The sequence below is a fragment of the Pararhodobacter oceanensis genome, assembly GCF_003076755.1.
GTDB lineage: Bacteria > Pseudomonadota > Alphaproteobacteria > Rhodobacterales > Rhodobacteraceae > Pararhodobacter > Pararhodobacter oceanensis.
The window spans coordinates 1-81,573 of record NZ_QDKM01000012.1; the positions used below are offsets into that span (position 1 = coordinate 1).

Consider the following 81,573-nt stretch of genomic DNA (forward strand, 5'->3'; position numbering starts at 1 on the left):
TACAACACCATCAGGCCACACTCATCGCTCGGAAACCAAACGCCAAAGCAAGCGCGGCAGGCGCTTGAGCAATTTGAGGGCTCCGCGCCCACCGCGCTTGCCCAATCCGGAACCCCAAACTATCAAAGCCAAACCTGCAAACTCTCGTTATGAGTGAGGGACCCATGGGGGGCAGGTCACGCTTCAGTCGCTTTGCAGACACTGCCGAGCGACGGCATGCGGCAGGAAGCTATCGCGGACTATTGGATGGTCTCGACGACGATCCCATGTCTGATCTCGATCAGCCCCGAGCAGAAAGCCAAAAGGGATCGGGCGGCTTTGATATTGGTGAAGATATTTCTGACGAGGATTCAATGGAGTAAAGCGGCGAACAGCGAGGCGAAATATATCATCTCGCTTGATCGAAGCAGAAGGTTTTTTCGGGCGACTTGCCGTCATTCCGGTCCTTAGCCTCACTCCTTAGGTCGCTATCTATGCTTGGTTCCGCAAACGCGGGCCGCGGAGCAAAAGCCATAGGGCAAACCCGATCTCGGCCAAAGTGACGATCAACAGCAGCGCTACTTTAATCGCCGTCAGCAGCATCGAGTCCGGCAGAGCGAACATCTGCACGCTGTCGAACAGATAGCCGGTGCCGCCGAGGATCAGACCGGCGCCGAGGAGGCGGGGATAGAGGCCCGAGCTCATCACCAGCGTGCCGAGCAAGAGAAGATGCAGGCAAAAGAAAATCTGCCAGATCCAGACGCCGCTGTCGTGGATGTAGCGCATAAGACCGGCAAGCTCGATGCGCTGCGCTTCGGTGAAACTGCCCAGCGGGACCGCTCCATCGGCGAGCGCCAGTGATCCGGCGTGGAAAAACAGCATGGCGGCCATCACCGCTACCATCATGAGCCGCGCGTAGGAGGCCGCCAGAGAGAGCGTCGCATTGACGGGGCGGAACATGAAATACAGCATCACCGACAGCAGAACCTCGGCGCAGATCATCACCAGATCGCCGACCAGTCCGGCGTGGAAAAGCCCGCGTTGACGCGCGATATTGGTGAAGGTTGCCGCCGGATCACCCGGTAGGTTGAGCGCGCTTGGCACATAGAGGATCGCGAAACCGCCGGCAAAAGCGATGATCAGATAAAGAGCGCCAGCCAAGCGGGCATAGCCTTGGGACATCGGGTTTTCCAGAACATGCATGGTGATACCTTTCGGATGGTTGGACGGGGTGGCGTCGGTATACGCCTCTTTGGATGACTTCGAAATTGGCCGGGTTTGCCGATTTGATATGCAAATTTGCATGGATCGCCGCGTCGGTTCAGCTCGCAGATCGACGCGGCCTCTTCACGTAAAACCGTCAAACGACGCGGATCTTGCGCTGCAAACGTGCCAACCGCCCTTTTGTCGTGTCGCTGGGCTGGTTGGCGCGCTGTCCGGCCCAGATCGAGGCCAGAACGATGGCCGCGCCAAGGAGTTGCAGTGGCGAGAGGGCTTGATCCAGCCACAGCCAACCGAGGACAACCGCACTCACCGGACTCATCATGCCGAGGATGGAAACCGCCCCCGGTTCGATCCGCGCCACGCCGCGAAACCATAGCGCATAGGTTGCCGCCGCGCCGATCAGCCCGAGCCAGAGAAGACCAGCGTAATTGAGCGCGGTGAGCGGCGGCAGCGGCGGCTCGAGGAGCATGGCAAGCAGCCAGAGGATCAAACCGCCGGCACTCAATTGCCACGCGGTGAAACTGAGCGCCGAGACCGGCGGCTGCCATTTGCGGCTGAGCACCGTGCCTGCCGCCATCGACGCTGCCCCACCAAGACCGGCGGCAACGCCAATCGGGTCGAGATCAGCCTTGGGGCCGATGAGCAAGAGCGCGACGCCAAGCACACCCGCTGCCGCGGCCGCCACCGCTCCGGCACGGATCTTCGTGCCCAGCCAGCCGCGGGCCATAAAGATGACCATCACCGCCTGAAGGGCTCCGAGTGTCGCCGCAACCCCGCCAGGTAGTCGGTAGGCGGCGATGAACAGCAGCACCCAGAACAGCGCGAAATTGAAACTGCCCAACAAGAGCACCCTGCCGATCCATGCGCGCGGCGGCAGGCAGCGGGTTATGGCGAGCAACAGCAGGCCTGCGGGCAAGGCGCGCAGGGCGGCAAGGGTTATGGGATAGCCGGCAGGAAGGGTTTCGGTAGTGACGAGATAGGTGCTGCCCCAGATCGCGGGGGCCAGCGCCGTCAAAAGGATATCGGTGCTGCGTGACATGTTCAGGTCTCTTATGAGGGCTCACCAAAGCGGATGACGCGGCGGGCGCGGGTGGTCGGAACAGGGCGGCAAACCGAGATCGCGGCGCATGCGGGGCGGCAGATACGTCAGGCGCGACGGCATCTGGCGCTGTGCGCCAACAGGCGAGCGCCACAACGCGCGGCCAACGGCTTTCAAGCCTTGCGTCATGCGCGCGACCGGCCGCCGCTCGCGCGCGATTGCGGAGGTTGAATCGCGCATCACGCCGCCTCCTCGAGCCAATCGGTGCCAGCGAGCCGCGCCGCGATCCGCGCCACATGGGCGCCTTGAAATCTGGCGCCTGCAAGATCGACTTCGCTGGGCTGGCGTGAGCCGTCCGCGCCGGCAATCGTGCCGGCACCGTAGGGCGCGCCGCCGATAATCGCGTCGCCCGTCGTCTGGCCGCTGAAGCTATAGGGCATGCCGGCGATCAGCATGCCGAAATGCTGGAGCGGGATCTGCGTGGAAAGCAGTGTCGCCTCATGGCCGCCGTGCTGCGAGCCGGTCGAGGTGAAGACCCCCGCGACCTTGCCGACCAGCGCGTTGCGCGCCCAAAGGCCGCCGGCCTGATCCAGAAATGACTTCATCTGTCCGGCCATCATGCCAAAGAGGGTCGGCGTGCCAAAGAGGATGGCATCATAGGCTTCAAGGTCCGCGGGCGTGGCCTCCGGCGTGTCATCTTTGGCAAAGCCGGCCTTTGTTCGGATCTCCTCGGACAGGGTTTCGGGCACGCGGCGCAGATCGACATGGGTGCCGGGGACGGAGCGTGCGCCTTCGGCTTCGGCCTCGGCAAGGCGGCGCAGATGGCCGTAGCTGGAATAATAAAGAACAAGAACGCGGGTCATGATTTCCTCTCGGGCATAGGTGGATTTGATGCTCGAGAGGATCGGCGAAAGAGGGTGCGCGAATAAGCACCCCGCTGTCACTTGATAATTTACGCTCGTTGAAGAATGTCAGCGCCCGAGCGCTTTGCGCAGATGGTCGATAAAGGCCGTCACCTTGGCGTCCATGCCCAAACGCGAGGCGGTCACCGCGTAGATTTCGGGCGCCGGAAGTTCCCAGTCGGGCAGCACGCGGACCAAAGTGCCCTCTGCCTCGGCGGCTCGCGAGACGAAATCGGGCAACGTGCCGATGCCGTAACCCGCGATCAGCAGGTCGCGCAGCACAAGGCTATTGCCAACCCTTACGGGGGGATCCAGATCAACCTTTGCCGCGCCCGCGGGGCCGTGAAGCTGCCAAGTGCTGAGATGATCGGCCAGAAAGAACCCCACAATGCGGTGGCTCGGAATGTCCTCGGGCGACGCCGGTGTGCCCGCGCGCTCCAGATAGGCAGGCGCGGCAAAGATGCGTTGGCGCATAGTGCCGATCTTACGCGCCACCAGCGCCGAATCCGGCATCGCCGATCTTATCCGAATGGACAGATCAAAGCCGCCCTCGACCATGTCGATCACCCTGTCGTCAAACGAAAGCGTCAGCCGAAGCTCGGGATAGCTGCTCAGGAACTCCGGTAGCATCGTTGCAATGACGGTCTGTCCAAAGGAACTCGAGGCGTTGACCTTGAGTTCGCCGCGCACTGCACCGGCCCCCTCGCGGATGCGCGATTCCACCTGCGTGACGGCGTCAAGAATTCCGCTGGCCTCGTCATAATACAGCCGCCCCGCTTCGGTCAGCGACATCGCGCGGGTGGTGCGGGTCAAAAGCGTGCTGCCGAGGCTTTCCTCCAACAGTTTGATCTCGCGGCTCAAAAGCGCGGGTGAGACGCCGAGGTCTTCGGCGGCACGCGCAAAGCTGCCGCGCTCCACAATGCGGCGAAAGGCTTGCATGACAGAGAGTTTGTCCATCGGATCGTTTCCCAGGCTACAGCGAGGTTCACGTATATCACAGGCGGAAACGGGTGATCCAATGCTGAGTGAGCCGTCGCATGCTGCGCAGCCGCCGAGTGCGAGCGGGAGCACTCACTGCGCCTTACACTGCGTGCAGCTTCAGTGTCCGAGCTCAGCACGGCCTGTGTTAGAGGGGAAGTGTCGACCCACGTGATCAACCGAGTGTCGGCGTTAACCCTGCATGTGCGCGCGGCCATTCAATCCTTGAAGCATTTGATGCAGTCGGATCACGGCGTCGCCTTGACCATCGCCGGGGTTCCAAGTTTGCGGGATGATATCCTCACTGAACCCTCAGGTGAAACATATCGGCGTTTTCGGGAATTCAATCTGTCCATGATCCGCCGAGGTTCGCGATCGGCAATTCTTTTCGGCAGCAATTTCGTTAAGTCTGCCGAAAAGCTCGGGGTTAGCGCGCGCGAAGAGGATGAGTTCGCTGAACGCATCTTGTTTGCAGAACACGGGCAGGTCGGGCGTAGTATCGCTCTCGCCAAGGAAATCCTTCGAGACGCAGTGAGCAGAAAGCGTGATGAACTTTCCCTCGCGCATGCCGAACGTGTGTTCAGAAAAATCAACGGCGATCTCGAGATGACCCCATTCCACTTTGACGATTGGAGCGCGGTCAAGCGGGAATTGGAAGCCATCGGATGGGGGCAGTAATGACCCTATCACCAAAGTTTCCGCTCGATCCGGAGGAGACGTTGCTGTCCTATACTGATCGGCTTTCTCTGATGCATACTGGTCGCGGGATGGACCGCCTTCTCGCAGATCGCGGTATTCTTAAGGAGCATTTCATCGCGGGGCGGCCTGAAGCGGTCGCGACGTTGGCAAAGGCAACGGGTTTCACTGTCGGCGACGTGCAGCGCGTCGCGATCCGGGTGTTTCAGCGTGGCTTTATCTTTCGTGGTGAAGATTTTTCGAGAATGTCGCTCTCCGCGCGGGCGTCTCGCTATTGCCCCGTTTGCTTTGAGGACGATGGGCCAAAGAAGGGCCACGATCAATAGGTGAAGCGCTGGACACCATCCGCCGGACTTCGCCTGCGATCGCCGTTCAGGCGGGCCCATTGGCATACTATGGCACGCTGTTTGATTGGCTGGACCGTCGGAGCAATGCGATTGATCCTGGGCCGATCCGGGATGTTTTGCGAGATCATATTGTTCAGCACACAGCGGTGGAGCGAGGCACCACCGTCCTTGGCGTCGAAATATCCGACCAGAAGTTTTACACGGTTCACAGTCTTTCTGCCGAGGTCGGCATCGAGCGCCCGCGCCTTACTCGGCTGCTCAAGAAGCATGATCAAATTCCGTCGGACGCAACCGACATCGAAAGCGGCAAGGCCATTTTCGAAGCAGCCAAGATCGTGCCCTTAATCGATGCCTTCAATACATCCGCGCCGATCTGCCCGCCGCCTGGGCCGGTCTGACCGACGCCGCCCTGGAGGCGGCCAGCGGCGTGAAAGGCGCGAAGTTCTGCCACAACGGCCGCTTTATCGCGGTGGCGGCGACGCGCGAGGCGGTGTTGCAAATGGCGCAGATCGCGGTGGGAGAGGCCTTGGCCGAGGCCGGTTAGCGCTCGCAGACCTGCCCTCGTTGAGAGCGAGGGCGCGGGGGTCAGATCATCCGAGGTGGGAAGGGCAAGCCCGCGCCGCAGCGGTCCGAAACCACCGCCAGAGCGCGACCGTTTTCGGCCCCTCTCACAGGCTGCGCGCGTAGTCCTCGAGCCAGTCGGCCCAGCGGTCGAGGCCGATCATCACGCGGATCATCTCGGCGGCGCCCGGGCCGTGGCGCTCGAACCCGTCGTGGCGCAGGGTGACCCGCGTGCCTTCGCCCTCGGGGGTGAAATCAACGGTGATCAGACTGGCTTTGGCGGGGTCTGGCTCGGCGCGCCAAGGCTGCACCGTCGCATCCATCTGCCAGCCCAATTCGAGCGTTCGACCGGGGGTAGGGCTGCGCGCGATGCCCCAACTCTCGATCTTGCCGGCAAGGCTGCGCTCGCCCCAGAACCCCTGGGTGAGGTCGATGAAGATCCGGTCAAGCGCGGCTTCTTGGCAATGGGAATGCTCGCGCGGCCACCATTGGTTGATCCTGTCGGTAAACCCCTCCCATGCACGGGCAGGGGCGGCAGCGACGACAATCGAGCGTGTGACCTGTTTCATGCCCGCGCCGTTGGGCAGAGGGTCAGGTTGCGCAGGCTGATCTGGCGTCGGGCCAGCGCTTCGAGCATCGCCAGCTTGCGGTCCTTGGCTTCGGGGGCGCTCCATAGGTTGTGTTCCTCTTCTGGATCTGCGGTCAGGTCATAGAGTTCGCCCCAGTCCGGCGCGTCCTCCAAGAGTGACATACGCCAGCCGTCATCCACAAGCGTGGTGATGGCGCTGCGCGCGTCGGCATCGGCAAAAACCGCAATGCCGGGGTCTTCGATCAACACCGGCGCGGCGGGCGCATCAGCGGCGAAGACGTCATCACCCTGCATGCCGAGTGGAATGCGCAGACCGGCGCGCTGCAGCAGGGTGGGGGCAAAGTCGATGGCGCTGGCCTGACGCGCGCTGACCCCGGCTGTGCGCCGATCGGCAGTGTCGCGCCAGATGAAGGGCACACGGATAACACTTTGATAATGCAAGCCCATTTTCAGGATCGTGCCGTGGTCGCCCATATAGTCGCCGTGGTCGGACATGAACACCACCACCGTGTCCTCGTCCAACCCGCGGGCGAGCAGATGCGCCATCACCCGCGCGATTTCCTGATCGACAAAGCTGATCGCACCGTAGTTGAGCGCGATCACCCGCCGCAGCGCCGCCTCATCAAGGTGGAACGGCCAATGCGAATGGGGATCGGCGTCGCCCATCGCATAGGGGTGGCGCGCCGCTGCGGGCAGGTCTGCATGGGCGGCAAGCGGGCGTTGAGCGGTGGCGGGGAGCTGGACCTCGGCGGGATCATAGAGATCCGCCCAGCGGCCCGGCGCGGTGAAGGGATGATGCGGGTCGGGAAAGGACATCAACAACAGGAATGGCGTGTCCTCATCCTGCGCATCGAGAAAGGCGCAAGCCTCATCGGCAACATAGCGGGTCGGATGCAGCTCTTCGGGCAGAGCCGAGCGCCAGCATTGCGGCACCCGGTCTTCGGGGGCGTCGAGGGCGTTTTCGGGGCCGCGCAGGCTGTCCGGATCGGGGTGGCGGTCGTGTAGCCATTGGCTGTAATGGCCCTCGACCTGATCGCCGTGGCCGATGCATAGGCGCACATGATCGAACCCGTAATAGGGCGTCGGCATTTCCTGTTCATTGCCGCCCGCCCATTTGGCACGGATCTCATTGGCATAGTCGGGACCGCTGCGCTGCTGGCGGGTGCCGCGCCATTCGGCGGGGATCTCGCCCTTGCCGCGTGGCTGTCGGGCGGGAGCGGGGATATCGGTGACATTTTGCAAATGCGACTTGCCGATCATCCCCGTGCGCCAGCCCGCGCTGCGCAGCACATCGGCATAGGTCACGCTGTCGAGCCCCAAGGGAATGCCGTTCTGGCGGCAACCGTTCACCGTCGAGATCTGGCCGGTCATCAGGCAGGCGCGGTTGGGCTGGCAGATCGGCGTGGTCACATGAAAGGCGTCAAAACGCTGCCCCTCGGCGGCCAAAGCGTCGATGGCGGGGGTTTTGACCACAGGGTTGCCGTAGCAACCGAGGTGGTCCCAGCGCTGCTGATCGGTCATCACGATCAGGAAATTGGGGCGTTTCATGGTGACTATCCTCAGGTCTTTTGAGCGGCGGGTAACAGATGCATCCACAGCGCCGCGGCGAGGCCGAGCACAAGGCCGAGGCCGTCGCTTGACAAGCCGCCGACCTGTGCGGGCAGCAGAAGCAGCAGCCCGCCGGCGCCGAGCAACAGGCGTTGCGCGGCATTGGCGGCGGTGAACAGGTAGCCGACCACCGCCGCCGAGACCAACCAGACCCCGATAAAGGCGGTGGCGAAGGTCCAGATGATCTCGGTCGGGGTGCCGATCAGCAAGAGCGCGGGCGCGCCGATGAACAGGAAGGGGATCAGATAGGCCGACCAGCCCATGACCATCGCCGTATAGCCGGTGCGCATCGACTTCGAGCCCGAGATCGAAGCCGCCGCAAAGGCCGCGATCGCCACCGGCGGGGTGATCATCGACATCATCCCGAAATAGAGCACGAAGAGATGCGCGGCGATCGGCTCGACGCCAATCTCAACCAGCGAGGGGGCGATCAGCGTGGCGAGCAGCAGGTAGACGCCCAGCGTCGGCATGCCCATGCCCAGGATGATACAGGCCAGCGCGGCAATCAGCAGCAACAAGAGCAGGCTGCCGTTGCCCAGTTGCACCAGCACCAGCGTCATCGCAAAGCCCAGTGACGAGATGTTCATCACCCCGATGATGATCCCCGCTGCGGTGGCGATCATCAGGATATCGGTGACCGACAGACCGGTGTCACGGAGCACGCGGGCAATGGTGCGCAGGGTTAAACCGGGACCATCTGCGGCGGCGTCGGAGGCCTGCCGCCGCTTGCGCCACTCGAACCAGAAGCCGATGGCAATCACGCTGACCGCCGCCAGAAAGGCCGCGAATTCGGGGCGTTTGTTCAGCGAAAACAGCGCATAGATCAGCACCACAAAGGGCAAGATGAAGGGCCAGCCGTTGCGCAGCACAAGGGCCAGCCGCGGCAGCATCTCGCGCGGGGGGCTGCTGAGCCCGTCGCGGGCGGCCAAGAGGTCCACTTGAATAAGCAGCGCCGCGTAATAGAGCACCGCGGGCAGCAGGGCGGCGGTGGCAATCGAGGCATAGGGCACCTGAATGATCTCGGCCATCAGGAAGGCGGCGGCGCCCATCACCGGCGGCATCAACTGGCCACCGGTCGAGGCCACGGCCTCGATCGCGCCCGCGTGATGCGGTTTATAGCCGCCGCGTTTCATCAGCGGGATGGTGATCACGCCGGTCGAGACCACATTGGCCACCGCCGAGCCCGAGACCGAGCCGAACAGCGCCGAGGCGGTCACCGCGACCTTGGCCGCGCCGCCGCGGTAGCGGCCCATCATCGCCATCGAGACATCGGTGAAAAACCCGCCGCCGCCGCTGTGGTTCAACAGGTTGCCAAAGAACACGAAGGCGACGACCACGGTCGAGGCGATCATCAAGGGCATGCCCAGCACCGCATTGGTGTCGAGCGCCAGAAAGATCACCAGCCGGTCGTTGGCGACATCGCGGCCCTGCAAGGCGCCGGGGATTAAATGGCCGAGCACCGCAAAGCCGAGCGCCACCAGCACCAAGATCACCATCGCCCAGCCGGTGGCGCGGCGCAGCCCCTCGATGCTGAGGACCAGAATGATCACGCCGACAATCAGCGCATCCATGGGGCGCATCCATAGGCGGGCCAGCAAATCGGGATAATTGATCGCGACATAGCCGCAGGCCAGCAGTCCCAGCAGCGCCGCCACGATATCATACCACGGCAGGGTCGGGCGGCCCGCGCCGCGCAGGGGGCGCGAGACAAACACGGTGGCCAGCGCCAGACCGAGCATCGCCGCGACATATTGCTCGTTATAGATATTCAGCCCGATCTGGCGAAACAGGTCCACCGCCCAAGCCAGCGCCATCAAGGTCACCGATCCGGCGAGGAACGAAATCACCACCGCATGCAACCCCTGCGGTGACGCGGCGGGTTTCAACAATTCGGGCTCTTGCGTGGTCATCTCAAAGTCCTCGGTTCCGGTATTCGGCTGGTGATCGGCACTGGCTGGCCAGATGGCAGGGGGCAGGCCCCTGCGATCCGTTTTTTTTGTCTCAGGTCGTTAGTCTCAGGTCGCAGGGATCAGTCGGTCAGGCCCTGCGCGGTGAAATAACTGGCGGCACCCGCATGCAGCGGCAGGCCCTCGACCGGGCTGGCGATCAGATCATCGCTCATCGCGGCCAGACCGGGGAAAGTGGCGGCCAGCGCATCGCGGTTCTCGTTCAGCGCGGCGATCACCGCGGCCACCTCAGCGTCGGGCACATCGGCGCTGGCCAGCAAGACAAAGGTGCCGGTCATCATCGCCATCTCACCCTCGATGCCGGGACGGTTGGGCAGCGGGCGCACATGGGCCATAAAGGCGCCCGGCGTGCGGCTGCGGATGGTGGCATCGGATTCGGGCGTGTCGGGGACGGCCAGAAAGCGGATACCGCCGAGCGCCACATCAGCCTGTGCCACCGCGCCCGATCCGGGCGAGAAGATCGCCGCATCGACCGCGCCGGTCATCAGATCGTCGATCCCGCGGCTGCCATTGGGCGCCGGCACAATGGTCACGTCGTCCAGTGTCAAGCCGACGGTGGCGAGGGTGGTTTCCAGATAGCCCGCCAGCACCCGCTGCTGCGGAAACGCGCCCGCCAGCCGCTGGCCGCGCAGGTCTTCGAGCGACTGGATATCAGAATCGGCGGCGACAAAAATGCCCGAGTGGAAGGGCATCAGATTGGCGACCAGACGCAGATTGCCCATCATGCGGCCGTCAAAACTGCCGATCCCGGCGGCGGCTGCGGCGGCGATATCCGAAGAGGCAATGGAGAATTCCAGCTCGCCGGTTTCGACCAGCGGGATGGTCACTTCGGGCCCGCCTTGGGGCACGACGCGCACTTGCAGATCGCTGTTTTCGGTGGCCACTCGGGCGAGGGCGGCGGCCACGGTGAAGGCCAGCGAGCCCTGCGGCAACGAGCCGATCGACAGCGTTTGCGCCTGTGCTGATCCGGTGGCGGACCCAGCGATCAGGGTTGCAAGGGCGAGGCCAAAGCCAGCGGCGCGAACAGAGAAGGACATCACGATATCTCCTGTTGGGGGGCGCTCGTCTCGGAATGGACGAGGCTGCATTGCCACCCTAAACGCGGAATCGCGTGATGAACTATGCGAAGTTCGGGATTATCTATGTGTCTTGAACATATGTTTTCGCACAGCAGTGCCCCGGTGTATTGCCTGTCGGGGGTCTGATTGATGTCCGGGGCCGGATGTGGCGCTGTGGGGCCTATTTCAGCCCCATCTCCTCGATCGCCAGATGCATCTGTTTGAGGAAATACCGCTCGACCGGTGTTTGTTGATGGCCACGGCGCCAGAACAGGCCGACGTCATCGTCTGGTTGCTCAAACACCACATCCAGCGCCACCATCAGCCCGCCGTCCTCGTCGCTGCGGTAGGTATTGGCGGGCAGGAACATCACCGTGTCCGAGTGCAACAGCAGCGCCCGCGAGATCCCCACCGCCCCCATCTCCATCCGGTCCTCGGGGATGCTCAGCCCGTCGCGCAGAAACAGCGCGTCGATCATCTGCCGGATCGGGGCTGTCGGCGCGGGCAGAATCCAGCTCAGGTGCATCAAATCGGCCAGCCGCAGCTTTTTCGCGCCCGCCAAAGGGTGTCCGGCGCGCGCCATCACCCGCCATGACTGGCGAAATAGCCGTTTGGTGGCCAGTGCGTCATCGGGGGAATGCTGGTTCAGGCGGCCAATGATAAAGTCCAGATCACCGGCGCGCAGGCCCGGCACCAGATGATGATAAAGCCCCTCATAGACCGAAATGCGGATGCCGGGGCGCTCTTGGCGGACCTTCATCAACACCCGTGGCAGCGGTCCCGAGGCGCCATTGGGCAGGCTGCCGATGGCCAGTAGGCCGGTGTTGGCACGGTCGAGATCGGTGATCCCCTGCCAGGCATTGCGCATCTCGTTGAGGATCGCGCGGGCGTGGAGGACGAAAAGCTCGCCTTCGGGGGTCAGCGATACGCCCCGCGCGCGGCGCTCGAAGAGCTGCACATCGAGCACTTTCTCGACCTCGCGCACCGCCCGCGAGACCGCCGGTTGCGAGATGTTCAAGGCGCGCGCGGCGCCCAGAATATTGCCGTTTTCCGCAACCTTGTCGACAAAATGCAAATGCCGCAGCGAGAGGCGCGAAATCAGCAGCGGCCAAGCCGGGTCTCCTTTCGCGCGGGTCATCTTATATCCTTAGTGTTGGCCAATTCATCACCAGTTTCGCCGCTGCCACGGGGATGTCAACGGGCGCTTGCGGGCATGTAGCGGACCCATGACGAGGGTGCCACCGCTGGCTGCTGCAGGGGCGATACGTCATCCGTTGCCGAAGGGTTAGCTGCCGCGCTGACGGGCACTGGTTTACCCCACAGCCCCTGCATTCCGCCGGTATTGCGCTGCATAGTCGCGCAGCAGGGGGACGCGGCGGGGGCGGAAGCTGTGGCCGTTCAGGCTGGCCGTTTCAATCCGCGAGACGTAGAAAACGCGCCAGTCCTGCCGCAGACAGCACCAGACCAGCAGCATCAATTTATGCTCGGAATAGCTCAGGCCCAGCGGCCAGACTTCGCGTTCGGTGGTCTGCCCATTGGCATCGCAATAGCGCATATCGAGCGCCAGTTCCTCCCAGCAGGCGCGGCGCAGAAGCGCGGTGTCGATGTGGAACGCCTCGAGCACCGGCGGCGGGCGGAAACTGCGCAACACCGTATGCAGGGCCTGCTGCGCCTGTTGATCGGGCAAAGTGGCGATGATCCGCGCCAGTGCCGCGCGCCCCGCACCCTCGAGCGCCGCATCGCCGGTCTGGCGCAATTCGCCCACCGCCAGCACCAGCGCCTCGATTTCCAGCCGCGAGAAGCTTTGCGGCGGCAGGGCGGGGTCCTCGGTCAGCCGGTAGCCGACGCCAGCCTCGCCATCAATCAGGGCGCCACCGGCGCGCAGGGTGGCTATGTCGCGGTAAAGCTGGCGCCGCGAGACCGCGGTTTCCTCGGCCAGCCGCGCGGCGGTGACCGGCGCGGGCAGGCGGCGCAGCGCATCCATCAGGCGCATAAGACGGTCGGTTCGGGACATGCTGACGTAATCTGTCAGCAGAGCGCGGGTAAAGCAAGTTACCGAATGCAACCAAGGAGGCCCAGATGCCAACTCTCTATCACGCTCCGCTGTCCCGCTCGACTTCGATCCTTGCGCTTATTGAAGACTTGGGCGTTGCCGATCTTATTGATGTGGTCGAAGTCAGTGTCGCGCGCGCCGATGGCAGCGGCGGCGCCGATCCGCGCAACCCGCATCCCGAGGGCAAAGTGCCCTATCTGACCGACGGCCCGCAGCATCTGCGCGAGCGCGGCGCGATCGTCGCCTATCTGACCGACAAATACCCCGACGCGGGGCTTGGACGGCCGGTCGGCCATCCGCAGCGCGGGGCGTTTCTTAGCTGGCTGTTCTATTACCAAGGGGTGATGGAGCCGGTGCTGGTGCTGGATCTGGCAAAGGTCCAGCACCCGATGGTGCAGGCGACCTTCCGTGATTTGGAGGCGGTGTTTGCGCGTCTGGCGGAGGCGCTTGCGGGCCAGCCCTATCTGTTGGGCGAGGAATATTCGGCGGTCGATCTGCTGCTCTCAAGCCCGTTTCAGTGGATGCCCGAAGTCGCACCCGACGATCCCGTGGTGCAGGCATGGATCGCCCGCTGCGCCGAGCGTCCAGCGGTAAAGGCCCTCGCCGAAAGAGAGCTCGCCGCGCTGTCGGGATAAGCCGTGTTTGTGAGCATCCTGCGCAGCAGGGGCGGCTAGCGACTCGTTGCTCAGCACTGACCGTTTGCTACGGTCGGACTATGCGCAACGGAAGCACTTCACCGGATGGCTTCGAGGGCGTCCTTGAAGCCATTCGCAACCGGCTGATCGCGCGGCAAGGGGGCAGGGGATGAGACCTGCCCCGAACCGCCCGTTTCCAGCACCATTACCAACCCTCACACAACGTATTGTTGCGGTTGACAATGTTTTGCCCATGACGTTTTGTGGCGCCGTCAGCATGGTCGCCATTTCCCGATGGCGCTAAGAGGGAATGAGGTGAGGGCGTTTGCCCGATGCCTCGACTGCCCCCGCAACTGTAAGCGGAACGTTGGCGCCGAAGTTACCACTGATCGCTGCGGCGGTTGGGAAGGTTGGCGTTAACCATGTTCCGCGAGTCAGGAGACCTGCCTGCTGAGAAATTCAATCAGCCAGGCGGGGTGACCTGGCGGGAGTGGACCGATGCGTGACGCCAATCCGGCGACAGATATATTCTGCATCAAGCCGGCCTTCGGGCCGTCGGATCCGACCTGCTTTTGCCCGCCGGAAAGGTGGGTATGGCGGGTGATCCCGAGGTAACTCTCTCTATTTGTTTGCGGTGCCGCGACGGGCGCGAGCAGCGTGACAGCGATCTTGCCCAGCGTGGCGGGCGGCGTCTGGCCAATGCCATTGCCGCCCAGTTCGACGCGAGCGAGGCGGCGCGACTTGGCGTGCGGTTGCGCGGGGTCAATTGCATGAGCCAATGCAAACGCCCCTGCGTCGTCGCTCTGTCGGGGGCAGGGCGCTTTACCTATCTGTTCGGCGATCTCGATCCCGCAAGCCACCGGCCCGAGGTGCTGGCGGTTGCTGCCGCCTATGCGCAGGCCGAGGGCGGTTTCCTGCCGCGTTCGGCGCGGCCACGGGTTTTGCAGGCCGGTATCCTTGGCCGCATCCCGCCTTTCGGTTTTGCCGGCGATCTCGTCGAGCCGCTAGCCACAACATTTTCTACACAGACAGAGGAAACCTGCGACCCATGACCCTATTTCGATTGAAACCCCTGCTCGCCGCAACGGCGATTTGCGCAGCACTCGTGACGCCCGTCGCCACCTATGCCGAAGACCTTGTGATCGGCCAAACCTTCCTTGCCTCGGGGCTTGATCCGGCCGAGGGCTCGAACGGCTGGGCGGTGGTCAGCCATGGCATCGCCGAGCAGCTGTTTCAGGTCTCGCGCGATGGCGAGGTAGTGCCCAATCTTGCCGCTTCGGCGGTGCAGAATGCCGATAGCAGTTGGCTGGTGGAACTGGCGGCTGATCGCTTCTTTTCCGATGGCACGCCGGTCACGGCCGCCGCAGTTGCCGAGGCGCTGAACCGCACCGGCGCGGCCAATCCTTCGGCGCGGGCGACGGCGGGGCGCATGGTGTTCAGCGCTGTGGATGAGGATACGCTGAGGGTAGACACCGAGCAGCCGACGTCGATCCTGCCGTCAATTCTGGCGGAATGGGCGTTTCCGGTCTACCGGCTTGAGGGCGAGGAGATCATCTTTACCGGACCCTTCGCGGTCGAGGCCTTCGAGCCGGGCGGCTCTATCGAGATGGTGCCCAACGCGCATTATGCGGGTGCCGCGGATCGACCCAATGTCACCCTGAGACGCATTGGCGACGGGCAGTCATTGGCGCTGGCCTTCGCGTCGGGCGAGGTCGATATGGCGTTCCATCTGCCGGTGGAAACGCTGCCGATGTTGGCGGGGATCGAGGGCGAGGCGAAATCCTTCCCCGTGGCCTATCAATATATGATGTGGATGAACACGCGGGCGGGGGCCTTGGCGGATGTGCGGGTTCGCCGGGCGATTGATCTGGTGGTCAACCGTGCGGATCTGGTGACGGCGGTGCAAGCGGGGGTTCCGGCAACCGGCGCGTTTGCCCGCAGCTATCCGTTTGCCGCGACCGAAGACCTGCCGCATGACCCCGAGGAGGCCGGCGCGCTGCTGGACGCCGCCGGTTGGCAGCTTGGCGAGGACGGGATGCGGCGCCGCGACGGGGTTGCGCTGGAACTGGTCCTCTATGCCTTTCCGCAGCGGCCGGATCTCTTGACCTTCCAGCCGGTCCTGCGCGGGGCTTTGGCCGAGATCGGCATCTCGGTGCGGACACAGGTCACCGAAAACCCCAATGATGTGGCAACGCGGGGTGCCTTCGACCTGCTGCTTTGGGCGCAACACACGGCTCCGGCGGGGGATCCGGGCCAGTTTCTGTCGCTGTTCTTTGAAACCGGCGCGGCGCGGAATTACACCGGCTGGTCGAATGCCGACTATGACGCGCTGATCGCCGAACTGCGCGCCGAAAGCGATCCACAAGCCCGGATCGCCCTTGCGCGTGATGCGCAGGAGATGATCGCGGCGCAGGCGCCGGTGTCGTTTCTGGTGACGCCGGAATGGCATGTCGGCCTATCGCCCGCTTTGGCCGGCTATGAGCCTTGGGGCTCGGATTACTATGTGATCCGGCCGGACCTGCGTGTGGCCGAGTGAGCGCGACGCAGACCTTGCAAGATATCGGACGGCTGGCCCTATCATGGCTGGCCGTTTGCGCTGCGGCCTTCGTGCTGTTGCGGCTGATGCCGGGCGATCCAGTCGAGGTGTTTCTGGCGCATGTGAACATCCAGTCGGGGCCGGATATCGCCGCCGAATATCGCGCGCAATGGGGGCTTGACCGCTCGATCGGCGCGCAATTCCTGCGCTGGCTGCTGGGTTTTGTCACGCTGGATTGGGGCGTTTCATTTGAGACGGGCCGGTCGGTGGCCGCAGAGTTTTCTGCGAGATTGCCCTATTCCATGGCCATCGGTTTCGGCGGGATGGCGCTGGCGGTGTGTTTGGGCTTTATGCTCGGGTTTTATGCCGCACATCGTCATGGTGGATGGGCGGACCGCGGGTCGCGTCTTTTGGCCGTGGCGGGGCAGACCCTGCCGGCCTTTGCCGTGGGGCTGGTGCTGTTATGGGTGCTCGGAGTGCAGCTTCGGTGGATCAACGCTTTCGGCGGTGGCGCTCTGGAGCGGATCTTGCTGCCTACGCTATTGGTCGCGTTTTTCTCCATCGGCTCGATTGCGCGGCTGACCCGCGCGGGGTTTATGGAGGTCAAGACCAGCCCCTATTACCGCACCGCACTGGCCAAGGGACGGTCGGAAATCGCCGCGCTTTGGCATCACGGCTTTGCGGCGGGCGGGCTGACGCTGATCGCCGGACTGGCGCCCGAGCTGGCATGGATCGTTGGCGGCACCGCGACGGCGGAAATCGTGTTCGGCGTGCCGGGCCTGTCGGAACGGGTGGTGCAAGCGGTCAACCAGCGTGATTATGCGGTGCTTCAGCCCTATATCGCCCTGGTCGCGATCTGGATCATGCTGGTGCTCAACGGTGGTCGGATGCTGCGCAAATTCTGGGATCCGAGGCTGGTATGAAATGGGGGCTACCCTGCGCGGCTTTGGTCGCGGTTATTGCGCTGATGTTGCTCATCGGATCGGGCCGGATGGGCGACCCGCATGCGATTGATCTGGGCAACCGGCTGGCGGCGCCCTCGCTGACCCATCTGCTGGGCACCGACCATCTGGGGCGCGATCTTGCCAGCCGGGTGATCTGGGGCGCGGTGCCCTCGGTGATGGCGATTGCCATCGTGCTGGCCGCTGGCATCGGCTTTGGTGTCACCGCCGGTGGTGTGATTGCGCTGGGCCCGCGACCGCTGCGGCAAGCGGTGTCATGGCTTGCGGAAACCGCGCTGGCGGTGCCGACGCTGGTGACGGCGCTGGTCTTGTCGGCGGCTTTCGGCGCGGGCGTCTGGAGCGTTGCGGCGGCATTGGTGGCGACGTCCTGGGCGCCCTATGCGCTGGCCAGTGCGGCGCTCTTTGATCGCGCGCGCGCCGAGCCCTATTGGCAGGCGAGCCAAGCCCTCGGCGTATCACTTCCGGCGGCGCTGCGGCGTCATATGCTGCCCAACGCCTGGCCCGCCATCGGCGCGCTGGCAGGGGCGGATGCAGGGCGCGCGGTGGTGCTGGTGGCCTCGCTGGGCTTTATCGGTTTGTCGGCGGATACCGGACGCCCGGAATGGGGGGCGATGGTGTTTGAATACCGGATGTTCCTGTTCACCGAGCCGCGTCTGGTGCTGGCGCCGATCCTCGCCTGCGCGTTGACCACGGTCTTTCTGCATGTAGGATTCGACCGGCACAGATTTGGCCCGCGATGATACGCGGCTTCGGGGCTGCTGGGCCATTGGCGGTTGGAACGGCCGGCACCGGCATGGCGAGGCTTCATGGGAGCGTCAGGCTCAATCTTGCGGGAGTTTATTCACCGTCATCGTCGCGTGGCCGGACAAGGTGTTTTGCTTGAAGGCTTGCAAATGCTCAGTGGCAAGATGGTCGCGCCAGTGATCGACGCTTTCCCAGACCTCGTAGATCAGGCTGGCCCTCGCGTCCTGCTCATGACGGTAAATATCATAGCGCAGGCACCCCGGCTCCTGTCGTGTGGGCGCCGCCAGCCTCTCGATTTCGGCGCGCACATACTCCTCATGGCCGGGTTTAGCGAGGATCCGGGCGACAACGATGAATTCAGCCATTAGCTTGCTCCAATATCATATCTGCGGCTTTCTCGGCGATCATCACCACCGGCGAGGCGGTATTGCCCGAGACAATCCGTGGCATGATCGAAGCGTCAACCACGCGCAAGCCCTGCAACCCGTGCACCCTTAGATCACTACCCACCACCGCGTCCATGTCATTGCCCATTTTGCAAGTGCCCACCGGATGAAAGATGGTGGTCGCAATATTGCCGGCCTGTTCCAGCAATGCGGCATCGGTTTGGTGTTCCGGCCCCGGCAGGATTTCATCAGGGGCATAGGGCGCGAGCGCCGCCGCCGTCATGATCTGGCGGGTCTGTTTGATCGCCGCAACCGCAATGCGTTTGTCGCTTTCCGTGGACAGGTAATTCAGCCGGATATCTGGCTGATCCGCGCCCTGTCGCGAGGTGGCGTGGCAACTGCCGATGCTTTCCGGGCGCAGATTGCAAACCGAGACGGTGATCGCCGGAAACGAATGCAGCGGGTCGCCCAAACGGTCGGTGGAGAGGGGCTGCACATGATATTCCAGATCCGGCGTCGCCAGTGATGGATCGGATTTGGTGAACATGCCGAACTGGCTGGGCGCCATCGACATCGGCCCGCTTTGCACCGCCAGATATTGCAACCCGATCCGCGCCTTGCCGAATAGCGAATTGGCTTGGGTGTTCAGGGTTTTCGCGTTTTTCACCCGATGCACGGTGCGGATTTGCAGGTGGTCTTGCAGGTTTTCACCTACACCGCGCATCTCATGCAGGGGGGTGATACCCAACCCGGCGATCAGATCGGGCTGGCCGATGCCCGACAGTTCCAGCAGTTTCGGCGAGTTGATCGCGCCCGCAGCCAGCAGCACCTCGGCCTGCGCTCGGGCGGTGTAAGTCCGGCCCTTGCGGGTGAACTCGACGCCGGTCACGGTTTTGCCCTCCAGCGTCAGACGCTCGGTCAGGGCATGGGTCAAGACCCGCAGGTTGGGGCGTTTCAGGGCCGGGCGCAGAAACCCGCTGGCGGTGCTCCAGCGAATGCCATGCCTTTGATTGACCTCGAAAAACCCCGAACCCTCGTTATTGCCGTCGTTGAAATCATCGCGCGGCTCGATGCCGAATTCTCGGGCGCCCGCCTGCACCGCGCGCAGGATGTCCCAACGCAACCGTTGCTTGGAGACCTTCCATTCGCCGCCGGATTTGTGCATCGCGCTGTCGCCCGCGTGATGGTCCTCGGATTTGAGGAAATAGGGCAGCACATCGTCCCAGCCCCAGCCGGTATTGCCCAACTGCCGCCAGTGGTCATAATCCGCCGCCTGACCGCGCATATATATCATCCCGTTGACCGATGAGCAGCCGCCCAGAACCTTGCCGCGCGGATAGGTCAGAGAGCGCCCGTTCAACCCCGGTTCGGCGGCGGTTTTCATCATCCAGTCGGTGCGCGGATTGCCGATGCAATATAGATATCCGACCGGAATCTTGACCCAGTGATAGGCATCCGAACCCCCGGCCTCGAGCAGCAGGACGCGGGTTTTCGGGTTTTTCGTCAGACGGTTGGCGAGCACACATCCGGCGGTGCCGGCGCCGATGATGATATAGTCATAGGTTCCGTCCAGTGTCCGGGGTTTCTGCATCGTCGGTTCCATGCGTTCAGGTCTTGGCCCAGAAACCGCGCATCATCTCGGTCAGGGCAAGATAGGTGTGATAGCGGGCGTCGTAATGTGCCTTAGTCGCGGGGTCGGGCAGCAAACGCTGGCTGACACGGGTCATTGCCGCGATCCCGGCCTCGTAATCCGCAAAGATCCCGACGCCCACCGCCGCCCCGATTGCCGCGCCCAAGGCGCCGGTCTCGCGGGCTTCGGCGACGGTGATCGGCACACCCAGCCCATCGGCGAAGATCTGCGGCCAATGCGGGCTACGTGCGCCACCGCCAGAGAGCGTAGCGCGGTCCATATGCACCCCGGCCTGTGCCAGAACCTCGATATGGCGGCGATGTTCGAACATCACCCCTTCAAAGATTGCGCGCAGCATATGGCCCTCGGAATGCCAGCCCGCCAGACCATAGAATCCGGCGCGAAACTCGGCCCCTTGCCGCGAGCCATAGAGGAAGGGATGAAAGAACGGATCATCCGGCGCCGGATCGACACCGGCGACCAGCGCGTTGCACTGGCCGAAGGGGTCGTCGTGATGCTGGCCGCGTTCGACAAACTCGCGCACATACCATTCCAGATTGGCCGCCGAGGTGGCGCTGGATTCGATGTTGACGAAGCGCTTCGGCCCAAAGCCCGAGGCCATGAACACACGCTCATCCGAGACCGGCGCATCCGAGAACACCTGATTGATGCTCCAGCTTCCGACAATGATCGAGGCGTCGCCCTTGGCGCCCGCGCCCGAGCCCAGCGCAGAGGAGATCACGTCGAAATAACCGGCGATAACCGGCGTGCCCGCGGCCAATCCGGTGCAGGCGCTGGCTTCGGGGGTGATATGACCCGCAATCGCCGCCGGATCGAGCAGCTTCGGCAACAGCGGCGCCGCGTCGCGCAACCCGTAAAGGGCCAGAAGTTCGTCACTGTAAGTGCAATCCGGCATCGCCGTCAGGCCACAGCCCGACATATCCGAGATATCGCTGAACCTCTCACCGGTCAGCTTGAAGCCGATGAAATCCTTGCACAATAACGCGGCGCCGGTGCTTTGGTAGATCTCGGGCCGGTGGCGTTTGATCCATGCCAATAGCACCGGTGTTTGCGAGGGCCAAGGGCGTTGCCGACAGATATCATAAAGCGCCGCCCCGTGTTCCGCGTCGAGCTCTGCCGCCAGATCCGCGCCGCGCGTATCCAGACTTTGGATGCCGAGCAGCGGCGTGCCGGTCTTGTCGAGCAAATAGAGCCCGTTGCCATGTCCGGCGCAGCCAATCGCGGCGATCTCTTCGGGCGCGATCCCGGCCTGCGCGATACAGCCGCGGATGGCCGTTTGCGCATTGGCCCATAGCTCGTTGAGATCGCGCTCCACCTGTCCTGCGGCGGGGGAGGAGGATTGCCCGTCAATCGCATGCAGGGCGATCTGGCGGCCGGTCAGGTCGAAAAGCACCGCCTTGATCACTGTGTTGCCGGCATCGAGCCCCAGCAGATATTTTTGCGCATCAGCCACGGTTGTAAATGTCCCAAGCCTCTTCGCCGCTGGCGCCATTGTGGATCAGTGCCATCAGCGCCGCGACCACCGCTTTGGGGTTGTCGTGCTGATAGATATTGCGACCGTAGACCATGCCTTTTGCGCCCTGCGCGATGATCGCCGCCGATTTCATCAACACCGTCTTGAGGTCCTCCTTGCCGCCGCCGCGCACCAGCACCGGCACGCGGGCGGCCTCGACCACACGGTGGAAATCTTCGGGGTTTTCGGTGGGATCGGCCTTGATGATATCGGCGCCCATCTCGCTGGCCAGCCGGGTCAGGGTGACGATCTTTTCGGCGTTGCCATCGACCTGATAGCCGCCGCGCACATCATTGGGCAGCATCACCAGCGGTTCGATCATCAGCGGCATGCCGTATTTCTGGCAGGCAGCGCGCACACGGCTGATGTTCTCCACGCATTGACGGAACAGATCCGGCTCATCGGGCAGCATGAACAGATTGACCACCACACAGGCGGCGTCCATTTCCAAGGCGCCGATGATCGGCTCGTCGGCGTTTTGCAGCAGCGACCACATCACCTTGTGGCGCTGGTCGTTATAGGGATTGCCCATGTCGATGCGCATCACCAAAGCTGGTTTGTCTTTTTCCGGGCGGCTTTGCAGCAAATCCGCCTGACCATAGGCGCATTGGATCGCATCGGGGCGGGCGGCGATCAATGTGTCCATCACCTTGGGCATATTCTCCAAACCCACCATAAAACTGGGCTCGTTGCAGACGCCGTGATCAATCGCCACGTCAAGGCAACCGCCATTGGTGAACATCCGGTTCATCCGGGCTTTGGGGCTTAAGCGCATGTGGGTATCCTCTTGTCGGTTCGCTGTTGCAGCATATCCAAGGATACGCCGTGAAAATCTCGCAAGTCATCCATCAGGGCTTGCTGTTCGGAAAGGGTGTGTTCTTGCGTCCAGCCGAGTTCTGCCGCCAGCACTGCTGCGATGCGGGTGATCAGCGCCGTCGAGATCTGGCCGGTGATCGCCAGATCGGTGCGCCGCATCACCAGATCGGCTATCGTGACCACATGCTCGCGGGTGGCGAGAAAAGCGATTTCCGCAGCGGTATAAAGGCAGCCGGAGGCCAGCGGCTGATCGTCACCGCGTGCCGCGCAATAGGCCAGAACCGTGCGGGCGTTGCTGCCATAATGGGCGACCAGATGAAGCGCGCGGGTGCTGGTGATGGCGAAGTCTCGACATAGCTCCTGCTGCAGGTCATCCGCGCCAGAGGTAAATCCGGCACCGCCGCCAATGGCCATATCCCGTGTGCCGGTCTTGCGGCTGTGGCCCAATTCCTTGAGCACCTCGTCGGCGGTCTGTTCGGCAAAGGCACGAAAGGTCGTCCATTTGCCGCCCACCATGCAAAATTGCGGCACCTGACCCTCCAGCCGCATCGTGTGATGCCCGCGCGAAATGCGTCCGGTAAAATCATGGTCACTTTTCGGCAAGGGCCGGATGCCGCTGTAGCTAAAGACAATCTGCTCCGGCGAGACCGCGACGTCGGGGAAAACCCGGCGCAGCGAGGCCAGAATATAGTCGCGTTCCTCTGGCTCGCAGCGCACCCGCTTTGTCTGTTCAACGCGAATATCGGTGGAGCCGGCCAGCACATTCCCCAGATAGGGAAAGACAATGCAGATCCGGCCATCGTCATTCTCGAAATAGATCATCTGGCCGTTGAGTGCCTGCAGCAAATCGGCATTATCGAGGATCAGATGCGAGCCTTTGGTGCCCGAGACCAACCGGCCCGCGCTGTTCGGGCTCGGGGCCAACTGGCCAATCGTTTCATCCAGCCACGCGCCGGTGGCATTGACCAGAACCTTGGTGGTGACCGGAAGTATCTCGCCGCTGCGCAGATCGGCAAGCTGATATCCGTTGGCCACTGGCGAAAGCTCGGCATAGTTGAGCGCCACCGAGGTCGGGCTGGCGAGGGCCGTGTCTTGCACAAGTTCCAGCCCCAGCCTTTCGGGGTGGCTGATCCAGGCGTCGTAATAGGTGGCCGAATACCGCAGGTCGTCGGTCAATTGCGGCCAGATCGCCTTGGTCGCTTTGGCGCTGCGAAACTGGTGCCGCGGCAGAAGCCGGCGCTTGCGCGTCACCCAATCATAGAGCGACAGGCCCAGCTTGATCGGCAAAGCGCCGCGGCTGGCGGGTTTGCCCGAGCGCCCGATGAATGACATCATCGCATTCAGCGTGCCGGAAAACATCGAGGTGACCGGCACCGTGGTGGCGAGTGGCCGGACGAAATGCGGGGCGTTTCTGAGCAGGGCATCACGCTCGGCCAGCGACTCGCGGACCAGATCAAACTCGCCGTTCTCCAAATAGCGCAACCCGCCGTGGATCATCCGCGATGGGGCCGCACTGCACCCCGAGCAGAAATCACCGCGCTCAACCAAGAGCACCCGCAGACCTTGCAACGCGAGTTCGCGGTAAACGCCGATACCATTGATACCGCCGCCCACGACGACAACATCAAAGCTGCCGTTTGCGGATAGCGATGCCAGACTGGTGTCTCGTGGTGAGGGCATTGGGTCTCCATGCACCAAAGATGGCTTTGGCGTTCATGCGGGCGGATCGGGCGACAGATTATCCGTCGAGGTTTTGCAGATGCCTTTGGGCAGCGCTGCTGATCGCGGCGATATCTGCGCCAGACAGGCGCAGACGCCCGGCCTTGGCGTTTTCGCGCGCCTGATCGGCATTGCGTGCGCCGCAGAGTGAAAAGGTGATGCCGGGTTGCTGCACCGTCCAAGCGATGACCAGTTGCGCCAGCGTCGCGTTATGGGATTCGGCAATCGGCGCGATCTGATCCATCAAGGCTTTGACCTTCTGCCGGTTCGCGGCGGAAAATCTGGGGTTGTCCTTGCGCTGATCGTCGCCGTCGAACGTGCGGCCCGGTGTCATCTTGCCCGACAGCAGCCCCAGCGCCAGCGATGAATAACTGAGCGCGGAAATCCCCTGTCTGGTGGTCACCGGCAGTAGCGTCGTCTCGATCTCGCGTTTGACCATGCTGTATTCTTCTTGAACCGCGTCAAGCTGGCCCGCCGCCACATAGGCTTCAATATCCGCGACACTGGTATTGCTGGCCCCGATTGAGCGGATTTTGCCTTGCGTCTTCAGGGTCTCCAGCGCCTCCATCGTTTCGTCGATCGAGGTCGTCGGGTCCTGCCAATGGGTGATGTAGTGGTCGATATATTCGGTGCCCAGCCGTTTGAGGCTCTGCTCAAGCTCGTAGATAATCGCGTCTTTGCCCAGATAGCGATGCACCGGCTTGCCGTCATAATCAAAGAAGTGATTGCCCTTCTGGCAGTGCCAGACCAGCCCGCATTTGGTCGCCAGAACCACCTGATCGCGCCGCCCCTTGATCGCTTTGCCGACGATCTCCTCGGCGGTGCCCTGACCATAGGCCGGGGCGGTGTCGATCAGCGTGATACCCTCGTCAATCGAGGTCTGGATCGCGGCAATCGAGCGGCTTTCATCCGTGCCGCCCCACATCCAGCCGCCAATTGCCCAAGTGCCCAAACCGATCACCGAGGCCTCGATCCCACTGGCCCCGATTGGGCGTGTTAGCATGTCATGCGTCATGATCTGACCTTTCTTCACTTCCCAGCACCGTCAGTGCCGTTTCTTCATCCACCACCAAGGCGTTGAGATAATTGCCATTCAGCACCGCACGGATTGGCTGCGCCTTTTCGATACCGGATGCGATGCCGATCACCTGTCCGCAGGCCGCAAGCTCGCTGGGGGCAACCGCCACCAACCGCGTGTTCAGCGCATAATTGGCCACCGCGCCGTCATCACGGATCAGATGCGCCAGCAATTCGCCGACAACGCCCATGCCGATCAGCATCTTGCGGTCGGCCTCGGGCACCGGATTCAGGTCGTAATAGCTCGATCCGGCAGGTTCGGTAGAGCCGATGCCGACCAGCGCGATATTGGCCTTGCGCGCCAGATCAAAGACCTCACGCACCGAGCCGACCTGACACAGCATATCGCGCTGCGCGGCGCTCTCGGCGAATAGCGGCGCGTGGACCAGCATCGCCTTGCCACCCAAGCGGCTGGCGAGTTGCGTGGCCAAATGGTTGACGTCGGTGAAATATTTGCCCTGCACACCACCGGTCAGCGGCACCACGGTCACGTCAAACCCCTGTTCGGTGGTCAGATTGTCAACAATCGCACTGACCGTCTTGCCGCCGGTGATCGCGATCACATCGCCGTCGCGGATGGTTTCCAGCAGCAGATTGGCCGCCGCCCGCCCGACCTGTTGCAGCGTCGTATCGGGATTGTCCGACACCGTCGGCGTGACCATCGCCGCCGTCAGCGAGGTGGTTTCGACCAGCTTGGCTTCATAGTCGGTCAGGCGCTGGAACCGGCTTTCGATATCAATCTTGATCATCCCCAGTTTGCGCCCCTGCGCGATCAGGCGGTTGACCTTCGAGGTGGATAAATTGAGCCGCGTGGCAATCTCGGACTGTTTCAGCCCTTCGATGAAATGCAGCACCAGAACCGTGTGGATCTGCCGCACCAGCTCGTAGTTTTCATTGGGATTTGTCATTGGCACAGGTCCATGTCGTCACCGCCGCCGCTTGTGGAGATAGTGGTCAATAGAGACCGCCGCCAAGAGGATCGAACCACGAATGATGTCTTGCCAATAGACCGAAACATCCAGCAGCGCGAGCGAGCTTGACACCACCGACAGCAAGACCACGCCCAAGATCGCGCCGAAAATCGTGCCGGTGCCGCCGTTCAGGCTGGCGCCACCGATCACCGCGGCGGCAATCACGTTCAGCTCCATGCCCAGCCCGAAGGTCGGTTGCGCCGAGCCAAAGCGCGCCATGTAGATGATGCCGGCAACACCGCAAAGCGCCGAGCAGAGCGTGGTGGTCAGGAACACCACTTTCTTGGTGCGGATGCCCGAATAGGCGGCGGCGCGTTCGTTGCTGCCGGTGTAGAACACCTTGCGGAATACCGTGGTCTTGCGCAGCATCAGATCAAACGCCACCACCGCGACGATAAATATGATGATCACCAGCGGGATCGGGCCAATCGAGCCCTGACCGATGAATTTGAACTCGGGCGGCAAAGTGAACAGCCCCAACGGCCGCCCGCCGGTGGCCAGCAAACAAATGCCGCGCGCGATCACCATGATCGCCAGTGACACAATGAAATGGTGCAGGCCGACGCGGGTGACGAAATACCCCATGATCGCGCCGATCCCCGTGCAGGCGGCAATCGCGATGCCCGAGGCGACCCAAGGGTCCACACCGGCCAGAAACAGCCAGCCGGCGACGACCATCGCCAGCGCGGTGACCGACCCCACCGACAGGTCAATCCCGCCCGAGATCAGCAGGATGGTCATGCCGATCACCACGATCCCCTCGACCGCGAAGGCCATGACCATGGCGCGCATATTCACCCAGGTCAGGAAGTAGGGCGAAGCGAAGGTCATCACCACGAACAGCACAAAGATGATCGCGATCAGGCCGGTTTCGCGCATATGCAAAAGGCGGGCCAACAGGCTGGCGGATCCTTGGCCGGAGGCGGCTGGTTGAGTAGAGATGTTCGCTGACATGTGCTCTTTCGTTTCTATCACGCGATGGCGGCGTCGGTCACAGACGCCAATCGCATTACGTTTTCTTCGGTTATATCGGCGCCGCTGACCTCGCCGCTGATCCGCCCCTCGCGGACCACCATCACCCGGTCGCATAGGCCAATCAGTTCCGGCAATTCGGATGAAATCACCACGATGCCGACGCCGCTTTGGGCCAGATCGCGCAGGATCTTATGGATCTCGACCTTGGCGCCGACATCGACGCCGCGGGTCGGCTCATCAAGGAAGATCAGCTTGGGGTTGACCGATAGCATCTTGGCAATCGCGACCTTTTGCTGGTTGCCGCCGGACAGCGAAGACACCGGATCCGAAAGCCGCCCGTATTTCAGGTTCAGCTTCTTGGCCAATGCCGTGGCCTGACCTTCCTCTTTGTCACGGTTGATAACGCCCAGCTTTGAGGCGACTTGTTCGACTTTGAGGGCGGAAATATTCACCGTGATCGGCATATCGAGAAACACACCATCGCCTTTGCGATCCTCGGAGAGATAGACAACGCCGGCGTCAATGCTCTGCTGATAATCCTGCGTCGCCAGCTGCTGGCCATTCAGCCAGACCTCTCCCGTCACTGCGCCTTCCAGTCTGCAAATCCCCTTGACGATTTCACTACGCCCCGAGCCGATCAACCCGGCAATGCCCAGAATGCAGCCGCGCTCAAGCTGGAATGACACGTCGTGGAACCGGCTGCCGTCGCTCAGGTTTTTGACCTTCAGCAGCACGTCATCACTGCGATCACCCTCCGCCTGTTTCTCGGGATACAGCGTGCCAAGCACCCGTCCGACCATGGCGTTGACCACATCGCCGGGCCCGATCTCGGCGACATTGCGGGTGGTGATATTCTGACCGTCCCGAAACACCGTGACCCGGTCGCAATTGTCGAAAATCTCGACCATCCGGTGCGAGATATAGATGATCGAAATACCGCGATCCGCCAGTTTGCGCATGATCCCGAACAGGATCTGCGCCTCTTTTTCGGTCAGGGCCGCGGTTGGCTCATCAAGGATCAGAACCCGGCAATCGAGCGTCAGCGCCTTCGCAATCTCGACCAGTTGCTGGCTCGAAATGGACAGATCACGCACTTTGACCGCGGGATCAATGTCGCACAGCTGCCCCAGCACATCGGCGGCTTTTTTGTGCAGGGCTTTAAAATCCATGAACAAGGACTTGCTGACATTGGTTGCCGACATAAAGATATTCTCGGCCACGCTGATGTCGGGGCAGAGGGCGATTTCCTGATGCACAAAGCCGATGCCCAGTTGTTGCGCCCGCGTCGGCGAGGTGATCTTGACCGCAGTCCCATCCAACAGGATCTCGCCGCTATCCGGCTGCAAGATGCCGTCGATGATGTTCATCAAGGTGGATTTTCCGGCACCATTCTCACCGGCGAGCGCGTGGATCTCGCCCTTGCGCAGATCGAAATCGACGGATTTCAACGCATGGATCGGCCCGAAGGATTTGGAAACACCGGATATCTGTAAGATCAGATTGTCGGACATTGTGCGGGCCATGGTTTGAGGAAGTTTTGGCGTCGAAGGGGCGGGCGCGCGGGAATTTCTCAGCGCGCCCGCTGATCCGTATGGAGGCGGTGCGATCAGTCGGTATCGCGGCCTTCCATATAGGTGTTCAGGTCAAAACTATCGGCATTTTCCTGCGTGATGACGGCAAAACCGTTATCCACATAGGGGATCTGCATCGGGTTGAAGCCCGAACTTTGATAGTCGTTGAACGGGTCAAACACATCGCTATGCGCGGCCATGAACACCGCCAGAAACCCCATAAAGCCCTGCATGCCCTGGTTCGGGTTCAGCGCCATATGGATGTTGCCAGCGCGGATATGCTCCAAGGTGGCGGGGGTGACATCGGCGTGCATGATCAACACATCGGCCTCGGCCTCGAGAATTGCCGCGACCGCACCTTCGGCCGAGCCAGCTTCGGGGATCCAGATCGCGCCCAGATTGGGGTTGGCCTGCACGATCGAGGCGGTGGCGCGATAGGCGGCGTTAGAGTCCTGGTTGGTGGCCTGCCGACCGACCAACTGCATGTTCGGATAATGCTCTTCCATATAGGAGATCAGCGCCGTGACGCGCAGGTCGTGGTTGGATTGCCCCGGGTTTTCCAGAACCGCATATTCGGCGCTATCGCCGATCTGCGACACGATCTCTTCGGCGGCAAACCGGGCCTCGGCCAGATTGTCCGAGGTGATATAGGCGGTGCGGTTCGAGTCCGGCGAATCCGCGGCAAAGGTCACGATCTCTGTGCCGCTTTCGATGGCGCGGTTGATCGGCTCGATGAACGGGTCGGCCTGCATCGGGTGCAGCAAGACGCCAGCCGGGCTGCGGACCATATCCTGCTCGAATGACGCGATCTGGCGGGTGATGTCATAATCGGGCGTGCCCGAGAAGATCGTCTCACAGCCAAAGGCGGCGGCGGCCTGACGAAAGCCCTGATACACCGGCACCCAATAGGGGTGGCTCGAGACCATCACGTTCATCACATAGGTTTCACCGGGCTCGCAGGCCAGCGTTCCTTGTGCGGATGCGGTGGTTGCGGTTGATACTGACGCGGCCATCGCGATGGAAGCGGCAAAGCCTGCAATAGTTGAGTTCTTCATTTCTTTCCTCCCGAAAGTGGTGGCCCGAAGACCTGAATCCTAACCTGTAGGCATCACGGCTCGCAATTACTCCCATGCACCGAAATTTGTCCCACGAGCGAATAAGGGCGTCGAAACGGGCGCCGGTCAACAGTTTTTGCCAAATTTTCCACGAGGTGAAATTAATTTCACAAATGGGCGGATGGAGAGTATCTGACAGGCTGCAATGCTCGAGTTGGGGATCGATATTGGCGATGGGATCTGTGTGGTCCAGGTCGGCGCGCGGTTCATCGTCACTGCGCGGCGGCAGCGAATCGGGGCGGCGAGAGGGGCAGGCGGCAGGCCGGTTTGACCTCCGCCAGTGGTTTTGTGGGCAGGCTGGGGCTCATCCGATCCGTCGCGATGATTGATCTGCTGTTGGAGGGATGGTGCGCGCCGCCAAAGCGTGACGCCCTGCATTTTCACCAAAGTTCTGCGTGCGCTGGGCGATCTGGCCAGTGGCAGATTGGTCGCCGAGATCAGCCCATGCCGAGGATGAAAGACACGGGCGCGGTCAGCAATGGATGGCGGTTAGGCCGGAGCCGCCACTCCTGACGATCAGTGGCTTGGGTGCGGGGGGATTGGATTGGGCAAGCGAGAGGTCGCACCCATCCAAACCTGACCGCGCGAAATCACCTCCCGTTCGCAATCGTGACGCAAACGGAAGGTGATCGGGTCTCCCCGAGATGCAGGCGCGGCTTAGAAGACCGCGGTGATTGCCTTGGTTTCGAGGTAGCCGTCGAGCGCGGCTTCGCCGTATTCGCGGCCCCAGCCGGATTGTTTCATCCCGCCGAAGGGCACATTGATATCGACCGCGCCGTGACAGTTGATCGCGACCTGACCCGAGCGGATCAAATGCGCCATGCCGTGGGCTTTGGACAGATCCTTGGTCCAGACGCTGCCCGACAAGCCATATTGCGTGTCGTTCACGCGGCGGGCGAGGGCCTTGAGGTCGGAGGCGTCGTCAAACACCTGCGCCGAGATCACCGGACCAAAGATTTCCTCTTGCACGATCCGCATATCGGCGCTGGTGTTCGAGAATAGCGTCGGCTCAAAGAAATGCCCCGGACCCTGTCGATTGCCGCCGGTGACCAGTTCGGCGCCCTGTTCCACGCCGCTCACCACATAGGAGGCGACGCGGTCTTGCTGCGCTTTGGAGATCAGCGGCCCAACCATTGTGTCCATCGCGAAAGGATCGCCGAGTTTCAAACCCTTGGCGACCTGCTCGATCCCCGCCATCATCGTCTCGTAGATCGGTTTCTCGATGAACAGCCGCGTGCCGGCCATGCAGTTCTGCCCCTGCAACAGAAAGGTGGCCATGGCCGCGCCGGGGATCGCCTGTTCAAGATCGGCATCGGCAAAGACCACGACAGGCGACTTGCCGCCCAGTTCCAGAGACACGCGTTTGAGGTTGCCGCGCGCGGCGCCAAGGATCGATTTGCCGACCTCGGTGGAGCCGGTGAAGCTGATCTTGTCGACATGCGGATGATTGGCCAGATGCGCGCCGACGATGCTGCCCTCGCCGATAACGACATTGACCACGCCCTCGGGAAATCCCGCCTCGGCGATCAGACGCGCCAGATGCATCGCGGTGAGGGGGGTGAGTTCGGAGGGTTTGAAGACCACCGTGCAGCCCGCCGCCAGCGCCGGACCAAGTTTGAGGATTGCCATGCCGAGCGGGAAGTTCCACGGCGTGATCGCGGCGACCACGCCGACGGCTTCGCGCCGCGTGTAGGTCAGGGTCGGGGCACCGTTCGCGGCACCGGGCGTGGCCGGAATGGTGCGCCCGTCCAGCTTGGTCGGCCAGCCCGCATAATAGCGCATGATCTCGATCGACAGCGGCAGGGCCATATGGTTCGACAGCACCGTTGGCATCCCGTTGTCGAGCGTTTCAAGTTCGGCCAGCAGCGCGGCGTCGCGCTCCATCAGATCGGCGAGTTTGAACATCAGCCGCGCGCGCTCGGTGGCGGGGAGGCCGGGCCATGGGCCATTGTCAAAAGCGTTGCGTGCGGCGGCGACTGCGTCATCCACATCTGCGGTGGTCAGCGGCGCCAGCGTCAGTAGCGCCTCAAGCGTGGCCGGGTTTTCGACCTTGATCGGGTTGCCTTCGCCGGTCTTGGGCGCGCGGAAATCGTTGTCGATGAACAGCGAACTGGCCGAGGACAAAAGGCTGCTCGCGGCCTCGGAAAACTTGGTTTGGACATTCATTTCTCTGTCTCCTTAACCGTTGATAATCATATCTGCTGCCATCTCGCCGATCAGGATCGAGGGCACATGCGTATTCGCCGAGGTGGTCGAGGGCATGACCGAGGCATCGGCGACGCGCAGCCCCTCGACACCGTGGACCTTGAGCGTGGCCGGATCGGTGACCGCCATCTCGTCGATGCCCATTTTCGCGGTGCCGACGGGGTGGAAATAGGTCGTGACCGAGCGCCGGATGAAGGCTTCTTTCTCGGCGCGTGTGGCAAGGCTTTCGGGCGGGATCGCCCGCTGCACCGCAAACTCGCGGAAGGCGGGTTCATTGGCCAGTTCCTCGGCCAGCAAGAAGCCCTGATACATGGCTTCGCGGTCCTCCGGCTCTTGCAGGATATTGGGCTGGATCTCCAACGCGCCATCGTGCTGTGCGGATAGCATCTTCATATAGCCGCGGCTTTTCACCCCCATCAGACCGGGCGAGATGGTGAAGGGGTTTTGCGGCAACGGGTATTCCGCCGCCAGTCCCGGCATCAGATAGGGGATCTGGATCGACACAAACATCAGATCGGGGGCGGTCAGCTCCGCGCGGGATTTCCAGAAGAACGTGGAGCCTTCGAGATTATGCGTCGGCGGCGCGATCGGCTCGCGGGCTTCATAGATCATACCGCCCAGCAGGATATGTTCCTGCAGGTTCTGGCCGACGCCGGGCAGATGACTGTGCGAGGCGATGCCCAGATCGGCCAAATCCTCGGCGTTGCCAATGCCCGAGAGCATCAGCAGGCGCGGGGTATCAATAGCGCCGGCGCAGAGCACCACTTCGGCGCCTGCGCGGATCGTGCGCTGTTCGCCATCGACAAGGATATTCACCCCGCGGCAGGCATTGCCCTCCATCACCAATCCGGTGGTTTTGGCGCGCAGCAAGACCGTCAGGTTCGGATTGTCGAGCGCCGGACGCAGATAGCCGCGCGCGGTGCTGACGCGGACCCCGTCGCGCATGTTGAAGTTATTGGGCCCGACGCCAAGATTGGACGGGCCATTCATATCCTCGATATAGGGCATGCCCCAGCTTTCGGCGGCGTCAATGAGGACTTTGGCCACCGGATGCAGACTGTCGAGCGTCGGGGCCATGACCGGGATCGGGCCACCGGCGCCGCGCAGAGCGGTTTCGCCGCCTTGCCAGTCTTCCATCGCTTTGAGCTTGGGCAGGATCGATTGGAAATCCCAGCCTTCGGCGCCCTGTGCTGCCCAATTGTCATAGTCGCCCGGCACGCCGCGCACCCAGACCAGCGCATTGGTCGAGGACGAGCCGCCCAGCACCTTGCCGCGCGACAACAGGATCGGGCGGTTGTCGACCTGTTCGGTGGGGGTGTAGAAATAGGACCAGTCACGCTCGGAGCCGATGTTGGCGACCCATGCGGCGGGGTTGTCGATTTCCGGCACGCCCTCGTCATTGCCGCCGGCTTCAAGCACAAGGATACTGGCGTCGGTTCCATCCGCCAGACGCCGCGCCAGCGCACAGCCCGCCGCACCCGCGCCGACGATGATATAATCGTATTCGCTCTGGATATTGGCGGCGTTCTGCGATTGCACCAATCCGGCGGCCAGCGCCTGATTGACCGCCGAGGCCGAGACCGCCGCCCCGAGACCGGCAGCGGCAAGTTGGGTGAGTAGGGCGCGGCGGCTTAGCTTGCCGGTCGCGGCGAGATCGAGAAGCGTCTCGGCGTGTTCTTTGGATGTGTCGGTCATGGTCTCTCCTGTTGGGTTACACCTGTGATGGTGGCGGGATGCTTCTGTCAACGCGGTTGGGCGAATGCAGAAGTTCTGATAATTTCCAATGGGTTGGACGCGCGGCTATGAGGTCACTGCCGCAGGTGGTGCATAGGTTGAAATCCTCGCTTTGGGGCCATCGGCGCGGCGGTGGCGATCACGCGGTGACCGCTGCGGCACCGCTTTGTTGGTCGATTGATGTGCCTAGACATCGTATACCGTATACGGTAACTATGGGTCAACTTTGTTCCGGCAATAGGTGAAAATAGTTTCGCTCCCTGCTTGATATTTGCTCAATTCATCTGCGGATTTCCCCGGCTTTCGCGCAATCTGGCGATGTTTTGAGCAGGCTTCTGGGGCGAGGTCTCATGATCCGGTCGAATGGGGATGACGCGTTTCTGATCCCGCCGGTCTGAGGTGTGCCCTTTGCCGTGTTCCGGTGCGGGTTGATGGTGGTCGGGTCGGTTTGGATATCTTTCGGAGACGCTGATGGAGCTGCGCAGGATAAAATATTTTCTCGGGGTCGCTGACGAATTGCACTTCGGGCGGGCGGCGTCGCGGCTTGGCATTGCCCAGCCGCCATTGAGCCGCCAGATCGCCGCGCTTGAGGCCGATATCGGCGCGCAGCTTTTTGACCGGAGCCGCGGGCAGATACGTCTGACGCAGGCCGGCGAGGTGCTCGAGCGTCACGCGCGGCAGATCGTTGACCGGCTCGACTCGGCCTATCGCGAGGCCCATCTTGTTGGCGCGGGCGGGGCCGGGCGGCTGCGGGTGGCGTTTGTCGGATCTGCCTCACACGGGGTATTGCCCAGCCTGATCAAATCCTACCGCTCGCATTTTCCCAAAGTTGAACTGGCGCTCTCGGCGATGAACAATGCCGCGCTGCATCTGGCGCTGGTCCAGCGCGAGATTGATATCGCCGTCGCCCGCCCGCATCTGGAGGATGAGGAATTGCGCCGCGAGCCGCTGGAGCGTGAACGCCTGATCCTTGCGGTGCCCGACAATTCCGAGCTGGCCACGCGCGAGACGATCCGGCTGGCGGAGCTCGGCGATCAGGCCTTTGTTCTCTATCCGCGCCGCCCGCGTCCCAGCTATGCCGATTTTGTTCTCGACCTGTGCCGGCAGGTGGGTTTCGAACCCGCCACGCTGGAACTGGCGCAGGACTACCAGACGGCGATTGCGCTGGTTTCGGTCGGCGCGGGGATCAGCGTGGTGCCGGAAAGCGTGTCGCGCACCACCCGTCCGGGGGTGTTTTTTCGCGACTACGAGGGGCCGAATCCGGGCACCGGTTTGACCATCCACGCGCGGCGCGACAACCAGTCCCGGCAGGTGCTGCAATTTCTCGATATCGCGAAGAAGTTTATGCGCAATCATTGACGTTCAGACCCGGCGCGTCGCGTCATTAAGCGCGTCGTGATTGATCGTGATGCCAAACCCGTGGCCCACAGGCATATGGATATGGAAATCCTTGAACAGCAATCCCGAGGACATCAGGTCATTTTTGAGGATGCGCGGCCCGAAATGTTCGCAGCCCCATTCAAGCTGCGGCAGGGTGGCGAAGACCGCCATATGGGCTGCGGCGCCGATCCCGCTTTCCAGCAAGCACCCGCCATAGAGTTCCATTCCGAAGGCCGAGGCGATCCCCGCCGCGCGTTTCATCTCGAGCAGGCCGCCGGATTTGACCAGTTTGAGCGAATAGACGCTGCCCGCGGCGGTCGCGGCGTTCTGCACGATTTCGGGATTGGAGAAGGCGGCTTCGTCCACCATGATTGGGATTGCGCTGCGCGCGGCGATGCGGGCGGTGGCGGCCAACTGGCCGGGGTGCAGCGGCTGTTCAATCAAGGCGACGCCGAGTTCGGCGAGTTCGGGCAGATAGCGGATCGCGGTGGCTTCGGACCAGCCTTGGTTGACGTCAACCACCATCTCGGTGTCTTGGGGCATCGCGCCCATGATTTTGCGCAGACGGGCCATATCATCAGCCGGGCTGTGGAACCCCAGTTTGATCTTGAACCTGCGGTGTTCACGGGCCGAAAGTTTGCCGCGCGCTTCCTCAATCTCCTGATCGGCATCCCCCGAGGCAAGCGCCCAGAGCACCTCGATACGGTCGCGCACCGGCCCGCCAAGGAAGGCGCTTGCAGGCAGCTCAAGCGTTTTGCCTGCCGCGTCGAAAAGCGCGCTTTCAACCGCCGCGCGCGCGGAACTGTTGCGGGTCACCGCCTTTTTCATCCGCAGCCCGTTGGCTTCGAAGGCCAGCGCCGGCTGCCCGATCAAAGCGGGGGCGATATAGGTGTCGATATTGGCCTTGATCGCCTCGACGCTCTCTTCGGACCAGCGCGGCCCGCCAAGGGTCGAGGCTTCGCCGTAGCCGACCGCGCCCGAGGCCAATTTCGCGGCAACGATCACATAGGATTGGTGGGTGATTTCCGTATTCGACAGCTTGTGGCGGCGGGTGGTGATGCAATCGACGATGCGGGTCTCGATCTCCGCGATCCTCGTGTCACGCTGCGCGGCGCCGTCCAATTGCGTGATAACGGCGGTTTGGGGCGTGGGCATATGCGGTATCCTTTCGCGCGAGCCGTGAGATTGCCCGCTGGGGGCAGGGCAGAATATTGGCGCACGCAGGTCGGACCCCGCGTGCGCCCAAGGTTGATTACTCGGCGGCCATGGCCACGGATTCGGCAGCAAGGGTGAAGTCGAAGCGGACATAAAGCTCGGTGCCCATCGCCTCGGTGGCTTTCGAGAAATCGCCGATCAGGTCTTCTTTGACCGCAAACACCGCGTCATTGTCGAGATGATCCGAAGAGGCGTCGTAAAGCTGCGAGACCAGCGGGCGAAAGCCCGGCTTATTGATCATCACATGGATATGGCCGGGCCGCATCGTGTGATGACCCATGAAGGAAATCATCTCGCCAGCGGTCCAGTCCGAGGGGATCGGATAGGGCGCCGGACGAATGGCACGGTAGCAATAATAGCCGTTCTCATCGGTCTCAAAGCGGCCACGCAGGTTGTAATCAGGCTGTTCGGGATCGTGGTTTTCATACAGCCCGTTGGGCGCGTCCTCCCAGACGTCGAGCACGGCCTGCGCCACCGGATTGCCTTGGGCGTCCTTGACATAGCCATCGACAAAGACGGTTTCCTCATTGTCGAAATGTTTTTGCACAATCGAGGCGCCATGGGGGAGCACCGGCGCATTCTCGCGAAAGAACGGGCCCAGCACCGTGCCCGCGGTTTCGCCATTGGGCGTCGGGTTCGACAGCATATCAACCAGCACTTCGACGCCCAGAATATCGGCCAGAAGGATAAACTCCTGACGTTTGTCCGAACAGACGGCACCGGCGCGGGCGAGGAAATCGCAGGCTTTCATGAATTCATCGCTGCTCAGGTTCACCTCTTTGCAGAATTCATGAAGATGGCGCACCAAAGCGGTCATGATCTCTTTGTTGCGGGCGGGCACGTCCTGCGATGCGCCAATGGCATCGGTGACGACTTTGGTAACATTGTCTACGGTAACGTTTCGCATTGATTTTTCCTCCTCAGGTGGGCGCGGTCCGGGCAGGTATCGCCGCCCGGTCGCTTCTCGATCGGTCAAAGACTGCATTGCCCGAGGGGTTTCGAACAGAGCTTGCCGGGGTATTACGCGATACCCAGAAGTTTGCCCGCGCATGGCTTGTCGCGCGTTACGCTATCGGTGATCACCAAGACCAAGGCACCCGCCGCATCAGCATGAGGAGACAGGCATATGATAGACCGGATGAAGCGCATGCAGGCGGATCTGGAGCATCTGCCGCATCTGCACCGGATGGGAGCGCTGTTCTCCGAGACGGTGCTGGTGAAAGTGGACGGGCAGGAGTTCTATCTGGTCTTCGACAAGGGCCGGATCGCGCAACTGCTGGAGGGGCCGTCGAAAAAGACGCCCTACCGTTTCGGCTTGATCACTGATGGCGCGGCGCTGACAGAATTCTGGACCGCGACGCCCAAGCCGGGGTTTCACGACATCTTTGCGATGGTCAGGATCGGGCGGGCAGAGATCATCGGCGATATGCTGTTGCTGGTCAAAAACCTGAGGTTTCTCAAAGAAGTGCTGGCATTGCCGCGCGCGCGTCACGAGGTGATAAAATGAGCATCGAACAGATCACCGGACGCTATCTTTGCGTCGAGGTCGCCGGTCGCCAGCAGCGCATCTATTTTGAAGAGGCGGGACAGGGTCGGCCGGTTTTATGCCTGCACACCGCCGGTTCGGACACGCGGCAGTGGCGCCATATCCTGAACGATCCCGAGATCACCGCAGAGAACCGGATCATTGCCTTTGATATGCCGTGGCATGGCAAAAGCCTGCCGCCCGAGGGCTTTATGACGCAAGAATATCTGCTGACCACCGAGGCCTATATGGAGACGGTTCTGGCGGTGATCCGCGGGCTGGGGCTGGAGCGACCGGTGCTGGCCGGGGTGTCGATGGGCGGGCGCATTGCCCTGCAACTTGCGGTGCATCACCCCGAGGTGTTCTCGGGGTTTCTGGCGATCGAGGCGAGCGATTTCCAGCCCGCGTGGTATGATATCGACTGGTTCCACCGGCCCGACGCCCATGGTGGCGAGATGGGTGCCGCGCTGGTCTCGACCAATATCTCGCCCTATGCGCCCGAGGCCGAGCGCGCCAATACCATGTGGATGTTCATGCAGTCGGGGCCGGGGGTGTTTCGCGGCGATCTGAGCTTTTACACGCAGGATGACAGCCTTGTCGGCGCGCTTCACCGTATCGACACTGCCAAGACGCCAGTGCATTTCATCGTTGGCGCCTATGATTTCACCTGCACACCGGATGACGCGCGCCGCACTGCAGCGCAGGTGGCGGGGGCGACCCTTTCGGTGATGGAGGAGGTCGGGCATTTCCCGATGAGCGAGCATCCGGCAGGTTTCCGCCCGTTCTTTATCGAGGGGCTGGCGCGGATGCCGAAAGCCGAGATCGGGGCGTAACGCGCTGGGGTGGACCGGATTGGCGTCTTCCCCTTTCGGCGTGACCGTGTTTGCAAGGCAGATACGCTGACGCCGACAGGAGGCAGTTCAACGCGGCAGGCCCGGAAATCCCCGGCCTGCCGCTGCTGTCAGAGGCGTTCCAGCGCCACGGCGATGCCCTGACCGACGCCGATACACATCGCCGAGAGGCTCTTTTCTCCGGGTTTCAGATCGTGGATCGTGGTGCCGGTGATACGGGCGCCCGACATGCCCAGCGGGTGGCCCAAGGCAATGGCGCCGCCATTCGGGTTCACCCGCGGGTCATCATCGGCAATGCCGAGATCGCGCAGGGTGGCGATACCCTGACTGGCGAAGGCCTCGTTGAGTTCGATACTGGCGAAATCCTCGGTGGTCAGCCCGAGCCGCGCCATCAGTTTTTTGGATGCCGGCGCCGGACCCATGCCCATGATGCGCGGCGCCACGCCCGCACTCGCCCCGCCCAAGATGCGCGCCAGCGGTGTCAGCCCATGCGCCTGAACCGCGGCTTTTGAGGCGATGATCAAGGCGGCGGCGCCGTCATTGACGCCCGAGGCATTGCCCGCGGTGATCGTGCCCTCCGGTTTGACGATGGACCTAAGGTTGCCGAGTTTCGCCAGCGTGGTGGCGCGGGGATGCTCGTCACTCTCAACCACGACAGGATCGCCGCGGCGCTGGGCGATGGTCACCGGCGTGATCTCTTGCGCGAGGCGACCGCTGGCCTGCGCGGCGGCGGCGTTGATCTGCGAGCGCAGGGCAAAGGCATCCTGATCCGCGCGCGAAATCTGGAACTCCTCGGCCACATTCTCGGCCGTCTCGGGCATCGAATCGACACCGTATCTGGCCTGCATCAGAGGGTTCACAAACCGCCAGCCAATGGTTGTGTCATAGACCGTATTGCTGCGGGAAAAGGCGCTTTCGGCCTTGGGCATGACAAACGGGGCGCGGCTCATGCTTTCGACGCCGCCCGCGATGGCAAGGTCGATCTCGCCGGCGCGGATGGCTCTTGCCGCGATGATCACCGCATCCATGCCCGAGCCGCAAAGCCGGTTGATCGTCGTGCCCGGCACGCTCTCAGGTAGACCGGCCAGAAGTGCTGCCATACGGGTCACATTGCGGTTGTCCTCACCGGCTTGATTGGCGCAGCCGTAATAGACCTCGTCCAGCGCCGCCCAGTCGATATCATTGCGCGCCATCAGCGCGGTGATCGGCACCGCGGCAAGGTCGTCAGCGCGCAGGGAGGAGAGGCTGCCGCCAAAACGGCCAATCGGGGTGCGGATATAGTCGCAAATATAGACGTCACTCATGCCAGTTCCTTTGGGCAGGCCAGTTCTTGCAGCGGCCCGTCCAGATGCAGCGGGGCGCCGGTCAGGGATTGAAGATCGTCGAGCGAGATCGCGGCGATCTTCTCGCGCAGGACGAAACCCGCCACCTCAATGTCGATCACCGCCAGCGAGCTATAGATGCGGGTGACGCAGCCCACGCCGGTCAGCGGCATGGTGCAGGTATCAACCAGTTTGGGCGCGCCGGTCTTGGTCACATGATCGGTGATCACCGCGATCCGCTTGGCCGATTGTACAAGATCCATGGCGCCGCCCACGGCGGGAATGCCGCCCTTGCCGGTGGACCAATTCGCGAGGTCGCCGGTTTGCGCCACCTGATAAGCGCCAAGAATGGCCACATCCAGATGCCCGCCACGCACCATGGCAAAACTGTCGGCATGGTGGAAAAACGAGGTTCCGGGGTTGAGCGTGATCGCCTTTTTACCGGCGTTGATCAGATCCCAATCCTCATGGCCCTTGTCGGGGGATTTGCCGAAATCCAGAACGCCGTTCTCGGTGTGAAAGATCGCCTGTTTGCCGTGGGGCTGGAACTGCGCGACCATTTCCGGAAAGCCGATGCCGAGGTTCACATAGGCCCCGTCTTCGATATCCTGCGCTGCCCGCCAAGCGATCTGCGCGTTGGAGAGTTTGATCTCGGTGATGTCGATCATGGGTAGATGGCCTCCGCCCGGTTGAGGTCTTCTTCCTGCGCGGGGTTGGGGATTTCAGTGAGCGCGCTCACAAAGATACCCGGTGTCACCACATGTTCGGGGTCGATCCCGCCCAGTGGCACAAGGCGTGACACCTGCGCGATGGTGGTTGTCGCCGCGCTTGCCATCACCGGATTGAAGTTCCGCGCCGCCATCCGGTAGGTCAGATTGCCATGAGGGTCGCCCAGCTCGGCCTTAATCAGCGCGTAATCTGCCTTGAGCCAGCGTTCCTGCACATAGGACCGCCCCTCGAAAACCGCGACCGGCTTGCCTTCGGCCACATCCGTGCCAAACCCCGTCGGGGTGTAGAAGGCGGGGATGCCCGCGCCTGCGGCCCTGATACGCTCGGCCAATGTGCCCTGCGGAACGATCTCCAGCTTGATCTTTCCGGCCCGATAGGCGGCGACGAATACGCCGGGATCGGCGGAACGCGGGAACGAGCAGATCAGCTTGTCAACGCGCCCCTGTTCGATCAGCGCGGCAAGGCCGACATGGCCGTTGCCAGCGTTATTATTCACCACAGTAAGATGTCTGGCACCTTGGTCGATCAGCGCGTGGATCAACTCGATCGGCGCGCCCGAGCCGCCGAAACCGCCGATCATCACCGTCGCCCCGTCGGGGATCTGCGCCACCGCCTCGGCGGCGGTCTGGATGGTCTTGTCCATGTCAGGGTCTCCTTTGGCGCCAACCTAGGGAGCGGTGATGCGTGGGGCTAGGAGTTTTGTTCGCATATTGACCTTTGTTCAAATCGTGTGATTACCTGTGCGCATGATGAACAAACCGACCGACTATATCGCCTCTCTGGGCAAGGGGCTGCAGGTGATCGAATGTTTCGGCGCCGAGACCCCGCGCTTGACGATCACCGAAGTCGCCAATCGCACCGGTCTGGACCGGGCGACGGCGCGGCGCTGTCTGTTGACGCTATATCAGCTGGGATATGCCGAATTCGACGGCAAGTTTTTCACCGCCACGCCGCGCATTCTGCGGCTGGGGATGGGCGCCCTCGCGTCCTTGCCGCTGCCGCAACTGGTGCAGCCATGGCTTGACCAATTGTCGGATCAAATCGGCGAGTCGGCCTCGGTGTCGATCCTCGATGAGACCGAAATCGTCTATCTCGCCCGCGCCGCACAGCGCCGGGTCATGTCGATCGGTCTGATGCCCGGCTCGCGGCTTCCGGCGCATTGCACTTCGATGGGGCGCGTGCTCTTGGCGGCGCTGCCGGTGGAGGAGGCGCGGGGGCTGGTGGATCGCTCGGATCTGTCGCCGCGCACCGCCCATAGTCTCACCGACCCGGACGAGATCATGGGCCGGATCGCCGAGGTCGGGCGTGACGGCTATGCGGTGATTGATCAGGAGGTCGAGATCGGCCTGCGCTCTATCGCCGTGCCGGTGATGAATATGCGCGGCGAGGTGGTCGCGGCGCTGAACATCGGGCTGGCGGCGACACAGGCCGAGGCGGGGGAGCTTGTGGCGCGATTTCAGGCGCCACTCCTTAAGGTGCAGGCAGGGCTACAGCGCGTGTTGGCCTGAGCCGCAAAGGCAAAAGCCACCCCGAGAACCCTCGGGGTGGCCTGATTTCGCGTGGTGAACAGCCTCAGTTCTGCGGGGCCAGAAGCGGGCGCAGACGGGCGATTTCGGGGCTCAGGCTCTCCAGATCGTCCCAATAGGCCGCGGTCGCCACCTCAAGCAGATCGGCGCCGGCGTCAAACACGGTCACACCGGCGGCCTCTTGCGCGGCAAGTTCGGTGGCGGTGCGTTCGGCGCTCCATTCGACCATCATCGCCTCGAACCATGCGGTGGTTTCATCGACAATGGCTTGCTGTTCTTCGGTCAGGGCATCGTAGGTTACTTCGTTCATCAGCACATTGATGATGACATTGTAGAACCCCGGATCGACACGCACCGAAGTCATGTCCAGCCAGCCCATATCGCCGATGCCCCAGAGCGCCCAGCCGTACCCATCGACCGTGCCGCGCTCGAGTGCGGTGAAGATTTCGGGCGCGGGGATCGGCGTATTGATCACCCCCAGTTCTTCGAAGATCAGGTTATAGGTGGTCTGGCCGCGCAGGCGCATACCATCCAGATCATCGAGACCGGCAATCCCCTCGGTAAGGAAAATATGGAACGGCACGCCATCGCCATAGGTGGTGACATAGGTCACGCCCATACTGTCGCGCGCGATCTCGTCAAGCGCGGCATAGGCACCCGAGGCGCGCTGCTCGGGCACCGATAGCGAGGTCAGCGAATGCGCGTCGGATTCGACCATCTGCCCCTTGTAATACGAGGGGGGCAAGGCCGCGAGGTCGAGCACACCATTGGAGACAGCGGTGGCGAGTTCGGTGGCCGGCACCGCCTCGGGACCGCCGACGATGCGGATCTGAAGCACGCCTTCGCCGATCTCGTTGAGATGGTCGGCATACATCTGGAACGGCACCCCGTAGGTGGTGTGCGGCGGCACAAAGACGCCCGCCCGCAGGGTGAGTTCCTCGGCCTGCGCCGTGGTTGTGACCGCGATGGCTGCGGCGAGGGCGCCGGAAACTAGCTTCATGTTCATCGTTCTTCTCCTGCTGGTGATTTCTGGGCCGTAGTCTGGCCTCTGTTCAGTTCATTGCGTTCTCTTCAGGCAAGTTTCTTGAGCCGGACCTCGGGGTCCGAAAGGGTTTCGTGCGGCACATTGGCCTTGTTTTGCACCAGGGCTTCGAGGAACCGGCGGTCGCGTCCGTTGTCGAACAGCACGCCCCCCGCCAGCACCCCGTCCGAGGTCCAATAGAGGCTTGAACCTTTCTCGCCGGGCACGCCGCGCGCGACTTCTTCGCTGCTGTCGTTCCAGAAGCCGACGACCTGCAGGTTGTGCCCGAGCTGGTCGGTCCACATCCACGGGATCTCGGCATGTTCGGCGGGCCTGCCAGCGATGGTGCGCGCGATCGCCTGCGGCTGGCGGTCGGCATTGCGCCAGGTTTCCAGCCGGACATGCGCGCCGAAATGCGGGTTGTAGCTTTCGGCCACGTCACCGGCAGCATAGAGATTGTCATATCCGGCAATCCGTCCGCTGGTATCCGTAAGGATACCGCCACCGGGGCCAAGCGCGCCGGCGGGCGCGAGTTCGGTGTTCGGCGTCATGCCGATGGCGGCAAGGACGATATCGGCCTCGAAAAGCCCTTGATCCGTGGTCACGGTGAAATGCCCGCCGGTGGTCTCGATCCGCTCCACCGTCACGCCGCAACGGATATCGGTGCCATGCGCCCGGTGGCGTTGGGCCAGCCATTGCGAGGCGGTGGGCGGTAAAATCCGCGCCATGATCCGCGGTCCGGCCTCAAGCACGGTGACCTCGATATCACGCGCCCGCGCCGCATCGGCCACTTCCAGACCGATCACACCGCCACCGATGACCACGATGCGTTTTGCCTTATCGAGCCCCTGCGACAGCCGCGCGCAATCATCCATATTGCGCAATCCGGTGCAGAGTTCACCCCCCGGCAGGGGCAGGGCGCGCGACCTGCCGCCGGTGGCGATGATCATGGCGCCAAAGCCAATGCGCTGGCCCGAGGCGGTGGTCGCGATGCTGCTGTCGTAATCAATCGCGGTGACGGGATCGCCTAGCCGCACCTCGACATTCGGCGCCGTCAGCACCGCGTCCGAACATAGCGGATCGGCGTTCTCCGGGTCGAAGGCCTTCAGCAAATCCTTGCTCAGCGGCGGGCGGTCATAGGGCGCGTGGGGCTCGTCTCCGGCAAGGATCACTGGGGTGGTGATGCCCTCGTCGAGCAGCGCGCGAAGGCTGCGGGCTCCGGCCTGTCCGGCACCGACAATCAAGATCGGGCGCTCTGCGTGGTCCATAGGGTGCGGCCTTTGATTCGTTACGCTGTATTTAGCGTATACGGTATACATTAAATCTGTCAACATACCTCTACACCCGCGCAAATCCATTGACATAAAAGGGAATATTCCGATCTGGCGCCTTAAGGATTAGTCGGGGTTTCTGCGCTGCAGCTTATGCGTGTTCGGCGCGCGTGATCAGGCGTCGGTCTCGCTGAACTCCAGAAATGAGTCCCGCGCTTTGGTCAGCAAGGTCAGTTGAAGCTCGGCGGCACGCTGGTCATCTCCGGCCTCGAGCGCATCGGCCAGATCCAGCATCCCGTCGGCTGACATGCGCCGCCACGCGGGGCGGCCAAGGGTGCTGATCCGCACGAAATGGATGGAATCCTCATACTGCTGGATCGCATCGACCAGCGAGCGGTTTTCGACCTCGCTCAGGATCACCTCGCGCATACGGCCATGCGCGGCGATATAGGCATCGCTGTCGCGGCTGGCTTCGACCTCCTTGCGGATCAGCGCCGCGATCTTGGCCCGTTTCGCCGGTTTCGTCTGGCGCACCATCGAGCCGATCGCATGCGGTTCCAGCAACAGGCGGATCTCGGTGACATCAATCACCTGCTGGCGCGACATTCGCGGCAGCCGGTAGCCGCGCGCCGCCTGCGACAGTAACCCGTCCTGCTCGAGCATCGCCAGCGCTTCGCGCACAGGGGTCCGCGAGACGCCGAGTTCATCGGCAAAAGTGCGTTCGTAAAAGCGCGTATTCTCGTCGAATTCGCCGCTGGTGATGCGCCCCCGAAGATTTTCATAGACCTGCTGGCGCAGATCAACGGCCCGGACAATCGGCTTTGTCATAATGCTATTTCCTCTCAAACGGGTCTGCCGCGCGGCATCATTGTGCCAGCACCGACGGCGCACCGAGCATCGTCCTATTGGTATTAGGCACAGGCGCGCGCAGGTCAACACCTTGAAATTTTGTGTTGCATGTTCGGATTTAGTGTATACGGTATACGTTAAGTAAGGAGGTCAACATGACAGACAAAGCTAGGCTTCACGATCGTTACCCCGAGTTGGGGACGGGCAGTTTGCCCGTCAGTCCCTATATCGACCCGGCCTATTGGGAGGCCGAGAAAAAGCATCTCTTCAAGAAGACATGGCTGCATATCGGCCGCGTCGAAGAGCTGCCGAAAAAGGGCTCTTACATGGTCCGCGACATTGCCGCGCTCGATGCGTCGATTGTCATTGCCCGTGACCGCTCGGGCGAGATCAACGCCTTTCACAATGTCTGTTCGCACCGTCTGAACAAGATTGCCTATCAACCTTACGGGACGACACGCAAATTCGCCTGCCGCTTCCACGGCTGGGCCTATGACCTCGACGGCTCGCTCTCGGGTGTGCCGGATGAGAAATCCTTTATGGAGGGGTTTGATAAGGCCTGCCTTGGCTTGTCCAAAGTCTCTTGCGATGTCTGGCAGGGCTTTATCTTCATCAATATGGATCCCGAACCGGCGCAGACATTGGCCGCGTTCATGGAGCCGATGTATGGCGGGCTTGACGGCTATCCCTTCGAGAAATTCACCGCATGTTACGGCTGGTCGACGGTGGTTGATGCCAACTGGAAATTCGCCCTCGATGCGTTTCAGGAAACCTATCACGTCGCCTATCTCCATGGCCGCTCGATTGCGGATTCCCTTGCCCAGAACGAAGAGGGGATGCTGCATCCGATTGATGGGCTCTGTGGCGATGTGCATCGGCGCCTGTCGATCGCCGGAAATCCGAACACGGTCTATGGCAACCCGCAGGCGGCAACCAGCGGTCTGACGCAATCCTCTGTCTCGGGCAGCGCCGATATCGGGAACCGGATCGCCGCCAAAGCGCTGGCCGCCGGAGCCGGGGGCACGAAAATCGACCTGTCGCAGGTGACCCTGCCGGAGGCGTTGAACTGGACCAAACACCCGCATTGGGCCTTTGATATCAACGTCGTATTCCCCGATTTTTATCTCTCGTGCCGCCCCAATTATTTTCAGGCGTATAATTTCCGCCCGATCTCGCACAATAAAACGCTGTTCGAGGCGCGGGTCTATTACCCCGAGATGAAGACCGCGGGGGGCCGTTTCTATCAGGAATATATGAAAGTCACCCTGCGCGATGTGTTGCTGGAGGATCTGGCCACGCTGGAGATGACGCAGGAGGCCGCCGAAACCGGCGCCAAAACCGAAATGGTGATCAACGACTTCGAATTGATGGTGCGCCATCAGGCGGTGGTTGTCGACAGAATCGTCGAGGCTGGCCTCGCCGCCGATGCGGCCGCGCTGGCGGCGGAATAAGGACCCGGAATATGACAGAGCTTCCCGTTAAATTCGCAGAGCTTTCGGTTTGGGGCGCATGGTGCCTTGCCACCGAGACCGAACGCAACGCCCGCCGCGTGGCCAGCAGTTTCGAGGATATCTCGGCCTTCGCCATGGCGCTGGAGCCGCATATCGAGGCGATCTGCGCGCATATTGACGCGGTTCAGGCCGAGGGTGAACTGGACCCGCCGACGCTGAACCTTTTCTACATGCTGATGTCGCTGGCCGAGGTCGCCCCCGCGATCGAGAGCTATGATCCCGAGGTCGAGGTGGTTCACGGCTACAACTCCAAGCTGTTTGTCGCCGAGGAGCGCCACCCGCTCCGTCCGGCGCTGTGAGGTCCGGCATGGCAAAATGTCAGGTTTTCAGTTTCGACCGCGATCTGCGCGAGGTGGTCGAGGACGGCCTCTATATGCAGGCGGTGGTTGGCGAGGCGCTGAGCGTGGGCGTGGTCAATTTCCGCTCCGCAAAGGGCAGCGATATCCCCGCCAAATCCCATGCCCATGGCGAAGAGGCGACCTTGCAGCTGCGCGGCGGGTGCACGGTCAACCTCGGGGCGGATGTTGACGCACCCGAAGGCGCGGTCGAGCTGGAGGAGGGCGTGGTAATGATCATGCCCGCCGACCGCTATCACTCGGGCATCAACCGCTTTGATGACGGGGGCATGTGTCTGCGTCTCAATGTGGTGACGCCGCCGCGCGCCGAATACGGAAAATCGGGCGAGGCCAAGGTGTATTACCCGACGGGGGACAAGCCATGAGCGACTGCGAAATCTATCAGACCGATATGGCCGAAACGCCCTTTTCTGTGACCGGCAATGAGCTTAGCGTCGATATGCGCTGGGTCAGTGATCCGATTGACGCGCATAAATCCGGCGAAGAACTGGTTGCAGTCATCGAAGGGGCTGGGCGGCTGACATGTGACGGCGAGGTCTACGCGCTATCCAAAGGGCAGGGGGTTTTGATCCCCGCTGCCAGTGAGCGCGCGTGGGAGTTCGAGGCGCCCGCGCTGCTTTACCGGGTGGCGCTGAAATGAGTGCTGCGGCGGATCTATCCGACCGGATCGCAGCGCTTGAGGATCGCGAAGCCCTTCGCGACCTCATGCAGCGCTATGCGCGGGCGGCGGATGCCAAATACACCGCGGATCTGCAAGTGCGCGACCCAAAGAGCGTGGCGCAGGCCGCTGCCGAACAGGCCGCTTGTTTCGCCGAAGATGCCGCATGGAGTGCCGGGCAATTCGGCGGTGAGCTGAGAGGCCGCGCGGCGATTGCGGCGTTTTTCGAGACCAGCCCATGGAGCTATGCGCTTCACCAGTATGTCTGCCCCGAAATCACCCTTGACGGCGATACCGCCGACCTGCGCTGGCGCCTGCTCGAACTCGGCTGCCCCCAAGCCGACGCGCGAGTGGTGCTGCTGGCCGGTGTCGTGGCGCAAACCTGCCGGCGCACCGACGAAGGCTGGCGCATCACCTCGATGCGGTTTGACGTGCTGCAAGAGATCGAACTCTCCGACAATCGCAATGCGGTCACCTGCCTCATACCGAAGAAAGGACAAGCAGCATGACTATGACTGCGATGGCCAAGCCGGAGGCGCCCAGCGGCTGCTTTCCGCGCGCAGAAAACCGATGCCATGTGGTGTCCAACGCGCCGATGAATTCCGAATACCGGCTCTTGGTGGTGGATGCGCCCGAGACCGGACTTTCCGCCTATGCCGGCCAGTTTTTCCACCTGCTGTGTCCGGCAACCGCGACCGAACAGCCGTTTTTGCGGCGTCCGATGAGCATCTACCGGATTGACCGCGAGAACGGCCAGCTCGGGTTTTTGTATAAGGTGACCGGCAAGGGCACCCGTGCGCTCGCCTCGCTGGCACCCGGTGATGAGTTGAACGCGACCGGCCCGCTGGGTGTCGGGTTCAGCCTGCCGGAAGGCACCAAACATGTGGCGATGGTGGCGCGCGGTGTCGGGCTGGCCACGCTTGCCCCGCTGGCGCGGATGGCGCGCGCACAGGGCGCGATGGTCACCGCGATCCTCTCGGCCCGCGCGCCCGAGTTCCTGATGTCGCGCGATGAACTCGAAGCGGCGGGCGCAAGGGTGATCGAGGTCAATGATGTTGCGGGCAATTCAGCGCCGCAAGAGGTGATCAACCGGCTGCGCGATATCCACGCCGAGACGCCGATCGACTTCATGGCGACATGCGGCTCGAACCGTCTGCTGGGCCTGACCCGCGATCTGTGTTCCGAATGGCGCATCCCCGGTCAGGTCGCTGTCGAGGCTTTCATGGGCTGCGGGTTGGGCATGTGCTTTGCCTGTGTGGTGCCGGTGCGCGACGCTCAGGGACACGAAGAGATGAAACGGGTTTGCTATGACGGTCCGGTGTTTGGCGTCGAGGAGGTGACAGCATGGTAGATCTCTTTGTCACCATCGGCGGTGTGCATATGGCCAACCCGATCATGCCCGCCTCGGGCTCTATTGCCGAGGGTATGGCCGATCTGGTCGATCTGGGTAAACTCGGGGCGATTGTGCTCAAGACCATCACGCCGGACATCCGGCAGGGCGTGAAACCGCCGCGTGTGGTCGAATATACCGATGCGACGCTGTTCTCGATTGGCATCCCCAGCAAGGGGCCCGATTACCTGCTCAACCATACCGTGCCGTTTTTCGCCCGTTTCGGCCCGCCGGTGATCGCGAGTATCTCGGCCGATACCGCCGAGGATTTCGGCACGCTGGCCGGATATATCACCGATCCACGTATCGCCGCGATCGAGGCCAATATCTCTTGCCCGAACCTGCGCGCCCATGGCCGTGCCTTCGGGATGGATCCGGTTGCCGCCGCCGAGGTGATCCGCGCGATGAAGGCCAATACCGATCTGCCGATCTGGGCCAAACTCACCCCGAATGTGGGCGATATCGCCGAGATTGCCCGTGCGGTCGAAGATGCGGGCGCCGATGCCGTGGTCACCGCGAATGCGATCCTCGGCATGGGGATCAACGCCGAAACCATGACCCCGCGGCTTGGCAATGTGGTCGGTGGCCTCACTGGCCCGGCGGTGAAGCCGGTGATCCTGCGCATGGTCAACCAATGCGCCGAGGCGGTGAAAATTCCGGTCATCGGTTGCGGCGGCATCGCGACCGGCGAGGATGTGGTCGAATATATGCTGGCCGGTGCCTCGGCAGTGCAGATCGGCACGATGAATTTCGTCCACACCGCCGCGATGGAGCAAAGCATCGCCTGGGTCACGGACTATTGCACACGCAAGAACATCGCCCGCGTGGCAGAGCTGACCGGGGCGCTGAAACTGCCCGTCGATCAGAACTCTGAACAGCGCGGCGCGGTGGCTTTGTGAAGATGAAGGATGAACTGATGAGCACAAGCTGGTCGACGCTCTGCGCTGCAGGGGATCTGCCCGATGGCGAGGCCCGCGCGTTCGAAATCGAGGGCGCGCGCCTCTGTCTGGTCAATGATGCGGGCTCTTATTTCTGCGTCGATGACCTCTGCACCCATGGTAAGGCGTATCTCTCCGAGGGCTATTGCGACACCGAAGACTGCGTTTTGGAATGCCCGCTCCACGGCGGTCTGTTTGACTACCGCAACGGCGAGGCCTGCGGCGAGCCCGCCGAGAAACCGGTGAAAAGCTATGCGGTGCGCGTCGCCGACGGGCATGTGCAGGTGCAGCTATGAGCGCCGCGGCCCGCCGCGTGGCCATTGTCGGCGCGGGCGGCACCATCGCCATGGAGGGGGCGCATCCTTTCGATTGGGTCGATTACGGCGATAGCGGGCGGATCAATCCGGTCGAGAAAATCGTTGCGGGGATGGACCGCGGGCTTGATGATATCGCGCTGGAACTGGTGCCGTTTCGGATGCTGCCCTCGACCGGCATCACGGTTGAGGACTGGATCGAACTGGCCGCTCTGGTGAAGGCACTGGACGCAAGACCCGGGATCGCGGGGATCGTCATCACCCATGGCACCGCGACGCTGGAAGAGACCGCGTTTTTCATCGAAGCGACCTGCGCGGTGACCAAACCGGTCATTCTGTCCGGCGCGCAACGCCCGCCCAATACCGCGGCAAGCGACGCGATGGTCAACCTGCGCGCGGCGGTCTCGGCCGCGACACAGGCGCCTGCGGGTGTCTACGCCTGTATGAATGGCCAGCTATTCGCCGCCGCGGATGTGAGCAAAACGTCGAATTTCGCGCTTGATGCCTTTGAGGCGCCCGAGTTCGGCCCGTTGGGACGCATTGATGCCGACGGCAGCCTGTTCATCGCCCGCGCCCCGATCCCCGCGCCCAGAGTGCTGGATCTGCCCGAGGGCACGGTGCCGCGGGTGGATATTGCCCTGTCTTATGCCGGTTCGGATGGCACCGCGATCCGCGCCCTGACCGCCGCCGGAGCGCAGGCGATCATCGTCGCCGGCATGCCGCCGGGCCGCGCCGCCCCCGGTGACCGCGCCGCCATGTGCGAGGCCGTCGCCGCCGGTGTGGTTGTTGTTCAATCCAGCCGTGCCCTGCGCGGCAGCGTGCCGGTTCAGCCCTATAACCGGGCAGAGGGCATTCTGGGTGGCGGCGGATTAAGCGTTCAGAAAGCGCGCATCCTCGTTTTACTGGCACTGTCTTCGAATTTAGACATCGAAGGAATAGAAGAGCTACTCCAGACCTGGGGGCGCTCGCCGCCCACCTAGGCCAAAACTGACCGAAGGTTCCGCAAGAGAACCCGGTCCCAAATGACCCAACACGGAGGTTCGCCAAGGCGCCCATGGGACGAATTTACAGAGGTATTTTGCTGAGTCTTGCGATTGTGGCCGGTCTATTGCTGGTCTTTCTCGTCGTCGTGATCGGCGCCGAAGCGATACTCCGCCTGTTCGATTTCGGATCGATTCGCGGCAGCGTGCAATTCTCGGAATACGCGATCTTTAGTCTGGCGATGCTCGCTGCACCCTGGCTGTTGTATCACGATGGCCATCTGCGGGTGACGATTGTGCTGGATGCGCTGAGCGAACGCACGCGGGCAAGGGTATTGATTTTGACCGATATCATCGGGCTTGCGGCCTCGGCCGTCGCCCTGCGCTATGCCTTTGGCGTTCTGCTGCAGTCCTACCAGCGCGGGCGCTTCCTTTTTGACGATGTGGTGGTGCGCGAATGGTTGCTGCAATGGCAGGTGCCGCTGGCGCTGGCCTTGCTGGTGATCGAATTCATCCGCCGGATCTGGCTGGCCCTCGGCCTGCCGGTCGGCCGTGCCACCCTGACAGGAGCCCAAGACAATGCCTGAGTGGATTTTCGCAATATCGCTGATGTTCGGCAGTGTTCTGGTCCTGCTCATGCTGGGCGTGCCGGTGGTGTTTTCCTTTCTCGCGGTGAATATCGTCGGCGCGCTGATTTTTCTCGGCGGTGATATGGGGCTGACCCAGATGGTGCGCAGTATGCGCTCGACCGCAGGGCAATATTCGCTGGTGCCGATTCCGCTTTTTGTGCTGATGGGCGAGATCATGTTGCAGACCGGCATGGCGCAGAAATCCATCGACGCGATTGACCGGCTGATCAGCAAAGTGCCCGGTCGCCTGTCGATTGTCGCGGTTCTGGGCGGCACGGTGTTCTCGTCGCTGTCGGGCTCGACGCTGGCCAATGCGGCGGTGCTAGGGCGGACGCTGTTTCCGCAGATGAAAGACCGCGGTTATTCATCGAGCATCTCGATCGGCCCGATCCTTGCGGTCGGCGGTATCGCCATGCTGATCCCGCCCTCGGGGCTGGGCGTTCTGTTGGGCTCGCTGGCGCGAATATCGATCAATGACCTGTTGATTGCCGCGATTGTGCCCGGCGTGCTGATGGCGGTGCTGTTTCTGGGCTATATCGTCCTGCGCTGCCTGATCGACCCCGAGATCGCGCCCCGCTATGACGGACCGGTCCTCACCCTCAGCGAGCGTATCCTGCCGATCTTCACCCATGTGGTGCCGCTCTTGGGTGTGTTTGTTGTCGTCGTCGGGTCGATGTTCATGGGCATCGCGACTCCCACCGAAAGCGCGGCGCTGGGCGTATTGGCGACCTTGGTGGCGGCGGCGGCCTACCGCGTGTTGTCGATCAAGGCGATGATCCTCTCGGTCAGCGAGACCCTCAAGTTCAGCGCGATGATCCTGCTGATTATCTGCACCTCGGGCACGTTTTCGCAGATCCTCGCCTTTTCCGGCGCGACGCAGGAAATGTCGTCAATCGTGACCAGCGCCGATGTGTCCAGCACGATGCTGGTGATCCTGATGCTGGCGATCCTGATCTTTCTGGGCTGCTTTATGGATCAGGTGTCGATGATGATGCTGACCCTGCCGATCTTTATGCCGATTGTGATCACCGTTGGCGTTGATCCGATCTGGTTCGGTGTGCTGATGCTCATCGCGCTGGAGATCAGCCTGACCACGCCGCCCTTCGGTCTGCTGCTGTTCCTGATGCAGAGCGTGGCCGACAGGCCGCTGGCGATGAAGACGATCTATTGGGCGGTGACGCCGTTCCTGCTGCTGGAATTTGCCGTGCTCGGGCTGATCCTCTTCCAGCCGGGCACGGTGAGCTGGCTGCCCGATCTGATCCGCTAATGAGGTAAGCTGATGAAAAGCCACGATTTCGCCTATCTTAGGGCTACGTCGCTCGATCAGGCGCTGAACGCACTTGCCGAGACCGAGGATGCCATTGTTCTTGCCGGCGGGCAAAGCCTTGTTGCGGCGCTGAATTTGCGCCTGCAGATGCCGGAGCTGGTGGTCGATATCAATCACCTCCCCGGTCTCGACCAGATCGAGAATGACGGCGGCGAGCTGCGTATCGGCGCATTGGTGCGCCATGCGCAACTGATGGAAAGCGCGGCGGCGGCCAAGGCGCTGCCGCTGATTGGCATGGCGCTGCCGCATGTCGCGCATCCGGCGATCCGCAACCGCGGCACCACCTGCGGCAGCCTCGCCTACGGTGATCCCGCGGCAGAGATGCCGGCCTGTGCCGTGGCGCTGGGCGCGACATTGGTTCTGGCCAGCAAAGAGGGCACCCGCGAGGTGCCGGCGCGCCGGTTTTACCGCGGTCTTTATGAGACCAGCCGCGCGCCGCATGAGTTGCTGATCGCCGCGCGCTTTCCCGTCGCGCCCGAGGGGGCGCGGCCAATCTTTGCCGAAGTCGCCACGCGGCGGGGCGATTTCGCCACGCTCGGCCTTGCCGGTCAGATCCATGTCGAGGGCGGCATGATCGCCGCCTTTGATCTTGTCGCCTTCGGCTCGGAGCCTGCGCCGCTGTTGCTGGAAAACACCGCCGCAAAAGCGCTGGGCAGGGTGCCGGACGCGGGTCTCATCGCCGAATTGGCGCAGGCGGTCGCGGAGGAGGTTGATCCGATGGAAAGCCCGCTTGCCACCGTTGAGATGCGCCGCCGCCAATACCGCGCGCTGGCCGAACGCGGCCTAAGCGTTGCCATGGAGTTTGCCGATGTCTGACGAGAAAATCCGTTTCACCCTCAACGGGCGCGAGGTTGCGGTTCCTGCCGCGACACGGGGCCATCTGGGCGATCTCTTGCGTCACGGGTTTGGCGAAACCGGCACCCATATCGGCTGCGAGCACGGGGTTTGCGGCGCTTGCAATGTGGTGATGGACGGGGTCGTGGTGCGCTCGTGCCTGACCCTTGCGGTGCAGGTCGCAGGGGCGGAGATCGAAACCATCGAGCATCTGGGCAATGACCGCAATGTCGCCGCGCTTCAGGATGCTTTCGTCGCCCGCAACGCCTTTCAATGCGGCTATTGCACGCCCGGAATGATCATGACCGCGCGCGAATTGCTGGCCGGCAATGCCACCCCGCGGCGTGACGAAATCCGCGATGCGATCTCGGGCAATCTGTGCCGCTGCACCGGCTATCAATCCATCGTCGAGGCGATTGCGGATGCCGCCGAGACACTGCGGGAGACGGCCGGTGACTAAGATGATTACCAAGGGGATCGGTGCGCCGATGCCACGTGAGCGCGCACGCCCTCTAGTCGAGGGCCGCGGGAATTACGTCGATGATATCACGCTGCCGGGGATGCTTCATATCGCCTTTCTGCGCGCCCCTTTCGCGCATGGGCGCATATTGGATATCGACCGCACCGATGCCTTGGAACTGCCCGGCGTTGTCGCGGTGCTCGACGGTAAGGATCTGGCCGAGGTCTGCGCGCCTTTTGACACCAATCCGCCCGGCGTGCCGCATCACGCCTCGCCGCCGCAGCCACCATTGGTGATCGAAGAAAGCTGTTTTCAGGGCGAGGCGGTGATCGCCGTGGTCGCCGAAAGCCGCGCCATTGCCGAGGACGCGGCGGAACTGGTGTTTGTCGATTGGGAGGAACTGCCGGCCGCTTGCTCGATTACTGAGGCGCAATCCGAGGGCGCCGCGCCGGTTCACAGCAGCTTCGAGGATAACCTCTCGCTGCATCACCGCTTCGGGGCCGAGGATGTCTCGAAGGCCTTCGAGAGCGCCGCCCATGTGGTCGAGGCGGATTTCGCCTTTGGCCGCCAGACCGGTGTCACCCTCGAGCCGCGCGGGATCGTCGCCCATTGGGATCCGCGCCGCGAGGAACTCGAAGTCTGGCAATCGCATCAGGTGCCATGGCAAATGCGCGAGATTTATGCCCGACAATTGCGCCTGCCGCCGCAATCCGTCCGCGTCACCGCGCCCGATGTGGGCGGGGCCTTCGGGCTAAAACTCCATGCCTATGCCGATGAACTGGCGGCGGTGGCGGTGTCAAAGCGCTTGGGCCGACCGGTGAAATATATCGTTGACCGGCTGGAAAGTTTCACCGCCGACGCCCATGCGCGCGAGGCCAAGGCGACTTGCCGTATGGCGGTGGATGCCGCGGGGCATATCCTCGGGATAGACGCTTTGGTCGACTCGGGCTTCGGCGCCTATGCGATCCATCCGCGGGGCAGTTTCGGCGAATCCATGCAGGCCGCGCAGATGATCGGCGCCCCTTATAAAACCGGGGCGTTTCGCGCCGAGGTGCGCGGATGGCGGCAGAACAAACCGCCGAGCGGGGCGCTTCGCGGCGTCGGCCAGCCGATTGCCTGCGCGATCACCGAAGAGATGATGGATCTCGCCGCGCGCGCGGTCGGGATTGATCCCGCCGAGATGCGCCGGATCAATTACCGCAGCAGGCTGGACGCAGGAGAGCGCGCGACGCAATCCGGTCTGGTGATCGAGGAATTGTCTCTCGATGCCTGTCTGGCAAAGCTGCTGGAGGCGATGGATTACACCGCGCTCAGGGCTGAACAGGCGGCGCTCAGAGAGAAGGGCATCTACCGCGGCATCGGCTTGGCCAGTTTCGTCGAAATCACCGGCGTTGGTTCGGGGCTTTACGGGCCGCTCGGGCTGCCGCTTGCGGCCAACGAATCCTGTCGCCTGACCCTGCAACCCGATGGCAGCCTGACCTGCGCGACCAGCGTGACGGATCAGGGGCAGGGCACGCTCTCTGCGCTGGGCCAGTTGATCGCCGGTGAATTCGATATCGCCCCCGGCATGGTCAAGATGATCGCGGGCGATACCGCGCGCACCCCTTACGGCGGCGGCGCCTGGGCGTCGCGGGGCATGGCGCTGGGCGGCGAAGCGGCGCGGCGCGCCTGCCTGCGGATGCGCGACGGGCTGTTCGAGGTCGCGGCGTCAATCCTGCAATGCGAGCCCGGCGCGCTGCGGTTCGAGAATGGCGAGGTTATCGGCCCGCAAGGCCCCTCGGGGCTGACGCTCGCGGATATCGGGGCGCTTTGCCACTACCGGCCCTATGATATTCCGACCGGACAGGTGCCGTCGATGACGGTCGAGGAGAGCTTTCTGCCCGAAAACCTGCCCTATATCGCCAGCAACGGCGTGCATGCGGTGCATCTCGAGGTCGATACCGAACTCGGCACCGTTGAGTTGCTGGAGTATTGGGTGGTGGATGATTGCGGGACGGTGGTGAACCCGCTGCTGGTTGACGAGCAACTGCGCGGCGGCATCGTGCAGGGCATCGGGGCGGCGCTCTATGAGGAATGCCTGTATTCCGAGGACGGCCAGTTCACCAATGGCACGCTGGCGGATTACGTGGTGCCGATGGCGGGCGAAATGCCCGATATCCATGTCGGCCATATCACCACGCCAACCCGCGCCTCGGGTCTTGGCGCCAAAGGTGTGGGCGAGGCCGGAACGGTCGGCGCCCCCGCCGCCCTGCGCAGTGCGATCAGTGACGCGCTGTCGCCGCTGGCCACACGGCTGGTGAAACAACCCTTCACCACCCGCCGCATTCTCGAGGCCGTCATCGCCGCAGAAACCGCCACATAAGCAACGAAGCACAGGAATTCACTCATGGAAATGCAAGACCGTCAAATCATCGCTGCCCCGCGGCTCACCGTCTTCGAGGCGATCCTGACGCCGGAGATGCTCAAGGCCTGTATTCCGGGGGCCGAAGAGGTGACCGGCTCGCCGGACGAGGGGTTCGAGGCTGTCGTGGTGCAGAAAGTCGGGCCGGTGAAAGCCAAGTTCAAAGGCGCGGTCACCATGGAAGACGTGGTTCCGGGCAGCTCGCTGCGCCTGATTGGCGAGGGCAAAGGGGGCGCCGCCGGATTTGCCAAGGGAACCGCGGTGATCACGCTGGCCGATCATCCCGATGGCTGCGAATTGGTCTATACGGTCGAGGCAAAGATCGGCGGGAAGATCGCCCAGCTCGGCTCGCGCATTATCGACGGATTCGCCAAGAAAATGGCCGACCAGTTCTTCGAGCGGTTCAAGGGCGAATTGGAAGGCGTCGCGCAAAGCTGAGCGCGTAGCAGTCTGGCGGCAGCGGGGGCGCAGCTTTAGGGGGCTGGCATTGCAGCACGCGCGCCAGTCGTATGACCTGCGGGATGGGTGGCTAGGAGCGCATCGGCGGTATGCGCCTAAGCGGTGAAGGGCTTCCGAGATTGGGCGTTTGATGCGGCCAGAAAACTCAAGCCGTTTCTCGGGCGGGGCGGGTTTCTTGGTTTCCGGCTGTCGGTGTGCACTGCCCATCCAAACGAGGTTCCATCTTGGTGAAGGGCCGCAGAAGCGGGCTGTAAACCGGCCCGTAGGGGCGGGCGAAGGATGTGTTTGCATCAGAGGCAGAACAACCTTCGCAAGCACCGGCTCTTTCAGCACCCGCAAACCTCCACCCCGCACCTCCAACAGCAAACGGGCCGCCAGATAGTGGCGGCCCGTGCCTTGGTATGTCGGGGGATTATCCCAGAATACCGTTGTCGTCGCGTTTGACCACGATCACCGACGAGCGCGGCAGCCCGTCGCCATCGGGCCAGCTACCACCCGGGTGCTGGATGCCGACAAACATCGAGCGGCGGTCGGCGGACCAAGTCAGACCGGTCACCTCCGCGCCTTTCGGGCCGGTCAGGAAGCGGGCAATCTCGCCGGTTACCGGATCGCCAACCAGCATCTGGTTGTTGCCCATCCCCTCGAAGTCGCCCTCGTTGCTGTCATCGCCATCGGTCTGGATCCAGACCAGCCCGTTGTCGTCAAACATCATCCCGTCGGGCGAGTTGAACATATTGCCCGGGGTGATGTTGGACGAGCCGCCATAGACATTGTTGTAGACGGTCGGGTTGCCGGCCATCACATAGAGATCCCAATCGAAACCATCGGCGGCATGGTCGTCGTTAAAGGGCCGCCAGCGCACGATCTGGCCATAGTGGTTGGTCTCGCGCGGGTTGGGGCCGCCGACCGGGGTTTCGTCGCCACCGGCATTCGGTTCGACACCCCGGTTCTTGTTGTTGGTCAGGCAGCAATAGGCCTCGACCGCATGCGGGTTGGCGGCGATCCACTCGGGGCGATCCATCGTGGTGGCACCCACAGCCGAGCCGGCGATACGCGAGAATACCGCGATCTCGGCGGGGGTCATGCCGGTGGATTCGGGGGTCAGGGCCAGCCATTCGCCGGTCTGGTCATCGTTGAACTTGGCAACATAGAGGGTGCCGTCGTTCAGCAGGCCGTCGGTCGGGCCGCCGGTCCGGTAGGTGCCGTTGGAGACGAAGCGGTAGAGGAATTCGCCGCGCTCGTCGTCGCCCATATAGACCACAACGCGGCCATCGGGTGCCAGCACCACTTCGGCATTCTCGTGTTTGAAACGCCCAAGGCCGGTGTGTTTGATCGGCGTGCTTGTCGGATCGGTGGGGTCGATCTCGACCACCCAGCCGGCGCGATGCGGCTCATTGGGGTTCACCGCGGTGTCGAAACGCGCATCCCATTTGTGATAGTCATAGCCCCAGCCCTCGGTGCCGATTCCGTAGCGGCTATAGCCTTCTGCCACCAGCGCCGCGTGTGGGCCCTCGGGGGCGTCATTGGCGCCGAAATAGCCGTTGAAGTTTTCTTCGCAGGTCAGATAGGTGCCCCAGGGCGTGCGACCCGAGCCACAGTTGTTGAAGGTGCCCAGACAGCGGGTGCCGGTCGGATCGGCGTCGGTTTTCAGCAGTTCATCGCCGGCGGCAGGGCCGGCAATGGTCATCGGCGTGTTGTGGTGGATGCGGCGGTTGAAGGGGCTGTCGGTGACGACGCGCCATCCGCTGTCGGTTTCGCGAATTTCCATGACCGCGACGCCTTGCAGGTTTTGCAGTTTGAGCACGTCTGCGGCATTGGCCGGGGTGCCTTCCTGTGCGGCGGGCAGGTTGGTGCCGCGGTTGGTGTATTCATGGTTGATCGCAATCAGTTCGTGGCCTTGGTAGGCGAAGAGTTCCATACCGTCGGTGTTCTCGCCGAAGACCATATCCGAGCCTTCGACCGGCCCGCCTTCGGTGATGTCATAGCCCTCGGCGGCGGGCATCAGCGCGTCGCCCCAGCGCACCAGCACCTTCCAGCTATAGCCTTGCGGCACATGCACGTCGAAATCGGTCTGGATGTCGATCGGCGAGAAGGCAAAACGACTGGCCGCCTCTTGCGCCTTGGCCGAGGTCGAGCCCAGCAGGCCGGTGCCCATCACCGCAGCGCCCGAGCCAAAGGCCAGCACGCCGCTCAAGAACCCGCGCCGCGAGATCGCGCGCTCGACGACATTGTCGAAGTCATTGCTATTGGGGCGGGGGAAATTCTGTTCGTCCCAGTCATCGGCGGACAGGTTGACAGTGCCTAAATCTTTCATCGGTATCTCCTGAAAGCAGTGGTCGGATGGTTCCACGGGCTGGATAGGCACGCTGTGCTTCAGGAGTGCGACGGGAATGTTACAGGTTGATGAAACGGGCAGGGGGCTGATGCGGGGACTGTCGTTGCGCGGGGCGGGGCAATAGGCGGGCCAGCGCGATACGGGCGGCCTCTGCCGCGCCGCGCGGTGAACCTGCGAAACCGGTTGAAACCATGCGCCGCGCGGTGGCGTTCGGAGGAGGGCGACCTTTAGATCGACTGCGGCGGTTTTTGTTTGATCTGCGGCAAGGCGGCAGATGAAGCGGCGCAGAGAACCCGCTTCATCGCCCGCGACGGTCATCGCTTGGATGGCATCTTATAGGCCCGCGAAGACACCACGCGCTGGCGAATACTTACCGCACTGTCCAGCCGAAGACGGGCATCGGTGGTGAGCCAGCTATCCGCTCCGGTTCACCCTGTTTGCAAAGGGGTCAAGCGGTTCCTGTTGCGCATCGGTCGGGGCGGTTGAGCGAGGTTGCTTCGGTGGTCGATCTTGAACCAGATAGCCGTTCGCCCCCAATCGCAGACCGCAATTAGCGCATCGGAAAACTGGCGCTGAGCAAGGCCTGGGCCTCTGGCGCGGTCAGAACCGGGCGCGCGGCGGGCTGCGAGAACTGCGAGAGTTGGGAGAGCTGGGGGAACAGCGCCAGCAGTTCGGCGCGGGTCTGCGCGTCACACTCATCAAGCACCGCATCCGAGGGCTGGAAACTCTCGCTCCACGCCCCGTTGGCGCGCAGGATTTGATGGCGCGCGCACATCACATGAACATAGGTCACCGGCCCCTCAAAGATCCGATCAACCAAGGGCAAGGCCAGTAAATCCTCGGTGGTAACCAGCACCTGCCGCGCGCCGAACATCAGATCGGCAGACGCCCCCTCGATCAGCATCCGGTGGCGGGGCGAGACGGTGAGATCCTGCACGGGGGTATCCGGCCCCAAAGACCCGGCGCGAAACCGCACCGGTGCGGCCTGCGGGTTCTGCGCCAGATCGGCGGCACTGAGCGCACGCGCGCCGGTCCAGACCAGCGGTTGATAGCCCTCATCGCGGGTCAGCACATGGTCGCCGACCTGCAGCGCCTCGACCGGCTTGGGGCCCTGATCGGTGTCGATCAAACTGCCAGCGGCAAAGCAGATGATATGCTCGAACTGGTAGAATTTGAGCACCGAGCCATCGCCAAAACTGAGCGTGCCCGACTTGCCGGAACCTCCGCTGAGGGTGAGTTCGTATTGCGTTGCGGGATCGCCCTCGACGGGGTCGGGCAGCACCAATGTATCCTTTCCGCCGCCACCAACGATCGTCATCGTCGCGCCCGCCTCGACCACCACGCGGTCGTCGCCACCGCCCAGTTCCACACGCTCGATCTCGTGAAACGCGACGCTGCGCCCGTTGTATTCCAGAACCCCCTGTTCATCACCGGTGATGGTTAACAGCGAGTTCATCGGCGCCGCGCCGCTGGGGTCCGTGGCGATGATCAGTCGATCCTCGGAGTCAGGAGACCCCGGCGCACCATCCTCGCCGCCGTATACATGCTGGTCGCCCGAGATCGGCTGCGGCGTGCCGCCGTAGTGGTGGTCGATAAGGAAATCATCATGCCCGCCGCCGCCTATGGCGGTAATATCGCCGTCAAGCAGCTTGAAGTCATCATCCCCGCCGGGGCCGGTATCTAGGTCGGGGTCATCCCCGAACAACAGATCCGCGCCGCCCGAGCCGATCAGATAATCATCCCCCGCGCCGCCGATCAGCGTGTCGTCGCCATTCACCGCCCCGTCATAGGACAGGCGCGAGTACAGACTGTCGTCGCCACCGCCGCCCCAAAGCTGATCATCGCCAGCGCCGTCATAAATATGGTCATCCCCGTCATCGCCCCAGACCAGCACGCCGTCATCGCTTAGCCTGTCGCCCTGCGCATCGACATAATCATTGTCGATCGAATCCGCGCCCGCGGTGCCATCGACAACGCCGGGGCCCGAGGGGCGGGTGAGTGTGGGGATCACGGGGGGAGGCATAACATGCTCCTGACTACGGGTTACAGACTCGCGCCAAACGCGAGTCGAGAGTAGCACCGGATGCCTCTATCGCAAGCGTTTCCTGCGGTGGATCAGGTGGATAGGGCGAAGGCGCCTCTGTCGGGGTGAGCAAAACCGGCCTGCCTGCGGCGGGGTTAAACGCGCGTCGCGTGTGTTGGCGGTGGTGCCATGCCCTGTCGGGGTAGGGCGGTGATAGCGGGATTGATCACGCGGGGGCGCAATTCAACGGCGCAGGCGGGGGCCGCTGCTGCCGGTCGTCAGCCAGAGCATCAGCCCCAGAAATCCAGCGTTACGCAGATCGGCAGGCGGCATCTGCCAGAGCGCCGGATATGGCTTTCACCCGACCGCCTTGGCCACGGTCAATTGATCACCCGTTCCGCAACCCGCATGCCTTCAGAGAGCCCCGAGGAGGGGTAGAGGATCACGCGCTCGCCCTGAGACAAGCCGCTCACCACCTCGGCTTCAATGCCATTGTTCACCCCGATGGTGACGCGGCGAAGCTCTGCCACGCCATCCGCGACGACGAAGACCGCCCAGCTATCGCGGCTGCGAAACAGGGCGCTGGCGGGAACAATCAGTGCCTCTTCGGCCTGCCAGACGATGATCCGCGCCTCGACCCTATAACCATGGCCTAGCCCGGAATACGCCTCGGCGGGGCTGGCAAAGGCGATCACCGCATCGACCCGCTGTTCCTCGACGCCGAGCGCGGAAAACTGGGTGATGCCAAAGGGATCGACCCGCGTCACCTCGCCGGCAAGCTCCGCCGCGCCGCCCCAATCGGCGATGATCACCGGATCGCCCACCGAGACCTGCACCGCATCGGTCGATAGCAGCCTGACCACCACCTCGAGATCACTGGCGATATTACCGATTTCCATGATCGGCGCACCGGCGGGCAGGGAGGTCTCGCTTTGCTGGATCACCCGCAGAATGCGACCATCCGCAGGCGCATAGAGCGGGATATCGTCAGAGGTCGGCTCTACCGCAACGGCAAGGCCGCGATCATCGAACCCGATCAGTTGCGACTGGGCATTCTGGATTTCGGCCTCGCGCATGGCGATCGCCGCCTCGGCGGTATCGACACTGGCCTGCATCACCCGCGCAGTCTGCCGCGCCCGCTCGAGCGCGGCATCGCTGGCAATACCGCGTTCGACCAGTTGCTCGGTCCGCGCCAGCTCGCTTTGCGCCAGATCACGGTTGGCGATACTGGCGTTCAGATCCGCACGGGCAACGCGCAGCGCGGCGCGGGCCGCGGCCACCGCCGCCAGTGCCTGCTCGCGGGTGCGCACATCCAGCGCGGCGGGGTTGGTCGGGCGCATATGGGCAACCACGGTCTCGCCACGCACCACCGGATCGCCCGGCTGCACGCCGACACGTTGCAACTGTCCGGCGACCGGTGTCGAGACGATATAGGCGTCGCGCACGCGGGTGCGGCCCTCTTCGTCGATGGTCAACTGCATGGTGCCACGGGACACCGCGCCGATATCGACCAGCGTCGGTTTCGGCCAGAAGGCGGCGGTCAGCGCACCCGCAACCAAGAGCACCGTGACCGTGGTCAGGATCAGCCGCGAGCGCTTTTTTGCTTTGGCCATGGCGGTTACTCCCTTGTTTTCAATGCCGAGATCAGTTCGGCGCGGTCGATATCACGTTTCACCAGCCAGCCCGAAGCAATCGCCGCCCCGATCACCACCATCGCCGCGAACCCGTAGCTGGCCGGATCAAAGATCGCAGGGATCTGGTAAAGCTCGCTGGAAAACCCCGCCGCGATGCCGAAGGACAGGTAATAGCCCATCACCGCGCCCAGCGGCAGCGCAACAAGGATCACCACCGCCAATTCACCGAGCAGGACAAAGGCCACTTCGCCCTTGGTAAAGCCGATGACCCGCAGGCTAGCGAGATCGCGCGACCGCTCGGCATAGGCGATACGGGCGGAATTATAGACGATGCCAAAGGTGATCACGAAGGCAATCGCCCCCATCACATAGCGAATGGCGCCAGCGCCGGTGTCCATCAGGGTTTGAAACGAGACCTGCGCATCGGATTTCAGGCTGACGCCGGCGATGGTCGGCATATCCTGCAGGGCCCGGTAGATCTCGCTGGCGCTTGCAGAGTCGATGGTCAGATAGGCGCCCGAGACGCGGTTCGGCTCGCGCAGGGCGCGGTTGAGCGTGGCCAGATCCATATAGGAGGGGGCGCCAAGCAGGCTCTCGGCCACCGCCGTCACCGGGATTTGCAGCACCGGCTGGCGGCCTTGGCGGACCTCGACGGTCAGCACATCACCGGGCCTTATATCGAGCAGATCGGCCAGCGCGGAGGCCAGCACGATGCCGCCGTTCTGCAAGGGGATTTCGGCCAGATCAACGTCCAGCGCGCGGCCAAGACGGGCGTCGGGGGCAAGGCCGGTGATCACGCCGCGGTAGCTGTCGAGCCCGTTGCGCAACACCGCCGAGACCTGCCGCACAGGCTCGACCAAAGTCACCCCCGGCATGCGCCGCAGCTCGTAGATCGTGGCATCCGAGGCGGCATGGGTGAAACTGACGGTGACATCGCTGCGGTCGATGACATTGAAGGTCAGATCAATCGTGCGGTCAAAGCCCGCATAGATGGTGATCATCGACACGCTCAGCGCCATGCCGCAGGCAATGCCGGTCATCGCCCCCGCCATCCTTGCCGGTTGCCGTGTGATCCGGCGCAATACCATCCGCGAGGGCTGGTCCAGAAAGCGATTGAGCGCCGCGCCGATGGTGCCTGTGCGGCTGTAATCGGCGGGGGCGGCGGGGCGCATCGCCGCGGCCGGGGCCAGCGCAAAGACGCTGCGCAAGACCAACAGCCCGCCGACCGAGGCCGCCGCGATACTGACGCTGACCCCGATCACAAAGGAGGCGGGATCAAGCTGGAACACCAGAAACGGGAATTTGAAATAGGCGACATAGACCTGTATCAACGCTCGCCCGCCCGCGATCCCCAGCAGGCAACCCGCAAGGGCACCGCCTATGGCAATCGCCATCACCAGTTTGAAATAATGCGCGCCGACCTCGAGATTGCTATAGCCGAAGGCCTTCATCAGCCCGATCTCTTCACGCTCGGACTGCACGGTGCGGTTGATCACGATATAGAGCAGAAATGCCGCCACCGCGAGAAAGAAGGGCGGCACCCCGGCGCTTGCCGCCTCTAACCCGCCGATCTCTTCGCTGACGATCATATTCGAGGTCTGGTCCTCCAGCGGATAGGCGCCGGTGCCACCGAATGGCGCCAGAATACGGTCAACCGCATCAAGCACGGCGGCATCATTGGCGCCGCGGGACAGCGACAACAGCGCCTCGTTGAACGCGCCCTGCATGTCATAGGCAGCGGCCAGCGCGGACCGGCTCATCCAGATCACGCCAAAACGCGCGTCATCGGCGATCAACTCGCCGGGGGCGGTGACATAGAGAAACTCGGGGCTCTGCGCGAGGCCGACAATGCGAAAGCTGCGCCGCGCCCCGTTCATCGTCGCCTCCAGCGCATCGCCGGGGCGCAGCCCATGGGCGCGGGCAAAGGATTTCAGCAGCAATATCTCGTCGCTATGGCCGCTGGCGATCATCCGCCCGTCGGTCAGAAAGACATCATTGAGGCGCGGCGCGCGCAGATCCGGCAGCGACATCGCCTGCGCCTGCACCGGCAGATCATCACCGGCCAGATCAATCAGCGCGCCGCCGACAACACGGGATTCCAACGCGCTTACGCCGTCAATCTCGGCCAGACGCCCGAGCAAACGGTCCGGCGCGCGGGTCACCGGCGCAAAGACCTCGGCCAGCCGGTAGCGGTCATAATAAGTGTCGCGGGTTTCATTGAGCGAGGTGACCAGCCCCGACATCATCACCAGCATGCCGACGCCGACCGCGATCACCACACCTATGGCAATCGCCTGACCCTTCATCCGCCACAGATCGCGCAGCAGCTTATGGTCGAGCGGACTCACCAGTCGATCTCTTCGGGGGTCAGTTTGGAGGTATTCACCACCACCTCGCGGATCGCGCCATCGGCGAAATGGATCACGCGGTCGGCCATCGCGGCCTGACTGGCGGCATGGGTGACGATCAGCACCGTCGCCCCCAGTTTCTCGTTTACATCCTTGAGCACATTGAGCACCGCCCGCCCGGTCTTACTGTCCAGCGCGCCCGTCGGCTCGTCGCAAAACAGCACCGTCGGCCTCTTCGCCACCGCCCGCGCGATGGCCACGCGCTGCTGTTCGCCCCCCGAAAGCTGGGCCGGAAAATGATCGACCCGCTCGCGCAGACCCACCAGCGCCAGCGCCGCGTCCGGCTCCATCGGATCGCGGGCAATCTCGGTCACCAATTCGACGTTTTCGCGGGCGGTCAGGCTGGGCATCAGATTGTAGAACTGAAAGACAAAGCCGACATGATTGCGCCGGTAGAGGGTCAATTGCCGGTCGCTCATCTCCGCCAGATTTTGATCTTGAAAGACCACCTCGCCAGCACTGCCACGGTCGAGCCCGCCGATGATATTGAGCAGGGTGGATTTGCCGCTGCCCGAGGGGCCGAGCAGCACCACGATCTCGCCCTGCGGGATATCCAGATCCACCCCGCGCAGCGCATGGACCGCCGAACGCCCCTCGCCGTAGACTTTGGTCAGGCCCTTGGTGCGATAGGCCAATGCCGTCATTGCTCACCCCCTCGCGCGGCCCCCCCTGCGGCTGGGCAGGGCTGCGCCGGGCCGTATACTGCGACGCTCCCCCTGACGCTACCCGCGGGGCGCTCTGGCAACAAGGTGCAGTTCACCGCCGCCACTTGCGGCAGCGGGGGGGCGTTAACCCGTTAGGGCTGGCGGGGCAGGGCCAAGTCTTCGCCGGTGCAACCACCCTGACGCTCCCTGCGGATCATGGGCGCGGCAGGGGGCCGCCCAGGGCGCTGGGCTCAAATATCCAGCAAGGCGCGGGCGTTGTCGCGGCAGATGTTCAGGCGTTGGGCCTCGGTGATATCTGCGGCTTCGATCCAGTCGCCAGCCTCTTGCGGGGTCTCGAAGGGGTAATCGACGGCAAACAATATCCGGTCATCGCCCATGGTGTCGATTGTGCAGCGCAGCGGCGCGTCATCGCAAACCCCCGAGGTGGTCACCCAGATGTTGCGCTTGAAATATTCCGAGGGCGGCAGCGCGAGGGTCATTTCACCGCGATTGGAAATCTCCCAGCGCGAATCCAGCCGCCAGAGCAGGAACGGCAGCGTCTCGCCCATATGGCCGAGGATCAGCTTGGCACCGGGGTAGCGATCAAAAAGCCCTGAAAACACCAGCCGCAGCGCATGGGTGGCGGTCTCGACGGTCCATGACCAGACCGGTCCGAATAATTCGGGGTGGCCGTGATACATATGGGTGGTCTCGGGCGGATTGTTGGGGTGGATATAGATCGGCACGCCCAGATCGGCGGCGCGTTCCCACAGAGGTGCGCAGCGGTCGTCGTCAAGATAGGTGGCGCCGGTCTGCCCGTTGACCATCGCGCCGCGCATCCCCAGATCGCGCACGCAGCGCTCCAACTCATCGGCGGCGGCGGCAGGGTCTTGCAGCGCCAGATGGGCGAAACCACCGTAGCGGGCGGGCTGTTTTTGCATCTCTACGGCGAGGTAATCATTGACCTCACGCGCGCGCCGCACCGCGATATCGGTGCGTTTCTCGGCCTGCACACCGGGTCCGGCGAGGGACAACACCGAGGTTTCCACGCCGATGGACTCCATCGCTGCCAGCCGCCGCTCGCCGAAATCCATTAGCGCCTCGCGGGCCTTGCCAAACAGCGCGGGCGAGATGTTGATTGCGGTGGTCCCGAAATACTCAAGGAAGTCGGGGTGCATGAAATGCTCTTCAAGCGCGATTTTCGGGGTCAGTGTCATTCTCGGTCCCTCAGAGTTCAAAGATCTTTTTCTCGGTCTGGTGCAGGCAGGCGCCCGGCCCCTCGGCCTCGATCATGTAGTTGTCGCAGATCACCGCAAACACGCGGTCATCGTCAAACCCGGGATGCACCGCAAGGCACATACCTGCGGCCAGCGGCATAGTCTCATCGCGGCGGATCAGCGGGCGTTCGACCATCTCATAGCCCTGCCCATGGGCGTAAAGCCGCGTTTCGGCGGGCAGCCCTCGGGCGCGCATCCAATCGTCATGGGCGGCGGCGATCTCGGCGGGGGCGGCGCCGGGTTTCATCAGCGTAAGCGTATGCTCCTGCGCGGCTTTGACCTGCTCGAAGGAGGCCAGAAGGTGGTCATCGGCGCGCCCCAAGACCATGGTGCGGGCGATCTCGAGATAGAGCCCGCCGGGGCCGTTCACCTCGATCAGCAGGGACATATGGTCACCGGCGCATAACTCACGGGTCTGGAAATGGCGCGGGGCAAAGCGGCTGGCGCTGCCCAGTGGCGCCGAGAGCCCCAGATAAATGCCCTGATCGCTGCCCAGACGCCGCCCCACCGCCTCGGCATGGGAGGTGACATCGCGGTCGGTGACACCCGGGCGGATGAAATCGCAGACCTCTGCAAAAACGCGGTCCTGCAGCGCCGCGCATTGGCGGATCAGGGCGATTTCCTCGGGGCTTTTGATCGCTTTCGCGGTATCAAGCGCATCGGTCACATCGAGCAGATCAAAACGCGCCATCAGCGCCGCAGTCATCGAATAGGGCAGGGCGGCGGGGGCCAGCGCGCCGACCCGACGGCAGCCCTGCAGGCACTCCAGCAGCAACTCGGTGTCATAGGGAATGCTGTAATGGACCGAGTGGAACGAGGGCGTGCCCAGCACCCGCCCGACACCGCGCGCGGCTTTGTCCCCTGCTGCGGGCGCGCGGTCGGTGCCAAAAGCGCCCATCTCGATCACCACCATCGGGCGGTCGGCAAAGAACACCACCGTGCGCGGATAGCCGTTACCGGCGGGCACATCGGTGAACCAGCGCACATAGCCGCCGATCCAATCCTCGCGCGCCTGCATCACCAGCGCGTCGAGCCCGTGATCCGCCATGATCTTGCGCGCGATCTCCCAGCGGCGGTGGAGTTCGGCGTCCGAAATGGGCGAGTTGGTGTCGGTCATCGGGTTAGCTCCGGTCAAGACGGTGGGAGAGCGCGGCCACGCCGCCGCGCAGATATTCCTGCATGCGGGCGACGACGATCGGCAGGGCTTGCTGCGCGTAGACATCGGAAAACCCGCCGATATGGGGGGTGACGATGACATTGGGCAGGGACCAAAAGGGGCTGCTCTCGGGCAGGGGCTCGGTGGCGAACACATCGAGACCCGCGCCCGCGATGGTGTTCTGTTGCAGGGCGGCCAGCAGTGCCGCCTCATCGACACAGCCGCCGCGCGAGAGGTTGATCAGATAGGCATGGGGCGGCAGGGCGTTGAGGGTCTCGGCATTGATAATATGGTGGGTTTTTTCGCTATAAGGCGTCAGGACGACAAGGAAATCGGCCTCGGCAGCCGCCTGCGAAAGGGCCGCGCGCGTATAGATCGCGGCGAAACCCGGCACCGCGCTGCGGCCATCGCTGACGCCGGTCACGCGCATGCCAAAGGCGTTGCACATGCCGGCGAGCGTCTCCGAAATCGCCCCGATCCCGACGATGCAAACCGTCTTGCCGCGCAGCAGCGGTTGCTTCCAGCGCTCCCATTTCGCGGCCTTTTGGTTCTCCAACACCTGCGGGAAATCGCGCGCGCAGGAGAGCATCATAAGGATCGCCAGTTCCGACATTTGCGGGCCGTGAAACCCGCCGGCATTGGTCAGGGCGATCCCGTTGAGCGTGGGTTCCGCCAGTAAGTTGTCGACGCCAGTGGTCAGCGCCTGCACCCATTCCAGCCGCGGCGCGGCGCGCAACAACTCGCCACTCAGCCGCGGGGCGAGGCCGAGGATCACCTGAGCGTCGGCGGCCAGGGGCAGGGCCGCCTCGGGCGATGTGGCGGTGAGATATTCCGCGCCCGGCGCCTGTTCACGCAAGGAAGCGGCGTAAAACGCGGCCTCGGTATCAACGATGAGGATTTTGGGGGTCTGCATAGCGATCTCAATACAAAACGGCGGGCAGCCAGAGGGTGAGCTGTGGAAAGGCAAAGATCAGCGCGATCAGGATCACCGGCGCTATCAGGAACGGCAGAATGCCGCGATAGAGCGCGCCCATCGACATATCCGGCACCTGCGCGCGGATAATAAACAGGTTCATGCCGACCGGCGGGGTGATCAGCCCCAGTTCCACCAGCACTGCGACCAACACGCCAAAGAGGATCGGATCGAAGCCGTAGCCGACAACCACCGGCAGGAACACCGGCACGGTGATCAGCACCATGCCGATCCCTTCGAGAAAACAGCCCATGACGATATAGATCACGATGATCAGCGCCATCACCATCGCGGGCGAAAGATCGGCACCCTGCGCCAGCGCCAGCAGCGTATCGGGCAGCCGCGTTTGCACGATGAATTGCGAGAACAGCGTGGCACCGATGACGATCATGAACAGCGCGCAGGACACGAGAACCGAGCTTTGCACCGCCTTCACGATCCCCGCCAGATCCAGCGAACGGCGCAGAAGCCCCAGCACAATCGCGCCGAAGGCGCCGATCGAGGCGGCCTCATTGGGGCTGAATACGCCCGCGTAAATCCCGCCAATGGAGATCACGAACAACAGCGCGAATTGCCAAGCATGGCGCAGCGACATCAGCCGCTCGAGCAGGCTGGCCGAGACCTCGCTGGGCACCATCCCTGAGCGCCGCGCCAGCCACAGCGCCACGGCGATATAGATCAGCATCAAGACAATGCCCGGCAGCAGTGAGGCGGCGAATAATCGGGCGATGGATTGCTCAGCAATCGAGCCATAGATCACCAGAATGATCGACGGCGGGATCAGGATACCCAGCGATCCACCTGCCGCAATCGCGCCCGAGGAATAGCCGTCATCATAGCCCGCCTTGCGCATTTCCGGCATCGCGATACGGGTCATCGTCGCGGCGGTGGCCACCGAGGAGCCGCAGATCGCCCCGAAGGCGCCCGAGGCCGCCAGTGACGCCACCGCGAGGCCGCCGCGCAGCCCCGAGACGATCACCCTTGCGGCCTTGAACAGCTCTGAGGACATCCGCGAGCCCGAGGCGACTTCGCCCATCAGCACGAACAGCGGCACCACCGAGAGATTGTAATTCGAGGCGGTGTCGAAAAACACCGTCCCCGCCACATATTGCGCGGTGTTCAGGCTGTTGTAGATGATATTGCCCAGAATGCCGACAATCGCCAGCGACAGCCAGACCGGCTGGCGCAGAAACAACAGCACAAACATCAACCCGATGCCGGAAAGACCCAGAGCAAAACCGCTCATCGCTGCCCCTCCTGTCCGCGCGCAAAGCCGATCACTTGCAACACCGCCGCCCAAAGCACACCGGCCAGTCCGGCAAAGGCCAGTGCCCAGAGGATCCATTGTGGCACGCCCAGTTCCAGCGAATAGCCGCCCCATTGCCATGCGTCCTGCGCCGGGCTGATCATCGACCAGCCGATGAAGGTGATCACCGCAAAGCTGAGCAGCGACCCGATGGCGCCGAGAATGCGCACGGCTTTTGCCCCGATGATCCCGTCGATCAGGTCGATGAGGATCTCGCCGCGTCTGACGATCACCGGCCCGATGCCAAAGGCGACCATGATCAAAAGCGTGATCGACACCACGTCATAGGCGCCCTGCACCGGCGTGTTGAAGGCGGCGCGCAAGACGACATCGCCGACCACGGTCAGCATCATCACCGTCAGCGCCGCCGAGGCGATCCAGAGAGAGTATGTGGTGATAGCCGAGCGCGGTTGCGGCGCGGGCAGGGGCTTGGGCGGTGGCGCGGGTGAGTGGTCGGCGGGCATAGAAATGTCCTAGGGTTCAACCGGATGCGGCCCGCCGGGGATGGGCGGGCCGCAGTCGGGTTGCTCGGTATAGGCCGCGACGAAACCGGCGGCATCGCCACCAACCGCGTCAATCGACTCGGAGACGATCCCCGAGAAGGCCTCGGTCATCGAGGTGATCTGCGCGGCATCCATGGTCACGATATTGACCCCTGCATCGACCATATACTGGCGGCCATGGGCTTCGCCCTCGTCCCACATCATCCCGAACCATTCGGCGCGATCGGGGCCGGTGGTGGAGTCGATCAGCGCCTGATGCTCAGGCGTGAGCCGGTTATAGGCGTCATCCCCCATGATCACCGCGAAGGTGGCCGAGGCCAGACCCGGCTCAAGCGAGTATTCCGACACCGGCGCCAGATCAAAGGACATCGTCGCCTCGAATGGGAAGGAAGCACCATCAACCACGCCGCGGCTCATCGCGTCCGCGGCTTCGGCAGGGGGCACCGGCACCGGCGAGGCGCCCAAGGCCTCGAGGATTTGCTGCCAGGTGGTGCCAGCATAGCGAATGCGCAGGCCTTGCAGGTTCTCGAGGTTCGAGGGGTCGACGCTCGACAGGTGAATTTTCAGGGGCGGGGTCACCGCCATCCACAGGATCCGCGTGCCCTCATATTCACCGGCCAGATACTCGGGCGCCAGTTCGGTCAACCGCCGCGAGGTGATCGCACTATCCAGCCCCGCCGAAGGGTGGGTCAGCGGCAGACCGGCCAACTCGGTCATCGGGAACCGCCCCGGCGTGGCGCCGTTCAGGATCACCGAGATATCCGCCCCGCCCGAGCGCACCAGATCGAATTGACGCGGCGGCGGGCCAAGCTGTCCGGCGGGGAAAATCTCGACAGTCAACTCGCCAGAGGTGGCCTCTGACAGCTCTTCGCCCCAAGCGGCCAGCGCGCGGTTGAAGGCGTGATTGGGGGGCACAAAGGTCGAAATGCGCAGCGTTTCCGCCATCGCTCCGGCGCTCATGCTCGCGGTAAACCCCAGTGTCAGGGCCGTGAGTGCGGTCAAAGTCGTAAGTCTCATATCGTCCTCCCATGTTGTGTTGTCGTGTCGATCTGCGTCGTTTCGGTCTCGCCCCGTCTCGTTGTTTTTTGGGTCTTGTTGTTTTTGGGTCTTGTTGCTTTTGGGTCTTGTTTTAAGGGCTCTTTGCCCCGATCAGCCGCTGATCTCCTGCCAGCGCTTTTGCACCTCGGGCCAGTATTTGCTGCCCCCCGCGCGCATCATCTCGGCGCTGCCTGCAGGCACATGCGCTTCAATGGCGGTGTGATAGGCAGGGGTTTCGCGCCACGCTGCCAGCCACGGCGCGATACGGGGGAAACCGGCCCAAAGCCCTGCCATCCCCAGCCGCTCGAGCCGGTCGATATAGGCAATCAGCGCGATATCACTGATGCCCGGCGCTTCGCCGCCCAGCCACGGCCCGCCCGCAAGTGCGGCATCCATATCCGCCAGCGCGCGGTGCAGATGCACCAAAGCCTGCCCGACATAGATCGAGCCCAACCCGTTTTGCAGCAGGTCCTTGCGCTTGGCGCCCATCACCGGATCGGGGAATTTGGCCGCCAAAGCCTCGATCTGCTCCGGCGTCTGGCTGGCCAGAATAGACTCGCGCATGGCGGTCGAGAAACTCAGCGTGTTGATCGCCGCATGCACCGCCAGACAGCGCAGCAGCCAGCTTTGCGCCGCGACTTTTGCCGCGCGCTCGGCGGGCATCAGCGCCGCGCCGTTATACTCGCGGTCGATATATTCGAGGATCAGCGACGACTCGGTGATCACCAGTTCCCCGTCCACCAGCGTCGGCACCACCGCATCGCGGTTCAACCGCATATAGTCGGGGTCGAATTGATCGCCCTTTTGCAGGTTCAGCACGCGGCTGTCATACTCCAGCCCGATAATCGCCAGCCCGACGCGCACCTTTTGCGAACAGACACTGGTCGGGGCGTGATAGAGGGTCAGCATATGTGGTCCTTCCACGCTTAGAAATTAACCTTATCGCCGCCTTTGAGGCCCAAGAGTTCGCGGGCGTCATCGGGGGTGGCGACGGTGTTGCCGAGGTCTTCGATGATCCGGCGGACCTTGCTGACCTGCGCGGCGTTGGATTCGGCCAGTTCGCCGCGGCTGATGAACAGACTGTCTTCGAGCCCGACGCGGACATGGCCGCCCATCTGGCTGGCGGTGACGGCCATGGGGATTTGCACGGCGCCAGCGGCCAGCACCGACCAGCGGTAATCGGCGCCGAACAGCTTGTCAGCGGTGCGTTTCATGAACACCAGATTTTCCACATCGGCGCCAATGCCGCCCATGATCCCCATGACGAATTGCAAGAAGATCGGCGCTTTGAAATGCCCCGCGTCGGCCATCGCCTTGAGATTATAGAGGTGGCCGACGTCGTAGATCTCATGCTCGAATTTGATCTGATCGGGCGCGAGGGTTTCAGCGGCTTCCTTGATGTCTTTGAACGTGTTGCGGAAAATATTGCCCTCGGAGCCTTCGATATAGGCTTTCTCCCAGTCGAATTTCCACTCTTTGTAGCGCGCCGCCAACCCGTGGAAGCTGAAGTTCAGCGAGCCCATATTCATCGAGCACATCTCGGGTTTGAACTGCTTCGCGGGGGCAATGCGGTCTTGAATGCTGGCGGTCAGCGAGCCACCCGTCGAGATATTCACCACCGCGTCGGTCGCCTGTTTGATGCGAGCGAGGAAAGGCGCGAAATCATCGGGGTTGATCGAGGGCGCGCCGGTCTCGGGGTCACGCGCGTGCAGATGCAGGATCGAGGCGCCAGCTTCGGCGGCGGCAATCGCCTGTTCGGTGATCTGCTCATAGGTATAGGGCAGGGCGTCGGACATGGTCGGCGTATGGATCGCGCCGGTGACCGCGCAGGTGATGATGGTTTTGGGGTGGCGCGCCATCTGTCAGGCTCCTTTGTTCAAACCGGTGACCCGGCGACTTAACGGAAAGATTTCAATGTTGTAGCGGTCGCGCAGGAACCCCCAGAGGCCGCGCGGCGCCTTTAGCATGATGACAATCGCCACCAGCCCCAGCGCGATCAGATAGAGCGTGCCGAGATCGGCCATGGTCTCGCGCAGGGCAAAGAACACCAAGGTGCCGATGATCGGCCCCTCGATGGTGCCAATGCCGCCGATCACCACGATAAAGATCACAAAGGCGGTCCAGTCGTTGACGCTGAAGGCGGCATCCGGCGAAATCCGCAGTTTTTGCAGGAAGATCAGGCAGCCGACCAAAGTGGTCAGCCCGCCGACCACCACATAGACGATAAATTTGCTGCGCCAGATGTCGATGCCAAGACTGCGCGCGGCGACCTCATTGTCGCGGATCGCGGTCAGCGCCACACCTTGGCGCGAGCGCAAGAACAGCACCACCGCGCCGATCACCAGCACCGCGACGCCCAAGGCCAGCCACCAGGCCATCGCCTCGCGGGCGGCGCGCCCGTCGGCCATGCCGCGCACGATGCTGGCCGAAAGCGAGGTGCCGGAGCCGCCGCCCAGCGCCGAGACCTGCGCGAAACTCAGCCGGAACACCTCGGCCATCACCCAGGTGCCAATGGCGAAATAGGCGCCGCGCAGCCGGAAGATCAGCACCGCCACGGGGGCGGCGATCACCGCACCGGCCAGCGCCGCCAGCGGCAGCGCCACATAGGGGTCGATCCCCGCCAGCATGGTCAGGGCAAAGAACAGATAGCCGCCAAGCCCGACATAGGCTTGCTGCCCGACCGAGACGAGACCGGCATAGCCCGCGAGCAGGTTCCACAGGGTGGCCAGCGACATATACAGCGCGATTTCGCCCATCAGCCGCAGGTCCGCGCGTCCGGCCCACCAAGGGGCGGCGATCAGCGCAATCAGGATCGGGGCCAGCAGGATCAGGACCACTGTCGAGAGGCGGGTGCGGCGGGTAACTGTGAGGGTGCTCATCCGTCTATCCTTGGAAAGAGGCCACGGGGCCGGATCGCAAGGATCGCGAGAAACACGAGATGCCCTGCCAGAATTTGATAACCGGGGTTGATTTTGGCGCCGAGTGTCTGCGCCACGCCGAGGATCACGCCACCGGCCAAAGTGCCCCAAAGATTGCCCAAGCCGCCGATGATCACCGCTTCAAAACCGAAGATCAGCCGTGCCGAACCGGCGGCAGGGTCAAACGAGGTGCGCATGCCCAGAAACACGCCCGCCAAAGCCGTCACCGCCAGCGACAACCCCATCGCCAGCCCGAAGACATGGGCGCGGTTCAGCCCCATCAGTTGGGCGATATCTTGGTTGTCCGAGGTGGCGCGAAAGGCGCGGCCAAGCGCGGTGCGGTAAAACATCCATTGCAGCGCCGCGATCACCACCACTGCGGTGGCAAAGACGATCAGCGGCATCACCCCCAAGGCAATCGAACCGAGTGCGACACTGGCGGTCTCGATCTCGCCCGCTTGCAGCTTTTGCGGATCGGCGGAATACCCCGCCAGCAGCGCGTTCTGGATGATCACCGACAGGCCAAAGGTCACCAAGAGCGGCGGCAGCAGATCATCACCCATGGTCCGGTTCAGGATCGCGCGTTGCAGCGTATAGCCGACCAGCGCCATGCCCGGCACGACAATGACCAGCGCCAGCAAGGGATGCAGCCCCAGCGCGGTGGTCACGGTCAGCGCCAGATAGGCCGAGAGCACGATCAGATCGCCGTGCGCGATATTGACCAGCCGCATGACCCCGAAAATCAGGCTCAACCCGGCGGCAAAGAGCGCGTAAAGCCCGCCCAGCAACACGCCCTGGATAACAGCATTGATCCAATCCATTGGTTAAACCCCGAAATATGCGCGCGAGATATCGTCCCGCGATACGGTCTGCGATTGCCCCTCAAGCGAGACGCGGCCCTCTTGCAGGCAATACACCCGCGTCGAGACCGAGAGCGCTTTGGAGATGTCCTGTTCAACCAGCACCGCGGTCAGCCCTTCGCCGACGATGCCGGGCAGGGCCTCATAGATCTGGCGGATGATCACCGGCGCGAGGCCGAGGCTGATCTCGTCCATCAGCACCACATCAGGGTTCGACATCAGCGCGCGGCCAATCGCGACCATCTGCTGTTGCCCGCCCGAAAGCGAGGTCGAGGCCTGATTGCGCCGTTCCTCAAGCACCGGAAACAGCCGGTAAACCCGCTGCAAATTCCATGGCCCCTTGCGGCCCGACTGCCCGCCGATGATCAGGTTTTCCTCCACGCTGAGCGAAGGAAACAGCAACCGCCCCTCGGGCACCAAGGCGATCCCCTGCGCGGCAATCTGGTCAGCGCGCATCGCCCCGATCGGCGTGCCACGCCAAAGCACCGAGGCAGGCGCATTGCGCAACAGCCCGCTGATCGAGCGCAGCAGCGTGGTTTTGCCGGCGCCATTGGCGCCAATCACGGCCACGACCTCGCCCGCTTCGACATGCATCGAGAGGTCATAAAGCGCTTGGAAATCGCCGTAATGGGCGTTGAGCCCCTCGATGGTGAGGATCGGATCAGGCATCGGCATCAAGCCCCAGATAAATCTCGCGCACGGCGTCGGATTGCATGATTGCCTCGGGCGCGCCCTCGGCGATCTTTTTGCCGAAATCAATCACGATCAGACGGTCAACCACCGCCAGAAGCGCATGCACAACATGTTCGATCCAGACAATCGACACGCCGGTTTCGCGCACATCCTTGATCGTCTGGATCAGCGCGTGGCACTCATGCTCGGTCAGCCCGCCCGCGATCTCGTCCAGCAGCAGAACACTGGGTTTGGCACAAAGCGCGCGCGACAATTCCAGCCGCTTGCGCTCGAGCAGGGTCAGCCCGCCCGCCTTGACGTTGGACTTCTCCAGCAAACCGGTGCGCTCAAGCACATCGAGGCACAGTTTGTCGGCCTGCACCGACGAGAGCCCCGCGCCCTGCGTGGCGGCGACATAGGCATTTTCAAACACCGTCATATGGGCAAAGGGCTGCGGCACCTGAAAACTGCGCGCGATGCCAGCGCGACAGCGGCGCGCGGCGGGCCATTTGCTGATCGTCTCGCCATTGAGCCGGATCACGCCCGCATCCGCGGCCAGATTGCCGGTGACAAGGTTGAACATCGTGGTCTTGCCCGCGCCATTCGGCCCGATCACCCCCATCGCCTCGCCCTTGTCGAGCGTCCAGCTTTGATCATCGGCGACAACCACCGCGCCAAAAGCTTTCGACACCCCGTTGAGTTCCAGAATTGCTGACATCAGATCCTCTGCGGTTTCCCGAGGCCGCCCGACCAGAGCCGGACGGCAATTGCGCCTTAGTCCAGCAGCATCAACTCGCCGGTGGTCGGGATTTCGGGCGCGCTGGAATTGGCCACGATCTTCAGCTCGATCCCCTCGCCCTCACGCTGCCATTGACCGGCGACCAAGGGCGTCTTGGTGACATTCGGCACCGGCCCCTGCGCCCAGTTGATCGGCCCGACAATCGAGTCGATCGCCGTGGTGCGGATCGCCTCCAGCGTCGCATCGGGATCCTCGAGATCCGCTGAGCGTGCGACGACATCGGCGACGACCTCAAAGAGCGCGTGCTTAAAGCCGATCGGCTGTGTCCAAGGGCGACCAGTCGCGGCGGTGAACCCATGCGCCAGATCGGCGGCACTGGCACCGGTCAGGGATGAGGCAAAGGGATGGTTCGGCGACCACCAGACCTCGGACGACAGCCCGTTACCGCGCTCGCCCAAGCCCTCGATCACCGAGGGGAACAACAGCGCCTTGCCGATGGTCACAATCTTCGGCGCAAAGCCTTGTTGCGCCGCCTGCGACCAGAAGGTGCCAAAGTCCGGCGCGATCATATTGCCGGTGACAATCTCGCAGCCCGCCTCTTTGAAGGCGTTGATATAGTTCGAGAAATCATCCGACATCGGTTGATAGCGACCCGGATCAATCAGGTTGTATCCGGCCTCGGCCAGCGGTGTCGGCAAGCCGTTGACCGGATCGCCCCAAGCATTGCCATCGGCATCATTGGGGAACAATCCGCCAACCACCGGTGCCACGCCAGTCCCGCCCCACATATCGAGGAAGGCAGCAATCACATCCTCAAGCCCCCAGAAGAAATGGAAGGTGTTGCGAAAGCCCTCGGCGGGGTTGCCGCCCCGGCCAAAGAAATACGGCTGCCAGGGGCAATCGGTGGTGATACAGGGCACATCGTTGATTTCGGCCTGATCCGACACCGGATTGACCGTGTCCGGCGTCGAGGCAGCAACGATGATGTCGACCTCGTCTTCAAGGATCAACTGGCTGGCCACCTCGGCGGCACGGTTCGGGTTCGACTGGCTGTCCTTCGAGATCACCTCAATCGCCCAAGTGCGGCCATTGTTCTCGATCCCGGCGCTGAACCGCTGGGAAATCGCCTCGAGCACATAGTCATCGGCCTCGGCAAACCCGGCCAGCGGACCGGTGCGCGGGCTGACATGGCCGACTTTGAGCGTCGGCGTCTGCGCATAGGCGCGGCTGCTGCGCAGGATCGCCGGAGCGGCCAGCAGCGCCGAGGAGCCTGCAAGGAACAGGCGGCGGTTCATCTGGCGGTTGATAGTGGTGCGTTTTGTGGATTTCATAGTCTCGTCCTCCCCAGTTCGAGATGGTTGAAAATCGCGCAGAGCTGCGCCTAGTCGTCGAGTATCGTGTCCAGTTTTCGCAAATGCGTGGCGACACGGTTGCGCGTCGCCTCGGCTTGCTCGGGCGTCCATTTGCGAAAGCCCTCGCCGGTCTTCATGCCCAGTTTGCCCTCGGCCACGAGGCGCTGCAGATAGGGCGAGGGGCCTTGGCGGCTTTCCAGATCCGCCAGCACCGTGTTGTGGATATCCAGCGTCAGATCGGTGCCCACCAGATCCGCGTTCTCCAGCGGTCCCAGCACCGACAGGCGGCGGCCAAAGCAGGATTTGATCACCGTATCGACCGCTTCCGCGTCGCAAATCCCGCGCTCAACCAGACTGATCGCCTCGCGCCAGAGCGCATGCTGCAAGCGGTTGCCGATGAAACCGGGCACATCCTGCTCGACCCGCACCGGCGTTTTTCCGGCACTCTCCAATAGCGCCACCATCGTGGTCATCGCGTCGTCATCGGTCCAACCCGTGCGCACCACTTCGACCAGCGGGATCAGATGCGGCGGGTTCCACCAATGGGTGCCCAACGCGCGGGATTTCAGCCGCAGATCGCGCATGATCTCGGTGATCGGCATCACCGAAGTGTTCGAGGCCAGAATGGCCGTCTCGGGCGCATGGGCCTCCACCTCGGCAAAGATCCGGCGCTTGAGCTCCATCTTCTCGGGCGCGGCCTCAAACACCACATCCGCCTGCGCCACAGCCTGTGCGGTGCTGCCCGAAACCTCAACCAGATCAAGCGTCTGCGCGATCTCGCCCGCGGAATGCCCCAACAGCCCCATGCTGGCGCTGATCCGGTCTTTCACCGTCGCCCGCGCCTCGGCTACGGGATCGGTGATCGCCACCGGATACCCCGCACGCGCCAGCGTCAGGGCAATCCCGTGGCCCATTAGCCCCGCCCCGATCACCGCAATCTTATGGCTCCGCGCGCTCATCCCTCACCCTGCCGTATAGCCACCGTCGGCATAGAGAATATGCCCGGTGTAAAAATCAGAGGCTTTCGAGGCGAGAAACAACAGCGGCCCGGCCAGATCCTCGGGCTCGCCCAAACGCCCCTTGGGCACGCGGGCCAGAAACCCGGCGCGGACGGATTTGGCATTCTCGTCATCGCCAAACATCCATGCGGTCAGCGGGCTGCGAAACACCGTCGGCGCAATCGCATTGACGGTGATGCCAAGGGGCCCCAACTCACAACCCAGCGATTTGGTGATCCCGTCGACCGCAGCCTTCGAGGCGCAATAAGCGGTATAGCCCGCCGGATGCCCCAACAGCCCGCGCGCCGAGCTGACCAGCACGATCTTGCCCGAGCCCTGCGCCTTCATCTGCACCGTAGCCGCCCGCGCCAACAGCCAGCTTTGGGTGACATTGGCGTCCATCACCTGCGCGAATGTCTCGGGTGCCATCTCGTCGATCTTGGCGACTTTGTTCATCCCCGAGGCGACCACCAGAATATCTAGCGCTCCAAACGCCTCCACCGCTTTGGCGACCAGCGCATCACAGGCCGCCTCGCTGTCGGGCCGGGTGTTGACCTCGATCACCTCGGCGCCGCCCGCGCGGCATTCACCGGCCAATTCGGCCAGCGCTTCGGTGTTCCCCGCCGCCAGCACCAGCTTGCAACCCGCGCCGCCCAGAATCCGCGCCGCCACCGCGCCAAAGGCCCCCGAGGCGCCGGTGATCAACGCGACCTTGCCGCGCACATGAAACATCTCAAGAGGGTCGGGCAGGGTCATGGCGTCACTCCGGGCGGGTAGGGGATCACCACCAGCATCGTGCAACTATGGTTGCTGCGGTTCTCGATGGTGCGGATTTCATTGGCGGGGATCGTGCAGCTATCGTATTTGCCTAAGACCGTCTCGGCGCCATCAATGATCACCGTCATCTCGCCCTCAAGGACGACATAGACTTTCTCAAACGGCGTGCTGTCGGGTCCGGCGCCACCTGCGGGCAGGAACTGGCTCAGACCCACCCATTGGTTCTTGGGGCCATCCGGTTCGAACCCCTGCAGCCTGAGCCCATGGCAGCCGAAATGGTTCGGCGCCTCATAGGGTTCGGCATCCTGAAAGTGTTTTACATGCATTGGCCAGACCTCCCCTTCCGGCTTGTGCTTCATCTTGCGGAAAATACTCCGCGGGGGTGCGGGGGGCGCGTAGCCCC

The 81,573-nt window shown here is 63.0% G+C and carries 78 protein-coding genes, 2 pseudogenes and 1 riboswitch; of the genes and pseudogenes, 29 read left to right on the plus strand and 51 right to left on the minus strand.

Features of this window, described 5'->3' with window-relative positions:
* A pseudogene (locus DDE20_RS16965) lies at window positions 1-153 on the plus strand (IS3 family transposase); the annotation flags it as partial.
* Window positions 154-471: 318 nt separating this feature from the next.
* Here DDE20_RS16965 and DDE20_RS16970 read toward each other — a convergent pair.
* The 4 genes from DDE20_RS16970 to DDE20_RS16990 all read right to left on the minus strand — a co-directional run bounded on the left by DDE20_RS16970 (window position 472) and on the right by DDE20_RS16990 (window position 4,101).
* Window positions 472-1,161, minus strand: coding sequence for a DUF4386 domain-containing protein (locus DDE20_RS16970; protein ID WP_240608167.1), 690 nt, complete (start codon window positions 1,159-1,161; stop codon window positions 472-474).
* A gap of 178 nt (window positions 1,162-1,339) precedes the next feature.
* Window positions 1,340-2,242, minus strand: a complete 903-nt coding sequence (locus DDE20_RS16975; RefSeq protein WP_116559726.1) for an EamA family transporter — start codon at window positions 2,240-2,242, stop codon at window positions 1,340-1,342.
* Window positions 2,243-2,481: 239 nt separating this feature from the next.
* Complete coding sequence (wrbA, locus tag DDE20_RS16985; protein ID WP_116559728.1) at window positions 2,482-3,105, minus strand: NAD(P)H:quinone oxidoreductase; 624 nt, start codon at window positions 3,103-3,105, stop codon at window positions 2,482-2,484.
* A 108-nt stretch (window positions 3,106-3,213) separates the two neighbouring features.
* Window positions 3,214-4,101 (minus strand): LysR family transcriptional regulator, encoded by an 888-nt coding sequence (locus tag DDE20_RS16990; RefSeq protein WP_116559729.1) that lies wholly within the window; start codon window positions 4,099-4,101, stop codon window positions 3,214-3,216.
* 180 nt (window positions 4,102-4,281) lie between these two features.
* Here DDE20_RS16990 and DDE20_RS16995 point away from each other — a divergent pair, with 180 nt between their 5' ends.
* From DDE20_RS16995 to DDE20_RS17010, 4 genes and pseudogenes are all read left to right on the plus strand, one after another.
* The gene (locus tag DDE20_RS16995; protein WP_116559730.1) at window positions 4,282-4,800 is read left to right on the plus strand and encodes a hypothetical protein; all 519 of its coding nucleotides are present in this window, start codon (window positions 4,282-4,284) and stop codon (window positions 4,798-4,800) included.
* Window positions 4,800-5,144 (plus strand): TniQ family protein, encoded by a 345-nt coding sequence (locus tag DDE20_RS17000; RefSeq protein WP_165814552.1) that lies wholly within the window; start codon window positions 4,800-4,802, stop codon window positions 5,142-5,144. The genes DDE20_RS16995 and DDE20_RS17000 overlap by 1 nt, the downstream gene beginning before the upstream one ends.
* A 59-nt stretch (window positions 5,145-5,203) precedes the next feature.
* On the plus strand, window positions 5,204-5,563 hold the full coding sequence (locus DDE20_RS17005; protein WP_116559732.1) for a hypothetical protein: 360 nt from the start codon (window positions 5,204-5,206) through the stop codon (window positions 5,561-5,563).
* Window positions 5,530-5,709 (plus strand): annotated as a pseudogene (locus tag DDE20_RS17010) (MYG1 family protein); the annotation flags it as partial. The gene DDE20_RS17005 and the pseudogene DDE20_RS17010, both read left to right, overlap by 34 nt.
* 124 nt (window positions 5,710-5,833) lie before the next feature.
* On the opposite strand, the gene DDE20_RS17015 reads toward DDE20_RS17010, so the two are convergent.
* The 6 genes from DDE20_RS17015 to DDE20_RS17040 all read right to left on the minus strand — a co-directional run bounded on the left by DDE20_RS17015 (window position 5,834) and on the right by DDE20_RS17040 (window position 12,962).
* The gene (locus tag DDE20_RS17015) at window positions 5,834-6,295 is read right to left on the minus strand and encodes an SRPBCC domain-containing protein (protein ID WP_165814553.1); all 462 of its coding nucleotides are present in this window, start codon (window positions 6,293-6,295) and stop codon (window positions 5,834-5,836) included.
* Complete coding sequence (locus DDE20_RS17020) at window positions 6,292-7,863, minus strand: sulfatase family protein (RefSeq protein ID WP_116559734.1); 1,572 nt, start codon at window positions 7,861-7,863, stop codon at window positions 6,292-6,294. The genes DDE20_RS17015 and DDE20_RS17020 overlap by 4 nt, the downstream gene beginning before the upstream one ends.
* 11 nt (window positions 7,864-7,874) lie before the next feature.
* On the minus strand, window positions 7,875-9,833 hold the full coding sequence (locus tag DDE20_RS17025; RefSeq protein ID WP_116559735.1) for a TRAP transporter permease: 1,959 nt from the start codon (window positions 9,831-9,833) through the stop codon (window positions 7,875-7,877).
* 119 nt (window positions 9,834-9,952) lie between these two features.
* The gene (locus DDE20_RS17030; RefSeq protein WP_165814554.1) at window positions 9,953-10,927 is read right to left on the minus strand and encodes a TAXI family TRAP transporter solute-binding subunit; all 975 of its coding nucleotides are present in this window, start codon (window positions 10,925-10,927) and stop codon (window positions 9,953-9,955) included.
* A gap of 202 nt (window positions 10,928-11,129) precedes the next feature.
* Entirely contained in the window at window positions 11,130-12,086 is a 957-nt protein-coding gene (locus DDE20_RS17035) for a LysR substrate-binding domain-containing protein (protein ID WP_116559737.1), read from the minus strand.
* A 174-nt stretch (window positions 12,087-12,260) separates the two neighbouring features.
* Entirely contained in the window at window positions 12,261-12,962 is a 702-nt protein-coding gene (locus DDE20_RS17040) for a helix-turn-helix transcriptional regulator (RefSeq protein WP_116559738.1), read from the minus strand.
* A 65-nt stretch (window positions 12,963-13,027) separates the two neighbouring features.
* Between DDE20_RS17040 and DDE20_RS17045 the strand changes: the two genes are divergently transcribed.
* The 5 genes from DDE20_RS17045 to DDE20_RS17065 all read left to right on the plus strand — a co-directional run bounded on the left by DDE20_RS17045 (window position 13,028) and on the right by DDE20_RS17065 (window position 17,874).
* Complete coding sequence (locus tag DDE20_RS17045) at window positions 13,028-13,636, plus strand: glutathione S-transferase family protein (protein WP_116559739.1); 609 nt, start codon at window positions 13,028-13,030, stop codon at window positions 13,634-13,636.
* A 260-nt stretch (window positions 13,637-13,896) separates the two neighbouring features.
* Window positions 13,897-14,101, plus strand: a riboswitch (cobalamin riboswitch).
* Between the two features lie 128 nt (window positions 14,102-14,229).
* Window positions 14,230-14,688, plus strand: a complete 459-nt coding sequence (locus DDE20_RS17050; protein WP_116559740.1) for a DUF1636 family protein — start codon at window positions 14,230-14,232, stop codon at window positions 14,686-14,688.
* A complete protein-coding gene (locus DDE20_RS17055; protein ID WP_116559741.1) occupies window positions 14,685-16,172 on the plus strand; it encodes an ABC transporter substrate-binding protein in 1,488 nt (495 codons plus the stop codon). Before DDE20_RS17050 ends, DDE20_RS17055 begins: the two co-directional genes overlap by 4 nt.
* Window positions 16,169-17,095 carry an ABC transporter permease gene (locus DDE20_RS17060; protein WP_116559742.1) on the plus strand — a complete coding sequence of 309 codons (927 nt, stop codon included), beginning with the start codon at window positions 16,169-16,171 and terminating at the stop codon, window positions 17,093-17,095. The genes DDE20_RS17055 and DDE20_RS17060 overlap by 4 nt, the downstream gene beginning before the upstream one ends.
* On the plus strand, window positions 17,092-17,874 hold the full coding sequence (locus DDE20_RS17065) for an ABC transporter permease (protein WP_116559743.1): 783 nt from the start codon (window positions 17,092-17,094) through the stop codon (window positions 17,872-17,874). The genes DDE20_RS17060 and DDE20_RS17065 overlap by 4 nt, the downstream gene beginning before the upstream one ends.
* Before the next feature lie 81 nt (window positions 17,875-17,955).
* Here the strand turns inward: DDE20_RS17065 and DDE20_RS17070 are convergent, their stop codons facing one another.
* From DDE20_RS17070 to DDE20_RS17125, 12 genes are all read right to left on the minus strand, one after another.
* Window positions 17,956-18,243, minus strand: a complete 288-nt coding sequence (locus DDE20_RS17070; RefSeq protein WP_116559744.1) for a putative quinol monooxygenase — start codon at window positions 18,241-18,243, stop codon at window positions 17,956-17,958.
* Window positions 18,236-19,855, minus strand: a complete 1,620-nt coding sequence (locus DDE20_RS17075; protein WP_116559745.1) for a GMC family oxidoreductase — start codon at window positions 19,853-19,855, stop codon at window positions 18,236-18,238. The genes DDE20_RS17070 and DDE20_RS17075 overlap by 8 nt, the downstream gene beginning before the upstream one ends.
* Window positions 19,856-19,871: 16 nt before the next feature.
* Complete coding sequence (locus DDE20_RS17080) at window positions 19,872-21,368, minus strand: FGGY-family carbohydrate kinase (protein WP_116559746.1); 1,497 nt, start codon at window positions 21,366-21,368, stop codon at window positions 19,872-19,874.
* Complete coding sequence (locus DDE20_RS17085; protein ID WP_116559747.1) at window positions 21,361-22,203, minus strand: class I fructose-bisphosphate aldolase; 843 nt, start codon at window positions 22,201-22,203, stop codon at window positions 21,361-21,363. Before DDE20_RS17085 ends, DDE20_RS17080 begins: the two co-directional genes overlap by 8 nt.
* A complete protein-coding gene (locus DDE20_RS17090) occupies window positions 22,194-23,924 on the minus strand; it encodes a glycerol-3-phosphate dehydrogenase/oxidase (protein WP_116559748.1) in 1,731 nt (576 codons plus the stop codon). Before DDE20_RS17090 ends, DDE20_RS17085 begins: the two co-directional genes overlap by 10 nt.
* Before the next feature lie 58 nt (window positions 23,925-23,982).
* Entirely contained in the window at window positions 23,983-24,966 is a 984-nt protein-coding gene (locus tag DDE20_RS17095; protein WP_240608170.1) for an aldo/keto reductase, read from the minus strand.
* A 1-nt stretch (window position 24,967) separates the two neighbouring features.
* On the minus strand, window positions 24,968-25,948 hold the full coding sequence (locus DDE20_RS17100; protein WP_116559750.1) for a sugar-binding transcriptional regulator: 981 nt from the start codon (window positions 25,946-25,948) through the stop codon (window positions 24,968-24,970).
* An 18-nt stretch (window positions 25,949-25,966) separates the two neighbouring features.
* On the minus strand, window positions 25,967-26,908 hold the full coding sequence (locus tag DDE20_RS17105) for an ABC transporter permease (protein WP_240608173.1): 942 nt from the start codon (window positions 26,906-26,908) through the stop codon (window positions 25,967-25,969).
* A gap of 74 nt (window positions 26,909-26,982) precedes the next feature.
* Window positions 26,983-28,497 (minus strand): sugar ABC transporter ATP-binding protein, encoded by a 1,515-nt coding sequence (locus tag DDE20_RS17110; protein WP_116559752.1) that lies wholly within the window; start codon window positions 28,495-28,497, stop codon window positions 26,983-26,985.
* A 95-nt stretch (window positions 28,498-28,592) separates the two neighbouring features.
* Window positions 28,593-29,612 carry a substrate-binding domain-containing protein gene (locus DDE20_RS17115; protein ID WP_116559753.1) on the minus strand — a complete coding sequence of 340 codons (1,020 nt, stop codon included), beginning with the start codon at window positions 29,610-29,612 and terminating at the stop codon, window positions 28,593-28,595.
* A 717-nt stretch (window positions 29,613-30,329) separates the two neighbouring features.
* On the minus strand, window positions 30,330-31,838 hold the full coding sequence (locus tag DDE20_RS17120; RefSeq protein ID WP_116559754.1) for an aldehyde dehydrogenase family protein: 1,509 nt from the start codon (window positions 31,836-31,838) through the stop codon (window positions 30,330-30,332).
* 12 nt (window positions 31,839-31,850) lie between these two features.
* Entirely contained in the window at window positions 31,851-33,572 is a 1,722-nt protein-coding gene (locus DDE20_RS17125; protein ID WP_116559755.1) for a GMC family oxidoreductase, read from the minus strand.
* 510 nt (window positions 33,573-34,082) lie between these two features.
* Here DDE20_RS17125 and DDE20_RS17130 point away from each other — a divergent pair.
* Window positions 34,083-34,970, plus strand: a complete 888-nt coding sequence (locus DDE20_RS17130) for a LysR family transcriptional regulator (RefSeq protein WP_116559756.1) — start codon at window positions 34,083-34,085, stop codon at window positions 34,968-34,970.
* 3 nt (window positions 34,971-34,973) lie between these two features.
* Here DDE20_RS17130 and DDE20_RS17135 read toward each other — a convergent pair whose 3' ends face one another.
* Both DDE20_RS17135 and DDE20_RS17140 read right to left on the minus strand, forming a co-directional pair.
* Window positions 34,974-36,146 carry a muconate/chloromuconate family cycloisomerase gene (locus DDE20_RS17135; RefSeq protein WP_116559757.1) on the minus strand — a complete coding sequence of 391 codons (1,173 nt, stop codon included), beginning with the start codon at window positions 36,144-36,146 and terminating at the stop codon, window positions 34,974-34,976.
* 97 nt (window positions 36,147-36,243) lie between these two features.
* The gene (locus DDE20_RS17140) at window positions 36,244-37,113 is read right to left on the minus strand and encodes an intradiol ring-cleavage dioxygenase (protein ID WP_116559758.1); all 870 of its coding nucleotides are present in this window, start codon (window positions 37,111-37,113) and stop codon (window positions 36,244-36,246) included.
* Window positions 37,114-37,332: 219 nt separating this feature from the next.
* Here DDE20_RS17140 and DDE20_RS17145 point away from each other — a divergent pair, with 219 nt between their 5' ends.
* Entirely contained in the window at window positions 37,333-37,713 is a 381-nt protein-coding gene (locus DDE20_RS17145; protein WP_116559759.1) for a hypothetical protein, read from the plus strand.
* Window positions 37,710-38,564 (plus strand): alpha/beta fold hydrolase, encoded by an 855-nt coding sequence (locus DDE20_RS17150; protein WP_116559760.1) that lies wholly within the window; start codon window positions 37,710-37,712, stop codon window positions 38,562-38,564. The genes DDE20_RS17145 and DDE20_RS17150 overlap by 4 nt, the downstream gene beginning before the upstream one ends.
* 128 nt (window positions 38,565-38,692) lie before the next feature.
* Here DDE20_RS17150 and pcaF read toward each other — a convergent pair whose 3' ends face one another.
* The 3 genes from pcaF to DDE20_RS17165 are packed head-to-tail and all read right to left on the minus strand — an operon-like array spanning window position 38,693 to window position 41,276.
* Window positions 38,693-39,886: a 3-oxoadipyl-CoA thiolase gene (gene pcaF / locus DDE20_RS17155; protein ID WP_116559761.1), complete on the minus strand. Its 1,194-nt coding sequence runs from the start codon at window positions 39,884-39,886 to the stop codon at window positions 38,693-38,695.
* The gene (locus DDE20_RS17160; protein ID WP_116559762.1) at window positions 39,883-40,572 is read right to left on the minus strand and encodes a 3-oxoacid CoA-transferase subunit B; all 690 of its coding nucleotides are present in this window, start codon (window positions 40,570-40,572) and stop codon (window positions 39,883-39,885) included. Before DDE20_RS17160 ends, pcaF begins: the two co-directional genes overlap by 4 nt.
* Window positions 40,569-41,276, minus strand: coding sequence for a 3-oxoacid CoA-transferase subunit A (locus DDE20_RS17165; protein ID WP_116559763.1), 708 nt, complete (start codon window positions 41,274-41,276; stop codon window positions 40,569-40,571). Before DDE20_RS17165 ends, DDE20_RS17160 begins: the two co-directional genes overlap by 4 nt.
* Window positions 41,277-41,379: 103 nt before the next feature.
* Between DDE20_RS17165 and DDE20_RS17170 the strand changes: the two genes are divergently transcribed.
* Entirely contained in the window at window positions 41,380-42,141 is a 762-nt protein-coding gene (locus DDE20_RS17170; protein WP_116559764.1) for an IclR family transcriptional regulator domain-containing protein, read from the plus strand.
* 64 nt (window positions 42,142-42,205) lie between these two features.
* Here DDE20_RS17170 and dctP read toward each other — a convergent pair whose 3' ends face one another.
* The 3 genes from dctP to DDE20_RS17185 all read right to left on the minus strand — a co-directional run bounded on the left by dctP (window position 42,206) and on the right by DDE20_RS17185 (window position 45,279).
* Window positions 42,206-43,165, minus strand: coding sequence for a TRAP transporter substrate-binding protein DctP (gene dctP, locus DDE20_RS17175; protein WP_116559765.1), 960 nt, complete (start codon window positions 43,163-43,165; stop codon window positions 42,206-42,208).
* A 65-nt stretch (window positions 43,166-43,230) separates the two neighbouring features.
* Window positions 43,231-44,448, minus strand: a complete 1,218-nt coding sequence (locus DDE20_RS17180) for an NAD(P)/FAD-dependent oxidoreductase (protein WP_165814555.1) — start codon at window positions 44,446-44,448, stop codon at window positions 43,231-43,233.
* Window positions 44,449-44,625: 177 nt separating this feature from the next.
* Window positions 44,626-45,279 (minus strand): GntR family transcriptional regulator, encoded by a 654-nt coding sequence (locus DDE20_RS17185; protein ID WP_116559767.1) that lies wholly within the window; start codon window positions 45,277-45,279, stop codon window positions 44,626-44,628.
* A 176-nt stretch (window positions 45,280-45,455) separates the two neighbouring features.
* Here DDE20_RS17185 and DDE20_RS17190 point away from each other — a divergent pair, with 176 nt between their 5' ends.
* The 15 genes from DDE20_RS17190 (at window position 45,456) to DDE20_RS17260 (ending at window position 57,536) form a co-directional block, all read left to right on the plus strand.
* The gene (locus DDE20_RS17190) at window positions 45,456-46,751 is read left to right on the plus strand and encodes an aromatic ring-hydroxylating oxygenase subunit alpha (RefSeq protein ID WP_116559768.1); all 1,296 of its coding nucleotides are present in this window, start codon (window positions 45,456-45,458) and stop codon (window positions 46,749-46,751) included.
* 11 nt (window positions 46,752-46,762) lie between these two features.
* Entirely contained in the window at window positions 46,763-47,110 is a 348-nt protein-coding gene (locus DDE20_RS17195) for a hypothetical protein (RefSeq protein WP_116559769.1), read from the plus strand.
* 8 nt (window positions 47,111-47,118) lie between these two features.
* On the plus strand, window positions 47,119-47,532 hold the full coding sequence (locus DDE20_RS17200) for a cupin domain-containing protein (protein ID WP_116559770.1): 414 nt from the start codon (window positions 47,119-47,121) through the stop codon (window positions 47,530-47,532).
* Window positions 47,529-47,807: a cupin domain-containing protein gene (locus tag DDE20_RS17205; RefSeq protein WP_116559771.1), complete on the plus strand. Its 279-nt coding sequence runs from the start codon at window positions 47,529-47,531 to the stop codon at window positions 47,805-47,807. The genes DDE20_RS17200 and DDE20_RS17205 overlap by 4 nt, the downstream gene beginning before the upstream one ends.
* Window positions 47,804-48,334: a nuclear transport factor 2 family protein gene (locus DDE20_RS17210; protein WP_116559772.1), complete on the plus strand. Its 531-nt coding sequence runs from the start codon at window positions 47,804-47,806 to the stop codon at window positions 48,332-48,334. The genes DDE20_RS17205 and DDE20_RS17210 overlap by 4 nt, the downstream gene beginning before the upstream one ends.
* Window positions 48,331-49,176: a dihydroorotate dehydrogenase electron transfer subunit gene (locus DDE20_RS17215; protein ID WP_116559773.1), complete on the plus strand. Its 846-nt coding sequence runs from the start codon at window positions 48,331-48,333 to the stop codon at window positions 49,174-49,176. Before DDE20_RS17210 ends, DDE20_RS17215 begins: the two co-directional genes overlap by 4 nt.
* The gene (locus DDE20_RS17220; RefSeq protein WP_116559774.1) at window positions 49,170-50,114 is read left to right on the plus strand and encodes a dihydroorotate dehydrogenase; all 945 of its coding nucleotides are present in this window, start codon (window positions 49,170-49,172) and stop codon (window positions 50,112-50,114) included. Before DDE20_RS17215 ends, DDE20_RS17220 begins: the two co-directional genes overlap by 7 nt.
* Window positions 50,115-50,131: 17 nt before the next feature.
* Complete coding sequence (locus tag DDE20_RS17225) at window positions 50,132-50,449, plus strand: non-heme iron oxygenase ferredoxin subunit (RefSeq protein WP_165814556.1); 318 nt, start codon at window positions 50,132-50,134, stop codon at window positions 50,447-50,449.
* Window positions 50,446-51,447: an asparaginase gene (locus tag DDE20_RS17230; protein WP_116559776.1), complete on the plus strand. Its 1,002-nt coding sequence runs from the start codon at window positions 50,446-50,448 to the stop codon at window positions 51,445-51,447. Before DDE20_RS17225 ends, DDE20_RS17230 begins: the two co-directional genes overlap by 4 nt.
* Window positions 51,448-51,545: 98 nt before the next feature.
* Window positions 51,546-52,034 carry a TRAP transporter small permease gene (locus DDE20_RS17235; RefSeq protein WP_165814557.1) on the plus strand — a complete coding sequence of 163 codons (489 nt, stop codon included), beginning with the start codon at window positions 51,546-51,548 and terminating at the stop codon, window positions 52,032-52,034.
* Window positions 52,027-53,343, plus strand: coding sequence for a TRAP transporter large permease (locus DDE20_RS17240; protein WP_116559778.1), 1,317 nt, complete (start codon window positions 52,027-52,029; stop codon window positions 53,341-53,343). The genes DDE20_RS17235 and DDE20_RS17240 overlap by 8 nt, the downstream gene beginning before the upstream one ends.
* A gap of 12 nt (window positions 53,344-53,355) precedes the next feature.
* Window positions 53,356-54,219, plus strand: a complete 864-nt coding sequence (locus DDE20_RS17245; RefSeq protein ID WP_116559779.1) for an FAD binding domain-containing protein — start codon at window positions 53,356-53,358, stop codon at window positions 54,217-54,219.
* The gene (locus DDE20_RS17250) at window positions 54,212-54,697 is read left to right on the plus strand and encodes a (2Fe-2S)-binding protein (protein WP_116559780.1); all 486 of its coding nucleotides are present in this window, start codon (window positions 54,212-54,214) and stop codon (window positions 54,695-54,697) included. Before DDE20_RS17245 ends, DDE20_RS17250 begins: the two co-directional genes overlap by 8 nt.
* 1 nt (window position 54,698) lies before the next feature.
* Entirely contained in the window at window positions 54,699-57,059 is a 2,361-nt protein-coding gene (locus DDE20_RS17255) for a xanthine dehydrogenase family protein molybdopterin-binding subunit (RefSeq protein WP_240608195.1), read from the plus strand.
* A gap of 24 nt (window positions 57,060-57,083) precedes the next feature.
* Complete coding sequence (locus DDE20_RS17260) at window positions 57,084-57,536, plus strand: SRPBCC family protein (RefSeq protein WP_116559782.1); 453 nt, start codon at window positions 57,084-57,086, stop codon at window positions 57,534-57,536.
* A gap of 433 nt (window positions 57,537-57,969) precedes the next feature.
* On the opposite strand, the gene DDE20_RS17265 is transcribed toward DDE20_RS17260, so the two are convergent.
* The 21 genes from DDE20_RS17265 to DDE20_RS17365 all read right to left on the minus strand — a co-directional run.
* Entirely contained in the window at window positions 57,970-59,871 is a 1,902-nt protein-coding gene (locus DDE20_RS17265; RefSeq protein WP_116559783.1) for a PhoX family protein, read from the minus strand.
* A gap of 571 nt (window positions 59,872-60,442) precedes the next feature.
* Entirely contained in the window at window positions 60,443-61,915 is a 1,473-nt protein-coding gene (locus DDE20_RS17270) for a Hint domain-containing protein (RefSeq protein ID WP_116559784.1), read from the minus strand.
* Between the two features lie 380 nt (window positions 61,916-62,295).
* Window positions 62,296-63,528 carry an efflux RND transporter periplasmic adaptor subunit gene (locus DDE20_RS17275; RefSeq protein ID WP_116559785.1) on the minus strand — a complete coding sequence of 411 codons (1,233 nt, stop codon included), beginning with the start codon at window positions 63,526-63,528 and terminating at the stop codon, window positions 62,296-62,298.
* Window positions 63,529-63,533: 5 nt separating this feature from the next.
* Window positions 63,534-65,897: an ABC transporter permease gene (locus tag DDE20_RS17280; RefSeq protein ID WP_240608190.1), complete on the minus strand. Its 2,364-nt coding sequence runs from the start codon at window positions 65,895-65,897 to the stop codon at window positions 63,534-63,536.
* Window positions 65,894-66,601, minus strand: a complete 708-nt coding sequence (locus tag DDE20_RS17285) for an ABC transporter ATP-binding protein (RefSeq protein WP_116559786.1) — start codon at window positions 66,599-66,601, stop codon at window positions 65,894-65,896. Before DDE20_RS17285 ends, DDE20_RS17280 begins: the two co-directional genes overlap by 4 nt.
* A gap of 251 nt (window positions 66,602-66,852) precedes the next feature.
* On the minus strand, window positions 66,853-67,818 hold the full coding sequence (locus tag DDE20_RS17290; RefSeq protein ID WP_116559787.1) for an amidohydrolase family protein: 966 nt from the start codon (window positions 67,816-67,818) through the stop codon (window positions 66,853-66,855).
* A 10-nt stretch (window positions 67,819-67,828) separates the two neighbouring features.
* Window positions 67,829-68,995 (minus strand): M24 family metallopeptidase, encoded by a 1,167-nt coding sequence (locus tag DDE20_RS17295; RefSeq protein WP_116559788.1) that lies wholly within the window; start codon window positions 68,993-68,995, stop codon window positions 67,829-67,831.
* A 4-nt stretch (window positions 68,996-68,999) separates the two neighbouring features.
* Window positions 69,000-69,947: a D-2-hydroxyacid dehydrogenase gene (locus DDE20_RS17300; RefSeq protein WP_116559789.1), complete on the minus strand. Its 948-nt coding sequence runs from the start codon at window positions 69,945-69,947 to the stop codon at window positions 69,000-69,002.
* A 7-nt stretch (window positions 69,948-69,954) separates the two neighbouring features.
* The gene (locus DDE20_RS17305) at window positions 69,955-71,253 is read right to left on the minus strand and encodes a TRAP transporter large permease (RefSeq protein WP_116559790.1); all 1,299 of its coding nucleotides are present in this window, start codon (window positions 71,251-71,253) and stop codon (window positions 69,955-69,957) included.
* Window positions 71,250-71,777: a TRAP transporter small permease gene (locus DDE20_RS17310; RefSeq protein ID WP_116559791.1), complete on the minus strand. Its 528-nt coding sequence runs from the start codon at window positions 71,775-71,777 to the stop codon at window positions 71,250-71,252. Before DDE20_RS17310 ends, DDE20_RS17305 begins: the two co-directional genes overlap by 4 nt.
* 9 nt (window positions 71,778-71,786) lie before the next feature.
* Complete coding sequence (locus DDE20_RS17315; RefSeq protein ID WP_116559792.1) at window positions 71,787-72,833, minus strand: TRAP transporter substrate-binding protein; 1,047 nt, start codon at window positions 72,831-72,833, stop codon at window positions 71,787-71,789.
* Between the two features lie 132 nt (window positions 72,834-72,965).
* Entirely contained in the window at window positions 72,966-73,763 is a 798-nt protein-coding gene (locus DDE20_RS17320; RefSeq protein WP_116559793.1) for a glutathione S-transferase family protein, read from the minus strand.
* Between the two features lie 17 nt (window positions 73,764-73,780).
* Complete coding sequence (gene kce, locus DDE20_RS17325) at window positions 73,781-74,713, minus strand: 3,5-dioxohexanoate:acetyl-CoA acetone transferase (protein ID WP_116559794.1); 933 nt, start codon at window positions 74,711-74,713, stop codon at window positions 73,781-73,783.
* A gap of 3 nt (window positions 74,714-74,716) precedes the next feature.
* Window positions 74,717-75,733, minus strand: a complete 1,017-nt coding sequence (locus tag DDE20_RS17330; protein ID WP_116559795.1) for a branched-chain amino acid ABC transporter permease — start codon at window positions 75,731-75,733, stop codon at window positions 74,717-74,719.
* A complete protein-coding gene (locus tag DDE20_RS17335; protein ID WP_116559796.1) occupies window positions 75,730-76,593 on the minus strand; it encodes a branched-chain amino acid ABC transporter permease in 864 nt (287 codons plus the stop codon). The genes DDE20_RS17330 and DDE20_RS17335 overlap by 4 nt, the downstream gene beginning before the upstream one ends.
* A gap of 3 nt (window positions 76,594-76,596) precedes the next feature.
* Window positions 76,597-77,307: an ABC transporter ATP-binding protein gene (locus tag DDE20_RS17340; RefSeq protein WP_116559797.1), complete on the minus strand. Its 711-nt coding sequence runs from the start codon at window positions 77,305-77,307 to the stop codon at window positions 76,597-76,599.
* Window positions 77,294-78,022 carry an ABC transporter ATP-binding protein gene (locus DDE20_RS17345; protein WP_116559798.1) on the minus strand — a complete coding sequence of 243 codons (729 nt, stop codon included), beginning with the start codon at window positions 78,020-78,022 and terminating at the stop codon, window positions 77,294-77,296. Before DDE20_RS17345 ends, DDE20_RS17340 begins: the two co-directional genes overlap by 14 nt.
* Window positions 78,023-78,078: 56 nt before the next feature.
* A complete protein-coding gene (locus DDE20_RS17350; RefSeq protein WP_116559799.1) occupies window positions 78,079-79,374 on the minus strand; it encodes an ABC transporter substrate-binding protein in 1,296 nt (431 codons plus the stop codon).
* A gap of 50 nt (window positions 79,375-79,424) precedes the next feature.
* Window positions 79,425-80,354, minus strand: a complete 930-nt coding sequence (locus DDE20_RS17355) for a 3-hydroxyacyl-CoA dehydrogenase family protein (RefSeq protein WP_116559800.1) — start codon at window positions 80,352-80,354, stop codon at window positions 79,425-79,427.
* 3 nt (window positions 80,355-80,357) lie between these two features.
* Window positions 80,358-81,149, minus strand: a complete 792-nt coding sequence (locus DDE20_RS17360; RefSeq protein WP_116559801.1) for an SDR family NAD(P)-dependent oxidoreductase — start codon at window positions 81,147-81,149, stop codon at window positions 80,358-80,360.
* A partial coding sequence (locus tag DDE20_RS17365; RefSeq protein ID WP_240608193.1) for a cupin domain-containing protein occupies window positions 81,146-81,573 on the minus strand: 428 nt, incomplete at its 5' end. The genes DDE20_RS17360 and DDE20_RS17365, both read right to left, overlap by 4 nt.

Coding starts and splice junctions, on each gene's coding strand:
- DDE20_RS17130 (WP_116559756.1), top strand. CDS start 34,083: ATGGAGCTGCGCAGGATAAAATATTTTCTCGGGGTCGCTGACGAATTG.
- dctP (WP_116559765.1), bottom strand. CDS start 43,165: ATGAACATGAAGCTAGTTTCCGGCGCCCTCGCCGCAGCCATCGCGGTC.
- DDE20_RS17015 (WP_165814553.1), bottom strand. CDS start 6,295: ATGAAACAGGTCACACGCTCGATTGTCGTCGCTGCCGCCCCTGCCCGT.
- DDE20_RS17135 (WP_116559757.1), bottom strand. CDS start 36,146: ATGCCCACGCCCCAAACCGCCGTTATCACGCAATTGGACGGCGCCGCG.
- DDE20_RS17345 (WP_116559798.1), bottom strand. CDS start 78,022: ATGTCAGCAATTCTGGAACTCAACGGGGTGTCGAAAGCTTTTGGCGCG.
- DDE20_RS17300 (WP_116559789.1), bottom strand. CDS start 69,947: ATGCAGACCCCCAAAATCCTCATCGTTGATACCGAGGCCGCGTTTTAC.
- DDE20_RS17070 (WP_116559744.1), bottom strand. CDS start 18,243: ATGGCTGAATTCATCGTTGTCGCCCGGATCCTCGCTAAACCCGGCCAT.
- DDE20_RS17140 (WP_116559758.1), bottom strand. CDS start 37,113: ATGCGAAACGTTACCGTAGACAATGTTACCAAAGTCGTCACCGATGCC.
- DDE20_RS17340 (WP_116559797.1), bottom strand. CDS start 77,307: ATGCCGATGCCTGATCCGATCCTCACCATCGAGGGGCTCAACGCCCAT.
- DDE20_RS17160 (WP_116559762.1), bottom strand. CDS start 40,572: ATGATCGACATCACCGAGATCAAACTCTCCAACGCGCAGATCGCTTGG.
- DDE20_RS17245 (WP_116559779.1), top strand. CDS start 53,356: ATGAAAAGCCACGATTTCGCCTATCTTAGGGCTACGTCGCTCGATCAG.
- DDE20_RS17350 (WP_116559799.1), bottom strand. CDS start 79,374: ATGAAATCCACAAAACGCACCACTATCAACCGCCAGATGAACCGCCGC.
- wrbA (WP_116559728.1), bottom strand. CDS start 3,105: ATGACCCGCGTTCTTGTTCTTTATTATTCCAGCTACGGCCATCTGCGC.
- DDE20_RS17065 (WP_116559743.1), top strand. CDS start 17,092: ATGAAATGGGGGCTACCCTGCGCGGCTTTGGTCGCGGTTATTGCGCTG.
- DDE20_RS17355 (WP_116559800.1), bottom strand. CDS start 80,354: ATGAGCGCGCGGAGCCATAAGATTGCGGTGATCGGGGCGGGGCTAATG.
- DDE20_RS17085 (WP_116559747.1), bottom strand. CDS start 22,203: ATGCGCTTAAGCCCCAAAGCCCGGATGAACCGGATGTTCACCAATGGC.
- DDE20_RS17190 (WP_116559768.1), top strand. CDS start 45,456: ATGACAGACAAAGCTAGGCTTCACGATCGTTACCCCGAGTTGGGGACG.
- pcaF (WP_116559761.1), bottom strand. CDS start 39,886: ATGAGTGACGTCTATATTTGCGACTATATCCGCACCCCGATTGGCCGT.
- DDE20_RS17220 (WP_116559774.1), top strand. CDS start 49,170: ATGGTAGATCTCTTTGTCACCATCGGCGGTGTGCATATGGCCAACCCG.
- DDE20_RS17205 (WP_116559771.1), top strand. CDS start 47,529: ATGAGCGACTGCGAAATCTATCAGACCGATATGGCCGAAACGCCCTTT.
- DDE20_RS17045 (WP_116559739.1), top strand. CDS start 13,028: ATGCCAACTCTCTATCACGCTCCGCTGTCCCGCTCGACTTCGATCCTT.
- DDE20_RS17040 (WP_116559738.1), bottom strand. CDS start 12,962: ATGTCCCGAACCGACCGTCTTATGCGCCTGATGGATGCGCTGCGCCGC.
- DDE20_RS17055 (WP_116559741.1), top strand. CDS start 14,685: ATGACCCTATTTCGATTGAAACCCCTGCTCGCCGCAACGGCGATTTGC.
- DDE20_RS17185 (WP_116559767.1), bottom strand. CDS start 45,279: ATGACAAAGCCGATTGTCCGGGCCGTTGATCTGCGCCAGCAGGTCTAT.
- DDE20_RS16975 (WP_116559726.1), bottom strand. CDS start 2,242: ATGTCACGCAGCACCGATATCCTTTTGACGGCGCTGGCCCCCGCGATC.
- DDE20_RS17035 (WP_116559737.1), bottom strand. CDS start 12,086: ATGACCCGCGCGAAAGGAGACCCGGCTTGGCCGCTGCTGATTTCGCGC.
- DDE20_RS17195 (WP_116559769.1), top strand. CDS start 46,763: ATGACAGAGCTTCCCGTTAAATTCGCAGAGCTTTCGGTTTGGGGCGCA.
- DDE20_RS17310 (WP_116559791.1), bottom strand. CDS start 71,777: ATGCCCGCCGACCACTCACCCGCGCCACCGCCCAAGCCCCTGCCCGCG.
- DDE20_RS17305 (WP_116559790.1), bottom strand. CDS start 71,253: ATGAGCGGTTTTGCTCTGGGTCTTTCCGGCATCGGGTTGATGTTTGTG.
- DDE20_RS17165 (WP_116559763.1), bottom strand. CDS start 41,276: ATGGACAAGACCATCCAGACCGCCGCCGAGGCGGTGGCGCAGATCCCC.
- DDE20_RS17115 (WP_116559753.1), bottom strand. CDS start 29,612: ATGAAGAACTCAACTATTGCAGGCTTTGCCGCTTCCATCGCGATGGCC.
- DDE20_RS17180 (WP_165814555.1), bottom strand. CDS start 44,448: ATGGACCACGCAGAGCGCCCGATCTTGATTGTCGGTGCCGGACAGGCC.
- DDE20_RS17295 (WP_116559788.1), bottom strand. CDS start 68,995: ATGACCGACACCAACTCGCCCATTTCGGACGCCGAACTCCACCGCCGC.
- DDE20_RS17020 (WP_116559734.1), bottom strand. CDS start 7,863: ATGAAACGCCCCAATTTCCTGATCGTGATGACCGATCAGCAGCGCTGG.
- DDE20_RS17100 (WP_116559750.1), bottom strand. CDS start 25,948: ATGACAAATCCCAATGAAAACTACGAGCTGGTGCGGCAGATCCACACG.
- DDE20_RS17125 (WP_116559755.1), bottom strand. CDS start 33,572: ATGACCGACACATCCAAAGAACACGCCGAGACGCTTCTCGATCTCGCC.
- DDE20_RS16970 (WP_240608167.1), bottom strand. CDS start 1,161: ATGTCCCAAGGCTATGCCCGCTTGGCTGGCGCTCTTTATCTGATCATC.
- DDE20_RS17000 (WP_165814552.1), top strand. CDS start 4,800: ATGACCCTATCACCAAAGTTTCCGCTCGATCCGGAGGAGACGTTGCTG.
- DDE20_RS17275 (WP_116559785.1), bottom strand. CDS start 63,528: ATGGCCAAAGCAAAAAAGCGCTCGCGGCTGATCCTGACCACGGTCACG.
- DDE20_RS17090 (WP_116559748.1), bottom strand. CDS start 23,924: ATGCCCTCACCACGAGACACCAGTCTGGCATCGCTATCCGCAAACGGC.
- DDE20_RS17230 (WP_116559776.1), top strand. CDS start 50,446: ATGAGCGCCGCGGCCCGCCGCGTGGCCATTGTCGGCGCGGGCGGCACC.
- kce (WP_116559794.1), bottom strand. CDS start 74,713: ATGGCGCGCCACCCCAAAACCATCATCACCTGCGCGGTCACCGGCGCG.
- DDE20_RS16990 (WP_116559729.1), bottom strand. CDS start 4,101: ATGGACAAACTCTCTGTCATGCAAGCCTTTCGCCGCATTGTGGAGCGC.
- DDE20_RS17225 (WP_165814556.1), top strand. CDS start 50,132: ATGAGCACAAGCTGGTCGACGCTCTGCGCTGCAGGGGATCTGCCCGAT.
- DDE20_RS17095 (WP_240608170.1), bottom strand. CDS start 24,966: ATGCTAACACGCCCAATCGGGGCCAGTGGGATCGAGGCCTCGGTGATC.
- DDE20_RS17075 (WP_116559745.1), bottom strand. CDS start 19,855: ATGCAGAAACCCCGGACACTGGACGGAACCTATGACTATATCATCATC.
- DDE20_RS17150 (WP_116559760.1), top strand. CDS start 37,710: ATGAGCATCGAACAGATCACCGGACGCTATCTTTGCGTCGAGGTCGCC.
- DDE20_RS17255 (WP_240608195.1), top strand. CDS start 54,699: ATGATTACCAAGGGGATCGGTGCGCCGATGCCACGTGAGCGCGCACGC.
- DDE20_RS17215 (WP_116559773.1), top strand. CDS start 48,331: ATGACTATGACTGCGATGGCCAAGCCGGAGGCGCCCAGCGGCTGCTTT.
- DDE20_RS17270 (WP_116559784.1), bottom strand. CDS start 61,915: ATGCCTCCCCCCGTGATCCCCACACTCACCCGCCCCTCGGGCCCCGGC.
- DDE20_RS17285 (WP_116559786.1), bottom strand. CDS start 66,601: ATGACGGCATTGGCCTATCGCACCAAGGGCCTGACCAAAGTCTACGGC.
- DDE20_RS17290 (WP_116559787.1), bottom strand. CDS start 67,818: ATGACACTGACCCCGAAAATCGCGCTTGAAGAGCATTTCATGCACCCC.
- DDE20_RS17360 (WP_116559801.1), bottom strand. CDS start 81,149: ATGACCCTGCCCGACCCTCTTGAGATGTTTCATGTGCGCGGCAAGGTC.
- DDE20_RS17250 (WP_116559780.1), top strand. CDS start 54,212: ATGTCTGACGAGAAAATCCGTTTCACCCTCAACGGGCGCGAGGTTGCG.
- DDE20_RS17315 (WP_116559792.1), bottom strand. CDS start 72,833: ATGAGACTTACGACTTTGACCGCACTCACGGCCCTGACACTGGGGTTT.
- DDE20_RS17210 (WP_116559772.1), top strand. CDS start 47,804: ATGAGTGCTGCGGCGGATCTATCCGACCGGATCGCAGCGCTTGAGGAT.
- DDE20_RS17330 (WP_116559795.1), bottom strand. CDS start 75,733: ATGAGCACCCTCACAGTTACCCGCCGCACCCGCCTCTCGACAGTGGTC.
- DDE20_RS17025 (WP_116559735.1), bottom strand. CDS start 9,833: ATGACCACGCAAGAGCCCGAATTGTTGAAACCCGCCGCGTCACCGCAG.
- DDE20_RS17030 (WP_165814554.1), bottom strand. CDS start 10,927: ATGTCCTTCTCTGTTCGCGCCGCTGGCTTTGGCCTCGCCCTTGCAACC.
- DDE20_RS17170 (WP_116559764.1), top strand. CDS start 41,380: ATGATGAACAAACCGACCGACTATATCGCCTCTCTGGGCAAGGGGCTG.
- DDE20_RS17240 (WP_116559778.1), top strand. CDS start 52,027: ATGCCTGAGTGGATTTTCGCAATATCGCTGATGTTCGGCAGTGTTCTG.
- DDE20_RS17335 (WP_116559796.1), bottom strand. CDS start 76,593: ATGGATTGGATCAATGCTGTTATCCAGGGCGTGTTGCTGGGCGGGCTT.
- DDE20_RS17265 (WP_116559783.1), bottom strand. CDS start 59,871: ATGAAAGATTTAGGCACTGTCAACCTGTCCGCCGATGACTGGGACGAA.
- DDE20_RS17260 (WP_116559782.1), top strand. CDS start 57,084: ATGGAAATGCAAGACCGTCAAATCATCGCTGCCCCGCGGCTCACCGTC.
- DDE20_RS17110 (WP_116559752.1), bottom strand. CDS start 28,497: ATGTCCGACAATCTGATCTTACAGATATCCGGTGTTTCCAAATCCTTC.
- DDE20_RS17120 (WP_116559754.1), bottom strand. CDS start 31,838: ATGAATGTCCAAACCAAGTTTTCCGAGGCCGCGAGCAGCCTTTTGTCC.
- DDE20_RS17050 (WP_116559740.1), top strand. CDS start 14,230: ATGGCGGGTGATCCCGAGGTAACTCTCTCTATTTGTTTGCGGTGCCGC.
- DDE20_RS17200 (WP_116559770.1), top strand. CDS start 47,119: ATGGCAAAATGTCAGGTTTTCAGTTTCGACCGCGATCTGCGCGAGGTG.
- DDE20_RS17145 (WP_116559759.1), top strand. CDS start 37,333: ATGATAGACCGGATGAAGCGCATGCAGGCGGATCTGGAGCATCTGCCG.
- DDE20_RS17320 (WP_116559793.1), bottom strand. CDS start 73,763: ATGCTGACCCTCTATCACGCCCCGACCAGTGTCTGTTCGCAAAAGGTG.